The following is a 115,343-nucleotide window of genomic DNA, read 5'->3' as shown; positions in this document are numbered from 1 at the left end:
GAATACTCCACCGGGTTTTGTAAGGGTCGCAATGTGTTCGAGTGCTTTGCCCAGATCGGGAACAAGGTGCAGCAGATTATGTGCGAGGACAGCGTCGTAAGAACCGTCGTTAGGATCGTGCTGCAGAACCTCGGCCACTTTGAACGTTACATTCTCCAGCTCTTCTTCAGCGAGTTTTTCGTTAGCGATTTCGATCATCCCCGGTGCGAGATCGGAGGCAGTTATTTGAGCCACATCCGGTGCCAGCAACAACGCGGTCGACCCCGTTCCACAGCCGATTTCCAGCACGCTGTCTTCGGCTTTCAGGTAGGACTTTGTACGCTCGAGCGTGTTCAGATACCCTTCCATATTTCGGATAGGATCAGCCGCATATTTGCGCGAAATCTTGCTCCAAAATGCGGCATCTTTGGATAATATAGCCATATCGTTTCTCTTTTCCTTTGGCGTCACCGCAGCCAATATCTTAAAACGCCAATTTATTAAATTGCCAGATATTGCAGAACTGTTATGCATTAATGCATGAATTGGAAGGCAATCAATTTCGATTGGAACCAGGCTCGGTCTTTTCTTGCAACGGCAGAAGAAGGCTCGTTTTCCGCCGCGGCGCGCGTGCTTGAACAGACCCAGCCAACCGTGGGTCGTCAGGTCGCCGCGCTGGAACAGGCGCTAGGCGTCACCTTGTTTGAAAGGGTTGGCAAGTCGCTTAATCTGACAACAGCCGGTGCTGAGCTTTTGGTGCATGTCAGTGAAATGGCAAATGTCGCGAACAGAATTTCTCTGACCGCAACAAGCCAGTCACAAGCAGTTGAAGGGCAAGTCAGGATCACTGCTTCCGACGTGATGTCAGCCTATCAGCTACCGCCTATTCTCAAACAGATCAGGATCGCGGCACCGCGGCTTGAGATCGACGTTGTCGCAGCAAATGACATACGAGACATACAGCGGCGCGAGGCAGATATCGCAATTCGGCATGTGCGCCCGACACAGCCGGACCTGATTGCAAAGCTCGTGGCAGAAGCGACGGCACATTTTTACGCTGCCCCTTCATACCTCGAACAGGTTGGGCGACCACGAAATGAAGACGAACTTGCTAAGATGGATTTCGTCAGCTTTGGCGATGTTGACACGATGATTGCATTTCTCAATCCGGCTGGCATCGAAGTAACCCGCAAGAATTTTCGGATTGGATCGCAGAGCGGGATAGTGTCATGGGAGCTTGTGCGCCAAGGCTTTGGCATTAGTGTTATGTCAGACGATGTGGCAGCCCTTACACCCGGTGTGGAGCGTGTTCTGCCCGAACGCGAGCCATTCAAATTTCCTATCTGGTTGGCCACACACTCTGAGTTACAAACAGCGCGAAGGATCAGGTTGGTTTTTGATCAGCTTGCAGACCATCTCGGCTCGCGGACAAATTATTGAACGTGAGTTGGTCTGGTGTCGTGAACTGGAGTCTGCTTCGGGCTCGAAGCAGTCATACGGCAGAATTCAAAGAATGCCTGCAATGCGGACAAATTCGCCATTCGCCGCGGTTCAACCAATGGTTCACGAACGCGTGATCACTGTTGCGATAGTGACGTCGAGAAACGACCTACCTATCAGTAGGTAAGTATAGTCAATTTGCACATACACAGTGACAATGGAGGGAGACCAAACCATGCGCGTGAACGCCAACTTCAATAAACGTACCCTTATACACTTTGAAGAGAACGATTGGGTCGCATCCCCGATGCCCGGAGTTGAGCGCAAAATGCTTGACCGAATTGGAGAGGAAGTAGCTCGCGCCACCACTATCGTCCGTTTTTGCGCCTGGCAGCGCTTTCTCTGCCCACACGCATGACGGTGGCGAAGAATACTTGGTTCTCGACGGTACTTTTCAAGACGAAGACGGTGATTTTCCAACTGGTTCCTACGTGCGGAACCCGCCGACCTCGTCTCATACACCTGCAGCACAGGACGGCGCGACAATTCTGGTAAAGCTCCACCAATTCGATGCTAGCGACCGCGATCAAGTCCAGATCGACAGCGGCAAGGCAAGCTGGATTGAAGCAGCAGATGGTGTCTCTAGGTTGCCCCTTCACAAAGATGTACGTGAAACTGTAGCGATGGAACACTGGGATGCAGGTACAGTGCGCTCTTTAGATGCCTCAGGCGGGCTTGAGGTCTTTGTGATTGATGGGAGCCTGAACGAGGGTGGCGACACCCTGTCCCGCTGGGATTGGTTACGCCTGCCCGTCGGGGCGAGTTTCGAGGCGACCGCTGGCGCTAACGGGGTGCGAATCTGGATCAAGACCGGCCACCTTAGTAACGTCGCAGAGAGCGCGGCATGAAGCCAAACGCAAAGATTGTCATCGTCGGCGCAGGGTTGTCCGGCCTAGCTTTGGCGCATGCGCAGAAGCTTGAAGGGCGCGACGTGCTTTTGCTAGAGGCGCGCGACCGCGTAGGCGGTCGCATTCTCTCACAGGGCGGCTATGACCTCGGCCCTGCTTGGATTTGGCCGCACAACCACCGCATGCTATCCCTCCTAGACAAGCTTGGGCTGCGAACATTTCCACAATACAGCGATGGACGATTGGCGTTCGAGGATGCTCAGGGAAATGTGCGTCGTGACTTCGATTTCGCCCCCATGGGTGACGCGCTTCGCGTTTCAGGCGGACTCGCTCAGATAACCAACGCCCTCGCCCAAAAGGTTGTTGATACGCTGTGCCTTGGCCACGAAGTTCGGCGTGTGATCGAAGAAGACGAATTCGTGACCTTGAGCGGAAACGGGTTTTCATTGCGCGCCGACTTCGTTGTTTTGGCGCTACCCCCGCGCCTCGCTGCACAGATGGGCGTGGTCGTTCCGGATGTTCCAACTTGGATGGCCGGACATGCCAAACTCGTTGCTGCTTACGACACCCCATTCTGGCGCGACGCGGGCCTGAATGGCGACGCAATCTCTCATCAAGGTCCGCTGGCTGAAATCCATGACGCGTCGCCTATGGACGGCACCCAGGGTGCTCTGTTCGGCTTTGCCATGCCCGGCACGGCCCGACAATCCGGGTTCGAAGCGCAAGCGGTGGCGCAACTGGTCCGCCTGTTTGGCCCCAAAGCAGCCGAGCCACGCGGCGTAATCGTCAAGGATTGGAGCGCCGACATGGCAACCGCCACGTCTGCCGACCTCAAGCCGCTTAGCTCCCATCCTATGTATAGCAAACTAACTCCTACTCGGCGGGTGATCTTTGCAGGAACTGAAACCGCACCGTCGCACGGTGGTTTCCTCGAAGGCGCTCTTGAAGCCATGGATGCAGCGCGGCAAGAATTGTCGAGGGTGATGGTATGACATCAGAAGAGAAAATCCTGGTCGCCGCCGAGGCGCGGGTCCGCACTGGCGGCTACAACGGCTTTTCGTTCCGAGACCTTGCGCGCGACACAGCGCTGACCAGCGCAGGCGTACATCATTACTTCCCGACCAAGGCCGATCTGGTCGCTCGACTCACCAGAAATTACACGTCCCGTTTCCTAGACGCTTTGGATGAATGCCCGTCTCATGCGCGTGTCGCGCGCCTACGCGAGCTTTTCGCGGAAAGCTTGCGCCAGGACGGAAAGATGTGCATTTGTGGGCTACTCGCAGCTGAAAGCGGAGGCCTGCCTGAACCGGTAACGGCGGCGGCAAAAATGTTCTTTGCAGCATTGGTCGATCGGCTTGTCAGCGCATTTCCGGACAGCGACGATCCGCTTTCTGACGCACTAGCAGTGCTCGCGACGCTGGAAGGCGCTGCACTACTTGCGACTGTGCAGGGTGATCCGGACGTCTTCGAAAAAGCAACTGCCGCTTTGGGCTCACAGCGGTCGTTCACTGCGTTCTATCAGAATTACCGCTTTGCGGACAAAGCTGACTTTTAACTGTGATCGTACAGCCTTGGTTAATGTTGGCTGCGAGAGCCATTCAGTTATAGTTGTTTCTGGAAAGGTTTTTTTCAATTTCTCGCCGAACTTGGAGGAGGAAATCCGGCGAGCTCCATCCAATCTGGGTATGACCGTGTTGTCAACGTGGCCATTAAATTCCACGTCGATTTCCTCAACTAGATGGGGCTCAATCAAGGAAAATCGACGACATTAATGCGCTACGCCCCCGTTGCGGATATTGACCCTTGTAACGCACTCGGCAGCTTCCACAGAAAGCTCTAATTAGGTGGCGTTCAAGATTGGACCGTCCAATAATCTTACCAATTCTCCAAAGTATCCTCCGGAACGAGCCGGACGAGTAGGATCAGATGTGATTGCTACGGCTAGGTTTCGGTCAGTATGAGCAGCTAAAATTTGCCCTCCGTACCCACGCGCCAAAGCATAACCCGAAGGCGTCAGAAACCAACCATACCCATAGTCTAACCCAGAGTAAGCCGAGCGGCCATATGGCTTGGTCGATTCCGAGACCCAGCTTTCAGGAATAATTTGCCTTTCAGCAAAGGCCCCGCGGTCCCGAAGCAACACCGCGATCTTCAACATCGACTTTGGAGTAATTGCCATCTCATTGCCTCCTAGGTAGTAACCCTGTGGATCTCTCGTCCAAGCAGGTATCTCAATACCAAGAGGTATTCCCAGCCTCTCACGCGTGAGCGTCAAAAGATTTTGGCCGGCAGCCTCGGTCAACGCTGCACCAAGAACATGAGTTGATCCAGTGGAATAGAGCATCTGTTGTCCTGGCTCAGCAACCATCGGCCGTGTCAATACATCCGCGACCCAGTTAGGAGAGCTGATCCATTCCCCATAGTTACTGCCAGAGGTTCTTTCGAGACCGGCTCGCAGCGTCACCAGATCCTCCATGGTTATGCTTTCGGTGCCGGGTGTAGCATTGGCAGGCAAGAGCTGCGGAGCGACCTCCCGCAGGGTGGCGTCTACAGATGGGATTTCCTGCCGATCGATCGCCGTCCCAAGCAACAGAGCCACAATGCTTTTCGAACAGGACTTTATGTTAGCTGGCCTGTCTAGGCCTGCACCCTGTTGAGTCTTAGCGAAAATGACTTCATCTCCGCGTTGAATTTGAAGTGAATGCAACTGCGGCAGACCGCTTATCACATTATTCAGCGCTACCGTTTGTCCCCGCGCTATGTACGGAGCAGCCATTGCGGTTACGGTTAAGAACAGGAACTTTCGACGTGTGGCCATAGCATTTATTTGGAAGCAAAACTCTGAATGTCCAGAATTCTACGCAACATGGCAGCCTAATTGCGCAAAGTGTTAGCCCCCCAAAAAACGTAGTGTGGGATTTGTGGCAACACGAAGCTTCGTTGGTACACCTGGCTGGCGTCGTGAAGTATAAGAACTGTGTTAGACTGGCCAGGAGGACATTCTAGCAGGAGATCTCCAGTTGCTACCGAATTCACTCCGTCTCGCACTCACTGCCACTACAATTGCCATCTCGTCGGGCGTACTCCCAGACCGCGTCGAGGCGATATCGCAAGATGTCCCAGTGTGGTTACAAAAACACGTGGGTACTGGTGACGACCAAATCGCGCCGATCGTTTTGAACAGAGCGCGAGCGCTTTACATAGAGAAAGTACGACAAGGCGAAGTAAGGAACCCCTGCTACCTTGCCAAGGATGCAACCCGCCCCAGCACTGCAAGAAACGGCAATCCCGCGAAGCGGTTTTACGTCATCTGCGAGTCACAAAATTCTTTCCGAGCGGTTTCGTCCGGCTATGGAAATGGCCGAAAACTAAGGGGCGCCAATTTTTCGAATGGTCGGCAATGCGCGAAGAACTTCAGCAATGCAGAAGGATCTAAACTTACCGCCGGAGGTGCCTATGTGACGGCTGAAACCCGCACGTCCTTCAAAGGTTATTATAGTCATTCCGGCAAAACGCAGCCGTTCTACCGCACCTTTCTTTTGTTTGATGGGGAAGGAGAAACGAGCAATGCTCGCGAGCGCGCCATTGGAGGCCATCCCGCTGTTTTCCTTAAGTGGCAATGTAGGTTCAAAAGTCCTCGAAGCACTCATGCAGACAACGACGGCTATGTCCCCTACGGAAAACTTGTGAACTACACTGGCGGCCGTAGCAATGGCTGCACAACCTGGTCACAGTCGGCCTCAAAAGAGATATTGGCGCTTGTGGAAGGGAATCCGACGACCCTGTATATCTACCCGGAATCCAAGGATATCGATGCTGTCGCTAAGGCTGTAAAAAAGGGGAAATCACTATCGCGGGCAGGAGTTTATTGGAACGCAGCTTGCTTGCAAGCAATAGGCGCACCAAAGTTCTGGCCCAAAAGTAGCCTCCAACCGATCATAAATAGTTGGAGAGCTTCCTTGCCTAAACAACGGCCACTAGAATTGCCTATCTGCAAATAGTTGAAAAAGCGCGGGACAACTTAAGAGCACGCTGCCCTTCAAGCATTTCTGCTTTGTGCTAGTAGCAGCCGTCGGCTGTACTGGGATTGTACGAACGCTTTGCCGCTTTCCGAAGAATCCAATCAAATGGGACACTCGCATAAAGCGCAGCATTTGCCTCTTTGGGTTCGACGCTGTCGTTCGCAGCACTTGGCGTGAACTACTGCTGAGCGAATTGCCAAATGGATACGTAGCTATATGCCTGTGCCTCAATTTCAGTGCTATCCACGTCAACCTTTTATTGATACCGCGCAGCTTATTCCTGACAATTTTCGCATCTTTGTGCATGATGAAAAACTAGGCAGACTGTTTTTGCCTTCCGGGAAGTGTTTGAATTATTAAGAGGCGTGCTATGGAAGTATTGGTTAATGGCATAAACACGGTTCTTTGGAACTACGCTTTAATTTATGGACTTCTTGGAACCGGTATCTTTTTTACAATTCGTCTTGGCGCACTTCAGTTTCTTCATTTTGGGGAAATGGTGCGCGTACTCACGTCTTCGAAGAGCACGGACAAAAGAGGTATTACTCCGTTTCAAGCGCTGACGGTAAGCTTGGCTTCACGCGTCGGCACTGGAAACCTGGCTGGCGTAGCTGTGGCCCTGACCTTAGGAGGTCCGGGCGCCATCTTTTGGATGTGGATCGTAGCATTGGTTGGAATGGCCACGGCTTATTCTGAAAGTACTTTGGCCCAACTCTATAAAGTCACATCGTCCAACGGCAGGTTCAGAGGAGGCCCAGCGTTCTACATGGCGAACGCCTTGAATGCTCCTTGGGCCGGAGTCATTTTTTCGATCTGCCTGATTGTTAGCTTTGGTTTGGTTTTTGTCGCCGTCCAATCCAACTCGATCGCCGAAGCTTTCGAGGGCGCGTTCGGGTTGAACAAATCGATCGTTGGCATAGCGCTGGCCGCAGCCGCAGCCGTGGTCATATTCGGTGGAATAAGGACCATCGCAAAGTTCGCTGAGATTGTCGTGCCGCTCATGGCAGGTCTCTACCTCTTGCTTGCCTGTGTTGTGGTAGTCCTGAACATTTCCGAAGTACCCGCTATGTTGTGGTCGATTGTTGCAGGGGCATTTGGCCTTCAAGAAGCTGCCGGAGGCGTGACAGGCGGCGTCATGGCTGCTGCCCTTAACGGCATAAAACGGGGACTTTTCTCCAACGAAGCGGGCATGGGCTCAGCACCGAACATTGCAGCGGTTGCCACACCTGAGCCCCACCACCCTTCCAGCCAAGGTTTCGTTCAGGCATTCGGGTGTTTTGTGGATACAATTTTGGTCGCGACGGCAACTGCATTGCTAATTCTTTTGTCGGGCGCAATCGAAATTGATGGCCCTACGGGTATGCGACTGACTCAAGACGCGGCGGCGGTCCATCTCGGCGAAATCGGTCGCCACTTTATCGCGATTGCTATCGTCTTTTTTGGCTTCACATCCATACTTGGCAACTACTCATATGCCGAAAACGCGATGACGTTCTTAAAATTGGAAGGGAAGCTGCCGATTTACATCTTGCGTTTGGGCTGCCTTGCAATGGTTGTTTGGGGCGCTGTGCAAGCTGTTGCCACAGTGTTCAATTTCGCGGATGCCGCCATGGGAATAATGGCAACCATCAATTTGGTGGCAATAGTGCTCCTGTCTGGCACCGTATACAAATTAACGGTGGACTATTTTTCGCAACGCCGACAGAACCTTGAACCTCGCTTTGTCGCAAGCAAATTTCCCGAACTTAGCAAGGGCGTAGATCACACTGTCTGGACGGAGGAGATCCATGCCGATACTCAAAACCACCGATAGCGAGACGCTTCAGGAAGTCTTGGACGATATCGCAGATCGCATTTCCGGCATGTCCGAAAGGGGGAAAGTGGCGCAATACATTCCAGAACTCGCCACAGTTGATCTGAACCAATTCGGTATTGCCATTGCACCAATCAACGGCCCGTTAATTTCCGCAGGAGACGCGAGCACGCTATTCTCGATTCAGAGCATTTCAAAAGTGTTCTCGCTCACATTGGCGCTTCAACAGGTTGGTGCCACTTTGTGGCAAAGAGTCGGTCGGGAACCTTCCGGCGATCCATTCAATTCAATCGTTCAGCTTGAACACGAACGCGGAATCCCAAGGAACCCGTTTATCAACCCAGGTGCGATCATAGTGGCAGATGTTCTGCTCGAAGACCGTTCCTCTGATGAAGCAGTCAACGACCTTTTGGGATTGTGCCAAGAGCTTTCGGAGGACAACTCGATCGAGGTCGATGCGTCAGTTGCAGAGTCTGAGATGCGAACTGGGTCCAGAAACCGCGCTCTTGCGCATTTTATGCAGGCGGAAGGAAATCTAAACGCGCCGGTAGAGGATGTTTTGTCTCTGTACTTTCGCCAATGTAGCATCGCAATGTCATGTGAACAGCTAGCATTGGCGGGCCGCTTTCTCGCCGCAGCGGGTCAAAATCCGGCCACCGGTGCCACAGTATTGTCGGCACAGCGAGCCAGAAGAGTAACCGCACTGATGATGATGTGTGGTTCTTATGATGCCTCGGGTGAGTTCGCCTTCCGTGTTGGCCTTCCAGCGAAAAGCGGTGTTGGTGGCGGAATCTTGTGCATTGTACCTGGTATCGCATCTGTAGTCGCCTGGAGCCCCGGGCTAGATCAAAAAGGCAACTCCCATTTGGCGACTATCGCATTTCAGGAGTTAGTTCGTGCGACAGGCTGGTCGATCTTTGGACCGAGTGCATAGCCTGCCCTGTTCAATTCAAGACCAGTCACATAGCTTGAGCAGGCGCCACACTGAGGATGATCTATGACGGACAAAAATGACTTCGAAAATAGCTGGCAACCATCCCAACGGTATCCAGATCCCTCCGTTGTGACACTCGATCCTCGGTTTGATAAATACAAGCTGCCGTTGGCCGGCGTCGAACGATTGGCAACTGGTTGTCGCTGGTGTGAAGGGCCAGTGTGGTTCGGTGACGGGCGCTATCTGCTATGGAGTGATATTCCGAATAACCGGATCATGCGCTGGGACGAGGTTACCGGACGGTCATCGGCGTTTCGCCAGCCGTCGAATTTCGCCAATGGTCAGACCCGGGACAGGCAAGGTCGTCTGATAACGTGCGAGCACGGTGGACGACGGGTTACGCGTACAGAATATGATGGCTCAATCACTGTGCTAGCCGAGAGCTTTGACGGAAAGCGACTCAACTCGCCCAACGATGTGATCGTCAAATCCGACGGCAGTGTCTGGTTCACCGATCCACCGTTTGGCATCTCGGGCAACTATGAGGGTCATCGTGCCGAACCAGAGTTAGGCCAGAACGTATACCTACTGGACCCCGACACCGGAAAACTGAAAGTCGTAGCCGATGACATTCTAGGGCCAAACGGCTTGGCCTTCAGCCCCGATGAGACCGTGCTTTACATTGTTGAATCGCGTGGTGAACCGTCTCGAAAGATACTGGCTTATGACGTGAACACGGGTGGTGCCTCGATCCAGAACAAGCGTGTGCTAATCGATGCAGGTTCTGGCACGCCAGACGGGTTCCGCGTGGATGTGGACGGTAATCTCTGGTGCGGTTGGGGCATGGGTGATGCCGAACTGGACGGAGTGATGGTCTTTGCCCCTGATGGAACTCCTATAGGTCGCATCGCTTTGCCCGAACGATGTGCCAATCTCTGCTTTGGAGGCCGTGCCAACAGCCGGCTTTTCATGGCAGCAAGCCATTCTGTGTACGCCCTTTATGTCAACGTCGCTGGCGTGGCGGGAGGATAACACTGCTCTCTAGAGGGCTTCTGCGCGATTAGGAATAGCGGTTTACCTAATGGGCTCTCAAATCTCCTGGCTCCCTTTTTAAGCGACAACTTTGGGCTCGATGCGGTCATACGAAACAAGGTACGCATGGATAGATCCTCCCTTTTTTCGACAGGATAATGGAAAGCCGCTTTAGATCAACAAAATGGCATGTTTCGATATTTGGTAAAGGTATATTCAAGAATGGTCGGTTTGTACGTGCAGCAGACGTTGATTGAATTCTGACGAACGTCTGCAGCGAGTACAATGGTATCGACAGCTCATACCTTAGCTACCTTGCCCAACGTGCAAAAAACCGCGACAGACGCGTGTTCTGGTTGGCAATGGCCGCTCAGGCGTTGTTTCTGCCAGATGAGCCGTCGCTAGGTACAGGCAATTATTGAAATAAGAAACCCGCTGCGGCATTGTCCGGCCTATGGAATTTCTGGACTTTGGACATAACCCTTGGTTGGTGGTTACATCGTTCGTTGTGGCGCTTGTTGCAGGTGCTACGGGATTGTCTTTGACGAGAGATTTGTCCGAAAAGTCGCTTTCACAACGCAGGTTGGCCATCGCGTTGGGTGCCATTGCTTTGGGTGGCGGTATTTGGTCGATGCACTTTGTTGCTATGCTTGGCCTAAAGCTGCCCATCCTGTTTTACTATGACGCAGCAATCACACTCGCATCCGCGCTTATTGCGATCCTTATGGTCGCCCTAGCACTTGTGCTTTTGCATTTCACTGAGCGTTCCAGGGCGATCATCATTGCCGCCGGAGCAATCGTAGGCGCGGGCATCTTGGCGATGCACTATGTCGGAATGGCTGGCATGCAGCTTTGCAAACCCGTTTATACCCTGCAAGGTGTGCTCGGGTCGTCGGTATTGGCTATTGTCCTTTGCATTCTCGCGATCGGCATTGCGTATAATGAGCGTTCCAACAGGACCATCGCGATCGGCACACTGTGTTTCGGCGTAGCTGTCTTTTCAGTGCATTTCCTGGCCATGGCAGGAACCAATTTTGTGGCCTTGCAAAACATCCGAGAGTTTGGACCCGTCATCAGCAACGAAGTCATGGCCGTTGGAGTGATCCTGTCAAGCTTTATAATCTTCGGTGCGTTTTTATGGGTCGGCACAACCTATCTTGTGCCTACGCAAGCCGCAGAGATCTCGATGGCGGACGTGGCCGAAGACGTGCCTTCATTAGACCACACCCCGTCTCTTCGCATCCCTTGTGAAAGAGACGGCGGCAAAGTCTTTATCGCCGCGTCGGACGTTGTATTTGTCAGGGCGGATGGTCACTACACACAGGTCTACACCCGAACGGAAAAGTACTTTTGCGTCTGGCCGATCACTGAAGCGGTCAAACGGTTGGAGCCGACTGGTTTCTTGCGCGTGCACCGCAGCTATATCGTGAATCCTAAAAAGGTTTCACGGTTTGAACGGACCAAAGATAAGGGACAATGCACCTTTGGTGAAGCCGATCTTCCGCCAGTACCGGTCAGTCGATCGAACCTGAAAGCAGCACTGACCGCCTTCGGGTAAGGTACGGTGTACCCGGCGGCGCAACTCGTGCATCCTGAGGCGCATTTCGTGCAAAATTAGCGAAAACAAAGTGTTTTCCCGGGCCAAACACCCCACCGCGCGCGAGCTTCTCTAGCAGCCAGAACAGTTGCTGCAGGGAGGAGAGGCAATGATTCCAGCTGCCTTTGAATACTATAGACCAAAGGATTTGGCGGATGCTCTGTCCGTTTTAGTGGAGCATGGAGATGACGCACGCGTGCTCGCAGGGGGGCACAGTCTGATACCCATGATGAAACTCCGCATGGCCGAAGTGCCACATCTGATCGACTTGCAGGATGTGGAGGGTTTGAGCGGTATATCCATTGAGGGCGATAGCATCCGCATCGGCGCGATGACAACGCAACATGACATCATCGACAACGCTCAATTGGCGGCAGTAGCTCCGATCATGCGCGAGGCCTCATTGCAGATCGCTGACCCGCAAGTGCGCTACATGGGCACGGTTGGCGGCAATGTTGCCAACGGCGACCCGGGCAATGACATGCCGGGTTTGATGCAGTGCCTGGACGCGACCTTCACCTTGGTCGGCCCGGACGGTGAACGCAAAGTCGCGGCCCGCGATTTCTACGAAGCGGCTTATATGACTGACCGTGAGGACGAAGAGATCCTGACAGCGGTGGAGTTCGATGCGCCAAAGGGCGGGTACGCCTATGAAAAGCAAAAGCGCAAAATCGGCGACTACGCCACCGCGGCTGCTGCGGTCCTTTTGACTAAAGAAGGTGGGGCTTGCACCTCGGCTTCCATCGCGATGACCAATCTGAGCGACACTCCAGTTCATTCTGAAAAAGCTGGTGCTGCGCTTGTCGGCACGTCTGTGGATGATGCGGCAATCAGAGCGGCCGTGGACGCCATGTTGGGCGACATCGATCCAACACAGGACAACCGCGGTCCCATCGAATTCAAACGTCACGCAGCGGCGATTATCCTGCGCCGTGCGATCGAAAACGCCTGGGCCAGAGCCTGAGGAGAGAGATCATGTCAAAGAAGAAACATTTCACTCTTACCGTGAATGGCGAGGAGCAAGAGTTCCTGGCAGAACCGCGCGAACTGCTGATCCACACCTTGCGCGAAAGGCTGCGCAAGACCGGTCCGCACATTGGCTGTGAGACCTCGCATTGCGGCGCTTGCACCGTGACCATGAACGGCAAATCGGTAAAGTCCTGTACCGTGTTTGTAGCGCAAGCTGACGGTGCCGAAATCACCACTATCGAAGGGCTTGGTAACCCTGACAGCCTGCACGTGTTGCAGGAAGCGTTCAAAGAACACCACGGTCTTCAATGCGGTTTCTGCACACCTGGTATGATCACCCGCGCATCAAAGCTTTTGGAAGAAAACCCGAACCCAACCGAGGAAGAGGTGCGCTTTGGCATGGCAGGTAACCTCTGCCGCTGTACCGGGTATCAGAACATCGTCAAATCTATCCTCGCCGCCGCGGCCGAGATGAACTCTGCGAAGGAGGCGGCACAATGAACAAGGAACTGACCCGCGAAGAACGCGCCGACGCGCTAGGAGGAATGGGTTGCAAACGCAAGCGCGTTGAAGATGCCAGGTTTACCCAAGGCAAAGGCAATTATGTCGACGACATCAAGCTGCCCGGCATGCTGCATGGTGATTTCGTGCGTTCGCCCTATGCCCACGCCAAAATCGTGTCGATCAATGCCGAGGCCGCATTGGCGCTGGACGGCGTGATTGCCGTACTGACGGCCGAAGACCTCGCCCCTCTTGGTCTGCACTGGATGCCGACGCTGGCTGGCGACAAACAGATGGTTCTGGCTGACGGCAAAGTGCTTTTCCAAGGTCAGGAAGTGGCATTTGTGGTGGCAAAGGACCGTTACATTGCAGCCGATGCAGTGGAGCTGGTCGAAGTTGAGTATGAAGAACTCCCCGTTTTGACCGATCCCTACGCAGCCTTGGAATCCGACGTGGTTCTTCGCGAAGACCTGATGGGCGAAGGTGGAGCGATTCCAGATGGGGCCCACGGCCCCCGCAAACACCCTAACCACATCTTTACCTGGGAAGTCGGCGAGAAGGACGCGACCGAGCAGGTAATGGGGGAGGCAGACGTGGTCGCTGAAGAGATGGTGTATTACCATCGCACGCACCCATGCCCGCTCGAAACCTGTGGCTGCGTGGCCTCAATGGATAAGGTCAACGGCAAGCTCACGCTGCATGGCACGTTCCAGGCGCCTCACGCTATCCGCACCGTGGTTAGCCTGATCTCGGGCATTGAAGAGCACAACATCCGCGTGATCTCGCCCGACATTGGCGGCGGCTTTGGCAATAAGGTTGGGGCCTACCCCGGCTATGTGTGCTCGGTCGTGGCATCGATTGTCACCGGCGTTCCGGTGAAATGGGTCGAAGACCGTATGGAAAACCTGATGACCACCGCCTTTGCCCGTGACTACTGGATGAAAGGTAAGATCAGCGCCACCAAAGAGGGTAAGATCACCGGTCTTTGGTGCCACACGACAGCAGACCACGGCGGTTTTGACGCCTGTGCCGACCCGACCAAGTTCCCGGCTGGGTTTATGAACATCTGCACCGGGTCTTACGACATCCCGACTGCGTATTTGGCAGTGGACGGCGTCTACACCAACAAGGCGCCGGGCGGGGTCAGCTATCGCTGCTCCTTCCGTGTGACCGAAGCCGCCTATTTCATCGAACGCATGATCGAGGTTCTTGCGATAGAGCTGGACATGGACGCGGCCGAGCTACGCCGGATCAACTTCATCAAGAAAGAGCAGTTCCCCTATCAGTCCGCGCTTGGGTGGGAGTATGACTCGGGCGACTATCACACTGCTTGGGATAAGGCGCTAAAAGCCGTCGATTACGAAGGGCTGCGTGCAGAACAAGCTCAGCGGATCGAGGACTTCAAGGCGGGCAAAACCCGAAAGCTGATGGGCATTGGCCTGACGCATTTCACCGAAATCGTCGGCGCTGGACCAGTCAAAAATTGTGATATCCTTGGCCTTGGCATGTTCGACAGTTGTGAAATCCGCATCCACCCGACCGGCTCAGCGATCGCGCGCCTTGGCACCATCTCGCAAGGCCAGGGCCATGCCACGACCTTTGCACAAATCCTCGCAACCGAGATCGGTCTGCCAGCAGACAGTATTACCATCGAAGAGGGTGATACGGATACTGCGCCTTACGGTCTTGGAACATACGGCTCGCGCTCGACGCCGGTAGCCGGTGCCGCGACCGCGATGGCAGGACGTAAGATCCGCGCAAAGGCTCAGATGATCGCGGCCTACCTGCTGGAGGTGCACGACGATGATGTCGAATTCGACGTGGATCGTTTCGTGGTCAAAGGCGCGCCTGAAAAGTTTAAGACGATGAAGGAAATCGCCTTTGCCGCCTACAATCAGGCCATTCCGGGCATCGAGCCGGGGCTGGAAGCGGTCAGCTACTATGACCCGCCGAACATGACCTATCCCTTTGGCGCCTATGTCTGCGTGATGGACATCGATGTGGACACCGGTGTGACCGACATTCGCCGCTTCTATGCGCTGGATGACTGTGGCACCCGCATAAATCCAATGATCATCGAAGGCCAGGTGCACGGTGGTCTGACGGAGGCGCTGGCCGTCGCTCTGGGGCAGGAGATCGCCTATGACGAGATGGGCAACGTCAAGACTGGCACGCTGATGGACTTCTTCCTGCCGACCGCATGGGAAGTGCCGAATTACGAGACCGATCACACAGTTACCCCCAGCCCGCACCACCCAATAGGTGCCAAGGGTGTCGGCGAAAGCCCCCATGTGGGCGGCGTGCCCTGTTTCTCCAACGCGGTGAATGACGCCTTCCGTGCTTTCGGCCTGCGTCACACCCATATGCCGCACGATCACTGGCGGATCTGGAAGACAGCAAACGAACTGGGCCTTCACGGCTAAGCTTCTGGCGCGCGCAGCAGGGATGGCAGCGCGCGCCTTTTAAACCACTTGAGGCTCTGATGACCTGGACCGATCTCCAATCTGCACTTGTAGAACAGAACTACGTCGCCTCAGACGATCTTGCGGTGTCGCTGCATTTGGCTTTGTCATTGCACCGCCCTCTACTGCTGGAAGGTGCAGCGGGCGTGGGAAAAACCGAAGTTGCCCGAGTACTGGCTGCGGCCCAGAATACGCAATTGATCCGTCTGCAATGCTATGAAGGTTTGGACGCCTCTCAGGCAATCTATGAGTGGAATTACCAACGGCAACTCCTGGCGATCCGTGCGTCCTCTGAAGCAGGCGAGACCGGCAAGGCGGTCGAGGATCGGATATTCTCGCGCGAGTATTTGTTGGAACGCCCCTTGCTGTCGGCGATCACGCAAGACGTTTCTCCAGTTTTGCTGATCGATGAAATTGACCGCGCAGACGAAGAGTTCGAAGCCTTCCTGCTCGAGATTCTTGCCGATTACCAAATCACGGTGCCAGAACTTGGCACCATCAAAGCCACCACCGTGCCAACAGTTATACTAACCTCGAATGGCACCCGCGACTTGTCGGACGCGCTAAGGCGCCGCTGCCTTTTCGCTTATGTCGATTATCCTGACAGGACAACGGAACTCGCGATTCTGAAGGCCCGTTGCGCTGGGATTGAAGCGCTGCTGGCCGATCAGGTGATCGGGTTCGTCCAGGCGCTGCGCAAGGAAGAGCTGGAGAAAGTGCCCGGAATCGCGGAGACACTGGATTTTGCCGCCGCCCTTATGGGGTTAGGGATTGCCGATCTAACGGAAAATCCGGCAGCCCTCCAAGCCACACTCACGACACTATTAAAAACTCAGGGCGATCGCGCACATATCACCACCGAAGTGGCACAACGCATTGCGGGTAAGGCCGCATGACCCGCGTAACCCGCTTTGCTGGCCGAGATCCCGGCGCCACAGCGCGCATGGCGGGGTTCCTGGCCCATTTGCGAGAGAATGGCCTGCGCCTTGGCGTGCAGGAAACCGAAGCGGCTCTGGCGGCCTTGACCTATGTTGAGGCAGCCAACCCCTCAGAGGCGCGTTGCGCCCTCAAGGCGGTCTGCACGGGATGCAAGGACGACGCGCAGAGGTTTGATTTGCTGTTCGACAGTTTCTGGATGGATGCTGGTCGCGTGCGCACAAAGGTCATGCCGAAAATATCGGCCCCTACCAAGGGCGACGACAGCGTACATTCGTCACGAGATGCCAAAGGAGAAGACGTTGGAGGCGCTGGCGATGCGACAGCGCCGGACGGAGGTGAAGGTGATGCGGAAAGCAATGGCGACGGCAAGCTGATCGCCACCGAGATGCGAAACCTGTCCCGGCGCGACCTACGTGAGCTGGTACGGGCGGAAGAGATTTCCGAGGCCGAAGAGGTTGCCCGCCGCCTCGGACAAGCGCTGCGCGACCGCCGCTCCCGCCGTCGCATCGCTGCCCGTAAAGGGGACCGCCTGCATTTCCGCAAAACAATCCGGCGCAGCCTGGCAACAGGGGGCGAACCCATCCGACTCATTAAGCGCAAACGCCCTGATCGTAGCCGCAAAATCGTAGCCCTATGCGATGTTTCCGGCTCTATGACCGTATATGCGCGAGTGTTCCTGGCCTTTTTGGCCGGCCTGATGCGCGGAGATCCAACCGCCGACGCATACCTGTTTCACACACGCCTCGTGCGGATAACCGAAGCTTTACGCGATAAGGACGCCATGCGCGCCATCGGACGGATGTCCTTGATGGCGGATGGGTTCGGCGGAGGCTCCAAAATCGGGGAAAGCCTGGACCGTTTCGCGGCTACATATGCGCGTCGGTTCGTCGATGGTCGTTCGGTCGTGATGATCCTTTCGGACGGCTATGACACCTCTTCCCCTGACCACATCGACGCCGCGTTGACCAAGTTACGCAAACGTGGCTGCCGCATTCTTTGGCTGAACCCCCTCAAAGGCTGGCGCGATTATGCACCCGTGGCAGCGGGCATGGCGGCTGCATTGCCTCATTTGGACCGCTTTTACGCAGCTAACACGCTGGCGGACCTTGCCGCGCTTGAGAAGGAGTTGGTATCGCTATGACCCCCGCTGAGTTGTTTTCTTCAGACCTGGCAGAAACAGCCCTATCTCTGCGCGCCAATGAACAACCGTTTGCCTTTGCCACAATCGTGCGTACTGCGGGAACCACTGCGGCAAAACCTGGCGCAAAGGCAATCATTGGTGCGGATGGCACTATCTTGCACGGGTTTCTTGGCGGCGGCTGCACCCGTGGCGCTGTGAGGCGAGCCACCTTGGAGGCTCTCGAAACCGGCGCACCTAAGCTTGTGTCGGTCGCGCCGGAAGACTTTTTAAACGATATCGGCGTCAGTGCCGGAGCAATGATGGAGGGCGTACTCTATGCGCGCAACGGTTGTCCCTCTCGTGGTACCATCGACATCTTCATTGAGCCTTGTCTTCCGATGCCAGAGTTAACAGTACTTGGGAACTCGCCTGTCGCAGAAGCTTTGGCACAAATCGCACCACGTTTTCACTGGTCGATAACACGTGCCTTGGATGGGGAGAATGCACTAGGAAAGATGAGTGCGGTCGTCGTTGCGACGCAAGGGCAGGGCGATCTGGACGCCTTGCGCGACGCGCTTGCGTACGAAGCAAACTATGTCGCTTTTGTAGGCAGTAAAAAGAAGTTCGCTGCCCTTTCAAAAAAGCTCTCTGAAGCCGGTGTGCCCGAGATCACACTTGCGACCGTCTCAGCCCCAGCCGGTTTGGACATTGGTGCTGTCACGCCAGAAGAAATCGCGCTCTCCATTCTGGCGGAACTGGTCACCGTGCGCAGGAATTCCGCCGAAAGAGATCCAAATTCGTAAACTTTTCAAAATCTTAACTCGTATCTTCAAGCCCTCTAGTGAGCAGGCTGAGGTGCTTGCAAAGATCAAATACCCCTGTTGCTGAACAAAGGAAGGAACCGCCATGGAACTGGCCGACGAAATTCTCATCGATGCCCCGCGCGACGTGGTTTATGCAGCGTTGAACGACCCCGAGATACTGAAACGCTGTATCCCCGGGTGCGAAGAGCTGATCAAGAAGTCTGACACCGAACTTGAAGCCAAAGTTGTTCTTAAAGTTGGACCCGTGAAAGCGAAATTCAGCGGAGATGTGATCCTTAAAACCGACGGCGCGCCAGAGACATTTTCGCTGGAAGGCCAAGGCAATGGTGGCGCAGCTGGCCATGCAAGAGGCGGCGCTGACGTAACTCTGACCGAAAATGGCTCTCAGACCATTCTGCGCTACGAAGCCAAAGCCGTGATCGGCGGTAAGTTGGCGCAACTTGGAAGCCGTCTAATTCAGAGTACAGCGAAGAAACTAGCGGCCAAGTTCTTCAAATCCTTTGCAGACGTCATGTCGGAAGAACCCGTTGCTTGACCCACACGTTTATACGGAACATCCGGTTGATGTCCTTGGACATGCAGGTGACTTGTTTAAACGCTGGTAAGCAGCTTGTTTTGATCACATCGATCAGTATCAAGCGCGGAGCGGTGAGCATAATCGCGACATCTAAGAAAGGGTTGGCTGTGTTAGTGCAGTGAGCGACAGCTTTTTCCGCATAGCGGACACCGGGGCTCGATGCAGTCAAGGTCAACCATGCCGACAAACCTGCCGTTCAGTTTTTGGGAGGTTCGTAGGGATCCGGCGTTCCGGGCGGGATTGGCGGGTGCTCTTTGAACGTTGCGATGTGTTCCTGCAACTGCGGCAACGCCTTTTCGACCGCCCATGTGTAAGGGAAAAGTACGCTTTCACGCTCGTGCGGATCATTCAGAAGATTGTAGACCCGTGGTGTATCGAAAGACTCCGTCGCACCAAAAGCCGTTGTGTTCTCTTTGAACAGGACTTTCCAGTCCTTCCATTTGACGCCGAATATCTGCTCGCCCATGTAGACGATCACGCCTTCTCGGTTAGAACGCGGTTGGATGCCCAGAAAGAACTTGGATTGGTCGATGCCATCAAAGGCCCTGTCATCAGGCACCTTGCCACCTGCAAATGCGGCCAGTGTTGGATAAAGGTCCATCGAGTGGACAACGTCATTGCTTTCCGAACCAGCGGGAATCTTCCCCGGCCACTTGATTGCGAAGGGCACGCGCATGCTTCCTTCGAGACTGGTGAACAGAGTACCGCGCCAAGGCCCGGCTGTACCATGTACTGCAGGAATCGGCGAGACATTTGCGTTTCCAACCGGAAGAGCTTCGGGGCCGTTGTCAGCAGTAAAGATCACCACCGTTTCGTCGGAAACACCAGCATCCTCAAGTGCATCAACGATGCGTCCGATATAGCTATCTGTTTGAAGTAGAATGTCAGCCCAGACGCCGTTTCCCGTGGCGCCATCAAATTCTTCGGACACGATGTTTGGATAGTGGGTCTGCGTATAGGCAAGATAGATGAAGAATGGTGCATCTTCCCCGCTCTTGGTTTCGATGAAATCAATGGCTTTCTTTGTCAGGTCGCCATCTATCTCGCCGCGATAATCCAGATCATAGTCGCGCGCTATGGTTGCTGGCGCACCTGCAACACCCTGCATCACAACCGGTTCTTCCATGTTGGCTTCGGCAAAGCCCGGCAGCGAGCGCCAGACTGTGACATCAGTGGTTTCAACGCCGTAAAACTCGTCGAATCCTTGATTCGTTGGATAGCGCCCCTCGGTCCAGCCAAGGTGCCATTTGCCATACATGGCCGTGTTATACCCTGCTTCCTTGAGCATCTCGGCCATTGTGATTTCCCACTGGGTCAGACCGTAGATGCCACCTCCAAGTGGCACCGTATGATTGCCACTCCGAATGCCGTAACGACCGGTCATAGTCGCTGCACGGGACGGCGTGCATTGACTTTCAACGTTGAAGTTCGTGAGTCGTAATCCTTCCGCGGCCAGGTCGTCCATCTCCGGGGTCGCTGCACCACGGATTATGCCGCCTCCATTGAATCCGGGTTCGCCCCAGCCAAAATTATCTAGAAATATGAATACGATGTTGGGTTTGTCTTGAGCTGAAGCGACCGTGGCAAATAGAAGAGATAAGCAAAGTAGGAATGTGCGAGAAAACCATTTCATGACAGCGGCTCCGATCAAGATCACGTGCTCAAGACCGACGAACCAAGTCACCAATCGTCAAGAACGACCATTCGGTACAGAGTTTTGAAGCAGCAGCTGGGCGTCCAGTTACGGGCGAAGCTGCAATCAGCGATCAATCGAATCTCCTCCGCGATCCCTTGTGATCAACTAAGAAAAACCTTTGTTTTCCTTGACGAACAGCCCACTCAGATGTTGCCATAGTCTGGCATTCAGCTCGGCTGGGAGGTTCAAATGAAGTTTTTTCTGACGACATCGACAGCAATCGTTTCCGCAGCATTCATAACAAGCCCTTCAAATGCTCAAGAGGCCGCACAAGGCGGGCAAGTTGGAGAGATGACCATATCGGTCGATGATATGCGTGAACCCGCGCCCGCCGATTTCTCACCCTATGCAGGTCGAGACTTTCCTACACGACCTCTGTGGGGTGACACTCACCTGCACACGTCAAACTCGCTCGACGCCCGCGGATTTGGCGTCATTCTGAGCCCCGACGATGCCTATAGGTTTGCGCGAGGTGAGGAAGTCACCACGTCGCACGGTTTGCGCGTGAAGTTGTCGCGACCGCTCGACTGGCTTGTTGTATCCGATCACTCTGACGCCATGGGCGCTATGAATGAGATCGTTGCGGGGAACTCCACGCTGATGCGCGACCCGACGCTTCGAGACTGGAACGAACGCCTCAACGCCGGGGGGGATGTCGCGCTTGGCGCAACAATGGAAGTTATCGAAACCTTTGCTGGCATCACCGGGGACGCTCTTCCCGAGGCTGTTTCAGATCGTAGGTTCGTACAATCCGTCTGGGACGAGTTCACGCAAACTGCGGATCATCACAACGCCCCCGGTACATTCACAGCGTTCATTGGATATGAATGGACGTCCACCGAAGCTGGCAACAACCTCCACCGCAACGTGATCTACCGCGATGATGCCATTCGCGCACGGCAGATGCTGCCTTTCACTACCGCAGAAACCTTTAATCCGGAACGGTTATGGGACTGGATGGAAACATATGAACAAGAGACTGGCGGGCGTGTGCTGGCCCTTGCCCACAACGGCAACGTCTCTAACGGTCTTATGTTCCCGGTCGAAACCAACCCGGAAACGGGTGAGCCGTTGACAGGTGACTATGCAGAACGGCGCGCGAAGTGGGAACCAATGTACGAAATCACCCAAATCAAAGGTGACGGAGAAACACATCCATTCCTAAGCCCAAACGATGAGTTCGCAGACTATGAAACTTGGGATAAATCCAACCTGGGTCCAACGCCCAAAGAAGATTGGATGCTCCAATATGAATATGCGCGTGAGGCATTGAAGAACGGTCTCAAGCTAGAGGCTCAGCTCGGCACCAATCCATACAAATTCGGAGTAGTGGGATCGACCGACAGCCATACGGCTTTGGCAACGGCGGAAGAAGACAATTTCTTTGGCAAACACTCTGGCGTCGAACCAGAGCCCGGACGTTGGCAGCATGTTGTTGGTGAGTTTGATGCAACAAGAATTCTTGGATGGGAGATGGCAGCTTCTGGCTATGCAGCGGTCTGGGCTCGGGACAACACGCGCGAAGCAATATTCGATGCAATGGAGCGGAAAGAGGTCTATGGGACAACCGGCAGTCGCATCGCGGTTCGTTTCTTTGGTGGCTGGGACTTTACCGAAGATGATGCAAGATCTCGTTTGCCCGCGGAAATCGGATATGAAAAAGGCGTTCCAATGGGTGGGGACCTCGCAAACGCGACAGAAGGCGCAGACGCCCCAACATTCTTGGTTGCTGCGCTGAAAGATCCGTTCTCCGGCAATCTAGACCGCGTTCAGATTGTGAAAGGTTGGTTAAATGCCAGCGGCGAAACTGAAGAGCGGGTTTATGACGTGGCTTGGTCAGGAGACCGAGAACCCGATGCGGACGGTAACCTGCCAGCAGTGGGGAACACCGTGGATGTTGCAGCGGGTACGTTTACCAATTCGATTGGGTCTCCAGAGCTAATCACTGTTTGGACGGACCCTGAATTCGATCCTTCAGTGCGGGCTTTCTACTATGCCCGCGTCTTGGAAATCCCCACGCCGAGGTGGACAATTTACGATGCCGTTCGTTTTGGAGACGAATTGCCTGCCGACGTGCCCACGTCAACACAGGAACGCGCTTACACGTCGCCAATTTGGTATACTCCCGGAGGGTGAAGTATACTTAATCTCTGCGTCGTTACTGTGAATCCCCGGCAGGTCTTGTTGACGCAACATTAGGCCAATCCGTTCATGCGAACGTCCACTTTTAGGGCTCGAAGCAGACCTTCGCTGCACTTTATTTAGGTGTATGTTATTCGTATCTTACGGGTCGTTCCGTCAGACACGGGCAGACACTGTTTTAGCTGTCAAAGCGGAGCTTCGATTTTGATCTGTAGATGGAGGTGAAATTTGGTCCCTCAAAGCCAACGGGTGGCGCAACAAAGAAACCAAAATATTTTATGCGATATGCTACCACGGCTTCCTTTGATGGCATGTAGAAAAACTGTGCAGGTATTCCGCTAAGCTTGAAATCAAGCTGAAAAATTGGGCGAACCGTCAGCGAGATGAAGCGTTAAATGGCGCTGGAATTGCTACCAATGAGCCTTGGCCCCACTTGTGACCTTATGAACCAACATCTAACTGTCGTTGTAGTCGAACAGAACCAAGAACGTGCCTTTGCGATTGTGGATGCTCTTAAAGAGGCCGGAGACGTAGACGTTTCTGTAATCGGCAGTGTTTCTGGGCTGGCAAGGAAAATTGCTACTCATAGCCCGGATATTGTTCTGATTGATATCGACAACCCCTCTCGTGACATGTTGGAAGAACTTACCGTGGCTTCGGGCCCGATGGAGCGACCGGTGGCCATGTTCGTCTCAGGCGCCGCAGGCGGATTGGCGAAAGCTGCTGTTGAGGCCGGTGTATCAGCTTATGTTGTCGATGGATTGCAAGCTGAGCGCATTAAACCTGTCATCGATACCGCCATCGCTCGGTTTCAAGTGCTGCGCCAAATGCGGACTGAACTTGCAGAAACCCGCCGTGCGCTTGAAGAGCGTAAAGTGATCGATCGCGCAAAGGGTTTGCTGATGAAAGCAAAGGGCATTTCAGAAGACGAAGCCTATGCCTTACTTAGGAAGACCGCGATGAACCAGAAACGCCGCGTCGCCGATGTGGCGGAGGCTTTGGTAACTGCTTCAGGGTTGTTGTCATGAGAACCGTAACGTTGCCCGTCGCATATATGCCTTTGGTTGACGCGGCTCCGCTGATCGTTGCGCGCGAGATGGGTTTTGACCATGCCGAAGGTATCTCGCTAGACCTGCGTCCGGCCCCATCATGGTCCTCTTTGCGCGACATGCTGGCATTTGGGCATGTGGACGCAGCACATCTACTGTCACCTGTCCCAGTTGCCATGGCCTTGGGTCTTGGTGGCATTGCCACACCGCTATCCGCTGTGTCTGTCTTGTCCTTGAATGGCAACGTTATTGGCGTTGGAGCTCAATTGGCTGAGCGTCTGGCCGATCAGGGCTATGACTTCGATTTCTCCGATGCCGCCGCCGCTGGGGCCGCGCTGGCAAAGGCCGCTGGCGACGTTTTGGTGTTTGGCGTGCCCTTTCCGTTTTCAATGCATGTTGAGTTGCTGCGCTATTGGGTTGCGGGAACCGGACTCGCCTCGAAGCAGGTCGAAATCCGCACCGTTCCGCCCCCTCTCATGGCGCAGGCGCTTGCGGGTGGCGAGATTGACGCCTTCTGCGTGGGCGAGCCTTGGGGCTCATTCGCTGTGGATGACAATGTTGGAGCCTTGCTTTTGCCCGGTAAGGCGATCTGGACCTGCGCACCTGAAAAAGTGTTGGCGGTCAGAAATGACTGGGCAGAAACCGAACCACATTTGCTGGGCGGACTCATGCGGGCCGTTTGGCGTGCGGGTCGTTGGCTGTCAAACACGGACAGCCGAACAACCGCATCCGAGATGCTGTCACGCAAAACCTACCTCAACGTTTCACCCGAGCTGATTGATCGAGCGCTGATGGGCGAGTTCACTATCTCGGCACGTGGCGAGCAACGCCATGTAGAAGGGTTTGTCGAGTTCTACGACGGTGCTGCCACCTTCCCTTGGCGCAGTCAGGCCAAGTGGATCGCGCATCAGCTGGCACTTCGGAACGGGATCGATGTTAGCACGGCCGAACGTCAGGCAGCCCGAGTGTTTCGCAGCGATCTCTACCGGCGCGAACTGTTCGGGTTAGGTGCCGAAACCCCCGGAGCGTCGGAGAAGCTGGAGGGGGCGCTTCCAGTGTCGACTGCTGTAGCGTCGACAAACGGAAGCCTGATTCTGCCGCCGAATGTCTTCTTCGACCGTCGTATTTTCGAGCCAACAGGGTAAGAGCGCCTATTTTTTTTGCATTGCAGCATCAATTCACGCTGCAATGCAGAAAAATCGCGTTTTGACGCCAAAAACTGGATGACCGCCTAGATCAAGGATGTCTTAATCGGGTCATCGGTAGGCAACGAAGCCCACCGTCGGAATTCGCCCAACTGTTTGGGCACCTCACAAGAGCAAAGCCGCTCGACCAACCGCCAACTCCTCCCGGCGGTGTGTGTCGGCGGCTTTTTTGTTTGCCCAGCGGGTTGGGCTGAACCGAAAGGGATCGAAATGAAAAAGCTTTTACTAGGCCTCGCTGCTACAACGGCGCTTGTGTCTCCGGCACTGGCCGAACTGGAACTGGAAAAAGACGAGCTGACCTTTGGCTTTATCAAGCTGACCGACATGGCACCGTTGGCCGTCGCCTATGAGAACGGATATTTTCTGGACGAGGGTCTGTTCGTGACGCTTGAGGCACAGGCTAACTGGAAAGTCCTGCTGGACGGTGTGATCGACGGGCAGCTGGATGGCGCGCATATGCTGGCCGGACAGCCTTTGGCCGCAACCATTGGCTACGGTACCGAAGCCCATATCATCACGCCATTTTCGATGGACCTGAACGGCAACGGCATCACCGTATCCAACGAAGTTTGGGAAGAGATGAAGCCGAACATCCCCAAGATGGAGGATGGTCGTCCGCAGCACCCGATCAGCGCCGAGGCGCTTGCTCCGGTAGTCGAGAAGTACAAATCCGAGGGAAAACCCTTTAACATGGGCATGGTCTTCCCGGTTTCGACACACAACTACGAACTGCGTTATTGGCTGGCGGCAGGTGGACTGCATCCAGGTTTCTATAGCCCCGAAAATGTGACCGGTCAGATCGGCGCGGATGTGTTCCTGTCGGTGACGCCTCCGCCGCAGATGCCTGCCACGTTGGAGGCCGGTACGATCTACGGCTACTGCGTGGGTGAGCCGTGGAACCAGCAGGCTGTGTTCAAGGGTATCGGCGTACCGGTGATCACTGACTATGAGCTGTGGAAGAACAACCCCGAAAAGGTCTTTGGCCTCAATGCCGAGTTCGCTGAACAGTACCCCAACACCACTCTGGCCGTGACCAAGGCCCTGATCCGGGCCGCGATGTGGCTGGACGAGAACGAAAACGCCAACCGCCCCGAAGCGGTCGAAATGCTCAGCCGCCCGGAATATGTGGGCGCAGACTATGAGGTCATCGCCAACTCGATGACCGGAACGTTTGAGTATGAGAAAGGCGACAAGCGTGAGGTTCCCGATTTCAACGTGTTCTTCCGCTACAACGCGACCTATCCCTTCTATTCGGACGCGGTCTGGTACCTGACCCAGATGCGCCGTTGGGGTCAGATCGCCGAAGCGAAACCAGACAGCTGGTATGACGAAGTCGCAAAGTCTGTCTACAAGCCCGAAATCTATCTGGAAGCCGCACGCCTGCTTGTCGACGAAGGCCTTGCGAATGAGGCCGACTTCCCTTGGGAGAGTGATGGTTACAAAGCGCCGACCCCAGCCGAGGATATCATCGACGGCATCGCCTATGACGGTCGTACCCCCAACGCCTATCTCGAAAGCCTGTCCATCGGTCTGAAGGGCGATCAGAAGATCGTCGGCTCGGACGTGCAAGGCTAATCCCGAAAATCCGCGCCCGGCATCTGCCGGGCGTGGCCCAAATATTGCCCCGCCATCGCAAGGACAAGATCAGATGACAACGGTCGATCCAGAATTCAACGCAGACGCCGCCCGAGAGGCGCGCCGCGCCCGCCTGTTCACCCGCATCAACGCCGCAGACAAGTGGTTTCAGGTGCTTGGCCTTAGCTGGGCCACCCCGGTTCTGAAGGCTGCCGCCGGAGACAATCCTCGCGCCCAGGTGACCGAGATCTGGCGTTTGCTGATCGTGCCTTTGTTGTCGATCTGTGCCTTCCTGCTTCTGTGGGCGACACTGGCACCAAAAGTGCAGACCTCTCTGGGTGCAGTCCCCGGACCGGCTCAGGTCTGGGAAGAAATGATCAACCTCAACGAGGACGCACAAGCGAAGGCTGCCAAACGCGCCAAGTTCGAGGCTATGGTAGAGAAACGGAACCAGAAGCTGATCGATGCGGGCCGGGCGGATGAGGTCAAGCAAGTCGCCTATACCGGTGCGCCGTCCTACTATCAGCAGATCTGGACCTCGATCAAAACCGTGTTCTTCGGGTTCCTGATCGCGACCGTAGTAGCCGTACCTTTGGGGATCGCCGCTGGTCTGTCCCCAACTGCGAATGCGGCTCTGAACCCACTGATCCAGATCTTCAAGCCGGTCTCGCCGCTGGCATGGCTGCCGATTGTGACCATGATCGTCTCGGCGGTTTACGTCACCAATGACGGCTGGTTCGCGAAATCCTTCCTGATCTCGGCCATCACTGTGACGCTCTGTTCGCTGTGGCCGACCCTGATCAATACCGCACTGGGCGTGGCGTCCATCGACAAGGACCTGGTGAACGTCTCCAAAGTTCTGAAAATGAACACTTATACCAAGATCACCAAGCTGGTGCTGCCCTCGGCCTTGCCTTTGATCTTCACCGGTTTGCGCCTGTCACTTGGCGTAGGCTGGATGGTCTTGATCGCAGCCGAGATGCTGGCTCAGAACCCCGGACTGGGCAAATTCGTCTGGGATGAGTTCCAGAACGGCTCATCCAGTTCTCTGGCCAAGATTATGGTTGCGGTCTTCACCATCGGCATCATCGGCTTCCTGCTGGACCGGGTGATGTACGCGCTGCAATCCCTCTTCACATTCACGAACAACCGGTGAGCGCGATGAGCATTCTAAGCTTCAAAAACGCCTCGAAATCGTTCGGCGAGGGCACTGCGCGCACGGATGTGCTGAAAGGCATCGATCTGGACGTGCAAGAGGGCGAATTTCTGGTGATCCTCGGGTTTTCGGGCACCGGTAAGACGACCCTGATCAACTTGATGGCCGGCCTGGATATGCCCACGAATGGCGAGGTCACATTTAAAGGTGCCCCGATCAAGGGGCCAGGCCCGGAACGGGGCGTGATCTTCCAGAACTATTCGCTGATGCCGTGGCTGACGGTCAGCGGCAATGTGGGTCTGGCAGTGGATACGGTCTTTCCCGGCCTCAGCAAGGCCGAGAAAGCCGAGAAAGTCGCGCACTACGTCAAGATGGTAGGCCTCAGCCATGCTGCTACGCGCCGCCCTGCAGAACTGTCCGGCGGGATGCGCCAGCGGGTCAACGTGGCGCGCGCCTTGTCGATGAACCCCGAGGTTCTGCTGCTGGATGAGCCTTTATCGGCGCTTGACGCGCTCACCCGCGCCAATCTGGCGGATGAGATCGAGCATATCTGGGAAGCTGACAAGAAAACCTGCGTTCTGATCACCAATGACGTGGACGAGGCGATCATTCTGGCCGACCGGATAATTGCTCTGAACCCTGATGGAACGCTGGGTCAGGAGTTCCGCGTGTCGATCCCACGCCCCCGTGAACGTGGGGCGATGAACAACGATGAGACATTCAAGCGCCTGCGTGCCGACGTCACCAAATACCTGATGGATGTGGGGATCGAGGCCAAGGTTGAAGGCTCGCGCATCCTGCCCGACGTGACGCCAATTCATGGCGTGCCCACGGCGGTAGCAGAAGCGCAGAAGGGGATGATCCAGGACCGGTTCCTCGACTTCTCACAATTGCACAAGGTCTACCCTACGCCCAAGGGCCCTCTGACCGTGGTCGAAGATTTCGACCTGAAAATCGACAAGGGCGAGTTCATTTCGCTGATCGGTCACTCGGGCTGCGGCAAGTCCACCGTTTTGACCATGGCCGCAGGGCTAAACGACATCTCCAAAGGCGCGATTAAGTTGGATGGCCGCCATGTCGAAGGGGCCGATCCTGAACGCGCCGTCGTGTTCCAATCGCCGAACTTGTTCCCTTGGCTCAGCGCCAAGGAAAACGTCGCGATCGGTGTGGATAAGGTCTACCCAAAAGCCAGCATGGCCGAGCGGCAGGATGTGGTCGAATACTATCTGGAACGCGTTGGTCTGGCCGATGCGATGGACAAATCCGCCTCTGACCTGTCGAACGGGATGAAGCAGCGCGTCGGCATCGCCCGCGCTTTTGCCCTGTCTCCCAAACTCCTGTTGCTGGATGAACCTTTTGGAATGCTCGACAGCCTCACCCGCTGGGAATTGCAGGAAGTGCTGATGGAGGTCTGGTCCCGCACCAAGGTCACCGCGATCTGTGTGACCCATGATGTGGACGAGGCGATCCTGCTGGCCGACCGCGTGGTGATGATGACCAACGGCCCACAGGCGACCATCGGCAAGATCACCAAGGTCGACCTACCACGCCCACGCACGCGCAAAGCCTTGTTGGAGCACCCAGATTACTACGCCTACAGGCAGGAAGTCCTCGATTTTCTGGAAGAATACGAACATGGCGCCAAACCCAAAACACCCGCCCCCAAGGCGATTGCAGCGGAGTGAAATCATGAAGCAAAGACTTGTAGTCATTGGCGCAGGTATGGCCTCGGGCCGGGTGCTGGAGCACCTGACCGACGCCGCGCCGGATGCGTTCGACATCACCTTGTTCAACGCCGAGCCGCGCGGGAATTACAACCGCATCATGCTCAGCCCGGTGCTGTCGGGCGAGAAAACCTATGAAGAGATCGTGACCCACGACGATGCCTGGTACGCCGCGCGGGGCATTGCCTGCCGCTTTGGTGAGAAGGTTGAGAAAATCGACCGCGAGATGAAGGTGGTCGAGGGTGCAAATGGCCACGTTCCATACGACAAACTGGTTATCGCGACAGGGTCGAACCCGTTCATGATCCCTCTGCCCGGCCATAATCTGGACGGCGTGATTGCCTATCGCGATCTGGAAGACACCCAGCGGATGATGGGCATGGGCTCGAACAACAAGGTTGTCGTGATCGGCGGCGGCCTGCTGGGGCTTGAGGCCGCTGCGGGCATGGCCGCGCATGGAGTCGACGTGACCGTCGTTCACATCATGGGCCACCTGATGGAGCGTCAGCTGGACGAAGCCGCAGGGTATTTGCTTAAGAAGTCGCTGGAAGACAAAGGCATCAAGATCTGCCTGCAGGCGAACTCCAAAGAAATCCTTGGGGAAGACGGCAAGGTCCGCGCTTTGTTGCTGGATGACGGGACCGAACTGCCCTGTGATCTGCTGGTCATGGCGGTGGGCATCCGCCCCAATACGGCGCTGGCGCAAGAGGCTAGTCTGGCCACCGGGCGTGGCATTCATGTGGATGACCAGATGCTGACCTCGGACCCGGATGTCTTTGCGGTTGGTGAGTGTGTCGAACATGATGGAGAGGTCTTTGGTCTTGTTGCGCCGCTCTACGATCAAGCGAAAGTCGCAGCGCAGGCATTGCTGGAGGAAGACGCTGCTTTCACGCAGAAAACACTGTCGACCAAGTTGAAGGTCACCGGCTGCGATCTGTTCAGCGCTGGCGACTTCGCCGAAGGGCCAGGACGTGAGGATATCGTGTTCCGAGACCCCTCGCGCGGGGTCTACAAACGCCTTGTGATCGAAGAGGATCGTCTGGTCGGCGCCGTTATGTATGGCGACACGGCCGATGGCAGCTGGTTCTTTGGCCTGATCAAGGATGGCACCAGCATCGAAGCGATGCGAGAGACACTGATCTTTGGTCCAGCCTATCAGGGGGGCGACACCGCGGACCCTCTCTCAGCCGTTGCAGCATTGCCGCCTGAGGCGGAGATTTGCGGCTGCAACGGCGTATGCAAAGGCGAGATTGTCGAGGCGATCAACGCAGGCGCCGACGATCTGGGCGCGGTTCGTGCAGGCACCAAGGCCAGTGCGTCCTGCGGCACCTGTTCTGGGCTGGTGGAACAGGTGTTGCAGGTCACATTGGGTGACGACTTCCAGATGCCAACGGTGCAACCAATCTGCGGCTGCACCGATCTGACGCATGAGGATGTACGTCGTCTGATCAAGGGCCAGGAACTGAAAAGTCAGGCTGCCGTCTGGCAGGAACTTGGCTGGACGACGCCCAATGGCTGCCATGTCTGCCGCCCGGCGATCAATTATTACCTGCTGGCGGATTGGCCACTGGAGTATCAGGACGACCCGCAAAGCCGCTTTGTCAACGAGCGCAAGCACGCCAACATCCAGAAGGACGGCACATTTAGCGTTGTACCGCGTATGTGGGGCGGGATCACCACGCCTGACGAACTGCGCGCCATTGCAAATGCGGCGGACAAGTACGATGTGCCCACCGTCAAGGTTACTGGCGGTCAGCGGATCGATCTGCTGGGCGTCAAAGGCGAAGATCTGCCCGCCATATGGTCAGACCTGAACAAGGCCGGGCTGGTCTCTGGCCACGCCTATTCCAAAGGTCTACGCACGGTCAAAACCTGCGTCGGCACCGATCATTGCCGGTTTGGTACACAGGACAGCACTGGGCTAGGCATCAAGCTTGAGAAAACCCTGTGGGGGTCGTGGACGCCGCACAAGCTGAAGCTGGCCGTATCCGGCTGCCCTCGAAACTGTGCCGAGGCGACGTGCAAGGACATCGGCGTGGTCTGCGTGGACTCTGGGTATCAGATCAGCATCGGGGGGGCCGCAGGCATGGACGTCAAAGAGACCGAATTGCTCTGCCAGGTTCCCACCGAAGACGAAGCGATCGAGGTCGTGATGGCCGTCACGCAGGCCTACCGCGAAGGCGGTAAATATCTGGATCGCCTGTATAAATGGTTGGGTAAGGTCGGAATGGGCTGGGTCCAAGCTCAGGTTGTCGACGACCTTGAAATCCGCGCCGCCCTGGTCGCCCGGTTCGAACTGTCGCAGAGCATCTACCGCAAAGACCCGTGGGCCGAACACGTCAAAGAAAAAGCGCGGACCTACGCGCCAATTGCAGATTTCACACTGGAGGCCGCGGAATGAGCTGGATCGACATCGGACATATCGACGAGGTTCCCTTGCGAGGGGCGCGTCTGGTCAAGACGCATATTGGCTGCATCGCAGTCTTCCGTACTGCCGAGGCGGAGGTCTTTGCCGCGACCAACAGCTGCCCGCACAAGGGCGGTCCGTTGTCTGAGGGTATCGTGCACGGGCAGTCGGTGACCTGTCCTTTGCACAATTGGGTATTTGACCTGAACACAGGCGAAGCGCAGGGCGCTGATGCTGGCCGCATCACCATCTATCCCGTGCGCCTTGAAGAGGACCGTATCCTGTTGGACGACAGCGCAGTTACCCGGCGGAGCGCCGCCTGATGGACGGAAGTGGTCTGCCCGAAGTTCGCTCGACTTGCGCCTATTGCGGGGTCGGTTGCGGTGTGCTTCTGCGACCCGATGGGGCCGGAGGCTTGACTGTTCGCGGTGATCCGGATCATCCGGCGAATTTCGGGCGTTTGTGCTCGAAAGGCTTGGCTTTGGGCGAAACAGTCGGGCTGGAACATCGGTTGCTGGCTCCTCGCGCCTTCGGCCAAGACACAAACTGGGAAAAGGCGCTGCAGCTGGTCGCAGATCGGTTTTCTGCTGCAATCAAGAACCATGGACCGGACAGCGTGGCATTTTACGTCTCGGGGCAGTTGCTGACAGAGGATTACTACGTCGCCAACAAGCTGATGAAGGGTTTCATGGGGTCGGCCAACATCGACACCAATTCTCGACTGTGTATGGCGTCAACAGTGGCCGGACACAAACGCGCCTTTGGCACAGATACGGTGCCCGGGACTTATAAGGATCTGGACGAGGCTGATTTGGTTGTCTTGGTTGGCTCGAACCTCGCTTGGTGCCATCCCGTTCTGTATCAGCGCGTGATAGCCGCACGTCAGGCGCGCGGTACAAGGATTGTGGTTGTCGATCCGCGTCGAACAGCAAGCTGCGATCAAGCAGATCTTCATCTGGCGTTGCAACCTGGCAGCGACGTGGCGTTGTTTAATCGACTGCTAACCAGAATTCACCAGACGGGGCATGTGGCACCGGATTTTCTGGATCGCAGCCATGGGTACACTGAAGCCCTCGAACTCGCCCAGCTTGATGATCCGGATGAGACCGGGCTCACACCAGATGAAATCGAAGCGTTTTGCGATCTGTGGATTGGAACCGAGCGGGTTGTTACGATTTTCAGTCAAGGCGTAAACCAATCCTCCAGCGGAACAGACAAAGTCAACGCGATCCTGAACTGCCATCTGGCTACGGGACGTATCGGACGTGCAGGGATGGGCCCGTTCTCGGTTACCGGTCAACCAAACGCCATGGGTGGTCGAGAGGTTGGTGGTCTGGCCAACATGCTTGCGTGTCACCTGGATATTGAAAACGAGGCCCACAGATCAGCCGTCCGGGACTTCTGGAAAGCACCAACGATGCCGGAGGAGCAAGGGCTTAAAGCGGTGGACTTGTTTCGCGCTGTCGAACGCGGTCAGATAAAAGCACTTTGGATCATCCACACCAATCCGGCGGCCACCATGCCGGATGCCGACCGGGTGAAGTCAGCGATCGAAAGTTGTCCATTCACAGTTGTCAGCGACCTGACTGCCCGGACAGACACCGCGCGTCTCGCAGACGTATTGCTTCCAGCGGCAGGATGGGGCGAAAAATGCGGCACTGTAACCAATTCAGACCGCACGATCAGCCGACAACGCGCCGTTTTAACCCCTCCGGGACAGGCACGCGCGGATTGGGATATTTTGGCCGAGGTGGGTCGCCGCATGGGGTGGACAGAAGCTTTTAGTTACGAGTCTGCAGCGGAGATTTTCAAGGAATACGCGAACATGTCCTCGCTTGCCGTCTCTTTTGGCAAGGACTTTGAAATTGCAGGTTTTTCGGACATCAACGACGAAGAATATGATGCTTTGCGCCCAACGCGTTGGCCGACGACATCGCGAAAATCTGATGGTCGTTTCTTCGGCGACGGGCGTTTTTTTCATCCCGATGGCAAGGCGCGGTTTGTGCCCGTGATCCATCGACGACCCAAGGCAGAGCCATCAAAACGGCACCCTTTCTTGTTGAACACAGGGAGAAACCGGGATCAGTGGCACACAATGACACGATCCGGTTTGTCGCCTCGCTTATCGGCCCATCTTGCCGAGCCTTATCTGGAAATGAACCCTAAAGACGCTGACCAACTGGGTTTTGGCGCTGCCGATTTGATCGAAGTCAGTAGTTCAGCTGGAAGCGGCATATTTCGACTTCGCATTACGGAAGCTATTGCGCGTGGCAATGTGTTTGCGCCCATTCATTGGACCGGAGAAACAGCACCGTCGGCCCGTGTAAACGCGATAATTCCCAGTGTAACTGACCCGATTTCTGGACAACCGGAAAGCAAATCAACAGCGGTATCCGTTCGACGCATGAAAGCTGCATGGTACGGTTTCGCCGTTTCAGTAGATGCTGCGTCCACTAACGCAGAGTATTCGGCGACTGCCAAAACAAACAACGGCTATAGGATGGAATTGGCAGGGAGCCAGATTGTTGAAGACTGGGAAAGGACTGCTCGCGTTTGGTTTGGTTTACCGGATGCAACGGCGACTTCAGTAGAAGATCGCAAACGTGGCTCTTATAGAATTGCACTGTCAGACGGTCAGCGCATTCTGGCATTGCTCTTTGTCGCGCGCCAACCTATCGCCCTGATGCGAGACTATTTGGCAACTTTGCCCAAGGTGGCACCCCAGCAGATTCTGTCTGGCCAATCATCTGCTGGCTTTGAAGACTGCGGCCCGATCGTCTGTTCGTGTTTCGGGGTCGGATTAAAAACCGTCGTCGGTGCCATTCACGACAATCATATGATCAATGTGGACGGTATCGGAGATGTTCTCAAAGCTGGAACGAACTGCGGTTCATGCCGACCAGAATTAGCTGACTTGATCGCCGAGCATTCGAAATTGAGTCACGATAAAACGAAGAACTCCCTGCACGAGCTACTCGGGTAACACCCGTTCAGCAATGCCCATTGGGTTCTATCTAAGGCCTTCCCTCCGAGAATTCAAAACCTGACGCTTATGCGGGTCGCGACGAATGTCTCGAAGGAGCCCCAAGCAGAACTGTCAATAACTTACTGCGCGTGCACACAACGTGCCAATCCGCTGCGCTGCCAAAAATTTCCGCTTTAAGGCAGAGGGAACGCGGTCATTCAGGCAGGGTGTAAAAATTGTAGACTATGCACTCACACAGTGCGGGACATAGCAGACGTTCAACCGTCTAATTTTCTCTCTAAATTGTACTCTGGAAGTCTGGCCAGGGCCGATTTCAACGCGTCCCCCCATCCTTCGGAAATAGTGCGAAAGTAGTGATCGTCAGGTTCGAACCTGGACCGCGTGCCACCTTCAAGGCTGTCTTCATCGTAGAGAAGCAGGTCAAGTGGAGCTCCGACAGACAAATTGGCCTTAATTGTCGAGTCAAAGCTGACCAGCAAGAGTTTTACGGTTTCTGGGAAGCTCATTTCCGGATCATAGGCGCGCACCAGAATCGGGCGACCATATTTTGTCTCTCCGATCTGAAAGAACGGGGTGTCATCACCGGCCTCGATGAAGTTGCCCTCAGGGTAGATCAGAAACAGGCGCGACGGGCCGCCTTTGATTTGGCCGCCTAGAATGAGTGTCGCGTGAAAGGCGCTATCGGCTTGTTGACCGGACCGGGCGTGCTCTTCAATGACATCGTTCAATGTCGCCGCGACCAGTTGCGCAACCTGAAACATTGTCGGCGCTTCCAGTATGGACGGCGAGCGTTCTTCCGGCACTTTTGTACGCTCTTCCAGAAGGCTTATTGTGGCCTGAGTGGTCGCAAGGTTTCCGGCTGTTAGGATTGTGATCGACCGATCCCCCTCGACTGTCCAATTGAACATCTTGTTGAAGGTCGAAACATTGTCCACGCCTGCATTCGTGCGCGTATCGGACATGAACACCAGCCCGCGATTCAGCCGCATGCCCACAGCATAGGTCATCAAATTCTCCGTTACTGCTGTGCGACCTGCAACTGCACTGTCAATTGCTCGCCCGCTGTACCAATTCTGTTCCCTATTACCGGTGCTGCTTGGGCATAGTCCAGCCCGGTTGCAACGCGGACGTAACGATCGTCAGGTGAGATCCCGTTTGACACGTCAAAACCGACCCAGCCAAGCCCGTCCAAATGCACCTCTGCCCAAGCATGGGTCGCGTCTTGCAGTTCCGTTTCGTTCATCATCAAGTAACCGGACACATAGCGCGCTGGCACTCCGATCTGTCGCGCGCATGTAATGAAGATATGCGTGTGGTCCTGACACACGCCGCGCCCAGCTTTGAGGGCATCTTCTGCGCTCCAGCCCGGGTGCGAACTACCAATTTCGTACGCGACCTGAACTCGAATTTTTTCGGACAGAGCATGCATCTGCTCCAGCAGTTCGCCTTTGGGTAATGCGGCTATCAGTTCGGCAACCCCTTTTCCCGGCGTTGTCTGCTGGGTTCCCCTTTTGAACAACCACAAGGGCGTCGACCCTTCGTGACGCCCCAAGATGCCATTGGTGTCTTCCACCTCAACAACACCTTCGGAGATCAACGAAATACTTTGGGTGTTTGTTTCGAAACTGATCAATTCCACGGTGTTGCGATGGTAGTCTTCAAACGTCAGTTCTTTGCGCCCGCCGGTGATTTCGGTGTTCCAGCTTTCAATGCTTTGATTGCGAAATGACTTTGGCGTCTTCCTCAGCTGCTGCAGCCCGAAGGGAACCGGCGCGTCGAAATCGTATCGTGTCTCGTGTCGAATGTGCAGTTTCATTGGCTACTCGTAGAACCGGTAATCAATCTCGATCTGACGGCTTAAGTTGCCGAGGTCGGTTAGAAAGTCCTGAATGTATTCGTGAAGACCGAATTCGAAGATATCCGAGATCTTCTGATCCAGGTATTTCTCGTAGAGAGCGTTTGACGCCTCGCAGGAAGGTCCGGCAAAGCCATAGTCTTTCTTCAGGTATGACAGGTTCTCTTGGATCTTTCTGCAGCAAAAGTGAAGGCTGCGAGGCATCCGCTGATCCAAGATCAGAAACTGCGCAATGTCAGACGGTCGGGTTTTCTCACCATGGGTCATTCGATACCCACCGCCAGCGCCGACAGAACGGAGGATGCTTTCCCATTGGATGTTGTCCAGTGACGAGCCGACCGAGAAGGCAGTGGGCAGCAGAACATAGTATTTCACGTCCAGAATGCGCCCAGTATTGTCTGCCCTCTCGACAAATGTGCCAATGCGGGTGAAGTCGAAAATGTCATTGCGCAGCATGGTTCCCAAGGTGGCACCGCGAACCAGAGCAGCCTGTTGGCGAATAAGTTCCAGCGTCGCAGGCAAATCCCGCTCATTCACGCGGCGTTTCATGACCTCGTCAATCTGCATCCAAGTCGCGTTTACGGCACTCCACACATCGTGGGTCAGTGCCGTCCGAACAAGGCGCGCGTTGTCTCGGGCCTGCTTGATAACCGACTTGATCGAGGATGAATTATCCGCGTCTCGCAACACCCAATCAACAGCGTTGTCCTTGGTAATATCATCGTACTTGGCGTGGTATCCATCCAGAACTCCGGCCGTTTTCAGAACCGACCCCCATTCTTCGGCGGAGTTCTTAGTCCGGGTCAACGCCATCCTTTGACCTGTCTCCAGCAGCCTGGCCGTGTTTTCCGCGCGCTCCAAGTATCGGGACATCCAGAACAACCCACCAGCAGTTTTTCCCAGCATGGTCAGTCCTCCAGAACCCAGGTGTCTTTGGTCCCGCCGCCTTGGCTCGAGTTTACGACCAGTGAGCCTTTCTTCAACGCTACGCGGGTCAATCCACCGGGTGTGATTTTGATCCCGTCGGGAGACACCAAAACAAACGGCCTTAGATCGACATGTCTGGGGGCCAGCCCCGAACGCGCGAAGATTGGAACCGTTGAAAGAGACAGGGTCGGCTGAGCGATATAATTCGCCGGCCGCGCCTTGAGCTTGTCCCGGAATGCGGAAATTTCTTTTTTGCTGGCGGTTGGGCCAATCAACATACCGTAACCGCCAGACCCATGCACTTCTTTCACAACAAGTTCGGACAGGTTGTCCAGAACATAGGACAGCGAGACAGGGTCACTACATCGCCAGGTTGGAACATTCTGCAGCAGAGGCTTTTCGCCTGTGTAGAACTCAACGATCTCTGGCATGTAGGAATAGATCGCCTTGTCATCGGCAATACCCGTTCCGGGAGCGTTCGCGATCGTGATGCCGCCTGCGCGATAAACGTCCAGAATGCCTGGCACGCCCAATGCGCTGTCAGGGTTGAAATTCAGTGGATCCAAGAAGTCGTCATCAACCCGGCGATAAAGCACATCGATGGGCTTGTAGCCTCTGGTGGTGCGCATACAGACGCGCCCGTCGACAACGCGAAGGTCGTGGCCTTCGACCAATTCCACGGCCATTTGATCGGCAAGAAACGCATGTTCGTAATAGGCTGAGTTATAAATGCCGGGGGTTAACACCGCGACAGTGGGTTCTCCGTCTGCGCAAGCTGGTGCACAGGCCGCAAGAGACCGTCTCAGATTGCGGGGGTAGTCAGAAACATTCCGCACATTGGTCGCGCTAAAAAGTTCGGGGAACATCTTTAGCATCGTTTCCCGGTTCTCCAGCATATAGCTGACCCCGGATGGTGTGCGGGCATTGTCTTCCAGAACGAAAAATTCGTCTGGTCCGGTTCGCACCAGATCGACACCTACAATGTGCGTATAAACCTGTCCGGGCGGTGAGACACCAAGCATCTGCGGCAGGAACGCTTCGTTTCCGGCAATCATTTCAGCCGGCACACGCCCGGCCCGGACAATTTCCTGGCGATGATAAATGTCATGTAGAAATGCGTTGATTGCCCGCACTCGCTGCTCGATGCCGCGTTCCAGCCGCTGCCATTCGCGCGCGGAAATGACGCGTGGTACGATATCAAACGGTATCAATCGTTCCTCGGCCTCGGCTTTGCCATATACGTTAAATGTAATGCCCGTCAGCCTGAAAACTTCTTCGGCTTCACGCTGTTTGGCCCTTAACCGAGATGCATCCTCAGCGTTGAACCAACGGCCTATTTCTTCATACGGATCTCTGAGTAATCCATCGCCGTTAAACATTTCATCAAAATACTCACTCATGTTTTAAGTCTCGCGATCAGCTCAAAATTTTCAAGTTATTTGAGTTTGGTTGTCCGGAGCCTTCCGGCGAAACGCGTAAAATTAAGGCTTTTTGAGTTGCATGATGGTCTTAACAACATAACGCTGTTGGTGTGACCAGCTCAGTTCACACTTACTAGATGCGCTGGGCGGCGCTTGGCTTTTCCCGGAGTCTGAACGTCCGATTTGGGCCCACGGTAGCCCAGTCCCCGTGCAGCAAGGCGATTGGCGCAGCAGGTGGCAAAATCTTTAATTCTGAGCCCAAAAGGCTAGGTTCTGGAACCATTAATTTGGTTTCGGCCATTTCGACGACCTGATTCAAGCCCCTGAGTTTCAGGGGGTTTATAATGAGTAGTCTATTCTGGTTGACCGAGGAGCAGATGGCGCATCTTCAGCCTTACTTTCCAAAGAGCCATGGCAAGCCGAGGGTTGATGATCGGCATGCGCTCAGTGGGATTATCTTCATCAATCGCAATGGGTTGCGGTGGTCAGATACACCTCGCGAGTATGGTCCACCAAAGACCCTTTACAATCGCTGGAAACGATGGAGCGATATGGGTGTATTCGCTCGGATCATGACCGGGCTGGCTGCTGAAGGCACGGACCACAAGACGATCATGATTGACGCAACATGCCTCAAAACGCACCGGACGGCTTCCAGCCTGCGGTTGAAAAAGGGGGGCGTGGCAGGCTGATAGGGCGCACCAAGGGTGGCATGAATACGAAACTGCACGCCGTTACTGACAGCCTCGGACGCCCCATCCGCTTCTTCATATCCGACGGGCAGGTGAGCGACTACACGGGCGCCAGGGCTTTGGTAAACAGTCTGCCATTGGCTGACTGGCTGCTGGGAGATCGAGGTTATGACGCAGATTGGTTCCGCGAAGCCCTTAATGACAGGGGAATAAAGTCCTGTATCCCAGGTCGAAAGTCACGCGACAAGCCTGTCCGATTCGACAAGCGCCGCTACAAACGACGCAACCGCATTGAGATCATGTTCGGACGCCTGAAGGATTGGCGGCGCGTCGCCACCCGATATGACAGATGCCCAAAGGTATTCCTCTCGGCCATCGCTCTCGCTGCAACAGTCCTATTCTGGCTGTAAATCAATGAGTCTGGAGCCTAAGCTGTTGTTTCCAGGTTCGGATGGTTCTGCACAAACGCTTCAAAATACTCGGCAAACGTTCCGACGATCGGTGGGAGTTGTTCGTATGGCGGGTAGTACAGCGTAAGCCACAACGATGTGATAGACCAGTTTGGCATCACCTGCTCGACTTGCCCGCTGGCCAATCCCTTGTAAGTTATGAAATCGGGTAGAACACATATGCCGTCTCCAGCGACCGCAAGAGCGTAAAGGAAGTCTCCATTGTTGGAGATTAACTTTTCGCCTGCTTGAATTGAAACGTTGCTACCTGCATGAGAGAATTCCCAGGTTTCGGAGCGGCCTTGCGCGCTGTATGACATAAGAAAGTCTGGGTTCAGATCGCGCGGATGATCAGGCCTGGGAATGCGGTCAAACAGAGACGGCGCAGCAATCATGTGTCGTGGGACTTCGCACAGTTTGCGCCAAATTGTTGATTTATCGGTAGGCGGGCCCGATACACGTACAGCTAAATCGCAGTTTTCCTCGATCACATCGAGCAGGGTGTCGGTAAAATTGATCTCGACTGAAATATTCGGATAGACGAGACGAAACCCCGAGATCACTTGCGGCAGCAAAGTTACGCCCAGTGATACCGGCGCGGTCAGACGCAGATGGCCCTTGTCAGGTTGGTTGGCCCGTTGAAGGTTTCGCGTAACCTCCTCAAACCCCTCCAACAACGGTCGGTACTGCGCAAGGACAGTTGCTCCGGCGCTGGTTAATGAAACTTGACGTGTGGTGCGTACCAGAAGCTGTGTGCCGAGGTCTTTCTCAAGCTGCGCTATGATGCGTGTTGCTGATGCCGGAGCGATACCCAGTTCGCGCGCGGCCAAGGAAAAGCTTTTCTGGTCTGATACAGCGCGCAGGACGCGGATGGGCTTAAGCTCGATCATGTCAGCTTAATAATTCCGTTTTCGTCAATAATAAACCTACATGATTGTCTATTCACTTCAATAATAGATACGCCATCTTTGGATCAAGTTGAACACTCGCCCAGGAGCGCGACATGATCAAAGACATCAAAGGGCTGCACCACGTCACATCGATGGCTGCAGATGCCAGCACCAACAATGCTTTCTTCACCAACACTCTGGGTCTGCGCCGGGTGAAAAAGACGGTCAATTTCGACGCACCTGAGGTTTATCACATCTATTACGGAGATGAAGTTGGAACACCTGGCTCGGTCATGACCTACTTTCCATTCGGTCAGATGCCTCGGGGGCGTCGTGGTGCCGGAGAGGTTGGAATAACGGAGTTTGCCATCCCTACAGGTGGTATCGCGTTCTGGAAACAGCATCTTGCATCTGGCGGTGTGACCGGGCTGACCGAAAACACTGTCTTCGGAGAAAAGCGTTTGTCCTTCGACGGTCCCGATGGCGACAGCTTTGCCTTGGTCGAAACTGACGTGCGAGGTCGGACAGCCTGGACCCAGGGCGGCGTTCCCGATGACGCCGGAATCTTGGGTTTCCGAGGCGCACGCTTTGCGTTGAAGGACGTCGACGCGACGGGCGAATTGCTCAGTTTCATGGGGTACCAGAAAGCTGAATCCGAAGGTGACGTTACTCGTTACGTGATCGAGGGGGGTAACGCTGCAGACACGATTGATCTGCAACAGCTGCCGTCAGGTGCTCCGACCGCTGGTCAAGGCGCTGGGTCCGTTCATCACATCGCTTTTGCCGTCGAAGACCGCGCCGCGCAGCTGCGTGTTCGGCAGGCTTTGCTGGATACCGGCTATCAGGTCACGCCGGTTATTGACCGCGACTACTTCTGGGCGATCTATTTCCGCACGCCGGGTGGTGTGCTGTTCGAAATCGCCACGAACGAGCCCGGTTTTGACCGTGACGAAGATACGGCCCATCTGGGTGAAGCGCTCAAGCTGCCCACCCGTTACGAGCCACATCGCAGCAAGATAGAAAGTCTTCTGCCCTCACTTGAACCATGATGACGGAGGTTGAGATGTCCAAAGATCTCTATCAGGCGCTGGTGCGGGCGCCGCAATCTGCCCGTCCGCTGGTTTTTGCCTTTCACGGCACCGGAGGGGACGAGCATCAGCTTTTCGAACTGGCTGGCGAGCTTGTTGCCGGAGGCGGAGTGGTCTCGCCGCGCGGTGATGTCTCTGAGATGGGCGCGGCGCGGTTTTTCCGTCGCGCCGCAGAGGGGATTTATGACATGGAGGACCTTGCGCGCGCGACTGAAAAGATGATCGCGTTCATCGAAGCCCATCGCTCAGAGTATCCCGGCCACCCCGTCTATGGTTTCGGCTATTCGAACGGGGCGAATATTCTGGCGTCCGTCTTTCTTAAACGACCGGACCTTTTCGAAGCGGTCGGGCTCTTGCATCCGATGGTGACTTGGGAACCCGAAGTAAATCCGCAGCTAAAGGGACGGAAGGTTCTGGTAACGGCGGGTCGGCGCGATCCGATCACGCCGCTGACGATGTCGGAACGCCTGATCAAATGGCTGTCCGAGAATGGCGCCGTGGTCACATCAGATATTCACGAAGGCGGGCACGAATTGCGCAACTCCGAACTGACGGCCCTAGCGACCCACTTCAACGGGGACGTCAGCCTCGGCTGAATGATCAAGCAGCGCATTCAACGTAGACAACACAGCGGCTTCTTTGCGCGCCCAGGACATGAACTCATGGATATGCTCTTCACGCTCGCGCCCCGGGTGGCAACAAATGAAATAGTTGAACCCTGTCTCTACTACAGGACCGAATGGGCAGATCAGCCGACCGTCAGAAAGTGCCGAGTAAACCAGCAACGATCCACACAGCGCTACACCCGCGCCTGCGATCGCGGCGTCCACAATCTGACCGCCCGGTGGTCTTTCGAACCGCATGGCTTTGGATGGGTCTACCGCATTCGGGAGACCAGCGTGTTGGCTCCAAAGAACCCAGCTGGGAACCGATCCGGCCAGCATCGGCGTTGTGTCGTACAAAACCTGCGCGGCGTTAATATCGGCAGGAGACCTTATGCCAAATGTGTTCAGCACAGCCGGGCTGGCGACAACCAGCATCAGCTCACGGTGGAGCAATTGCGCATACCGGTCCGAAGGCGGCTCGCTTGCATATCGGATCTCGATATCGGCCGTGGCGTGGGTTTTGTGGTCCGAGGGGTTTTCGGACTCGATGTGAACCTGAACGTCAGGGTGGTCCTTGGTAAACTTGTGAAGCCTCGGCAAAAGCCACTTACTGATCAGCGCATTGCTGGAACTGATGCGCAGTTTGGGTGTCTTCTTGGGTCGGACCTCATCAACCACTTGGCGGATCTGCAAGAACGCTTCGCTGATCGTTGGCTGTAAGCGCTGTCCTTCGGGTGTCAGATGGATTGCGCGGGTCTTTCGCACAAACAAAGGCACTCCAAGGTCGGCTTCCAGCGCCTTTATCTGCTGGCTGACCGCGCCCGGGGTGACCGAAAGCTCATAGGCCGCTTCTTTGATCGATCCACGCCGGGCCGCCGCCTCAAAGGCGCGCAAACTCAGCAAGGAAGGCAATCGGGTCAGTGGCATGGCAGCTCAAATTTATAATTTAGCCCAGCTAATGCATACCCGCAGAACTTCTGCTTTGTCGAGTTCAAACTACACCCCACATCGTTACACAACAGAACCTGGAACTGAGCGAAATGATCACGATTTACCAAAAGGCCTTGCAAGGACGTGCGCTGGACGGAGGGCTGGACAGCCGTCAAACAGCCTCGTGCCGTCGGTTTCAGCACCGAACCAACATGGGGCCCACACGCCCAGAAAACTCAGTCGTCAAAGCAATCGCATCCAAATTCCAACGAGGCCCAACATGACTTGGCAACCCTACCTTATATCGCTCGCAGCGGGCCTTGGCATCGGGGTCATCTACGGCCTGATCGCAGTCCGCAGCCCAGCCCCACCAATCATCGCCCTTTTGGGCCTCTTGGGCATGCTTGCCGGAGAAGCCGCCGTGCAATGGATCAGGGGCCATTCCGACGCCGTGTCGCAGGCCCTGCATCTGAAGTCTTTCGCCGTGACGAAGGCGGACCAAGTCACAGAACCCAGCAAAACTGAACCCCTTTGACCCCATCCAACCTCAACCAAGGAACGAACAATGTCCAAACTTGATGTCCTGACCCCAGAGAACAGCCAGATCATCTTCATCGATCATCAGCCGCAGATGGCGTTTGGTGTGCAATCGATCGATCGTCAGACACTGAAGAACAACACCGTTGCCCTGGCTAAAGCCGCCAAGATTTTCGGCGTGCCCACAATCATCACAACGGTCGAAACAGACAGCTTTTCGGGGCAAACCTATCCTGAACTTCTGGACGTTGACCCTCAGGCGCCTTTGCTGGAACGCACGTCCATGAACTCTTGGGACGACCAGAAAGTCCGCGATGCGCTGGCACGCGGGGCAGTTGAAGGCCGCAAGAAAATCGTGGTCTCCGGCCTTTGGACCGAGGTCTGCAATATCACCTTCGCGCTGAGCTGCATGGCCGATACGGATTACGAAATCTACATGGTTGCGGACGCGTCGGGGGGTACTTCGGTAGATGCCCACAAATACGCGATGGACCGGATGGTTCAAGCCGGAGTGATCCCTGTGACCTGGCAGCAAGTTCTGCTGGAATGGCAACGAGACTGGGCACGGCGCGACACATACGACGCTGTCATGGACCTGGTGCGCGAACACTCCGGTGCCTACGGCATGGGCGTGGATTACGCCTATACGATGGTCCACAAGGCCCCATCGCGCACCCGTCACACTGGTCCAACGTTGGACGCGGTGCCCGCCGGCAAGGTCGCCGCAGAATAATCTGCCGCGCAACGCTCGCTCGGTCCTTTCATCCCTCCCCGTGAAACCGAGCGGGCGATTTCCCAAACCAATCTCATCTGTGCCCGACCGGCGGGCACCTACCAGTCCCGCTTTGCCAAAGGATGCAAATCATGGCCGCCCCAGACAAGATACTCTTCAACGGCAAGATCACGACAATGGATCCCGACATGCCCGAAGCTACAGCTGTGGCCATATCGGGGGATCAGATCACGGCTGTTGGCACAGACAAGGAGACACTCGGGCTTGCGGGTCCTAAAACCGAGACAATCGATCTGGGCGGCCAACGTGTGATCCCCGGGCTGATCGATAGCCACACGCATATCATTCGGCAAGGCAATAACTTCGCGATGGAGCTGCGCTGGGACCACGTTCCGTCTCTTGCCGACGGTCTGCGTATGCTAAAGGCTCAGGCGGAGCGTACACCTGCGGGTCAATGGATCCGTGTCGTAGGCGGCTGGTCCGTTGACCAATTCGCCGAAAAGCGTCTGCCAACAATTGATGAGATCAATGCGGTCGCGCCGGATGTGCCTGTCTACGTGTTGCATCTCTATGATCGGGCATGGCTGAACAAAGCCGCCCTGCGTGCAATCGGCATCGACAAACATTTCTACGAACCCTTTGTCTCGGGCCGTCTTGAGCGGGACAATCAGGGCAACCCGACCGGGTTGGCAATGGCGCGGCCCAACGCTCAGCCGCTTTATGCGCTGTTGGACATGGCACCCAAGCTGGACTTCGAGCAGCAGGTCACCTCGACCAAGCACTATTTCAAGGCGCTGAATGGGCTTGGATTGACCTCAGCTTTGGATTGCGCGGGTGGCTTCCTGAACTATCCCGATGATTACGGCGTCATCACCGAGTTGAACAAGCGGGGTGAGCAGACCGTGCGCATCGGCTATCAGCTTTTTGCCCAGCGTCCGATGTTCGAACTGGACGATTTCAAACGGTGGAATGACATCGTCAAACCAGATGAAGGCAACGGCTACCTGAAATGTGTGGGAGCGGGCGAGATGCTGGTCGCGTCGGCCTATGATTTCGAGGATTTCAGCTACCCACGCCCCGATCTGCCCAAGCGGATGGAAGGAGACCTCAGGCCAGTACTGGAGTTTCTGTTCGAAAACCGATGGCCGATCCGTTTCCACTGCACGTATGAAGAAAGCGCCCACCGGTTGCTGAGCCTTATTGAAGAGGTCGGACGCGACAAAGGGCTGGAAGAGCTGAACTGGATTTTCGATCACGGTGAGACGATTTCGGAATCCACCATGGAATGGGTTGCCCGACTTGGCGGCGGTATCAGCTACCAAAACCGCATCGCTTTTCAGACGACAGCCTATCGCGACCGATACGGTGAAGACGCCCTGCGCGAGGTTATGCCGGTCAAGAAGATGATGGCATCTGGTGTGCCTCTTGCCGCTGGCACGGACGCCACGCGAGTATCCTCATACAATCCGTGGTTGGCCATTCACTGGGCCGTTTCTGGCAAGGGTCGCGGCGGAGACGTCATCTGGAGTGCGGCGAACCGCTTGGATCGGCACGACGCGTTGCGTCATTGGACAGCTGCAGGGGCTTGGTTCAGCCGGGAAAACGGCAAGAAGGGTCAGATCAAAGCAGGTCAATGGGCAGATATCGCCGTGCTCGACCGGGATTATTTCTCGATCGCCGAGGACGAGATCACCGAGATCGAGGCCGACCTGACGCTGACAGGCGGCAAGATCGTGCACGCCAAGGCCCGTTTTGCGGCGCATGAACCAGCCCCATTGCCGGAGCTTCCCGATTGGTCACCTGTCCCTTTTTTCGGTGCCCCCGGCGCTACGGCGCAAAACCAAGGCAGCCTTGCCGCTGAATAGCGGAAAGACCTCAGGAGATATCCCATGTTGGACGACCAAAAGCTAAAAATCACTTACAGCGAAAGCGACACAAAAGCTCGGTACGGCGCTTCGGTGTCCGGGATCGTGAGTGAGGCGGAACTGACACTATCTAAGGTCACGCCCAGCCTTGTCATCGCCGATCATACGTTTGTCCCGGATGAGCTGCGTGGCCGTGGCCTGGCGAGGGCCTTGGCTGCACAGCTTGTGGCAGACGCGCGCGACAAGGGTCTCCGCATAGTGCCTCTTTGCCCGTTTGTGCGGTCCTACGCCGAAAAAAACCGCGAGGAGTTGGCAGATGTCATCCAGTGGTAGCATCGCAAAACCTGCACCTGCGGCATCAAACTCGGCTTGGGCCCCGTTCAAACATCGGGCGTTTGCACTTCTTTGGGTCGCGACACTCATCTCTAACGTCGGCACGTGGATGCATGATGTGGGCGCGGGTTGGTTGATGACAACGCTCAACTCATCCCCTGCTGTGGTCTCGTTGGTGCAGGCGGCAACAACCCTGCCGGTTTTTGTCTTTGCCTTGTACGCCGGAACGCTGGCGGATCGGCTTGATAAACGCAAATTGCTAATCACAGTGAACGTGGTGCTTCTGGTACTGGTGTCGGTGCTAACCGTGTTGGTTCAGCTTGAACTGGTAACACCCACGCTGCTGATCCTGTTCACGTTGGCCATCGGAACTGGCACAGCTTTCATGGCTCCTGCCTGGCAAGCGATCGTGCCAACCCTGGTGCCGCGTGATGCGTTGCAGCCAGCCATTGCGTTGAATTCAATGGGCATCAACATCAGCCGCGCAATCGGCCCTGCCTTGGCAGGCGTTTTGATTGCATCGGTCAGTTTGGCGGCGCCTTTTGCGGTCAACGCGGTCAGCTATCTCGTGATCATTGGCGCTCTGTTGTTGTGGAAGCACGACGTCGGCGTTTCGAAGACATCTCAGCCTGTTTTTAACGCAATGATGACCGGCATGCGGCACGTCGCACATAATGGCCCGCTCAAGGCCACGTTGATCCGATCTTTTGCCTTCTTCATCTTTGCCTCTGCCTATTGGGCGCTGCTGCCACTTGTCGTAAGGACAATCGAAGGTGGCGGGGCGACGCTGTATGGATTGTTGCTGACTTTGATCGGTGCAGGGGCTGTTGCGGGTGCTTTGACCCTTCCACAGTTCCACGCCAAGCTTGATGCAAGCACAACAGCTGCAAGCGGCACCATCGGCACTGCCGTTGCCATGGCTATTCTTGCAACGGCGACAACACCTACACTGGCCTATATCGCTGCATTGTTGGGTGGCTTTAGTTGGATTGCCGTCCTCACCACGTTCAATGTGTCGGCGCAGACCGCTTTGCCCAATTGGGTCAGGGCCCGAGGGTTGGCCGTAAATCTGATGGTCTTCTTCGGGTCAATGGCTTTTGGATCCGCAATCTGGGGTCAAGTGGCCACTGCAACATCTGTGTCGATTACCTTGCTACTCGCAGCAGGAGGCCTGATCGTTGGCTTGATCCTGACGCGCAAACTCCAGCTTGGTCAGGGCGTCGATCTGGACCTAACGCCCTCTATGCATTGGCCTGCACCTCAGGTTGCCCTTGAGGAGGACGGCTTGGCATCCCGCGGTCCTGTCATGGTCGAAGTCGAGTATCGCATTCGACCCGAGGATGAAGCTGCGTTCCTGTCCGCAATCCAGGAATGGTCGGGCGAGCGCTGGCGCGATGGCGCCTATGATTGGCGTGTCTTCCAAAGTGCCGAAGACCCCGAGCTATGGGTCGAGGCCTTCATGGTTTCGTCCTGGGAAGAACATCTAGCTCAGCACGCTCGGGTGTCGCGGCAGGATCAGGATGTTCAAAAGACCGTCGCTGCTTTTGACACCAGAGAAAGCGGACCCGTCGTCCGCCATCTGATCGCACCATGAAAAGAGTGTTTGAGATGCTATCGACATTGGTCACCCATAGGCCCGTTCTTTCCGCCACAGTCTTTGCGGTTCTGTTCGGGGTCCATGCGCCTGATCAGGTATCTGCTGGTGGTTCGGAGTTTGAAGGCCGTATCGAAGCAGTCGAGCGGTCGGACGTCTATAGCCGGGCGGAGGGCATTGTCGAAGAAGTGCTGGTTGAGCAAGGCGACTATGTCGAAGCGGGCACGCCATTGCTGCAGCTTCGAAACGATCTGGAGAAACTGGCGGTCGATGCCGCGCGTGCAGAGTTGGCCAAAGCCGAGGCTCTGTTGCTTCAAGCCCGAGATAGGCTGGAACGCGCGGCCCAACTCTCAACGCGGGGAGCGGCGACAGAAGTTGCTTTGTTGGACGCTGAAACCACTCTGGCTTTGGCTGAGGCCGAAAGGGCCTTGGCGGAAACCGAGTTGGAGATCGCAAAAACCAACTACGCGGACACGCTCATACGTGCACCGATCTCTGGGCATGTTGAAGACCCGCGTGTTGGACCGGGTTCACTGGTCGAGTTCAATTCGGGCGACCCGCCCCTGTTTCAACTCGTAAATCTGGATCGCCTGCGCGTTGTGTTCGAAGTTCCCTACGCCCAATGGGTTTCAGGGTTGAATACAAGCAACACACTCTCAGAGGAGCTATCAAATTCCGGCCGGTTTCGTGTTGAAACGGAGATCGGTCGGGTTCTGCCGAATGCAATTCAGCTCACCGGTTCGGCGGTCTGGTTCGATGAAAACAGCGGCGAAATTCGTGTTTGGGCGGATCTGGAAAACCCCGATCAAACATTGCGACCGGGAATGAAAGTTCGTGTCACGCCCATGGTCGACCCAGTCACCGACGCCGACCAAGACCACTCCATGGTCAGGCCATGACGAAACCCACTCCTCACGACCCCATCAACATCAGGCATCACAAGGACTGTTCCAAATGATCAAATTCGAATTGAACGGCCGACCCGTAGAGGTTGATAACCCCCCTGACGAAATGTTGCTGCTGGTCCTTCGGGACACACTCAAACTGAAGGGCACGAAATACGGATGCGGTGCTGCCATGTGTGGGGCCTGCACGGTGCATGTGGATGGTGTTGCGAGCTTCGCGTGTCAGATGTCGGTTAGCGACGTGGAGGATGCGCAGGTCACGACGATCGAAGGATTGTCCGAAGACGGCTCGCATCCTGTTCAGAGGGCCTGGATCGAAGAGCAGGTCGCACAATGCGGCTATTGCCAGTCGGGTCAGATCATGCGCGCGGCAGCACTTCTGGCGGACAATCCATCCCCGACGCGACAGGAAATCGTCGATGAGATGAGCTCGAACCTTTGTCGCTGCGGAACCTACAACCGCATTTTCAAAGCCATCGAACGCGCAGCCAAGGAGGTTTGAGATGACCATGACCATGAACCGCCGAGGGTTTCTACAAGGCGCTGCCGGATTGACATTTTTCATCGGCGCGGGAGGAATCTCATCCGTCCGGGCGGAGGCCGCAATTGGAACTCTGGATGTCAATCATTGGTTGACGATCCGGGCCGACGGAAGCATCCGGATCGTCTTCCCCTCGACCGAAATGGGGCAAAGCAGCTATTCCACGCTGCCACAAATCCTTGCTGAGGAACTGGATGCAGCATGGGACGACGTTGAGATCGAACAGTTGAACGCTGATGATCGGCGCTTTGGAAATCAGCTTTTTGGCGGTGTTTTGTATACGGCTGGCAGCACCGGAACACAGTTCTACTTCGATCCCATGCGCAAGGCGGGCGCGCAGGCGCGCGACGTGTTGCTGCAAATCGCAGCGCGCGAATGGGGTGTGGACAAAACACGGCTCAGGACCGAACCAAGTGTTGTTTTGGGGCCCAATGGCCAAAAGGCCGGGTATGGTGAATTGGCGGCGCTTGGTTCAAGGGATGTGACGGTGCCAGACGCTGAGACCGTGCCGCTGAAAGACCCATCCGCGTTCAGGATCATCGGGCAAGATCTGCCGCGTCGCGATGTTCCAGCCAAAAGCACCGGCCGGGCTGAATACGCGATCGATGTGGATGTGCCTAACATGGCCTATGCCGCTGTTCTGCGCTCGCCCGTTGAAGACGAAGTACCGCTTTCCATCAACGACGCTGCCGCACGCGAGGTACCCGGCGTCATCGAAATCGTGATGGTACCGGACGGAGTTGCCGTAGTTGCGGAAAGCCTGTGGTCTGCCTTGGGGGCACGGGGCTTGCTTGAGGTCGAATGGTCCACCACTTCACCCTTCCGAACCTCAAACAGCGAAGAGACGCTGGCCGAATACGCGGCAGCTGTCAGTGATCCTGAAGCGTCGGGTGCAACCTGGGCCGAGAAAGGCGACGCCCCCGCAGCCATTGGCAACGCTGACCGTCAGTATTCGCAGCTCTATTTGTCGGATTATGCCTACCACGCTCAGATTGAGCCGATGGCAGCTGTCGCGGCTGTCGATGCGGACGGGCAAGGTGCTGAGGTTTGGGCAGGCACGCAAACGCAGTCGTGGACCGCGCGCACCGTGTCGGAGGTGTTGGGCATCCCTGTCGAAAGCGTTCGACTGAACATGATGACAATGGGCGGAGGATTTGGTCGACGCACAGCCCTGATGCAGAACTATGTGCGCGATGCAGTGCTGTGCTCGAAAGCTATTGGACGCCCTGTCAAAGTGATCTGGCCGCGTGAAGACGACTTAAAGCAGGGAACCTTCCGTCCCGCTGCAGCGCAAAAGCTTGAGGCAGGTCTGACTGCGGACGGAAAACTCGACGGGTGGTATCACAAGGTCGCTACACCAACGGTGATCGGGTTTTTCAATCCCGTGCGTTGGGACGCGGTTAACCCGAACGATGTGATCTCGATGCGCGGTGCAGAGAGCAAATTCTATGGGATTAAGGATTTCCGCGCCGATCACCTGATCATGGAAAGGCACGCGCGCCTTGCCCCCTATCGCGGTATTGGCGCGTCCTACACGGCCTTTGCGGCAGAGTGTTTTATGGACGAACTGGCAGAACAAGCCGGGCGGGATCCGTTGGAGTTCCGGCTGGATCTAGTTTCAGAAAACCCGCGCGGGCGGCACCTGCTCGAGAAAGTGGCCGAAATGTCCGATTGGTACAATCGGGGTGATCGAAACTTAGGTCTTTCCTTCGCTGGCTACAGTTCATCAATGGCGGCAGGTGTGGCGGAAGTTGAAGTCGACGCGGACAGCGGAGAGATACAGATCACCAACTTCTGGGCCGCGATAGATGCGGGCCTGATTGTCACGCCGGACAACGCGCTCAATCAGATCGAAGGTGGCATCGTATTTGGTATCTCGATGGCTCTTTCCGAAAAGATCGACATCGAAAATGGCGAGGTGGTGCAGAGCAACTTCTGGGACTACGAGATCACACGCGCGTCGCAGATGCCTGAGATAGAGATCTACGTCGCAAAGGTCGATGCGCCGCCTGTTGGTGTCGGCGAGGTTGGCACTCCGATGGTGCCTGCGGCCATTGCCAACGCGTTCTACGCCGCACAAGGCAAGCGTCTGCGCCACATGCCATTTACACCGGATCGCGTCACCGCCACGCTGGAAACGTAGGGGCCTAGGGATGCTGCCGGTCATTTCCTGTGACCGGCGGCGCATTTGCCAAGACCCGACTACAAACAAAGGACCCACTGCATGAGTTGGAACCCCACGCATAACCCTGAGTGCCCAAATGCCTCGGCAGACAGTGTTGAAACTCTGATCATTCCGCGCGCCCGTGATCTCGGTGGCTTTGAAGTCAGGCGCGCGTTGCCTGCGCCTGAACGCCAGATGGTCGGGCCATTCATCTTTTTCGATCAGATGGGTCCAGCAGAGTTCATCACGGAAGTCGGCATAGACGTTCGCCCACATCCGCATATCGGCCTTGGGACCGTCACCTATCTGTATGATGGCGAGTTTGAGCATCGCGACAGCCTCGGCACTCATCAGATGATCTATCCGGGCGAAGTGAACTGGATGGTTGCAGGCAAGGGCGTCACGCATTCCGAACGCACCAGCGCGGAAACGCGGGCGAAGCGCAACAGGTTGTTTGGTATTCAAACCTGGATCGCGTTGCCAAAAGACCGCGAGGAGATGGCACCGGACTTTGAACATCACAAAAACGCGGCTCTTCCAGAGCTTCAAGATACAGGCATCCAAGCAAAGCTCATACTCGGATCTGCCTATGGAAAAACCAGCCCCGTTACGATGCAGTCCGAGACGTTTTACGTCGATGTCATTCTTTCTCCGGGCGCGCATTTTCCATTGCCTGACGATCAGGAGGATCGTGGAATCTATGTCACTGAAGGGTCGGTTGAGGTTGCTGGCGACGTCTTCGAAGCCGGGCAAATGATGGTCTTTCGACCCGGTGACAAAATCAGCGTTCGGGCTGGTGAAAAGGGTGCGCGTCTCATGGCGCTGGGCGGTGCAACCCTGAGCGAGGAGCGTTATATCTGGTGGAACTTCGTTTCATCGTCCCGAGACAGGATTGAAGACGCCAAAGAGTCTTGGAAGGCGGCGGATTGGGCCAATGGTCCTTTTAAACTGCCACCGGGTGACGACGCCGAGCATATCCCGATTACGCCAGAACTTGAGCAAACCTTGCCTAATAGAGAAACCGAGCCTTCGGCCTGACTGTCAGACCGGGTTTGTAGGATTTCCAAAGTGCGCAAAACCCGGTCTAGAGGCCCAAAATTTTTCGTGCCTGGTCAGCTGTCGCAACCGGGCGATTGAAGTGGTAACAGATCTCTGCAGTGCGCGTTACAAGCGCTGCATTTGATGGTGCCAGCGTATTGCGATCCAGGCGTACGTTGTCTTCGAGGCCGGTTCGTGCATGGCCGCCAGACGAAATTGCCCAGTGGTTCAGAACCTCCTGCTGGGCGCCAATGCCAGCAGCGCACCACGGTGCACCCGGAAACAGTCGGTCAACTGTCTTCACGTAGAAGTCGAATACGTCCCGATCCGCAGGCATTGCGTTTTTCACACCCATGACAAATTGCACATAAGGCGTGTCCTTGATTTGCCCTTTCTTGTGCATCTCGGCCGCCTTCAGGATGTGGCTCAGGTCGAAGGCTTCGATCTCTGGTTTGACGTCATAAGTCACCATCTCTGCCGCGAGCCATTCGACCAGATCAGGTGGATTTTCGTAAACGCGCGTGGGGAAGTTGTTCGATCCTACCGATAACGAGGCCATATCCGGCCGCAAGGGCAACATGCCGCCGCGCGTCTTGCCTGCCCCCGACCGCCCTCCTGTCGAAAACTGGATGATCATGCCGGGGCAGTGTTTCTCGAGCCCCTCTTTCAACCTTGCGAACTTTTCCGGGTCGCTCGAAGGCGTTTCATCATCATTCCGCACATGTGCGTGACAGATAGCTGCACCCGCCTCAAAAGCGGCCTGTGTGCTTTCGATTTGCTCTTCGACTGTTATGGGCACAGCCGGGTTATTGGCCTTGGTTGGCAAGGACCCGGTTATTGCAACACAGATGATACAAGGCTCTGCCATGTCACGCCTCTTTCGGTGCGAGGACAAAGTCGAATTCGACATCCCAATATGGACCTTCAAAGCCAACTTCCGCAGATCGCGCCGGATCATCAACCCGGTTGAATTCGGCGATCAGGCTTTCTTTGACCCCAAATACCGCATCCGAATTGATGTACTCGTCGTCGGGATCAAAGATATGAGTGGTCAGGTCGTCGTAGCCGTCTTTTGAAACGATGTAGTGTAGATGCGCTGGTCGGTACGGGTGTCGACCAAGACGCTTCAACAGATCGCCGACCGGCCCGTCATCCGGGATTGGGTAATTCTTTGGCCGCACCGCGCGGAACCAATAGGTCCCATCAGCACCGGTTGTGAAGACGCCGCGCAGATTGAAATCGGGCTGAATACCCTTCTGTTGAACGTCGTAAAAGCCATCATCATTGGCCTGCCAGACATCAATCTTGACGCCTTCCAACGGGTTGCCGTCTACATCGGTGACACGACCCCGCACCACCATGTCCTCACCCTTTTGGTCCAGACAAATGTTGTGCCCCATCTCATATTCCGGCGCGCCGCCCACGTGGAAAGGACCCAGAACAGTGTTCTCGGAGGCTCCGGTTGGGCGACGAGAATTCACGGCATCCACCAGCATCGACACGCCCAGAACGTCGGACAACAGAATATACTCCTGCCGCCAGTCATCGCACATGTGCCCGACCTTGGTCAGGAACATGATCGCCTCGAACCATTCCTGCTGCGTTGGTTCAATTTCCTTGACTGCTTCATGGAGCTTTCGGGTGATGACCTCCATCACTTGCTTCAGTCGTTCGCTTTCTGCGTTTTTGTTCCGTGCGGTGACGACCTCGGCCGAGTTTTCTTCGGTAAAGTATCCCATCTCATGCGAGTCCATTTTGGCCTCCTGACTTGTATAAGTTTGCTCCGGATTGGGTCATCGCGAAAGCACCTTGGTCAAAGCGCGGCGCAGTTCGGCTTCGGCGTCCGTAGCCATCTCGGCTGAGCGCCATGCGACGTGTTGATCAGGGCGGACCAACAAACAGCCCGTATCTGAAATCTCGGACGCCCGCGCCCAATCCCCGGTGTGGTCAACAAAGGTCTGGCGCGGGCCGATGACGTGACAGCGAATGGGCATGCCCAGCTCTTTCGCGATCATCTCGGCTGCTTTTACCCAGGCCTCGCCACCAATTCCGGTCAGCACAGTGAATTCTCCGCGACCGCACAAATCCAATGTTGAATGCTTGTTCCCAGTATCATGATCAAACACCCAGACATGCGGAATGCGCGCGCCGGGCCATGTCGTCGGCTGGTAGTGCAACTCAGCATCCTGATCAAAACCAGGGTTCGGTTGACCATCCGTTTCAATTGCACAGGAGACGTAGCGTTGGTTCATTTCAACGCCATGCGCATCGAACTCATATTTCTTGAAGGCAATCGCCTCGCGGATGGCCTGTCTTTGTGCTGCGGCTTCAGGCGTTGATCCCGAGCGTGCCTCTAGGTTGCTTTGCATGACCTCTGGGTCGACGCCTTCGGCCATTCCGAGTGACTCAAAGATGGGACCGAATTCACCGATGGATTGATTGGCCCGTGTGACGATCTGCTTTGCCACTGGCGAACGTTCTTCGCTGTAGCTGTCCAGCAGGTTCTCTCCGGCATGGCCTTTCAGGACAGCCGCCAGTTTCCAGGCGAGGTTGAAGCTATCCTGAATCGACGTGTTCGACCCAAGCCCGTTTGACGGCGGATGGCGGTGCGCCGCGTCGCCCATGATGAAGACGCGATCTTTCTGCATATGGGTCGCGTACATGTTGTTGACGGTCCAGGTGTTGGCGCTGATCAGTTCGATCTCAAGCTCGGGGTCGCCAACAAGCTGGCGCGCTACCTGCGTTGCCATGGCTTCGTCAACTTCGGGCGCTGGTTGGTTGATGTCATAGCCCCAAACAATGAGCCATTCGTTCCATGGGCGGACCATGCGGACCAGACCCATGCCGATGCCGCCGACATTCGCGCCGGGTTGCATCACCCAATAGAGGACCGATGGCCGATGCGCGACGTATTTGCTGAGATCTGCGCGGAACAGGATGTTCATGGACCCGCCGACGCCCATCTGACCTTCGAAAGGCAGACCGGCATGTTCGGCGACCAGAGAATTGCCCCCATCCGCGCCCACCAGATATTTCGACCGGATCGTGATTTCTTCGCCCGACAAACGATCCAAACACGTCGTTGTCACACCATCTGCATCTTGCTCATGTCGCAAGTATTCGGTGCTCATGCGTGCCTGAGTACCACGGCGGCAGGCCGTGCCGAACAGAATGGGTTCCATGAAGGTCTGCGGCAGATCGTTCATCATCGTCGGGCTGGACAGCAGGTGCTCGGCCTTGGACAGTGGATGATTGCCCCAGCTTTTCATCCGTCCGATTTCCTCGCCCGCGAGGCTTTCGCAGAACACGTTTTCGCCCATCAAGTCCTGGTGCGCGGCATGCATATAGGCTTCGGCCTCGACCTCGTGACCAAGGTCGCGCAGCACCTCCATCGTGCGCTGATTGGTGATATGTGCCCGCGGCGTATTGGCCAGCCAGCGATAGCGGTTGATGACCATATTCTCGACGCCGTAGCTGGACAGCAAAGCCGCCGTTGCAGAACCCGCAGGTCCGGTCCCGATAATCAGAACATCCGTTGTGATGGTGGCCATGTTACGCCTCCCTCTGTTTGTCAGATTGAATTGAGTTGAGGCCGTCCTTTGGGTTCGTCAGCACAAGGCGACGGCGCACAGGGAAAATCTGCAGCCCAGTCTTTTCTGAGATCAGCCCCCACAGACCGCGTGGTGCGAAAAGCATGACGGCGATCCCGATTAGACCAAGCACCATGAGATACCACGAGCCGTAGTCGGCCAGCAGGCTCTGCAAGATGAAGAAGATCAGCACGCCCAGGATCGGGCCTTCAATGGTGCCAATTCCGCCGATCACGACGATGAAGATCACATAGGCAGTCCAGTCGGTGACCGAGAACGCTGCATCCGGAGAGATGCGCAATTTCTGTACGTAAATCAGAGCACCGGTCAGCCCGGTTCCTGCGGCTGAGACCAAGTAGACCAGCCATTTCATCCGCACCGCATCGACGCCAACAGACTTAGCCGCTTCAACATTGTCACGTACCGCAGCCAGCGCCAGCCCGCGCTTTGTTCTGAGCAGCCAGTAGATGCCCGCAATCGTCGCGATCACCAGCGCCAAGGCCAGCCAATAGGTCAGGATGTCCCGCGCTGCTGCACCGCGAACGTCAAACGTGGTCTGTATCCATTCGGTGGCCCACATCTCACGCGTTGCGGTGCGCGGCAGAGAAGTTCCGGTGCCTCCGCCGAGCACTTTCCATTGCGCCACTAGCAGACGCATAACCTCGGCGATGACCCATGTGCCGATGGCGAAGTAAGCTCCTTGCAGGCGGAAGGCGAAAAAGGCTGTGGGTATGGCTACAATCAGGGCTGCAACACCGCCCAAAAGGATCGCCGGAACCGGGTCCATCCCCCAAAGGATGACACCGCCAAACATGGCGTAGGCTCCCATGCCTACGAAGGCTTGCTGCCCGACGGACACCAGCCCGCTATATCCTGCGAGCAGGTTCCAGAATTGCGCCAAAACCAACATAGTGAAGATAAAGAACAGGTCTTGAATCAATCCCCGGCTGGCAAAGGTTGGCAGCAGGATGAACAGAATGATCAGGGCGATACAGACCGCTCCTGCGCTGTAGGACGCGCGGGTCTGTGTCTGGACGCGGTACATTGCAGTATCAGTCATCAGTCCACCGCCCTTGGAAACAGGCCCCTGGGTTTGATCAGAAGCACGATAAGAAAGGCCAGATGCCCAGCCAAGATTTGCCATTCGGGATTGATTGCCGCGCCGACAGTCTGAGCGACACCGATAATGATGCCTCCGACAAGAGTGCCCCATAGGCTGCCGAGGCCACCAATGATCACAGCCTCGAAGGCATAGATCAGGCGCGCTGGGCCGATATTGGGGTCAAAATTCGCCCGCATTCCCAGATAAAGCGCTGCCAAGGTCACCACGAGCATTGCGATGGCTGTCGCAGTGGCGAAAATACGTTCTGGGCGGATACCCATCAAACCCGCCGTCACTGCATCATCCGAGGTCGCGCGAAACGCCCGGCCCAACTCCGTCCGATAGAAAAGTTGGTTCAGCCCGACGATCACAAGGATTGCCGAGGCAAAGGTTAGCAACGGCAGAACGCCGAGGTTCAGCCCGGCCATCTGAACGGACGCCGTTGCGATTTCACCCGCAGGCAGACGTTGGCTATCCGCCGAGAAGCCTTCGAGCAGAGCGTTTTGCAAGACGACCGACAAACCGAAGGTTACGAGCAAGGGCGGCAGGATATCAGGCCCCAGCACGCGGTTCAGCACATGTCTCTGCAAGGCCCAGCCCACGCCAAACATAATCGGCGCGGCTATGATCGCGGCCAGAAACGGAGAAAGACCAAGCAGTGAGACCAGCAGAAGGATCAGATAGGCGGCAAAGACAATCAGATCGCCATGGGCCAAGTTGACCAATCGCATGATCCCGAACACGAGGCTCAGACCTGCGGCGAACAGCGCGTAGAGCCCGCCCAACAGAACGCCCTGAATGATGGTGTCGATCCAGATCATGCGGCGGCTCCTCCGAAATAGGCGTCGTGTATGGCCTCGCGGCTGAGCGTGTCTGCGGTGCCTTCCAGCGTGACGCGACCCTCCATCATGCAGTAGACGCGGTCTGCGACTTTCATGGCCTGGCCGATGTCCTGCTCCACCACGATTAGGCTGGCCCCGGCCTGCTGAATGCGGGGGACAGCATCGTAGATGTCTTTGATGACCACCGGCGCGAGACCAAGGCTGATCTCGTCACACAGCAGAACGCGCGGGTTGCTCATCAGCGCGCGGCCGATTGCAACCATCTGCTGTTGCCCACCAGAAAGGGCTGTGCCCGGGTGGTTTCGCCGCTCTTTCAGGATCGGGAACAGGTCGTAGATTGTTTGCAAAGACCAATGGCCTGATACCTTGCGGCCATAGGTGCCTATCAGTAGGTTTTCCTCGACACTTAGGGACGGAAACAGCCGGCGCCCCTCGGGCACCATGGCTACTCCGCGCGCCATGATCTCATCCGCAGCCAAGCCCCCAATGGGTTGGCCGTCAAAGCGCACTTGGTCGGACCCGTTGGTCAGAACGCCCGAGATTGAGCGCATGAGGGTCGATTTCCCGGCTCCGTTTGCCCCGATGATGGCAACCGTTTCGCCTTGGTTCAGGTGGACGTCTACTCCGAACAGGGCTTGGAAGTCTCCGTAATGGGCGGTCAGCGCGTGGGTTTCCAGCAGGCTCATCAGACTTCGATCCCCAGATAGATTTCTTTGACTTCCCGGCTGTTCATGATCTCGTCCGGATCACCCAGACCGATGACCTTGCCGAAATCCAGAACCAGCAGCCGTTCAACGACCGAGGTGAGCGCATGCAGGACATGTTCGATCCAGATGATCGTGACGCCACTGCTGTGCAGCCCCTTGATCGTGTTGATCAGCGCGGTGCATTCCGCGTCGGTCAGCCCCCCGGCGATTTCGTCCAGCAGCAACAGCTTTGGGTTTGTTGCCATCGCACGGGCCAACTCCAACCGTTTGCGTTGCAACAGCCGCAATCCACCGGCCGTGTCATTGGCCACATCCAACAACTCCGTTTGCTCAAGAATGCGGGCGCAGTCCTGTTCGACCTCGTGTTCCGACTTGCTCTGCCCATGCGTTGCGGCCACCAGTAGGTTTTCGAAAACCGTCAGATGATCAAACGGCTGAGGGATTTGGAATGAGCGCCCTATACCCGACAAACAGCGCTGCATCGGCGGCACGCGCGTCACATCTGCTCGATCGAAATGGATCGATCCCGCATCAGATGTCAGATTGCCCGTTATCAGATTGAACAGAGTCGACTTACCCGCCCCATTCGGGCCAATGATCCCAAGGGCCTGCCCCTGCGCGACATCAAAACTGACATCGTCAGTGACAGTGAGCGCACCGAAGCTTTTTGAGACGTTTTTGAGCGAAAGAATGGTCATACCGGAGTTCCTGCCCCGGAAATGATCCGGGGCACTTGTTTCGTTGCGATCAGGAGATTTCTTCCATCACACCTGCGGTCGGGATTTCGGGTGCTGAGGAGTTGTCGACGATCACGAGGTCATAGCTGCCATTGTCGAGTAGCCTCCATTGCCCCCCGACCAAGGGTGTTTTCGCAACGTTCTGCGCGGCGAAGGGCGGTAGGCCCGCACCATCAAAGGCGATCCGGCCGACAATAGAGTCAAGCTGCGTAGCTGCGATGGCTTCGGCCACTGCATCCCCATCACCCGCGTCATCAACACGGCCCATGACATTTGCTGCCATTTCGAACAGCGCATGCACAAAGCCGATGGGTTGGGTCCACTGACGGTTGGTGGCGGCCATGTATCCTTGCGCCAGTTCAGCTGAGCTTGCGCCGGTCAGCGATGACGAGAACGGATGGGTGGGGGACCACCAAACTTCAGAGCTCAGGTTGTTGCCTGCGCTGCCCAAGGCTTCGACGGCTTGCGGGAACAAGATAGCCTTGCCGATGCTCGCGGCTTTCGGGGTGAAACCTTGCTGCTTGGCCTGACTCCAGAAGGTGGTGAAGTCAGGCGGAATTGGAACACCGGTCACGATTTCGACATTCGCTTGGCGAAATGCGTTGATCTGGGCCGAGAAATCGTCGGTTAGGTTCTGATACCGTCCGGGGTCGGTCAGTGTGTATCCGAGCTCGGACAAGACCGGCGGAAAGCCAACATTCGGGTCGCCCCAGGCGTTGCCGTCACCATCATTTGGGAACAGAGCGCCGACTTGTTTGTTGGTCTCCAACTGGTTCCACATTGCCGTGAAGACCGAGATCACGTCCTCAAGGCCCCAGAAGAAGTGATAAGCGTAATAGAACGGCTCCCAGCTGGTTGGATCGCCCGGGTTGCCTTGCTGGCCAATGAACCATGGCTGCCACGGGGCGACGGTCGAAATACACGGCACTTCCTCGGCCTCACAGGTCGAGGCAACCGGGTTGGTCGTTTCGGGGGTTGAGGCGACCAGCATGAGGTCGATCTCATCGTCCACGATCAGCTCGCCCGCGACATCTGCGGCGCGGTTCGGGTTCGACTGACTGTCCTTAACGATGACCTCAAAATTCGCACCGGCCTCGGACGCGGCGAAGTTTTCCAAAATGTACCTGTCTGCCTCAGAGAACGCAGCCAAAGGCCCTGATTGTGGGCTAACGTAGCCTAGTTTGATCTTTGCGCCCTGAGCGATAGCGGGTGCAGCGAGCGCACCGGCGGCCAGCCCGAGGCCGGTTGCAGCGCTGGATTGCAGCAATTTGCGTCGTGTGATCATGTGTCCCTCCCTTGACACGGTGAAGTCAAACGCTTGGGGCGTTGCCCGCCCACGCGTTTTGAAGAAGCGCCCGCAGCCCATCAGCCGTGACCGGCTGCGGGTTCCAATACGGGTTCTTGAGTGCGATTTCTGTGGCGCGGTCCAGATCGGCCTCAGACAGGCCAAAGTCTTTTAGAGCCATCGGTGCGCCCATGGATTGGGAAAAACTCCAAAGCGCCTGGCCAGGCTCAGAGCCACCGAGAATATCTGACACGGGTGCCAGCAGGTCCGGCACACCCACCGCGTTGTAGGCGATGGCATGGGGCAGAACGATCGCATGGGTTTCCGCGTGCGGCAGATTGAAGGACCCGCCCAGAGTATGGCAAAGCTTGTGATGCAACGCCATTCCTACCAGACCAAGCACCGTACCGCAGGCCCATGCGCCACGCTGCGTTTCTTCTCTGGCTTTCAGGTCGTCGGGGCTTGCCACAACGGTCGGCAGGCCCTCCGCAAACGCTTTAAGGCCATCGATAGCCAATTCCGTGGTCTGATCCGTACGATCCTTGGCATAAAGCGCCTCAGTTGCATGAGCCATTGCGTTCAAGGCGCTGGTCACGGTCATTGCGGGTGGCAATGACGCCACAAGTTCGGGATCGTACAGAATGACCCGCGGCAGAACCTTCTGATCTGTCAGGGTGGTTTTGATGCCATCCTCAGTCTGACCCAGGATCGGAGTAGCCTCGCTGCCGGCATATGTGGTCGGGATGGTGATTTGCGGCAAACCTGTCCGAAGAGCAATCGCTTTGCCTAAGCCAATCGTCGAACCTCCACCGATAGAAACAATGCTATCGGCTTTGACTGACAACGCGTGTTCAACCGCTTCTTCGGTCACGTCGACAGGTGTGTGCATCGTTGCCCGGGTGAAGACACCTGCCGCTCGATCCCCAACAGATGTTGCAAGCTCCATTGCCATATCGACTTGCTGAGGCGTCGAAAGGATCAGCGCCTTGTTCGATCCCAGCTCCGCCAGCTCCGCGCAGATGTCGTTGCGCAAACCTGCGCCGAACCGGACTTTCTGGCCATTGATGCTGGTAGTGCTGAGAGCCATTGGGCGGGTTCCTGACAAGCGTTGGATTGCGGGTCTGGCGGGAACGCTAGCAGGCCAAGACAGCGCTCTTGATCGAATTATCGACCATCAATATAACTTTGAGTTATGAAGCTTGATCCAAGACATCTCGAGATTCTCGCGGCTATTGTCGAGGCCGGAGGGTTGACCGAAGGCGCTGCTTTACTTGGGAAATCTCAACCCAGTGTCTCCAGAAGTGTCTCGTTGTTAGAAGACCGAGTGGGGGAGCCTTTGTTCCTGCCCACCCGAAGGCCCTTGCAACCAACTGAGCTTGGTCTCGCTTTGGCTCAGGAGGGACAAAGAATTCTGAACGCGGGTCGTCATGCGAGCCGACTGGTCGACGAGCACCGTCAAGGCCTTGCTGGTGCGGTTCGGGTTGCTGGCACACCGATCTTCATGGACGGCGTCATCTCGAACGTGATTGCAGAGTTTCAGGCCGAGTACCCCAATATTCGGATCGACCAATCCTATGGGTACCCCACTGAACTTTTGTCCCAACTGTCCGCCGAAACTCTGGACCTCGCCATTCTTCCAATGCGCCCGGCCGACGTTTCTGATGAGTACGAATTTCGTCAAATTCTGCCTGGTCGAAACGTCATTGCGTGCCGCATTGGGCATCCATTGGCGCGCAAAAAAGAGGTAAAGCTGGAAGATATCACCGAGTTTTCCTGGATCGCGCCACCTGCGAACAGCCCGCTGTTTCGTGACTTGAAGAACACGCTGGACGGCATCGGTGTGCGCGACCTCAAAATCAGTTTCACAGGCGGGTCTTTGAGTGCGGTTGTCAACGTTCTGACGGGCTCAGATTCCCTGACCGTTTTGCCTTTTTCTGTAGTCTACATGATGCAAAAACAAAAAACCCTGACAGCGCTGCCGATAAAAATTGGTGATCCCGACCGACACTTGGGTTGCGTGACGCTAAGCGCCCGGAGCATGCCAGCTTCGTCAAACCGCGTGCTTGAGTTCATAAAGCAGAAGTTTGAAATGCTTGATCGATTGATTTGTAACGCTGGATGATCTCACTGAACGCTCTAGCCTTCTAAAGACATGAGAGATTGAGTTTTTTCTCTAAAGCCTGCACGCAGTTTGTAACGGATGTTGTTCAACGTGCGCTGTCTCAGGAGGTCTTTTGTGTTTAGTGGGCTTCTATTTTCTTTTTCATTTTGAGTCAGAACTGCTTGACGATCGGGTCAGAATTGAATGGCGCGATTTACCCGTTTGTTGAGGTTTTGGAAGTCGATTGAGGCAAGAGTCAGTGACGTTACAAAGCTCAGAATTTATTGGAGAAAACGGCGATTTTTTTCCTGTTTTCCGCCATTCTTTCAAGTATCGCTCACACACCGTCAACGGCTCATTCCTTTCGCCGGCGGCAGTAGATTTGTTCAACAACAACGATCTATCTGGTCGCCTAAAAACGGGGCTTCCCTTGCCTCATCAGAACTTCAACCTGCGGTAACTTCGAGACAATCTCATCAGGCTCCGGGCTCTTATTTTTTGCCCGTCGCGGCCCTCCGTTTCCTAAGCATAACGGTAGACCAGTTCAGTTGGGCAGTCTCACATAGATGAGTTGGACGCACTTGGCCTGCCTGAAGCGTTCTATGATGGAAGAAATCTTTGACGCTACGAGGGCGCCTTTAAGGAAATGCTCACAACAAGATTGACTCGTCGCATTTTGACAAACGGCGTTCAGAAGAAACTAAAATACAGGCCTAACCTATCGGTTCAATCCGTCGCGTAGTTCTTCACTCCACTTTCGTAGTTCATCGAGAAACCCAAGCGCCGTGCTGCCAAACCTGGTGATAGAATACTGGACGGAAACCGGCGCGGTATCCATCACGTGTCGGCTCACCAGCCCCTGATCCTCTAGCTGGCGCAACCGCTCAGCGATCATCTTCTTACTGGCACCACCGATCATACGCGACAGATCGTTGAAACGTACGGGACCATCTTTGAGGTGCCACAAAATCGATCCGGTCCATTTTCCGCCAATGATCCGCATACCTCTTTCGATTGCGCATGGCTCCAGACAGGCCTCTGAGACCTGTCGACGACCTTTGGCGTCCTCTTCAATCCGCGCTCGCATCGTCATCCTTCCGCTCAGATAACTAGGTTACTAAAAGTATACTAGTTGATTTCTCACACCTGTATTCTCAAATGCTCTCTGAACCCGGCGAAAGTCAAGGGTTCAAAGATTGCACATATAGGATACGGACATGAGTAATATCCTCATCGTGAACGGCACCCAGCCCTACGAATTCGCACCCGGACAGTTGAACGCCAGCCTCGTCGAACGCGCACGTGACACGTTGGCCGCAATGGGGCACGAAGTACGCATAACCACCGTTGCTGATGGCTATGACGCAAATGCAGAGGTCGAGGCGCATGTTTGGGCAGATACGGTCATCATGCAGTTCCCGGTAAACTGGATGGGCGTCCCATGGATCTTCAAAAAATATATGGATGAGGTCTACACAGCCGGAATGGATGGCCGCCTATGCACAGGCGACGGTCGCACCGCCGACGCACCAAAAGCCAACTACGGCATGGGTGGATCACTGAACGGAAAGACATACATGCTGTCGGTGACATTTAATGCGCCGAAAGAAGCATTCGACAACCCCGCCGAGCCGTTCTTTGCCGGAGCGAGCGTCGACGATCTTCTGCGCCCGATGCATCTGAACGCCAAGTTCTTCGGTATGCAGGCCCTACCGACATTCGCTGCCTTCGATGTTATGAAGAACCCCGAAATCGAGGCCGATTTCGCTCGATTTGACGCGCATCTGAAATCCACTTTTGTCGAGGTTGAACATGTCCCAGCCTGATATTCACCTGTATACCGCAGGCACGATGAACGGCTACAAGCCGGTCATTTTTCTGGAAGAGGCAGGTATCCTCTACGACCTGACCCATATCAACTTTTCCAAACAGGAACAGAAGGCGCCGGATTACCTGGCGCTGAACCCAAACGGAAAGATCCCAACGATTGAGGACCGTTCGGAAAGCCGCGCGATCTTCGAATCCGGTGCGATCCTGTGGCATCTGGCCGAGAAATACGGAAAATTCCTGCCCTCGGACCCGGTCAAGCGGTCCGAGGTTATGCAGTGGATGCTGTTTCAGGTCGGTCACGTTGGCCCGATGATGGGACAGGCGATGTATTTCCAGCATATTGCCGCGCCAAATGGCCATGAAGAACCGTTCTCGATCCGTCGCTACGTGGACGAAAGCCGCCGATTAATGGAGGTGATGAATACACATCTGGACGGGCGTGAATGGATCGCAGCAGACGAATACACCATTGCTGACATGATGCTGTACCCGTGGGCGCGTGCCTATGTCTGGGCCCGGGTGGATGTGTCGGACCTTCCGCATCTGAACGCCTGGTTTGACCGTATCGATGCCCGACCCGCTGTGCAGAGAGCGCTGACCATCCCCAAGGCTAACCCTCAGTTCTGGGACGCCAGCGCAGATGCCAGCGCCTTTGCCAAGGAAAACGCGGCGCGTTTTTCCAGTGATGTGAAAGGAACCTGAACCGTGCCAGATGTTCCTCCAATCCGTGTCGATGTCGTGTCAGACGTTGTTTGTCCGTGGTGTGTGATTGGCTACTACCAGCTCGCCAAGGCCGCACGCGACACCGGCGTCGAACTGGATATCCACTGGCACCCGTTCGAACTGAACCCTGAGATGGCAGAAGGCGGAGAGAACCTGCGCGACCATCTGGCATCGAAATACGGGACCACGTTGGAAGGGTCGATCCAGGCGCGAGCCCGCCTGACCGAGATGGGTGCAGCACTGGGGTTCACGTTCAATTACGCCGATGACATGCGAATGTATAACACCTTCTGCGCGCATCAATTGATTGACTGGGCCGCCGACCAAGGCAAAGGCCACGAAATGAAGCAGGCGCTTTTTTCGGCGTTCTTTACACACCGCGAGGACATCTCGGACATAAAGGTTCTGGCCGATGCAGCCGCTTGCATCGGGCTGAACCACGCGGACGCGCAGGCAATGTTGCAAAGCCGTGACCGGACCGACCGCATACGCCAGAAAGAGAAATTCTGGATCAGCCGAGGTGTTCAGGGTGTGCCCGCAATGGTGTTCGACCACCATCACCTTGTGACCGGCGCACAGGGCGAGGAAAACTACGCCCGCATCCTGTTACATCTGCAAGATAACAGGGCCGCGTGACGCGGGTGAGTGCCGGCCCGGGTTGCGTGGTTGCCGCGCGATCAACTGGGTGTCTTCCGGCATGCCCAAGTTCAACAACCGGCCCTGGGGTAAGGTCGTTGTCTCCGCGGCAAAGTTATTTTTTAAAAGCAACTCAATCAAGGTGGCTGCATGTCGGCCACTACAGTCTGTTAACTCTCAAGAGTTTCCGATTTAAGGCACTGCAGGACCATCCCATGTGGTGAAAGCCGCAACATCTTCAAGACCATGACCGCGCGCATGACTATGTCCGCTGGGCCGAGCTGTTTTATCACGGGTTCGAGCGGATTTTAAAGACGAGTGTTTTGGTGGCTTGAGCTCCCGGACCGGACTGCCAACAGACCCCGAAACTCAAATCCGAAGGGGCACAGAACGTGTGGGCTAGACATGGCCGTACTGCGCTGTATTTGACAGACATCGTTTGTCAACTTGAGCGACTGCTTCGAAAGTCGCACCTAAGAGCCACTGACAAGCAAGCAATCCAAGAAAATCTCACCTGGCTGTTTTCTTCCAAACAGACCTTGCACGGTTTTTTGAGAAAGCGATGGCGCCAACCACACGCTTTTCGATGGGCAACACGACCATCGCGGCAACGATGCTCAAAATGAAAGTGCTTAAGAACAAAAGCCAATTTGGCCAGTTTGGATCAGCATGTGCGATTCCAACACGTTGCACTGCCGCAACTGCAAAAACATGCAGCATGTAGATCGGTAGTGTCAGCGTACCTACGTAAGCCAACATGCGTGCTAACCGCGGCCGGAGTTTGAACTGAAATCCATACACAAGGCTTATCGTTCCAAACGTTATAAATGCCTGAATTGTCGGATAGGTTTCAAACCATTGAAGCCATATGACTATCAGGACAGCGGAAACGAGCGCGAGTTTTTCTGCCCTCTCTTTAGCGTAATATGCGCACCATCCAAAAACAGCCAGTTGCAGCGCTCCAGCGGTATGACGCCAGTCGCCCGCGCTCAGACCTAATTGCACCTGCATAAATGTGACATATCCGATGGAAGCAGCAAGAAGACACACGCCAAAATAAAATGGATTTCTTGAAATCCAAGTTCCGAGCGGTTGAATCATGAATGGCAAAGATAGCATCACGGTTACCTGAGCCATTGCCGGCACGTACCAGAACCACTCAACTTTGGTGAAGGCCTCTACTTGTTGGTAGTTGCTGATCAGAACCCACCAATACAGCGGCACGGCACCGGACACTACGTGCACAAATAAAAGGACCAGATAGTACCAAACCAGAATTCTGACCAGTGTATTTGCTACCGCACGAACTACGTGCCGGGTAAACAGTGTGGGTCCCTGGAATTTGGCAATCGAATACCCGGATAAAACAAGAAGAAAGTAGGCTCCTCCCATTGTTTTCCAGGTGGTCGCATGTCCTGCAACTACAGCCGTAATTGCTAAGATACGCAAAACCAAATCTACCGAAACAAGTTGCCGGATTTCGTTCCTTTGACTTGGGGCCGGCTTGAGATCCAGAAGAAATGAAAGTGGAAGGTCTTCCCAGTTTTCCGGAATTTCAAGTCCCATTTCACTGAGCGTCAGTTCAACTTCAAGATAAGCAAGGCTGTCGCCCCCGTGATCGCGGAACGACACGCTGAGATCGGGTTCTCTGGTGCGAAGCGCCGCGCACAGTACCGAATACAGCCCGTCCGTTGTCGGAGGTTTCTCGACAGCAAGCTCATCCGCTCTTTTCTGCAGCGTGCGATAGTCGACCTTTCCAGACGGGAGCTGGGGAAACTCAGAAATGCACTGTGTCGAGACCTGGGAAAAGCTCAGCTTCAAATCGCGACACAACCGATCTCTTAGCCCCGACAGCATTGATTTGTCGGTTAAAAAGACATCAAGACGTTGATCTGACCCTGTCACTCTCGCCGCAACGCCCGCATCGCGCAAGTTGGCCTCAACCTGATCCAGGCTTATCCGCAGCCCGTTCAGTTTGACGAATCTTTTAGACCTGCCGACAATCCGGAAAAACCCTTCTTCGGTCTTTTCAGCAATGTCTCCGGTTAGCAATTCTGGAAGCTGACCACTATTGGAAAGTTCTTCTGCCGTTTCCGCGTAGCCCATCATGACGTTTGGACCGGTATAGACAAGCTCGCCCGGCGTACCACATTCGGAAATCTCGGTGCCGTTCTGATCTACAATTCGAAGATGACCGCCCGGGATCGCCTGTCCAATCGTATCAAACGATTTGCGAGGGGCGGATGGGGGAAGGTAAGAAATGCGTGGGGCGGCCTCGGTTTGCCCGTACATCAGGAACAGTTTGAAGTCTTCGGCGTCTCCTTTGTCGAAAAACGCTTCTGCAATACTCCGATCAAGCTTCCCGCCAGCTTGCAAAAGGTACTTCAGACTAGGCAGATCAGCCTTAATTCTCTCTTTCAAAGACAAAACATCGAACTGCATTGGCACCAGGGGCAGGACCGTTGTTCCTGTTTGTTGCGCAGTCTTCCAAAAATCCCGATCCGTCAGTGGTTGGTCTGTCAGAGTAAGCCTTCCACCGGCTGATAGCTGCATATTCAGCACGGACATCCCATAGGAATAGTGCCATGGCAGTGAAGTAATCGCGCCATCGTCGCTTGACAGGCCAAGATAGTCGACAATGGCGGCGGCGTTACTTGCTAAATTTCGGTGTGACAATCGAACCAGTTTTTCCGACCCGGTGCTACCGGATGTCGACAACATGACTGCAAGTTCAGGCGCCATCTCAAGAGCTTCGGTGTTTGCCGGTTGCATGATCCAATCGCGACCAGAGAACCGGGCTATGAGATTTGGGCGAAACGCAGATTGCAGACGATCGGTTTTTTCCCGCGCACTGTGTTCAGTCAAAATAACCGGCCACTGCGCTCGTAAAGACCCAAGGTAAGCAGTGATCGGCTCAATGTGATTACTTGCTTCAATCAGTAGCAGTGGCCTGTTAATCCCATCGGGCAAGCGTTCAATAGTGTCGGCGACAAACCGGTCAACCCTGTCGACCAACTCAGAGTAGCTTAGATCGCCGGTCTCAGTAGTAAGCGCGATCTTGTCCCCAAACACCTCAAGCGTGCGCCAAAACGGATCGGCGACCAATTGTTGAAATCTATCCACACAAAAACCCGAAAACTAGAACCCGAAAAAATCTTTTGTTGAACTGGATTGTTCAATAAAAATCGGGCCAAACTTTGTCAAAGCGTTCTACTTCATGGGATGCCAGAAAGTGAAAACCTAAGGTGACGTCACTCGCTATGTGATCGAAGGGGGCAACGCGGCAGACACAATTGATCTGCAACCGTTGCATTCCAATGCCCCAACCCTGGGTCAAGGAGCGAAATCTGCGCACCACAATGTGTTTGCCGTCGTAAACCGTGCTTCGCAACTGCGTATTAGGCAGGCTTTGCTGGATGCAGGCTATCAGGTCACCCTGGTGATCCGCCGAGAGCCCTTCGAACAGCGCATTCGGCAGAAGGACCGACAGACCGAACGTTACGAGCAAGGGCGGCAGACTAGCACGCCCAAGTACCCGGTTCAGGATGCACGGCTGCAAACCCCACCCAAGGCCAAACATAACCGAGGCGGCGATGCTCGCCGCCAGAAGAAGAAACAGCCCAAACAAAGAGATCAGGAGTAGGATCGTTTGTCCGCGTGCTTGAGTTCATAAAGCAGAAGTTTGAATCGCTTGATCGGTTGATTTGTAACGCGGTTTGAATTCTCTGACTGGTCGAGTCTTAATAAACATCAAAGATCGAACTGCTTTGTGAAGCCTGCTGAAACTTCCAGGCAAATGCCGTCTCGGCGTCGGCTCAGATTCGCAAAGCGGCGTTATTCAAGGCGTGCGGTCTGTTCCCTCGGAAAGAAAGGCGTTGCATAATCTAAAGGGCACTCGTGTCACCGGCCATTTTCTCTTTGCCGTGCACCTTTTCCCTGAACCGCTGCGCAAGGATGTAGAGGGATGGGATGACAAAAATGCCGATAAGGGCGGCTGCGATCATCCCTCCGAAGACCGGTGTACCGACGCCGCGACGGGCGAGCATCGAGGCTCCATCTGCCACCACAAGCGGATATAGCCCCGCGATGAAGGCAAAGCTGGTCATCATGACCGCACGGAAACGCGCGCGGGCACCCTGAATGGCAGCATCCACTGCGCTCAGACCTGTCCGATAACGGTCCATTGCAAATTCAACGATCAAAATTGCGTTCTTTGCAGCAAGCGCAATCAGAACAACCAGTCCGATCTGGGCATAAAGGTTGTTCTGGAGACCCAGCAACAACAGCGCGCCCAATGCGCCGCAAACCGCAAAGGTGACTGAGAACAGAACCGCAAGCGGTATCGTCCAGCTCTCGTACAGCGCGACAAGAAAGAGGTAGGCAAACAGCAATGCAAGCCCCAGAACGATGGGTGTTTTCCCGGCTGCCTCAATCTCTTGCTGCGCTGTGCCTGTCCAATCGTAACTATACCCCTCGGGCAGGGTTTTGGCGGCAATTTCCTCCATCGCGGCGATGGCCTCGCCCGTTGACGTACCAGGTGCTGGCCCGCCGTTGATGGTGACAGCCTGAAAGTTGTTGTAACGGGTCACCATTTGCGGACCCAATACAAGGTCTAAATCGGCTACGGCGCGTACAGGTACCATATCTCCGTCGCTGTTTCGTACATGAATGCGGGCAATATCCCCGACATTCGCCCGATATTTCTCGTCAGCTTGCAGATTGACCTGCCACGTCCGGCCAAAGAGGTTCATGTCGTTCACATGATATCCGCCCAACGTAACCTGCAAGGCCCGGAACAGGTCATCCACATCCACACCAAGTGTCTGTAGCTTTTTACGATCGAGGTCGAGGTTCAGCTTTGGCGATTGTGCAGAGAATGTCGTGTAGACACCTGCCAATCGGGGATCTGCGTTGGCGGTTGTGACCAGTCCCGTCGCTGCCGCGCTGAGATCCTGAACGCTGCCACCATGCAGGTCCAGAAGCTCGAATTCAAACCCGGCACCCGTACCAAGGCCAAGGATCGGCGGCAGGTTGAACGGAAAGGCGATGGCGTCTTCCAAACCAGCAAATTCACGCCGAACATGTCTGATCGAGGCTTTGACGGACAAAGCAGGATCAGTGCGGTCTTCGAACGGTTGCATGATTGCAATGCCAAATCCGCTGTTCGATTTGTTCAGGCCATCGACAAAGCTAAAGCCCGTGACCGTCATGACATTCTGCACCCCGGGAGCGGCTTTCATGATGGTTTCGACGTCTTCCATCACTTTGGTCGTACGGTTGATCGAGGACCCTTCGGGCAGCGCCACCTCAACAAAATAGGCCCCTTGATCTTCGACCGGCAGAAAGCCCGAAGGAGCGGTTTTGAACAGCCAGCCTGCGCCGAAAAGGGCAAAGCCAAGAAGCAGCACAGCCAGAATTGCGCGACGGGCCAGAATTGTGACCACATAAGCATACCCGTCGCGCGCGTTGTCGATACGGCGCGAGATCCAGGCGAGCGGGCCATGTTTGGGGCCGCTTTCTCGGCGCAACAGTACTGCACACAAGGCGGGGCTCAGCGTCAGTGCGTTCAGTGCAGAAATCAGCATCGAGAATGATACGGCAACCGCGAATTGCTGAAACATCGTTCCCGTAATGCCGGGTATGAAGGCAACGGGTACAAACACCGACAGCAGTACACAGGTTATCGCCAGAATAGGGGCGGTAATCTGTTTCATGGCTTCGCCGGTGGCGTCGGCCACGGACATCTCGGGGTTTTCACCCATAACCTTTTCGACGTTTTCGATCACGACGATCGCATCGTCTACAACGATGCCGATCGCAAGCACCAGCGCCAACAGTGAAACTGTATTGAGCGAGAACCCAAGTGCCAGAATGAATGTCAGGGCACCCACAAGCGAAACCGGTACGGCGATAAGCGGGATCAGGGCCATCCTCAGGCTGCCCAAAAACAAAAAGACAACGATAACGACCAGGCCAAACGCCTGTATCAGTGTTTTCACAACTTCATCGATACTCGCCCGGACAAAGGTAACCGAATTGTAGGGAACGCTCCATTTGACCCCATCGGGGAAGGCACTTTGCAGCCCTGTCAGCGCATCGTTGATGCCCTTTGAAGTGTCCAAGGCATTTGCCCCCGGCTCAAGGTAGACACCGATCATAGCCGCTGGTTTGTTGTCAAAAGATGCAAAGGAATCCCGTGTTTTAGCGCCAAGCTCGACCCGTGCGATATCGCTGACAAGAACGAAGGAACCGTCTGGAAGGGCGCGCACGACAACATTCTCGAATTCATCAATGCTGCTCAATCGACCCTGAGTCTGGATATTCAGCTGAAAGGTCGGATCATTTGCCATAGGCTGCGCGCCGACACGTCCCACCGCGGCCTGAACATTCTGGGCATCAAGCGCCGCGATCACATCGTCAACCGTCACGGAAAGACTGGTCATTTTGTCGATGTCGAGCCAGATCCGCATCGAATAATCCAACGCCCCGAAAAGGGTGGCATCCCCCACGCCGCGTGACCTTTTGATGCTGTCGAGCACGTTGATTGTCGCGAAATTCGACAGGAAAAGATCGTCATTCTTCGGATCGTCCGACGTTATGGCGACGACCTGCAGCAACGCCGACGACTTCTTTTTGGTGTTAACACCTGCGCGTGTTACTTCTTCGGGCAATGCGGACATCGCCAAACTGACACGGTTCTGCACGTTGACCGCGTTGATATCGGGGTCGGTCCCAGGCTCGAATGTGACCTGCAGGTTATAACTGCCATCCGCACCGCTTGTGGATTTCATATAGAGCATGTCGCTGACGCCGATCACCTGTTCTTCGATGATCTGCGCAACTGTTGACTCGACAACTTCGGCTCCGGCTCCGGGGTAACTGGTTGTCACCTGAACCTGAGGCGGAACAATGTCGGGGAGTTGTTCCACCGGCAGCTGCGTAATTGAAATCAGACCAGCCAGCGTAATCACGACCGAAATGACGATTGCAAACCGGGGGCGGCGGATAAACAGTTGTGAGATCATGAGATCAGTTTCCACCAGCCGTTGATGAGGTGTTTTTGGGCGTCGAAACACTCACCTCGACACCGGCGTGGACCTTCTGCAGGCCATCGGTGATGACCTGATCGCCTTCGCTTAGACCACTTGAAACGACAGCTTCGGTCCCTTCGACCCGGTCCAGTTGAATTTGCGTTTTCTTGGCTTTTGCGTCGCTTCCGACTGTGAACACAAAGTAACCGGACTGATCTTTTTGCAAAGCTTTGGCAGGGATCACCAGCGATTTTTCCTGAGAAGGATCGGTAACGACGACCCGCACCAGCTGGTTATCTATCAGTGCCCCATCCGGATTTGGAAAAGACCCACGGACCAGAACAGAATCCGTTCCAGATTGCACCTCGGTATCAATAACGTCGATGCTGCCCGTTTGTCCGTAGGTCGTGCCATCGGCAAGAACGAGCTGCAGGTTCAGAGGTTCGGAGGCCGACGCTTTGGCGCGGCGCGAGCGAAATTCAAGCAATTCCGCTTCGGTCACCGGAAAGGTCACACGAATGGGGTCGACACTGGACAGCGACAGAAGTACTCCGCCTTCGGGGCTGACAAATGCTCCAACGGAAAGATCTGTCAGTCCTACACGGCCGTCAAAGGGCGCGGCTATCTTGGTGTAAGACAGGTTAAGCTGAGCGTTCTGCAGGCTGCCTTGCAATTCAAGAATTTGCCCATCCGCCTGGCCTTGCTGCGCCTCTGCTTTCTGAACGACCGCTTGCGGAGTGTCACCTTTGGCAAAGAGCTTTTGTTGCCGATCAAGCTCGATATCGGCAAGCTTTTTTGCCGCTTGTGCAGCTTGGATCTGACCCTGAATTTCTGTGACCGCTGCCTTGTAAGAATCTGGTTCGATCTCGATCAGGACATCCGCTGCTTTGACGGCTGAGCCGTCCTTGAAATTGATGGATTTCACAAACCCTGGCACCCGCGCAATCAGGTCGACACGATTCACCGCTTCGACCCGGCCAGTGAAGATCTCGGTCAGCGACACCGGTTTCAATTGTGTCGCCGTCACGGAAACTTTAGGCTTCGTTTGGCTGTCCTGCGCAATCACATGAGAGGGATACAGACCGACGTGTAGAATCATTGCGGCGGTTAACAGCCTTAATAACATGGATCATCCTATAGAAGAGTTGCGTCTGTGGACTCGATGAAGCCACGGTAACGAAATGCAGTAGAAAATCCAGCAATTGAAACAAAGCATTTTGCGCCGCAACTCAACACCTTGGAGGCGTTTGCCCACTGAAAAAGTGTATGGGTCTCATTTTTCTGTTGCTCGTATGTCGAGACCGTTGCGCAACCTATGAGTTCAACAGGTCTCTGATCTCTTAGGTGCAGCGAACGTCAGCAGAGGGTGTCGCGACCATAGAAACTGAGATATGCGTCTCTTGCTCGGTATGGGCCGGACCATCATGCTGCAGTTGCGGGCACATGAGGCCGGGTATGCGGCTACTCAGGATTTCTTCTACTCTTTCGCTTAGTGCCAAGAAATTTCCAACCTTCTGCTCAACCCGTTGGTTTCGGGTGGTTCTTTTCAAACAGAACTTGCGACAAACCGACATAGCTGTCCGCTTTGTCCGGGTTCAGGGCGATTGCGTTGCGAAACGCAGTTTCCGCCTTGTCCAGATCGCTTTCCAGCAAAAAAATGCGTCCGAAATTCCGGTGAAGCTCTGCATCTTTCGGCAAATGCCTGATCTGCGCCTCGGCGAACGTCCGCGCCTCTTTAAGGTTTTCGTCTTCGATCAGGACCGAGAGCAGGTTGTTGATGGTTTCAGCGGAGCCGGGCTGGATGTCGAGAGCTTTACGATATAGCTCTGCCGCTTTTTTTCTGTTGCCGTTGTCCCTTGCGATGCTGCCAAGGTTGTTCAGTGCGCGGTCGAAATTCGGGTTCAATGCCAAAGCACGTTTTTGCGAGGCTTCGGCTTCGGCCAAACTGCCTTGGTCATAGTAAGCAAGGCCCAGGTTTGAGTGGGCTGCAGCGCTTCCCGGAGAGAGAGCAACAGCTTTCAACCCAATTTCGACGGCCTGCTCGATCCTTCCAGCAGAGCGCAATACCTCGGTGAAGTTTGCGAGAAATCCTGCGTCTTTCGGCCGAAGACGAACAGCCTCGGTCAACAAGCCCACTGCTTCTTCCTTTTTGCCCGATCGAAAGGCAATAAGCCCCAGCATCTGGTGCGAAAGTGCGTGCCGTGGAACTGCTTGCAAGATGTTGGAGAAAATTACCGCCGAAGCCTGAAAATCGCCTTTGTTGAAATGCGACACACCCAATTGGACGGCTTCATCCAAAGGCATCGTACGATCTTGTGTCATGCTTTTCAGTTCCGGCTAGAAGCAAAATTGGGTCACAAACTTCTCGGCAAGTCGACCAAGAAACCAGTAGGCAAATTGGCTCTAACATCTATGTCTGTGATTTCAACCGACCTTCAGCGGGCCTTGCCGCCACTGATGAGAAACATGGGCGCGACTACAGATGCACCTGGCCTGCCTTCGGTATCAACATGGAAATTGCTTGCTAAATTTGGTTCAGGATTCCTGATCAGTAGATTACAGTTGGCGCGAGTGCGATGGCTGAAAGGAAGATGTCTGGATTCCGGTCATGGCGGGTCGCCACCTGCCGCCAAGACGCCAGACCAGAGTACCAGCCTCTTTAAGGTATTTCGTAACCAACGACACACGAGGGGTCCTACGTTTAGTGTTTGGTCTAGTGCAGTGTTTTCGTGTCGTGTCGGGTATTGGCCAACGGAAGTAATATATGCCGTGTCTGGACAGCGAGAGATACGCATGCAGCTTCATTTTGTGTCACACCTGTGTGTCACACCGCTCTAATGCTTGCTATCTAGTTGTATTGCTAGGTTTTGGTGGAGCCTAGGGGAGTCGAACCCCTGACCTCTTGCATGCCATGCAAGCGCTCTCCCAACTGAGCTAAGGCCCCATCATGGTACCGTCGATGCGGTGAGCGGACGTTTAGGAGACAGTGACGGCGAGTGCAAGTCAAAAATGGAAATCCCGGCAACTTTCCGTTCAGACACAAAGTCGAATGAAAAAGGCGACCCGCGGGTCGCCTTTTGCTTGATCAGCTGTCTTCGTCCGACGACATGTCGGTGATGTCGTCCAAAGATACATCATCGTTATTGTCATCATCATCGTCCAGCAGATCGTCATCCAGTTCGACATCGACATTGTCGTCATCGTCCAGAACCAAATCTTCTTCCGACGCGTTTTCACGCGCTTTGACCGAAGCTGCATCTTCTGAATCCGCCGCGATCATGCGGCTTTTGGATGTTTCAAGCTCCACGATCTCGCCAGTGTAGGGGCTGATGATCGGGTCCTTGTTTAGGTCGTAGAACCGCTTACCGGTTGTCGGGCAAACGCGCTTTACGCCCCATTCTTCCTTGGGCATGTCAATTCCCCTTGATATCAGGTGAGTCGTCTAAATGATTCAGTCCACGTGCCACAGCTGGCGGGTACTGTCAAAGTCTTTGCGCAGGAGGTGTCGCGATATGGGAGAGCACGCATTGCCAGGGACGCCGCCGGTACCATTGAGGCTGCGCAAATCGGCCCGGGCGCGGCGTATCAGTTTACGTATTTCCCAACTGGATGGGCGGGTTACGTTGACCTACCCGATCGGAGTACCTGAAACAGAGGCCCTGAATTTTGCACGCACCAAGGAAGAGTGGATCCGTCAGCATCTGCAGGATCGACCGGATATGGCCCGGGTTCAGTTTGGGCAAACGATCCCAATTGAAGGCATTGATCGGCGAATCGTTCCGGCAACTGGTCGTCGCGTGTTGCTTCAGGCACATGAAGTCGCGGTTCCTGAAGGTGCCGAGGCGCGGAGATTGGCCCGGTTTCTAAAGGAGCTGGCCCGTGACCGTTTGTCTGGTGCGTGTGATGACTATGCTGCGATGCTTGGACGCCCGTATACAACGCTCAGCCTGCGCGACACGCGGTCCCGCTGGGGATCCTGCAGCTCGCACGGTGGCTTGATGTTCTCGTGGCGTCTTATACTGGCACCGCCTGAAGTGTTGCATTACGTGGCGGCCCACGAAGTGGCGCATCTGGCTGAGATGAATCATTCGCCTGCGTTTTGGGAACAGGTCGAGAAGATCTTTGGTCCGTATCAGAAACCCCGCCGCTGGTTGCGCGACAATGGGGCCGAATTGCATCGCTACAAGTTTGACGCTGATCCGAGTTGACCTTGCGCGATTTTGTGATCACATAAATGGATGATAAGCGCGCGCTCTTCCGAAACCCAAACTGCCACACATGACCGGGTGTACCGGGCTCTGCGGTCCAGAATCATGCATGGTGAGATGGCACCGGGTCAGGCTCTGACCTTGCGCGGCATTGGGAAGGAGTTCGGCGTCTCGATGACGCCAGCGCGCGAGGCAGTGCGCCGTCTGGCTGCGGAAGGGGCGCTGTTCCTGTCGACCTCGGGCCGCGTGTCGACCCCTGAGCTGACAAATGACCGGATCGAGGAGTTGGCGGCGTTGCGTGCGCTGCTGGAGGTCGAGTTGGCCAGCCGGGCATTGCCTCGCGCGCATATCGCACTGATTGATAGGTTGCAGAGCATCAATATGACCGTTGCTGAAATGGTGACCAAGCGGGATGCGGTTGGCTACATTCGGTCAAACCTTGAGTTTCACCGCACTTTGTATCTGCGCGCGCAAGCGCCTGCGATGCTGGCCATTGCTGAAACGGTCTGGTTGCAATTGGGACCAACAATGCGGGCGTTGTATGGACGTCTGCGGCGGACCGAGCCCCCGCATTATCACAAGCTGATCATTGCTGCGCTAAAAGCCGGGGACGAGCCCGGTTTGCGACTGGCTGTTCGCTCGGATGTAACGCAGGGGTTGCGTTTGCTGGTAAGCTGAGCGGCTTCCCGCCGACATCACAATGCTGCCCATTCACGGCATCACGCTTCTGGCTTGTGGGGTTCTGCTGAGGTACGCTTGTGCCAAATCACAAACAAGAGCAGACCCCAACCATGATTACACGCCGTGCCTTTTCTATTTGCCTTGGATCATCGCTATTGGCTGCCTGTTCCGGCGGCAGTGCTCCGTCAAGCGCCCCTGCATCGCGCATGCGGGCGGTTCCAAACGCTGGCTGGGACGCCTGGGTTGCCGGGTTCAAGAACCGCGCATCTTCGCAAGGAATTTCACAGGCCACGCTTGATCAGGCATTCCGTGGGGCAGGGTATCTGCCCGACGTAATCGAACGCGACCGCAACCAGGTCGAATTCAAGCGCTCGCTCGAGGATTATCTGGCCATCGCTGCATCGGATGAGCGGATTGAAACCGGTCAAAAGATGCTTCGACAGTATAACGGCACCCTGTCGCAGATCGAAGCGCAGTATGGCGTGGACAAAGAAATCGTCGTGGCCATCTGGGGGCTGGAAAGCCGCTATGGCGTGCGCCGTGGTGATGTACCTGTCGTTTCGGCGACTTCAACGCTTGCATATGACGGGCGGCGCGGTGCGTTTTTTGAAAAGCAATTGGTGGCCGCATTGCGCATTCTGCAAGAAGGCGACACAACACCCGCCAACATGACCGGCAGCTGGGCCGGGGCAATGGGGCACACACAGTTCATTCCCACCTCATACCTTGCCTATGCTGTGGATTTCACCGGTGACGGGCGGCGCGATATCTGGTCCGAAGATCCGGCGGACTCGCTGGCTTCTACGGCGTCGTATCTGGCGCGCGCCGGTTGGGTGCGGGGTCAACCTTGGGGTGGAGAGGCCGGAACCGTATCCGGCACACCCGTCGCTGTGCTGCAACCTCAGACGCCGGGGCCGCGTATTGCCGTGTTCCGCAATTTTCAAGTAATCAAGCGCTATAACAACTCGGACAGCTACGCTATTGGTGTGGGCCATCTGGCGGACAGGATCGCAGGTGGTGGGCCGTTTCAGGCCTCGTTCGGACCGGACGCAAATGGTCTGACGTTAGAAGACCGTAAAGAGTTGCAACGCCGTCTGACATCCGCCGGGTATGACACCAAAGGCGCAGATGGGGTGATCGGCAAGAACACCACATCCGCCATCAGCGCTTATCAAAGCGCAAATGGCTTGCCTGTCACGGGTGAACCTTCGATTGGTTTGCTGCGCCGCTTGGGCGGCTGACGGTTACGCCGCCAGCCCTTTTGAACCGATATCCAGGAATTTCTGACGGCGGTCCTGAATCAGGGCCGCTGCATCCTTGCCGTCCAGCTCTTGCAGCATGGCGGTGATGGCCGAGCGTACGGCTTCCACGGCTGCCGGGCGGTCGCGATGCGCGCCGCCTTTAGGCTCGGTGATGATCCGGTCGCACACGCCCAGCTTATAAAGGTCCTGCGCGGTCAGACGCAGCGCTTCGGCCGCTTCGCGCATCTTTTCAGCGTCTTTCCACAAGATCGATGCGCAGCCTTCGGGCGAGATCACCGAATAGACCGAGTGTTCCAACATCGCGACGCGGTTTGCCGTTGCGAATGCCACAGCGCCGCCTGACCCACCTTCACCAATGATGACCGAGACCAAAGGCACACCGATCTTCAGGCACATCTCAGTCGAACGCGCGATGGCTTCTGACTGGCCACGTTCCTCGGCCCCTTTGCCGGGGTAGGCCCCGGCTGTATCGATCAGGGTGATGACCGGCAGGCCGAAACGCCCGGCCATCTCCATCAGGCGAACGGCCTTGCGATACCCTTCTGGTCGGGCCATGCCGAAATTACGCTCAATCCGCGATTTGGTGTCCGAGCCTTTTTCGTGTCCAATCACCATCACCGGCTGATCGTTGAATCGTGCCAGGCCACCAATCACGGCCAGATCGTCTGCAAAGTTGCGGTCACCTGCCAGCGGCGTGAATTCAGTAAACAACGCATCCACATAGTCGTTGCAATGCGGACGTTCCGGGTGACGCGCAACCTGGCATTTCCGCCAAGGGGTCAGATCGGCATAAAGCTCGTCCAGCAGCTTGGAGGCTTTGGCGTCCAGAGCGGCAGCTTCTTCAGCTACGTCCATTTCTTCGTTTGCGCGGGCCAGCGCTCGCAGCTCTTCAGCTTTGCCTTCAATCTCGGCCAGCGGTTTTTCGAAATCCAGATACTGGGTCATGACGCCTCTCAACGCGGAAGTTCTTTGCTATATGACCTGACGTTCGCCGGGATGCAACTCAGCAAGATTTGTGGGCTGGGGATATGCGACTACGGATTGGCAGCAAGAAGGAACGACACGGATGCCCACCAGCTATGAAGACCGCGTGTTGCGCGTACTGGCGTATATCCATGACAACCCCGCCGGGGACTTGTCGCTGGATGTGCTTGCTGACGTGGCGGCGATGTCACGGTTTCACTGGCACCGGGTGTTTCGCGCCCTGACCGGTGAAACCTGTGCACAGGCGGTGCGCCGGGTGCGCCTGCACCGTGCCGCCACATGGCTGGTACAGTCAGATAGGGCGATTTCTGATATCGCGTTATCTGTCGGATATCCCAATCCAAGTTCCTTTGCGCGCGCCTTTTCCGAGGCTTATGGCAGCAGTCCCGCTGCCTTTCGCAAGGCGGGTCAATTTCGGCCTGCTCATCCTGATTTCAAAACCGGAGGATATCCGATGCATCCTGTTACCACACGTACTGAACCCGCCCGCCGCGTCGTCGCGCTGCCGCATAAAGGGGCCTATTCCGAGATCGGCAGAAGCTTTGAAGCGTTTGGGGCCATGTGCGAATCCCGTCGGCTATGGCCGCAGACTGGGCCTGTGCTTGCGTTGTATTTTGATAGCCCCGATGACGTGCCAGAAGATCAGCTGCGCAGCTATGCAGGGGCCGAGTACCGGGGCGAAGACACCCCTGAAGGCCTGGACGAACTATCGATTCCGGGCGGCAAGACGGCTGTGCTGACCTACAAAGGGCCATATTCAGGGATCGCGGCGGCCTATCACAGCCTGTTCGGCAATTGGCTGCCGGAATCTGGTGAAGAACCTGCGGATCAACCTTGCTACGAGATTTACCTCAACGATCCGCGCGATACAGCGCCCGAGGATTTGCTGACCGAGATCTGCTTACCTTTGAAGTGATCTACGACGCTTCGGCAGGGTTCGTTCGGGACCCTGTCGGTTTCTCTTAATCGAAGTTGCGGGTATTTCACGCCGAAACAGAAAAGCGCGGCAAAGGGGCCTCCTTAAGGCTTGTACCGTTAATCAGTCGACTGACCCCAAGCCTCCGGTCTTACGATGATCCGCCGCGCGGATACGATCCATCAGGGTTTGGTTCCATTCCAGATTTTCTTCAGGTGAGGCTAGTGGATAGACCTGATCAACTTTCAGCAGAAAGGTCGCGCGCATCGGCATCAGGCCATCCACAACCACCATCTGCTCTTCTGTGGGTGCAATCGACAGCATCCCGGTCAAACGTACCGGTTCATGGTAGTAGGTCGGTGCCCAGTCGTCGTTCAGCAGCACGCGGATCATCTGGTTTGGCGGTGGCGGGGGCCTGTGGCTACACATTCCTGGCTCGGGCACCAGATAAGCAACAGGATCACCATCTGCGTCTGGTGGCGCGGGAATCGCAAAACCGTCTAGTGTGATGGTTTGACCATCATGCAATGGGTTACCGGCTGTTCCCGCAACTGTGCGCCTTTGGATGACAGCCTCGCGCTGGTTCAGCATCCAGTCGACATCAATCTGATCTTGTGCCAGCGCGGCTTCTGTCTCGTTCAGCAACTCTTGCCATTTGATGCGTTCCTCAGAGCTGCCGGTATTTTGTTGCAACCTGACCCGTAAGCGTACGGCAAACTGTAAGTCGTCCATCTGTTCGGCGCTGAGGTCGCGAAAAGGGTCTTCAAACACCTGCGCGGAGGGGTCGGGAAGGTCAGACCATTCAAGCGCAATTCCGGATGCCGCGACCGAGGGTTGCGTTGCAAAGGCCAGCGCGGCCATGGTTGCATACCTGAGCCAGTTCCGCATGCACCTTCTCCGAAACGATCATCGTTAGAATAGTCTTAGGCCATTCCAGCGCAGTCTTGTAGGTCGCTTCGGTTTTTGTGATGTCGCTTGCCGCGCGCGTGGATCAGCGTTTTTCGGGGGCTCGAGTATCAATTGGATACTTGCTGGAAACATCTATGCAATTCGGCTTGCAAAGGGAAATTGTCATGAAGCCTTTAACGCTGCAGCAAAACTTTGGGTGCACTTCACAGGGTTGTGATTCACATATGCAACATTCTCGTGAATGCTGCAATTCTGTCTCTTTTCCGCCGAAATTTGTGCTGATAAGCGTTGGATTAGTGTTGGGGTGGTAAAAAGTGCGAGTGGGCAGATGAGAGCCGGTGCAAACGGTCAAATAGCCATTTCATGGAAGCAGACAGAGCTTGATGAGCTCGAAGCGCCGCCTTGGGCGTTTCTGGTCGTTGGAGCAGCGTGGTCCTGGCGGGGTCAGGCCGTTTTCCTGACGAATGACGTCGAGCAGGCAATTGAGCGATCCGGCAGTGCAGGTGCGATCACATCTGTGACAAAGGATCGGTTTGCCGTTGTTCGTGATGTTACCGGAGACGTGTGCGGCTCAGTCGTGTTGACCAACGGTGCACAGCGGTTCAGAGCGGATCTGGTCGTACAAGAGGGCGAAATTGACCCGACATTTGTGTTTGTCGACGGATGTCCGCCACGGGATCAGGCATTTTGGGTCAGCGAAGTAAATGACTTCGCTGCATCAACATTTGCTCAGCCTACTTATGACTCGACAGTTGTAAGCTTTCCAAGTCAGGCCGCATCGCGGCAGACCTAAGCCCAATCGCCACCCGGCTTTCCGCTGGCCGGTTACGAGCCGCACTCTTTTGATGCGTTTGCACTTAGCTACATCGCTTTCTGATTTCGCTTATTGACTCTGTGAACTCTGCGGATATAAGCGCGGCTTCATTGGTGTTGGTGGCCCCCGCAAGGGGATGCCTGTCATGGGGGAAACCTCAAGAGGACAACGCCCTTCATAGTGGCCCTTTAGGGCTTCGTTCAAAACGAAGGAGATCAGCCGTGACCAAACGCACGTCTGCCAAGTACAAAATCGACCGCCGGATGGGCGAAAACATCTGGGGTCGTCCGAAATCCCCGATCAACCGTCGTGAATACGGCCCCGGCCAGCACGGCCAGCGCCGCAAGGGCAAACTGTCGGACTTCGGTCTGCAGCTGCGCGCGAAACAGAAGCTGAAAGGCTACTATGGCGACCTGACCGAGAAGCAGTTCCGCCGCATTTATGCCGAAGCCGAGCGTGTCAAAGGCGACACCGGTGAAAACCTGATCGGTCTGCTGGAGCGCCGCCTGGACGCCGTTGTCTACCGTGCCAAGTTCGTCCCGACCGTGTTTGCTGCACGTCAGTTCGTGAATCACGGCCACGTCAAAGTGAACGGTAAGCGGGTCAACATCCCCAGCTACCGCGTCAAAGAGGGCGACGTGATCGAAGTGCGTGACAAGTCCAAGCAACTGGCCATCGTTCTGGAAGCCGCTGCTTTGGCGGAACGTGATGTGCCCGATTACATCGACGCTGACCACTCGAAAATGACCGCGACTTTCGTTCGCGCACCGGGCCTGAGCGATGTGCCTTATCCGGTGATGATGGAACCGAACCTGGTCGTCGAATTCTACGCGAAGAACTAATCTTCGCCGACACCAAGAATTTCGAGGCCGCGCAAGTTGCGCGGCCTTTTTTTATGCCGCGCTTTGCGCTTTAAGGTCTTGCCGTGGAGAAACACCGAACTTGCGGGAGTACTCGCGGCTGAATTGGGTCGGGCTTTCATATCCCACGTCAAAGGCTGCTTGAGATACACTAAGCGATCCATACGACAGCAGGCGGCGCGCCTCCAGCAATCTGAGTTCTTTTTGGTATTGCAGTGGTGATCTGGCGGTCACCTCTTTGAAATGCGTGTGAAAAGCTGAAACGCTCATGCCTGCAATTTGCGCAAGCTCGGACACGGGCAGTGAGGTTTTGAAATCCGTCTGGATAACGTCAATGACCCGCGCGATCCGGCTGGCTGCACTGTCGCGCCATAGCATTTGCCGCAGCATTCCGCCGTGATCGGCCTGTAGCAACCTATAGTGGATCTCACGGCTGATCATCGGGGCCAGAACCTTTGCCTCTGTTGGGCTCTGGCTGGCGCGAAACAGGCGGGTAATAGCGTCGATCAAATCGGGTGAGGCTTGGGATGCAGCCAGGCTATGCGCCGTTTCAATTTTTCCGGGGGTGGATCCGACCTCATCGTAAAGGCTGCGCAAGGTGGACAGATCGAGTGAAAGAACGAGGCCGACATAGGGTGCCTGACGGCTGGCTTCAGTGACGGCTGCCATGACGGGAACTGAATGGCTGACGATCAGGGAGTCCCCGGCTCCGAAATGGACAAGCCGATTGCCAATTCGTGTTTCTTTCCGTCCTTGTAGAACAAGGCAGACAATAGGTTCATAAACCTGCGCGTCGATGGACTTGGTTTTAACGTCGTGCAGAAGCGCAAAGCCTTCGAGCGCAGTCGGGTAAAACGGCGCGTCTTCTGCTTCTTTTGCCACAAAATTGCAGATTTCCGTGATCAGTTCGGATTGACTCAGGTTGGTCTGTCTCATGTGCTCAGTATACTTAGCGGAAAACTTGGCGGCCAGTAGAATTCCGAAAAGCTGGAGAATTAGGCAAGTAATGCGGAGAATTTGGCAGGCGCGGAATGGAAGAACAGCATATGTCTCGGGCAGGCTAATCACTTCGGAGAAAGATCATGGCACAGACCATCCTCATCACCGGCGCGTCGTCTGGTATCGGCAAAGTCACGGCTCAACTGTTTCATAAGCAAGGTTGGAACGTCATTGCCACCATGCGCAGCCCGGAAAAGGAAACCGAGCTATCGCAATTGGAAAACGTTCTGGTTACGCGTCTGGACGTAACCGACGAAGCCTCAATCACAACGGCCGTTGCAGACGGGATCGCGCGGTTCGGCCAGATCGATGTTCTGCTGAACAATGCAGGGTATGGGGCCTACGGGCCGTTGGAGGCGTTCCCGATGGACCGCATTCGTCGGCAATTCGACACCAACGTCATCGGTCTGCTGGCCGTAACCAAAGCGGTATTGCCGCATATGCGGGCAAACGGGTCTGGCTGCATCGTGAACATTTCTTCCATCGGCGGTCAGATCACCTTCCCGCTTGGGGCGCTGTATCACGGCACGAAGTTCGCAGTCGAAGGTCTGTCAGAGTCGCTGCACTACGAACTCGCTGCGGCTGGCATCAAGGTCAAGATTGTCGAGCCCGGGCTGATCGCCACAGATTTCGGCGGCCGCTCGTTTGATTTCGTTAATGATGAAAGTATGACGGAATACCAGCCGGTGGTTCAGGCCCTGTTCGGCACCTGGGGTTCTGAAGAGATGGCATCGCGCACCTCACCACCCAGCGTTGTGGCCGAGGTGATCTGGGAAGCGGTGACCGATGGGACTGACACCTTGCGGTATCGCGCGGGCGAAGATGCGGTCGAATATCTCGACAACCGTAAGGCGCTGGACGATGCAACCTTCATCGGTGGTATGAAAACGATGCTCGGGCTGGCCTGAGGTCTAGATCGGCAGTGGTCGCCCTTCGGCGATCGCTTCCATCGCAAAATACGAGGTCACACTGTCCAGTTCGACCTTTTCGATCAGGCGTTGGTAGACCTTGTCGTAAGACGCCATATCTTCAGTGACGACTTTCAACTGGTAATCGTAGTCGCCGCCAATGCGGTGAAAATCCACGACTTCTGGGATTGTCAGAACATGGCTGCGAAACGCCTGAAGCCATTCGGCCGAATGATGCCGTGTGCGCAGCATGACAAAGACCACAAGGCTCAACCCCAGTTTCTCGCGTGCGATACGAGCGGTGGACCCAATCAGGACGCCATCTTCGTTGAGGGCCTTCAATCGCCGCCAGCAGGCATTTTGAGAAAGACCAACGCGATCTGCCAATTCCCGTTGGGATAGGGTGGCGTCCTTTTGCAGCTCTTTCAGAATGCGCGTGTCAATTTGATCTAATTTCGAAGTCATACCTGATCATATGACACAAAATATTCGAAATCCACGCAAATATAGGTGAAGTTTTCCCGACCTGAATAAATCACATTGGGTGGGTAGTTAGGAGCCCATGCCATGACCCTGTCCAAATTTCGTGCGGATCTTTGTTCGACCACTCACAATTCCAACCTGCGCGATGGGTTGATCGGAGAAAATGTTCTGATCCCGGGTCTGCTTGGGGACGTACCGCTTGTCTATGCGGATTACGTCGCTTCGGGCCGTGCCTTGCGGCAGGTCGAAGACTATGTCGCGCAGCATGTGTTGCCGTTCTACGCGAACAGCCATACCGAGGCCTCCTACTGCGGTTCTTACATGACACGTCTGCGTCGCGAGGCGCGCAATGAGATAGCCCGCCTTATTGGTGCGAGGGGAGAAGACGCGGTGATCTTCACCGGGTCCGGTGCCACGGCGGGGCTCAACCGGTTGGTCAGTTTGATGGGAGTGGAAGAGGCTGACCAGCCGGTTGTTTTAATCGGACCTTACGAACACCATTCAAACATTCTGCCATGGCGCGAGAGCAAGGCGCAGGTCATCGAAATCCCTGAAGACGAAAGTGGGGGTGTGGATTTGCAAGCGCTGGAATCTGCTCTTGAGGCTCATGCAGATGCCGATCTGTTAATCGGGTCATTCTCAGCGGCGTCCAACGTGACCGGCATCATAACCGACCCTGATCCCGTAACGCGCGTGCTCAAGGCACATGGGGCTTTGGCCGTTTGGGACTATGCCGGCGGTGGGCCGTATCTGCCGATGGATATGGGGCCAGCAGATGCACGCAAGGATGCGATCGTGGTGTCGCCGCACAAGTTCCCGGGTGGTCCGGGCGCATCGGGTGTTTTGGTCGTAAATCAAACTGCTGTGCAGCGCGATTGCCCAAGCTGGCCCGGTGGTGGCACCGTCAGTTTTGTATCGCCCTGGCGCCACGATTACAGCGCCGATCTGTCAACGCGGGAAGAGGCCGGAACGCCGAATGTGATCGGAGATATCCGTGCGGCGCTGGCGTTCATCGTGAAGGATGTCGTCGGAACAAAGGAAATTGCCGAGCGCGAGGCGCAGTTCAACCGGATGGCTCTGGAAGGTTGGCAGGACAACCCGCACCTGACTTTGCTTGGGGTCGATAACCCGCATCGCTTGCCGATCTTCTCGTTCCTTGTGCGCGACAACGCTGGACAACCGGTGCATCAGCAGCTGTTCACCCGGATGCTCAGCGACATCTATGGTATTCAGGCGCGCGGTGGCTGTGCCTGCGCAGGGCCGTACGCGCATCGCTTGCTGGGTATTGATCGTAAAGCTTCAGAGGCGTTGCACGCGGCCCTGTCTGCGGGTGAAGAGATGAAGAAGCCCGGCTGGGTGCGGCTGAATTTTTCGTATCTGATGAGCGAGGAAACGGTTCAGTTCATTGTCGACAGCGTTAATGATCTTTCCCGCCGGACCGAGGCATTTGCGCCGCATTACGATGCAGACCCGGCGACCGCGCGCTTCAAAGCCGCATGATGGAATTGCCGCTTTTCTCAACCCGTTGAGACAGGTATGAGAGGCCCATTCAACGGAGCCTCTCAATGACCAAGATCACCCCACAACCCGGCATTATGGACATCGCGCTGTATCAGGGCGGCCAGTCGCATGTGGCCGGGGTGGAGCACGTGATCAAGCTGAGCTCGAACGAAAACCCGTTCGGGCCAAGCCCCAAGGCGATTGAGGCGGTACGCGACAGCGCCGCAACTTTGCACCGCTATCCAAGTACGGATCATGCAAGCCTGCGCGCGGCCATCGGTGCACGCCACGGGTTGGATCCGGCGCGGATCATCTGCGGGGTCGGCAGCGACGAGGTGCTGCAATTCATCGCTCAGGCCTATGCGGGGCCGGGGGATGAGGTGGTCTATACCGAGCACGGGTTTTCGATGTACCCGATCATCGCCCGCATGGCGGGCGCGACGCCGGTCATGGTGGCCGAGCGCGACCGCAAGGTGGATGTGGATGCCATTTTGTCGGCAGTGACAGGGCAGACGCGGATTGTGTTCGTCACCAACCCGGGCAATCCGACCTCGACCATGATCTCGAATGACGAACTGGAACGGCTTGCACAGGGTCTGCCTAACACTTGCCTGATGGTTCTGGACGGGGCCTATGCCGAGTTTGTGGATGGGTTCGACGGCGGTGCGTCGCTTGTGGACGCCTATGAGAATGTCATCATGACCCGGACTTTTTCCAAAGTGTACGGGCTGGGTGGAATGCGGGTTGGCTGGGGCTATGCGCACCAATCGATCATCGACGTGCTGAACCGGGTGCGCCAACCGTTCAACCTTTCATTGACTGCCTTGGCAGCGGCAGAGGCTGCGGTGAACGATGTCGAGTTTCTGTCCTTTTGCCAATCGGAGAACGCACGTCTGCGTGTGTGGTTGGCAGAGGAACTTGCCAAGATCGACGTGCCCTCTGACCCGTCCTGCACCAATTTCATCCTTGCACGGTTTGCTGATCAGGCCGAGGCAGAAGCCTGCGACGACTACCTCAAAACGCAGGGTTTGATTGTCCGCCGGGTTGCGGGCTACAACCTGCCGAACGCCTTGCGGATCACCGTCGGCGACGAAGAAGCCTGCCGCCGAGTGGTTGCGGCGATCACTGCATTTAAGAAGGGCGCAGCATGAGCCAGATTTACGACCGTGTTGCGCTGATCGGGCTGGGCCTGATTGCTTCGTCCATGTTCTGGGCCATCAAAAGGGCAGGGCTGGCCGGTGAAGTCACAGGCTATGCCCGGTCCGAGGCCACGCGAGACACTGCGCGCAGGATCGGACTTTGCGACCGCGTGTGCGATACCGTGCAAGAGGCCGTTGAGGGCGCCGATCTGGTTGTACTCTGTGTCCCGGTCGGGGCGATGGGGGCTGTCGCAGAAGAGATTGCACCCGTATTGAAACCCGGCGCGACAGTATCGGATGTCGGATCGGTCAAGCGCCACGTGATCGACGCTGTGCAGCCGCACATCCCCGAAGCCGTGCATTTTATCCCGGCACACCCGTTGGCAGGGACCGAACATTCCGGCCCGGAATCTGGCTTTGCAGAACTATTTGACAACCGCTGGTGTCTGCTGGTCCCGGTCGAGAACTCGGACCCCGAGGCGATTGCCCGCCTACGTGCGTTGTGGGAAGGAATGGGGTCAAACGTCGATGAGATGGATGCAGATCACCATGATCTGGTGTTGGCCGTAACCTCTCATGCGCCGCACCTGATTGCCTATACAATGGTTGGCGTGGCGGACGATCTGCGACGCGTAACCGACAGCGAAGTCATTAAATATTCGGCTGCCGGTTTCCGGGACTTCACCCGCATCGCAGCATCCGACCCGACCATGTGGCGGGATGTTTTCCTGTCCAACAAGGATGCGACGCTGGAAATTCTGGGCCGCTTCACCGAAGAGCTGTTTGCGCTGCAACGGGCCATCCGGACCGGCGACGGAGAGCATTTGTTTGACTACTTCACCCGCACCCGTGCTATTCGTCGCGGCATCATCGATGCGGGGCAGGACACGGATGCTCCGGACTTCGGACGAGGGAAAGCTGGTTCATGAAGCTAGGCTGGAGGCACGTTCTGATCGGGGTTTTGGCCGCTGCGGCTATGACGTCACAGGCTGCGCCTTTGGAACAATCCCTTGTGCCTTTGATGCGCCCGGCGTCGGACCAGACCGCTTTGACAGCCGCTTCTCAACCCACAGTGCGGCCGATGCCTCGCCCGATCGCGCCGCAGGTCACAGCCGCCGCAATACGCCCGTCGGATGTGCCGCTCAGACCCTTGATGCGCCCCAAATGGCTGGAACAAGAGGTGCTGTTCAAAAAGCGCAAGCTGTGGAAAAGCTCGGTTTGTGGCGACATCGCCATTCAGGGCAAACCAGTGGGTCGGGTCGGCAGTAAGAGCTCAGCTTGTGGCGTTAAAGATGCGGTGCAGATCACGTCGGTTTCGGGCGTCGTGCTCAGCCGTCCTTCGACAATGGATTGCGGCACCGCGATTGCGCTGAACAAATGGGTCGACAAAACGGTCAAGCCTACCTTCAAACGTCGTGGCCCTGTGATCGAATTGCAAGTGGCTGCCCATTACGCCTGTCGGACGCGTAACAATCGAAAAGGCGCGCGGATATCTGAGCATGGCAAGGGGCGCGCGATCGATATATCTGGGTTCAAAATGGCAGATGGAGAGGTGGTGACCGTTCTAAACGGTTGGCGCAAGAACCCCTCGCAGAAACAACTCAAGAAAATCTGGCGCGGCGCGTGTGGGCCATTTGGCACCGTTCTGGGGCCGAATTCTGATCGCTATCACCGGGATCATTTCCATCTGGACACGGCCCGCTATCGCAGCGGACCTTACTGTCGCTAGCGCAGGATCAAGCGCGGGGCAGGTCCCAAGGGCAAAGGCCCAAGTGCCACAAACCCGTCGCGGAAGTTTAACTGCAAGTCCAGTGCATTCGGGTTCCCACCTAGCCCAGCCATAAAGTTCAGCGCGCGCGTAACCGGATCGACGGCCTGGTCCGGCAAGGCACCCGCCGCATTAGCCATGGCGATCATGTCCCGCCAATTTTCTGCTTTGACCGCAATCTCTCCCGTTGGGATTCCTTGCGTATCCACATCCAGCGCACCGGTCGCGAACAACCTGAGCCCACCCCACTTGGCCTCGGCGAGCTTTAGATCGATCCTGACCGGCTGAGGACGACCCTGTTCCAGCGCAGACCGGTCCCAGGGCTTGTCGAATGCTGCCACCATATCCAATTCCAGCGTATCGAAGGACTGCGGCAGCGAAGTGGCGGTTTCCATAAGGTTGCGCAGGTCATCACCGGGCGTGAAGCCATCCACGCGAACAACCATGCTATAAGCCTCGGGCGTTGCGGTTTGTTCCATCAGCAGTTCCAGCGTTTCGCCTGCGGCCAACGCCTGCGCGTTCTCGGTGATGGACCAGGGGCCTGCTGTCAGTGCCATTTTTTCCAAAACCAGCGCAACGCCGGGCCGCAATTGCAAGTGCGCCTGCAGCGCGTTTGCCTCGATCGTTGCGGTCTGGTCAAAGTAAGACAGGCGCTGCGGTGTATCGGCAAAGCGCAGGATCTGACGTCCGGGCCAGATCGCGGGGCTTTCAAATTCAATCCAATCTGCGCTCCAGGCGGTGCCCGTTACTGGGTCGGCAAGGGCTGGATTGTTCAACCGTGTCGTGTGGTGGGTCGGATAACCCGCCGTTGCAACATCCGAGAAGTCCGCTTGCCAGCCCAGCTCTTGCTGTTGATCAAACCAACCGGTGATGGCATTGCGCAACCCATATCCGGCAATGAACCAATAGGCGCTCCACAGAACGGCGATAAAGATGAACACTCGTAATAGATGACGCATGAGCTTTGGCCCTTTTTCCTGCCTCGGATTTGATGTTTATAGGCCGAAACAGGCAAGGACCAGTGCAATGACGATGTGGGTATTCGGATATGGATCGCTGCTGTGGAATCCGGGCTTTCCGGTGGCGCGCAGCGAACGCGCAACGTTGCACGGTTTTGCCCGGTCCTTCTGCATGAGTTCCATCCACCATCGCGGGACCGAAGAAAATCCGGGTCTGGTGCTGGCGCTGGACGAGCAGGCAAACGCAAATTGCACGGGTCTGGCCTTGGCGGTTGAAACTGGCCACGAAGACCGCACCCTGCACGAGTTGCGCGAACGCGAACTGATTTCTTCGGCCTATGTCGAGCGGATGCTGGATGTGCATCTGGAAACCGGAGACATCGTCAATGCCGTCACCTATGTGATCGATGCCGACCACGTACAGTATTGCGGTGGGATGCCGTTAGAGGAACAGGCCCAGATCATCGCCCACGCGATTGGTGGGCGCGGTCCCAACGACGAATACCTGTACAATACCGCCGAACATCTGGCCGAGATCGGTCTGCGCGACCCCGATCTTGAGTGGTTGGCGCAACGGGTGCGCAGCATCTCCGCATAAACTCTTGGCGTCACCCGCGGAATTTCGCTAGATTCGCCGCAGAGCAGGCAAAGACCGGGAACCACGCGCATGGCGCAGGCACATCAGGGCGCGAGACCCCATTTCTCGCATCCAACACGACAAATCTTGTTGATGTTGATGGCAATCGGCCTGTCCGGGCTGGGTGTATTTCTGGCGCTGCCTTACGTGCTGCCGGTATTCTTCGCCAACCCGTATCTGAACGGATTCATCTTGCTGGTCTTCCTGATCGGCGTTTTTGCGTGTTTTTATCAGGTGACACAGCTGATTGGGTCCGTCCGCTGGATCGAGGCTTTTGTCGGTGGCGTGGTACGCGAAGACGCCCGCACACCGCAACTGCTGGCCCCCTTGGCGTCACTTCTGCGCGAACGGGGTGCCCGGTCTCAGATCAGTTCTACTTCGACCAGATCCATTCTGGATTCCGTGGCTGAGCGGGTCGAGGAAGAGCGGGAAATTACCCGCTATATCACCAACGTCCTGATCTACTTGGGTCTCTTGGGCACGTTCTTCGGGTTGGCAACGACCGTTCCAGCCATTGTCGACACCATCCGCAGCCTGAACCCGCAGGAGGGCGAAGAAGGTCTGGCCGTCTTCAACCGACTGATGACCGGGCTTGAGGCGCAGTTGCAGGGCATGGGCGTGGCGTTCGGATCGTCGCTGCTGGGTCTGGCCGGGTCTTTGATCGTTGGTCTGTTGGAAGTCTTCGCGGGTCACGGGCAAAACCGATTTTACCGCGAGCTTGAGGAATGGTTGTCATCGATCACCCGCGTTGGATTTGCCAGCGGCGAAGAAGGCGGTGCCGAGATCGCCGTGCTGACACCTGTTCTGGATGCCATGTCCGAACAGATGGACGCGTTGCAGGATCTGTTTTCCGCTCAGGAAAGCGAGAGGGCGGAGGTGTCCGCCAAGCTTGGGCAACTGGTTGATGTGATCGGTGAGATGAACAATCGCCAAGCCAATAGCGAAAGTGTCACCTCGGCTTTGGAGCGCGTAGCCCTTGGGCAGGATGCGCTTTTGGATCACATGCGCGATCACGGTGCAGGTGAAGGCATCGATGCCGAAAGCCGGATGCGCTTGCGTTCGATGGATGTGCAATTGCTGCGGATTCTCGAAGAGATTTCAGCGGGTCGACAGGAAAGCATGAACGAGTTCCGCAAGGACATCGAACTTCTTGTCAAGGCCCTGACTCTGCCGCGCGGTGCGGTGCGCACCACGCCGGAAGGAGAATAATCCATGGCGCTGTCCCGCCGCACCGGTCAACGGTTCCAGGGCTCGGTCTGGCCCGGATTCGTGGATGCGATGACGGGGCTGTTGATGGTGCTGACCTTTGTCCTGACCATCTTCATGGTGATCCAGTTTGTTCTGCGCGAAACCATCTCGGGTCAGGAAGACGAACTGACCACGTTGGCCGACGAAGTTGCGGCGCTTGCTGGTGCTCTGGGTTTGGAAGAGCGTGAGAACAGCCGTCTGCAGGCCCGCCTCGGGGCGCTCAACACAACCTTATCGCAAGCCGAGGACGATTTGGCCCAAGCGCAATCGCTGATCGCATCGCTGACCACCGAACGCGACCGGCAGGCCGTGGCGCTAGACCAAGCTCAGACGCGGATCACCGATTTCGAAGCACAGGTTGCTGCTTTGCTGGCTGAACAGGAACAGGCGCTGGGCAATATTGCGGCGCTTGAGACACAGCGCGAGCAATTGCTGTCCGAGCAGGAGGCATTGAACCTCGCTCTGGCCCAAAGCCGTGAAGAAATTGATGCGCAGACCGAAGCCGCCCGACTGGCTGCTGCGCGTCGCGAAGCGCTGGAAGCTTTGGTCGCGGATCTGGAACAAAGCGGTGAGGAACGTGCAGCGCAAATCACGACCCTTGAACAGCAACTGAGCGACGAAGAAGCCGCCCGCCTGGCCGAAGCTGCCGCCGCTGAGGCGTTGCGAAATCGGCTGCAAGACGCGGATGCTGAGCTGACGGCCATGACCCTTGCATTGGAAGCGCAACGCCAAGAGGCCGAAGACACACTGACCCTGCTGGCCGCCGCTCAAGCTGCGCAGGCCGAGTTGCAGCGCAGGTTCGGCGATCAGGATCCGGACGCGTTGAAGGCTCAGCTTGAAGCCGCGTTGCAGGCGCAGACGCAAGCGCAAGCTGATGCTGACGAACAACGCACTCTGGCTGAACAACGTCAGGCTCTTCTGGCATTGGCCGAGTCGACATTGTCTGATGAAAAAGATATCTCGGCCGAGGCACAACGCGAGGCGGCCTTGTTGAACCAACAAATCGCCGCCCTGCGCGGGCAGTTGGGGTCGTTACAGGCCTTGCTCGACGATTTTGAAGAGCGGAATGAGGCCGCAGAGATTCAGATCCAAACTTTGGGGCAGGATCTGAACGCGGCGCTGGCCCGTGCCGCATCTGAAGAACGCCGCCGTCGCCTGTTGGAAGAAGCCGAACGCCTGCGCCTTGAGGCCGAAGCCGAAACACTGGCCGGTCAGAATGAAGAACTGGCAGCGCAGGCGGAAGACCTTCAGCGCTATCGTTCAGAATTCTTTGGTCGCCTGCGGGATGTCCTTGGAGATCAGGAAGGCGTACGGATCGAAGGCGATCGGTTTGTCTTCTCGTCCGAAGTTCTGTTCCCGACGGGTTCGGCCGTGTTGTCCACCGAAGGACGCCTGGAGGTTGCCAAAGTCGCAAACATCCTGCGCAGCGTTGCGGCTGAGATTCCGACCGGATTGAATTGGGTGATCCGCGTTGATGGTCATACCGATAACGTCCCGCTTGCCGGCAGTGGCCGATACCGCGACAACTGGGAGCTCAGCCAGGGCCGCGCGCTTTCGGTGGTACGCTACATGGTCGACGCGCTGGGCATCCCGCCAAACCGTTTGGCCGCCAATGGGTTTGGCGAGTTTCAGCCGGTCAATCCGGCTGATACACCCGAAGCCCGCGCGCAGAACCGCCGGATCGAATTAAAACTGACCGAGCGGTAATCCGGCCAATCCTTGACTTAGACGGGCCTGTCTTAATGGGATTTCATCTTATGGCCGATGAAAATTGGCGCATGAACCCTATATCAAACCATAGGTTGATTGGAGTTGTGCGTGACAAACAAGGCGACAGATGTACACTTAGCGGTCCGTAACGCCCTGCGAGCCCCTTATCAGCGCATAGCCTTGTGCCAAACCCCACAAGGAAACAGATTTTGGCTGAAACGCATCGAACGCTTCGCGCCCCATCTCTGGCTGGTGAAGGGCAAACCTGAACAAGCCTTCGACAGAGACCGATCTTCTCACCGGTTCCTGTGGAGCTACGGTGCACCGGTCCCCAGAATTGTGGCGGAAGGCAAAGGGTACTTCGCTGTCCAAGATGCCGGAGCCAGCCTGACAAAGGTTTGCGCTGACAAATCAGTTACGAGCACTGAAAAACTCAGAGCCTGTCGTGCTGCTGGTCAGGCGCTGGCAAGGCTGCATGCGATGGATCTGGTCCATGGGCGCCCGGCGTTTCGGGATATGTGCTGGGATGGACGTCAAATTCGCTTCATTGATTTTGAGTATTTTACGCCCACCAAAGCCGGTCGGCTTCGCAAAGCCCGCGACCTGGGTATTGCGACCCTGTCATCTCTGGCACAGGGCGGTATGGGCTTATACTACGCCTATAGTGTGCTGTCCGCTTACGTTGCGGCGCGGGGCAGGAAACCAAAAGCGCTGCCGGTGCCATATCCTGTGCCGGTGCGAAACAGTCACCCGCGCATTCGGTGACGGATGTGACAGATCGCGTTACTGTCGTCCAAACTTAAAGCTTTGATCCGGTGTGCCCATGAAACATCTAGGCACCACAGGATAATCCTCGGTCAGGAAATAGGCATAAGTTCCGCTGGGATACTCGGCTGATACGGTGAAAGCGCCGTTGCATTGGTCCAAATTGCCGTGACCCTGAGCATATGCATAGTCTTCGTTAAAAGTGCCGTCGTATCGACGGTTCGGCTGGGAACCTCCGGGCCTGTTTCCGGACTTCAGGCGATAAGACGATTTCATTTCAGTTACTTTGCCATCGATTTTTCCAGTCATCGCATAGATCGGAAAACCATCAGCGGCATATCCTATCAGGGGTGAATGATCTGAAGGGGACCATCCCAATAGTTCGATCAGCCCGGTCGGCACACCGTGATAGTGGTACTTTCCGTTCGGCTGAACATGTGCGTAATTTGCATCCAAACCCAGCGCAATAGCACCGCCCAACGCGTTGTAGGACCACCCCGATCCCGGGTCACCATGCCAGAACTCGGCAGCCAGTGGGTCGAACACGACCCCGTTGAGAGAGACGCCAAAATTCCAACCCATGCGGAGCGGTGTGGAGGTTCCTTTGGCAGTAGGGTTCGCTGGAAGCTTGAGCTTAACCTTCTGCGTTTCAATTTGGTGTGGATTTCCCCGGTTTGGAAACTGGCCAACCAGATGATCGGGAATTCCGTTGCCTGTCACTTTGATCTTGCTGCCTTTCTCTTTCACCGAGGCAATGTTTTCCCCGGGATCAACAGTTGCAGGTACCAATCGGAGAGGTTCAGTTGCCGTCTCGTCGTGATAGCGGAACCTGTGTTGTGCTGTTGCAATTGCCGCTACTGCAGACAGCGCAAAGGCAGCGCCCCAGATAACTGAAATCTTGCTCATGAATAAAACCCTGCTTTTTGCGTTCGTTATTGAGAGTTTCACGCAGCAAGACCGAAGTTCCGTCGAACTTTAAGGGAATAATAGAAAAAAGCCCGACGATTTGGACCGCCGGGCTTATTTAACACTTTGTTTTCGGGTCAATCTGCCGTCAGCAGCGGAGGCTTGTCACCGGGGATGCGCGGCTGATCCGGGCCCAGAATCTCCAGATCCAGGTCGCCCTTTTTGACCGAGACACGAACCACGCCACCCTTGGCCAGCTTGCCAAACAGCAGCTCTTCGGCCAGAGGTTTCTTGATGTGTTCCTGAATGACACGGCCCAGCGGACGCGCTCCCATCTTGTCGTCGTACCCTTTGTCGGCCAGCCATTCGGCGGCTTTGGGTGTCAGATCAATAGTCACGCCGCGATCCAGCAATTGAGCCTCAAGCTGCAAGACGAACTTCTCGACCACTTGCAAGATGACCTCTTTCGGCAGCGGTGCGAACGAGATCACTGCATCCAGACGGTTGCGGAATTCCGGCGTGAACATGCGTTCGATCGCTGCGGTGTCTTCGCCTTCGCGACGGTCGCGACCAAAACCGATGGCTGCCTTGGCCTGTTCCTGCGCGCCCGCGTTCGAGGTCATGATCAGCACCACGTTGCGGAAGTTCACCGTGCGTCCGTTGTGATCCGTCAGCTCGCCATGGTCCATGACCTGCAACAGGATGTTGAACACATCCGGGTGTGCTTTCTCGATCTCATCCAGCAGCAATACACAATGTGGATGCTGGTCGACACCGTCGGTCAGAAGACCACCCTGATCGAACCCGACATAGCCCGGAGGTGCACCAATCAAGCGGCTGACTGCGTGTTTCTCCATGTATTCCGACATGTCAAAGCGCAGCAGTTCCACACCCAGCGTATCCGCCAGCTGCTTCGCAACCTCGGTCTTACCCACACCGGTCGGACCCGCGAACAGGTAGTTGCCGATGGGTTTCTCAGGTTCGCGCAAACCGGCACGGGCCAGTTTGATCGCGCTGGACAAGGCCTCGATGGCCAAATCCTGACCAAAGACCACGCGCTTCAGCGAAGCTTCTAGGTCCTTCAACACTTCAGCATCGTCCTTGGTGACGTTCTTTGGCGGGATACGGGCAATTTTGGCAACAACGGCCTCGATCTCTTTCACGCCAATGGTCTTGCGACGTTTACTTTCCGCCAGCAGATGTTGCGCGGCACCGGCTTCATCGATCACGTCGATCGCCTTGTCCGGCAGCTTGCGGTCATTGATGTAACGCGCCGACAATTCCACCGCGGTTTTGATTGCGTCAGCGGTGTATTTGATCGCGTGATGCTCTTCAAAATAGGGCTTTAGACCCCGCAGGATTTTCACGCTGTCTTCGACCGAAGGCTCATTCACGTCGATCTTCTGGAACCGTCGGCTCAGCGCGCGGTCTTTTTCGAAGTGTTGACGGAATTCCTTGTACGTGGTCGATCCCATGGTGCGCAGTTTGCCACCCTGAAGCGCAGGCTTCAGCAGGTTCGAGGCATCCATCGCCCCGCCTGATGTTGCACCTGCACCAATCACGGTGTGGATCTCGTCAATGAACAGAACCGCGTCGGGATGATCTTCCAGCTCGGTGACAACGGCCTTTAACCGTTCTTCGAAATCACCGCGATAGCGGGTTCCGGCCAGCAGCGCGCCCATGTCCAGTGAGTAGATCGTGGTGTTGGCAAGAACATCAGGTGCCTCTCCTGCCACGATTTTGTGCGCAAGACCTTCGGCGATGGCGGTTTTACCCACGCCCGGATCGCCAACCAACAGAGGGTTGTTCTTGCGGCGGCGGCACAGCACCTGGATACAGCGTTCTACCTCTGCCGAGCGTCCGATCAGCGGATCAACGTCCCCTGCGCGGGATTTCGCGTTCAGGTCGACGCAGTATTTCCCAAGCGCGCTTTCTTTCTGCTCGGCCTCGCCAGATGTTGTCTGAGCGTCTTCTTCCACCTGATCTGCGCCCGAAACCGAGCGGCTTTCGCCATAAGCAGGGTCCTTGGCCACGCCATGGGCGATGAAATTGACCGCGTCGTAGCGGGTCATGTCCTGTTCTTGCAGGAAATAGGCGGCATTGCTTTCGCGTTCGGCGAAAATGGCGACCAGTACGTTGGCGCCGGTCACTTCGGTCCGGCCCGAGCTTTGTACATGGATCGCAGCGCGTTGAATCACGCGTTGGAACGCGGCCGTTGGAACGGCTTCTGATCCGTCGATATCCGTGACTAGATTCGAAAGATCCTCGTCAATGAATTCCACCAGAGTGCTGCGCAAATCGTCCAGATCGACGCTGCACGCTTTCATGACGCGCACCGCATCGGGTTCTTCCAGAAGCGCCAGCAGCAGATGCTCTAGCGTTGCAAATTCATGACGCCGTTCATTCGCAGCCGCCAAGGCCGCGTGGATGGCTTGTTCCAGTGTGCTCGAGAATGAAGGCACGCGGGTGCTCCTCTGTCTTGGGTCAGAAGGGGGCGGGCTTGCGGCCGGAACCCCATCCCAACCATGTCCTCATACTATTAGAGTTTGGTTGATCGGCGTCCGGCTTCAAGGGTTTTCTTTCACTTGACAGTCACATTTGTTGTGACCGTGGCCGTGAAGAGGGTCAAATAGGCATCAGAACCCGTCTTTTCTACCCCGGATCTCTGCAAATACGGCCTCGGGCCTCGCGCCTGTCATGCCTAAATGGGCTTGAATCGCCGGGTCAGTCGCCCTCAGGAACGGGTTTGTGGCCTTTTCCAACGCTAGAATCGACGGAACCGTGGCTTCTCCGGCTGCTCGCGCCCGGTCAATGTCAGCGATGCGCGCCTTTAGGTCCGGGTTGTCCGGATCGACGGTAATCGCGAATTTTGCGTTGGATTGTGTATATTCGTGTCCCGAACATACCAGTGTGTCATCAGGCAGGGCCGCCAGTTTACTCAAAGATGCCCACATTTGTTCCGGCTTGCCTTCGAACAAACGACCACAGCCCAGCGCCATGAGACTGTCGGCGGTGAATACCGCGGCACTTTGAGGCATGTAGTATGCGACATGCCCCACAGTGTGGCCGGATACATCCAGAACCTGAACTGGTTCCCCCCCGATTTCAAAGCTGTCGCCCTCGGTCACCTGTAGATCCAGTGGTGGTAAGCGATGGGCATCCGCCGCGGCTCCGATAACCTGTGCAGGGTGTTTTTCCAAAATGCCTGCCAGCCCATCGACGTGATCCCAGTGATGATGGGTCAGCAGCACATGAGATAAGGTCCATCCACGCGCCTCCAGCGCCTTTAAAATCGGTGCGGCCTCGGGGGCGTCGATCAGCGCGGTTTGGCCACTTGCGGCGTCGTGGGCCAGAAAGGCGTAATTGTCGCTCAGGCATGGGATTGTAACGATCTCAAGAGGCATGGCTTTTTGCCCTTTCATTGCTAGACTGCGCCCAGCTAAGCCGATTGACCGGATGTTCGCAATGCATCTTGATGTGCAGGATCTGAGGAACTTTTACTATCGTAGCACGTTGGGGCGTGCAGCGCAGGCGGCCATTCGTGGGCGTTTGATAGAGCTTTGGCCCGAGGCCAAAGGTCAGACAGTGGCTGGATTCGGCTTTGCTGTGCCGTTGTTGCGCCCGTACCTGGCAGATGCGCGCCGCGTCATTGGGCTGATGCCTGGACCTCAGGGCGTAATGCCCTGGCCTGCGGGGATGCCGAATGTCTCTGTTCTGACCGAAGAAACGCTTTGGCCAATCGAAACGGGTCATGTGGACAAGCTTGTTGTGATGCATGGGCTGGAAACGTCAGAGAGGCCGAACCAGTTGCTGGATGAATGCTGGCGTGTTTTGGGTCCCGGCGGACGGGCCGTGTTCATCGTTCCCAACCGGGGTGGTCTGTGGTCGCGTACTGACAAGACACCATTTGGCTTTGGGCGTCCTTACACAGCCACGCAGCTGGAAAACCAGCTTAAGGCGCATCACTTTCTGCCCGAGGCGCACTGTTCGGCGTTGTACCGGCCACCTTCGTTCCGCCGCTTTTGGCTGAAATCCGGAAGTTTGATCGAAAAAACCGGACAAAGAATTCCCACTGTGATGGCAGGCGGTGTGCTGATGGTTGAGGTCAGCAAGCACATCCGACCCCCCAGCGGAAGCGTGACCAAAGATGCAGTCAAAAAGCCGATTAAGGCACTGGACGGCTTGTTGAAGCCTGCGTGACAATCGCGGGCTTTCCGACGCGGTGAAAATGCGAGAAAAAAGTCACAGGAATCGCAAAAACCTGCATATTCGTAACATTTTTCAACTGAGCCAACGGGTTCAAACGGTCGCACTTGGGCTAAGTGTATGAAAAGTAACGTTTTGTGGATAAATATGTTACCGCTATAGCGTATTGCTTGGTTCGAACACCTCTGCTACATCCCCGGTGATTTTGATCCCCGCCCTTTATGGACGGGGTTTCTTCACGCCCCCGGGTAGCTGCCGCACGCGAATTCGGGGCCTCAAATATCGGAAGGGTGGACGTGTCCGAACCAGCTTCGATTTCCACGGGCATTGCCGAGCGCTATGCTACGGCGATCTTCGAGATCGCAAAAGAGAACAAAGACCTCGCAGGTCTGGAATCTGGCATCAATGATCTTGCAGTAGCACTGGGCGACAGCGCCGAGTTGCGCGACCTGATCGCCTCGCCGCTGGTTTCCCGCGCCGAGCAGGAAGGTGCAATCACCGCTATTGCCGACAAAATGGGTCTGAACGCGATTCTGCGGAATACGCTGGGCCTGATGGCGCAGAAGCGCCGCCTGTTTGTTGTGCCACAGCTGGTTCAGGTTCTGCGCGACATGCTGGCTGACGAGCGTGGCGAAGTGACTGCCGATGTTGCCTCGGCCAAGGCGCTGACCAAAACACAACTGGAAAAACTGTCCAAGACGCTGTCCGAGCGTGTTGGCAAGACCGTGACTATCAATGCGACCGTGGATGAAAGCCTCATCGGCGGTCTTGTCGTTAAAGTGGGCTCGAAGATGATCGATAGCTCGATCCGTTCGAAGCTGAACTCCCTACAGAATGCAATGAAAGAGGTCGGATAAATGGGAATCCAAGCTGCAGAGATTTCTGCAATCCTGAAGGACCAGATCAAGAATTTTGGTCAGGAAGCCGAAGTGGCCGAAATCGGCCGCGTGCTGAGCGTCGGTGACGGGATTGCCCGTGTATACGGCCTGGACAACGTGCAAGCGGGTGAGATGGTCGAATTCCCCGGTGGCATCATGGGTATGGCGCTGAACCTGGAAAGCGACAACGTTGGTGTCGTTATCTTTGGTTCTGACCGTGACATCAAAGAAGGTGACACCGTTAAGCGCACCAACTCGATCGTGGACGTTCCGATCGGTGACGAGCTGCTGGGCCGCGTCGTTGACGGTCTGGGTAACCCGCTGGACGGAAAAGGTCCGATCAACGCGTCCAAGCGTGGCGTTGCAGACGTCAAAGCGCCCGGCATCATCCCGCGTAAATCGGTGCACGAGCCGATGGCAACCGGCCTGAAATCGGTTGACGCGATGATCCCGATTGGCCGTGGCCAGCGGGAACTGATCATTGGTGACCGTCAGACTGGTAAAACCGCCGTTGCTCTGGACACCATCCTGAACCAGAAAGTTTACAACGACGCAGCAGGCGACGACGAGTCGAAGAAACTGTACTGCGTTTATGTCGCGATTGGTCAGAAGCGTTCGACCGTTGCGCAGCTGGTGAAGAAACTGGAAGAGTCCGGTGCGATTGAATACTCGATCGTTGTGGCCGCGACCGCGTCCGACCCGGCACCGATGCAGTTCCTGGCACCTTACGCCGCGACGGCGATGGCTGAATACTTCCGTGACAACGGCCGCCACGCGCTGATCATCTATGATGACCTGTCGAAGCAGGCTGTATCCTATCGTCAGATGTCCCTGCTGCTGCGCCGTCCGCCCGGACGTGAAGCGTATCCGGGTGACGTTTTCTACCTCCACTCGCGCCTGCTGGAGCGTTCGGCGAAGCTGAACGAAGATTTCGGCGCAGGCTCGCTGACTGCTCTGCCGGTTATCGAAACTCAGGGTGGTGACGTTTCGGCGTTTATTCCGACCAACGTGATTTCGATCACCGACGGTCAGATCTTCCTTGAAACCGAACTGTTCTACCAGGGTATCCGTCCTGCTGTGAACACCGGTCTGTCGGTTTCTCGTGTGGGCTCGTCGGCTCAGACCAACGCGATGAAATCGGTTGCTGGCCCGGTTAAGCTGGAACTGGCTCAGTACCGCGAAATGGCGGCCTTTGCCCAGTTTGGTTCGGACCTCGACGCCGCAACTCAGCAGCTGCTGAACCGTGGTGCGCGTCTGACCGAGCTGATGAAACAGCCCCAGTACTCGCCGCTGACCAACGCGGAAATCGTCTGCGTCATCTTCGCAGGTACCAACGGTTATCTCGACAAGATCGAAGTTTCGGATGTTGGCCGCTATGAAGCCGGTCTTCTGGCACACCTGCGTGGCAAACATGCGGACCTGCTGAAGTGGCTCACCGACGAAGATCCGAAGATCAAGGGTGATGCGTCCGACAAGATCAAGGCAGCGATCGACGAATACGCCGCAACCTTCGCTTGATAGGAGGTTCCGATGCCTAGTCTGAAGGACCTTAAAAACAGGATCGAGTCGGTCAAATCGACCCGCAAGATCACCAAGGCCATGCAGATGGTCGCGGCTGCAAAACTGCGCCGCGCCCAGGAATCTGCCGAAGCCTCGCGCCCCTATGCCGAACGGTTCAATGCCGTGATGGCGGGGCTGGCGGCTTCGGTCGGGGGCAGCGACAGCGCCCCCAAGCTGCTCCGTGGTACGGGCAGTGATGATGTCCATCTGCTGGTTGTGATGACAGCTGAACGCGGCCTGTGCGGCGGCTTCAACGCGAACATCGCCAAGCTTGCCCGCGCCAAAGCAGAAGAGCTGCGAGGCAAAGGCAAGACGGTCAAAGTTCTGACCGTTGGCAAGAAGGGCCGCGACGCGCTCAAGCGTGATTTGGGCGATCTGTTCGTCGGACATGTGGATCTGAGCGAGGTCAAGCGTCTGGGTTATTCCAACGCGCAAGACATCGCGAAGGAGATCCTGTCTCGTTTCGACGGGGGTGAGTTCGACGTTGCCACGATCTTCTACTCGAAGTTCGTCAACGTTGTGACCCAGATCCCGACGGCACAGCAAGTCATTCCCGCGTCGTTCGAAGACGAAGCGGCGAGTGACGACAGCGGTGCAATTTTCGACTACGAGCCCAGCGAAGAGGCCATCCTGGCCGACTTGCTGCCCAAGGGGGTTGCGACCGCGATCTTCTCGGCTCTGCTCGAAAACGGAGCGTCTGAACAGGGTGCACGGATGTCCGCGATGGACAACGCGACACGCAACGCGGGTGAAATGATCGACAAGCTGACGATCCAGTTCAACCGCTCGCGTCAGGCCGTGATCACCAACGAGCTGATTGAAATTATTTCCGGCGCCGAAGCGCTGTAAGAAAACCGGAGACGAAACATGGCGAATGCAAAAGGCAAAGTCACACAGATCATCGGGGCCGTCGTCGACGTGCAGTTCGATGACGCGCTGCCTGAAATTCTGAACGCGCTGGAAACCACCAACAACGGCAAGCGCCTGGTGTTGGAAGTTGCTCAGCACCTGGGTGAAAACACCGTACGTACCATCGCGATGGACGCGACCGAAGGTCTGGTCCGCGGCGAGGAAGTAACCGACACCGGCGCGCCGATCTCGGTTCCGGTTGGTAACGCGACTCTGGGCCGTATCCTGAACGTTGTCGGCGAGCCGATCGACGAGAAGGGCCCGGTTGAAGCATCTGAGGCCCGCGCGATCCACCAACCTGCACCGACCTTCGACGAACAGTCGACTGAATCGGAAGTTCTGGTTACCGGCATCAAGGTTGTTGACTTGCTGGCCCCATACGCCAAAGGCGGTAAGATCGGCCTGTTCGGCGGCGCCGGCGTTGGTAAAACCGTTCTGATCATGGAACTGATCAACAACATCGCAAAAGTGCACTCGGGCTTCTCGGTGTTCGCGGGTGTTGGTGAACGGACCCGTGAAGGGAACGACCTGTATCACGAGATGATCGAATCGAACGTTATCAAGCCGGACAACCTGTCGGAAAGCCAAGTGGCCCTGGTATACGGTCAGATGAACGAACCTCCGGGTGCGCGTGCACGTGTTGCTCTGACCGGTCTGACCCTGGCCGAGCAGTTCCGTGACCAGTCCGGTACCGACGTTTTGTTCTTCGTCGACAACATTTTCCGCTTCACACAGGCGGGTTCCGAGGTTTCGGCTCTGCTGGGTCGTATTCCTTCGGCGGTGGGCTACCAGCCGACATTGGCGACCGACATGGGCGCGCTGCAGGAACGCATCACCTCGACCAAATCGGGCTCGATCACCTCGGTGCAGGCGATCTACGTGCCTGCGGACGACCTTACCGACCCTGCGCCAGCAACCTCGTTCGCTCACTTGGACGCGACCACCGTTCTGAACCGTGCGATCTCGGAAAAGGGTATTTACCCTGCGGTTGACCCGCTCGACTCGACCTCGCGTCTTCTCGACCCGGCCATCGTTGGTGAAGAGCACTACGCGGTTGCGACCGACGTTCAGCAGATCCTCCAGCGCTACAAGTCGCTGCAGGACATCATCGCCATCCTCGGCATGGACGAACTGTCGGAAGAAGACAAACTGACCGTGGCCCGTGCCCGTAAGATCGAACGCTTCCTGTCGCAGCCTTTCGACGTGGCCGAAGTCTTCACCGGTTCGCCCGGCGTTCAGGTTCCTCTGGATGTCACCATCGCGTCGTTCAAAGCGGTTGTTGCTGGCGAATACGATCACCTGCCCGAAGCGGCCTTCCTGATGGTTGGCGGTATCGAAGAAGTGATCGCCAAAGCCGAGAAGATGGCCGCAGAAGCCGCCTAAGGAGTATCCCTGATGGCAAACACGATGCAATTCGACCTCGTCAGCCCCGAGCGGAGCCTTGCTTCGCTCAGCGCGACGGCGGTCCAGATTCCCGGCGCGGACGGGGACATGACGGCGATGCCCGATCATGCCCCTACCATCACCACGCTGCGCCCCGGTCTGCTGAAGGTTGAGGCACCCGAAGGGTCCAGCGAATACCTGGTCACCGGCGGGTTTGCCCAGATCAACGGCGACAGCCTTTCGGTTCTGGCCGAAAAGGCCATTCCGGTGTCAGAAGTGACCCGCGCGCATCTGGACGAGCTGATCGAAGACGCCCGCGCCTCGCATGAGGCGGCCAAGGGTGGCGATGATCAGACCATCGTCGACGATGCCGCCAAGCTTCTGGCGGATATGGAAGCGCTTGGGACGCATATGAGCCTGTAATCAGCTCTATAGTCAAAGATTTGAACGGCCTCGCATTTGCGGGGCCGTTTTTTTGTCGTGCTTTTGCCGAATTGCAGGGATAACTTGCGGGAATTCAAGAATAATGATGACAAAATGAAAAAGTTCCTAACCCATCCAATTGGCATTGATCAGGGCGAAGATGTACTGTTTTCGGAATTTGCCGAAGGCGGTGAGATGTGGACGGGCCAGGGCCCTCGTGAGCGTCGCACGCCCATTCAGTTCAAAGAACCGTTTCGGACCCCGCCAATTGTTCAGATCGGAATTTCGCTTTGGGATGTCGACACGTCGTCAGCGCTGCGTGCTGAAGTGCAGGCTGAAAACATTACCACCGAAGGGTTCGAAGCAGTGTTTCGCACATGGTCCGACACGCGTATTGCCCGCATCCGGGCAAGTTGGACCGCGATAGGAGAGGTCGCGCACCCGGATGACTGGAATATCTCCTGATCCGGGTTCAGACCATCGCGCTTTTTGGAAGCGCAGTCATCAGTTGTCCTGTGCTTCGATCATATCCACACGTGTGGCGTGGCGGCCGCCTTCGAATTCGGCCCCCAAAAACGCATCCACGATGTCCAGCGCCTGACCTTCGCCCACAACGCGCGCGCCGATGGACAGCATGTTGGCGTTGTTGTGCTGGCGGATCATCCGGGCCGAAAAGGCGTCTGAACAAACGCCGCAGCGAATGCCCAGCACTTTGTTTGCCGCCATCATGATACCCTGACCGGTACCGCATAGGATGATGCCCAAACCGCAATCACCGGACGCAACAGCCTGGGCTGCGGCTTTCCCATGCTTAGGGTAGTGGGTGCTTTCAGGTGTTGTCGGGCCGATATCGACCACCTCCCAGCCTTGCTGGGCGATGTGTTTCGCCACGGCCTGACGCAGATCGATCGCGGCGTGATCACTGGACAGAACAATGCGTTTGTTTGCGGACATCGGAGGTCACTTTCCTCTTTCGCGGATCCAAGCTCATGCCAGCGAAAGCAAGGCAGAGCAGATCGGTGTTTCAAAAAGCAAAAGGGCGGCTTGTTTGGCCGCCCGTTGGAACTCAATCCATCTGGTACATGGACTCGTAGATCGGGGTCAGCGTTTTGTCTTCAAACAGCGAAGACACGCTGGTGCCGTTCCAGATGTTCAGGATCGCCTGGGTGAAGATCGGCGCGGTTGGTACGATGCGAATGTTCTTGGCTTTGGCAACTTCTTTGGTCGGTTGAATCGTGTCCGTCAGAACCAGCGATTTCATCACTGAATTGGTGACGCGTTCAACCGCAGGGCCGCTCATGACGCCATGCGTGATGTAGGAGTGAACCTCTTTCGCGCCGTTATCCAACAGCACCTGCGCCGCTTTGCACAGCGTTCCGGCGGTGTCGCACATGTCGTCCACGATCAGGCAGATCTTGTCCTTCACGTCGCCGATCACGGTCATCTCGGCCACTTCGCCTGCTTTTTCGCGGCGCTTGTCGACAATAGACAGCGGTGCACTGATCCGCTTGGCCAGCTCACGAGCACGGGCTACGCCGCCCACGTCTGGCGAAACAACCATGATCTCGTCCAAGTTGTCCTTGAACTGATGTTTCACATCCAGCGCGAAGATTGGCGAGGCATAGAGGTTGTCCACCGGGATATCGAAAAAGCCCTGAATCTGCGCGGCGTGCAGGTCCATGGTCAGAACACGTTCAATACCGGCACCGGTCAGCATGTTCGCCACCAGTTTGGCGCTGATTGGTGTGCGGGCCTTGGTGCGGCGGTCCTGGCGGGCATAGCCGAAATAGGGAATTACAGCGGTGATCCGCTGCGCTGACGAACGGCGCAACGCATCGGCAATGATCAGCAGTTCCATCAGGTTGTCATTCGCCGGGTTCGATGTCGGCTGGACGATGAACATGTCCTCGCCCCGGACGTTTTCGAACACTTCGACAAAGATCTCGCCGTCATTGAACCGCTCGACCCGCGCATCGACCAGACCCTGGTCGACGCCGCGATACAGGCTCATGCGGCGGGCAATGGATTCTGCAAGCGGAAGATTGGCGTTCCCAGCGATAAGCTTGGGTTCGTGGAGTGTCGGCATCGGCTGAGGTCCCCGGGCAGCTTTGGCAATGTGACAGATTCGTGATGTTGACACCGCTTAGCACGGGTCTAACGTCCCGCAAAGGCAACGCAGCGGAGAAAGTGAACATGACCCAGATTGACTACTATTTTGCGACAATTTCGCCCTACACCTATCTGGCCGGAAACCGGCTGGAAGAGATCGCGGCGAAACATGGTGCGACTATCAACTACAAACCACTGGACATCATGGCCTTATTTTCGCGCACAGGGGGCACCCCGCCGAAAGACCGCCACACCTCGCGCATTGAATACCGTGCACAGGACTTGCTGCGTCAAGCCAAACGTCTCGGGGTGGAATTTAATCTGAAACCGGCGCATTGGCCAACCAATATGGCCCCGTCTTCATATGCGGTTATCGCTGCGACCAAGGACGGTTCAGGGGATGTGGGCAAGTTGTGCCAATTGATCCTGCGCGCTTGCTGGGCCGAAGAGAAAGACGTGGCCCAGGATGACGTGATCCGCGATTGCCTGGCAAATGCAGGATTTGATCCGGAATTGGCAAATAGCGGGTTGCTTGTTGGGGCGGAAACCTACGCTGCCAATCTGGAAGAGGCCGTGGAACAAGGAGCCTTTGGTGCACCATTCTACATCACGCCGGACGGGCAACGGTTCTGGGGACAGGATAGTCTGGATGATCTGGACCAGCATCTGGCTGAGACGAAGGGATGACAGCTTCGGCTGTCTCACCGCAATCCGTCTTCGTCAGGCGGTTGGGAGAGGGCGCGCGCAAATTGCTCGCCCTCCATTGTACCATTGCGCATTCCGGGGCGTGGTCGGGATTGGCCAAGGCGTTGGACGGTAAAGTCTCTTTGGTCGCGCCAGATATGTTGTCTCATGGGCGCAGTCCAGATTGGGACGGGCAGGGGAACTTCTTTGATCACGTCACCAATAACGCTGCGGCTGAACTGACGGGGCAGATGGACGTCGTTGGCCATTCTTTTGGGGCGATTATTGCACTGAGACTGGCCTTGGAGCATCCCGAACGCGTCCGAAGCCTGACATTGATCGAACCCGTCTTTTTTGCCATAGCATACCGGGACGCGCCGGATTTGTTCGATCAGCATGAGAAAGATATTGAGCCGATAAACAGCGCCTTTAATGAGGGCGAAAACGCTCTGGCCGCACGTTTGTTCAACCGGATGTGGAGCACTGGCATCAGCCCGAAATGGCCCGATTTACCCGAACGGACGCGCGCTAACATGGTGCGTGGGATACATGCCGTTCCAGCCGTGCACTCGGTGCTTTATGATGATCAGGCCGGTTTGCTCAAAGCCGAGACGCTGGAACGTGCCGCCATGCCGACCCTGATCCTGAGCGGATCAGAAACCCATCCCGTAATCCCCGCCATCTGCGCGGGTTTGGAGCATCGCCTGCCGCAAGCGCACCATGCGGTGGTTCCGGGCGCAGGGCACATGCTGCCCATTTCGCACCCTCATGAAACAGCGGCGCTGCTTCAAGCGTTCTGGCAATCCAGTCCTACAGAAGATTGAGAAACTGATCGATCTGGGATGTTCCAATAGACCAGTCGCAGACCAACCGGCACACCAGGCTTTCACCGTCATCCTCACCCTCCAGCTCATCCCCCCAAAGGTGATAGATCGCACCGGCGTTATGCAGTTGCTTGTGCTTGGCGCGCGAGAAAGAGGCAAAGACCATGTTGGCTTGCGGTTCATGCAGGAATTCAGCGCCCTTGGCGCGCAACCCGTCGGCAAGACGGGCGCAGTTGGCGTTGGCCTGACGCGCCAGTTTCAACCACAGATCATCTTCAAGGTAGGCGGCCATCTGCGCTGACAGATAACGGTGTTTCGAGAACAGATGCGCCCCGCGCTTGCGTCGCAGTTCAAATTCCCAAGCCTTGCTTTCATCGAAAAACACAACCGCTTCGACCCCCATCAGGCCATTTTTTGTGCCGCCAAAGCTGACAGCATCCACGCCCGATTTCCAGGTCATCTCAGCCGGGGAGCAATTCAACGCGACCAGCGCATTGGTAAAACGCGCACCGTCCAGATGCACCGGAAGGCCGTATTCCTTTGCCACCCCGCACAGTGCCTGCAGTTCCTCCAACGAATAGACTGATCCGCGCTCAGTGACCTGAGTGATCGACACAGGCCCGCGTTGCGGTCCATGCACACCGCGTGTTTCTTCACCCAGGATCGATCCGCGTAATGCTTCGGGTGTCATCTTGTCACCGCCAGGCACAAGGGTCAGCTTGGCACCGCTGTAAAATTCAGGCGCGTTGCACTCATCCTCGTGGATATGGGCAACCGGAGAGCAGAAGACCGACTCCCACGGGTTCGACAGCGTCGCAAGAGCCAGAGAGTTCGCCGCGGTCCCGGTGGCCACAAGATACACAGCAGCGCCCGGTGCTTCGAAAATGCTGCGAATGCGGTCGCGCACCTCGTTCATCAGCGCGTCAGCACCATAGGCCATCTGATAGCCCTGATTGGCCTCGGCCAGTTTTGCCATGACCTGAGGGTGTACCGGGCCGGAATTGTCAGAGGCGAAATACATCAGGATGGCTCCTCAATAATATAGTCTTCCCACTCTTCCATGGGGGTTTCGAACTCGGACACTGTACGTCCCTGAACCGACATGCCTGCCGCGTGCACGCTGTCGGGCGTACCAGATATCAAAGGATGCCAGTCGTAAAGGGGCTTGCCTTCCCACAACAGGCGATAGGCGCAGGTTTGCGGCAGCCAATAGGCATGTTCGTCTATGTTGTCGGGGGTCATCACAATACATTCAGGCACAAACTGGTGCCGGATATCGTATTGCGTGCAGCGGCAGCTTTCATCGTCCAGCAGCCGGCAGGCGACACATGTCAGTGCAACCTCGCCAGTGTCTTCGTCTTCCAGCTTGTTCAGGCAGCACTTGCCGCAGCCATCACACAACGCTTCCCATTCGCGCTGATTCATCTTTCGCAGGGGTTTGCGTTCCCAGAACCGGGCGGGCAGGCCGGTGCGTTCGATCGGATCCCTGCTCATAAGGCGGCCAGAATGCCACGGGCTTTTTCGCAATCTGCATCCATCTGGGCAATCAGCCCGTCCAGCCCACCAAAGGTAAGTTCAGGGCGCAGGAAATCGATCAGGCCGACAGACAAGGTCGCGCCATAAAGATCGCCCGAAAAGTCGAAAAGGAAGGTTTCGATATTGGGCACTTCACCCTGAAACATTGGTCGAACCCCAATCGAGGCCGCACCGTGGTAACTGCCCTGATGCGGGCCATCCAGTACGTCGACCAGAACGGCGTAGACACCAAATTTCGGCAGGTGAAGACCTTCAATGGACATGTTTGCAGTGGGAAACCCCAGCTCGCGTCCACGCTGTTCGCCGCCGACAACTTCGCCTTCGATCCTGTGCCAATGGCCCAGCATTGCGGCTGCATCACGCGGGCGACCTTCGCTTAACGCGGTCCGAATTGCAGTTGACGAGACCACGTTCTCGGACCGCTCCATCAGTGGGGCGATTGTCACGCCAAACCCCATCTCTTTCCCAAATCGGACCAGGTCATCGGCTGAACCGCTGCGGCCTTTGCCAAAGCAGAAATCAGCTCCCACCACCACATGCGACAGGCCCAGCCCGTCACAAATCACGGTGCGCGCGAACTCTTCCGGTGAAAGCCCGGCCAGCGCTGCATTGAAGGGCAGCTCGTAGAGCTTTTCTACACCCAGTTTTTCCAGACGGTGCGCTCGTGCATTACCGCGCATCAGGCGGAACGGAGGCGAATCCGGCGCAAAGTATTCGCGCGGATGCGGTTCAAAGGTCATGACACCCAGCGGCGCGTCAGGAGCTGCTTGGCGGGCCATTTCGATGACCGACTGATGCCCCACATGAACGCCGTCAAAGTTCCCGATCGCTACGCTGGCGCCGCGATCTTCTGGCTCGACAAACTGGAAATCCCGGATGATGTGCATAAGCGATTGCGTAGCGTTGCGTCGCGATGAGTTCAAGCGGCAGTTTGAATTCTGCAAACGCCTCGGTCTGAATTCCCCCGAACCCGACAAAACGCCGAACAACCGCGCCAAAGCGTCCACCACATGGCATTATGCGCAAAGCCAACTGCTTGATTCAAAAAAATACCTGCGTGTAGACTGAACATCCGGATCTCAGGATGCGCTGCGACCCGGTTCAGGCCCGGCCAGGTTCAATGGAACCCAGCACAGGAGGCAGACCATGTATCGATTGCGACTGTTCGCGATTCGCAATGCCCGCACATTCGAGTGGATTTATAAGTGCGTCGAACGCGGCATGGTCGCGATGGATCCGCTTTTTGCAAAGATCGGCTACAACCGCGTCGAACGCCCCATAGCGCTGGTCGAAAAGGGCGTCAAAACCCTGTTGTTCGACTGCAAGATGTGCGGTCAATGCGTGTTGTCATCGACCGGCATGTCCTGCCCGATGAACTGCCCAAAGCAGTTGCGAAATGGTCCGTGTGGTGGCGTGCGTCCAGGCGAGTTCTGCGAAGTGAAGCCTAACATGAAATGCGTGTGGGCCTTGGCTTGGGACGGAGCCAGCCGCATGCGGCACGGGGGCGAAAAGATAAAGGAAGTTCTGCCGCCAGTGGAACACACTTTGAAGGGATCCTCATCGTGGTTGCGGGTCAGCCGCGAGATTGCCGCACAGGAACGCGAGGCCCGCGATGCCGCGCGTGTAACCCTTGCCGAAGCCTTCCCGGAGGCACGTGAAAACGAACCTTCCTCAGCGCCGCTGGCCACCGAGCCGCCCAATGCAATGAACCGGGAACTGAAGAAATGAACGATCCACATCGCAGCGATGTAGAGCCAATCGGCTATGTTCCTGTTCCTGACGGGTATGTATCGCACAGTCGGTTGGAAAGGGTCTTGCGCTCGGGTCGGTTTGCGGTGACGGCCGAGTTGAACCCACCCGACAGCGCTGACCCCGAGGATGTTTTTCAGGCCGCGCAACCGCTTGGAGAGGTGGCAGACGCAATAAACGCAACCGATGCTTCGGGCGCGAATTGCCATATGTCTTCGATTGGAATTTGCGCATTGCTGACGCGCGCTGGCTATTCTCCGGTGTATCAGATTTCCTGCCGGGACCGGAATCGCATTGCCATTCAGGGCGATGTGCTTGGGGCTGCAGCGCTGGGCGTGAGCAATGTTCTGTGTCTGACCGGTGACGGCGTTGGCGTGGGGGATCAACCGGGGGCAAAACCGGTATTCGACTTTGATTCCCTGACCTTGCTGCGAACAATCCGAACCATGCGCGATCAGGGAAAATTCCTCTCGGGCCGCAAGATCACACGTCCCCCTCAGCTGTTCTTAGGTGCGGCAGAGAACCCTTGCATTCCGCCTTATGACTGGCGTCCTGATCGTCTGGCGAAGAAGGTTGAGGCAGGGGCCGAATATATTCAGACCAACTATATCTACGACATTCCGCTTTTTGAGAAATTCATGGATCGGGTGCGGGATGTCGGTCTGGACAAGAAAGTCTTCATAATCGCTGGCGTGGGGCCGATTGCTTCGGCGCGCGCGGCGCGTTGGATGCGCAGCAATGTGCCTGGAATTCACATCCCGGACCAGGTTATTGAGCGGATGGAGAAGGCCGAAAAACCTGCTGAAGAAGGCAAAAAAATCTGTATCGAGCTGATCCAGCAGATCCGTGAGATCGCTGGCGTCTCGGGCGTTCATGTGATGGCCTACAGACGCGAACACGTGGTGTCAGAAATCATTCTGGAATCCGGTGCTTTGAAAGGGCGCAGGCGCGCGCGCCCTTCTTCAGGACTTCGTGCAGAAAGCTAGATTTGGTAAGTTCCAAAACGAAAAGGCACCCGTCAGTGGGTGCCTTTCTTTGGTCTGAGTTGGCACGCAGATCAGTCGAACTTGCGCGACGGTGCCAGGACCATGGCCTCTCCGATCAGAACCTTCTTGCCTTCGACCGAGCAATGGCAATCCAGCTTGACCCGGCGCTTGGAAAAATCGATGTCGACAACCTTTACTTCGGCGTAAACCATGTCGCCGGGGCGCACAGGTG

General features: G+C 56.1%; 105 protein-coding genes, 1 tRNA gene and 2 pseudogenes (2 of these 108 cut by a window edge). 68 read left to right on the top strand and 40 right to left on the bottom strand.

The window, feature by feature from the left end:
* Positions 1-423, bottom strand: the 5' portion of a protein-coding gene (locus GOV90_RS14245) for a class I SAM-dependent methyltransferase (RefSeq protein WP_171092028.1). 225 nt of this gene lie to the left of the window's left edge; only the first 423 of its 648 coding nucleotides appear in the window; it begins with the start codon at positions 421-423; the stop codon falls past the left edge of the window.
* Between the two features lie 96 nt (positions 424-519).
* Here GOV90_RS14245 and GOV90_RS14240 point away from each other — a divergent pair, with 96 nt between their 5' ends.
* The 4 genes and pseudogenes from GOV90_RS14240 to GOV90_RS14225 all read left to right on the top strand — a co-directional run bounded on the left by GOV90_RS14240 (position 520) and on the right by GOV90_RS14225 (position 3,882).
* Positions 520-1,419, top strand: a complete 900-nt coding sequence (locus tag GOV90_RS14240) for a LysR family transcriptional regulator (protein ID WP_171091913.1) — start codon at positions 520-522, stop codon at positions 1,417-1,419.
* 235 nt (positions 1,420-1,654) lie between these two features.
* Positions 1,655-2,327, top strand: a pseudogene (locus GOV90_RS14235) (cupin domain-containing protein).
* Positions 2,324-3,319 (top strand): FAD-dependent oxidoreductase, encoded by a 996-nt coding sequence (locus tag GOV90_RS14230; RefSeq protein WP_171091910.1) that lies wholly within the window; start codon positions 2,324-2,326, stop codon positions 3,317-3,319. The pseudogene GOV90_RS14235 and the gene GOV90_RS14230 overlap by 4 nt, the downstream one beginning before the upstream one ends.
* A complete protein-coding gene (locus tag GOV90_RS14225; protein WP_171091908.1) occupies positions 3,316-3,882 on the top strand; it encodes a TetR/AcrR family transcriptional regulator in 567 nt (188 codons plus the stop codon). Before GOV90_RS14230 ends, GOV90_RS14225 begins: the two co-directional genes overlap by 4 nt.
* Positions 3,883-4,167: 285 nt before the next feature.
* Here GOV90_RS14225 and GOV90_RS14220 read toward each other — a convergent pair whose 3' ends face one another.
* The gene (locus GOV90_RS14220) at positions 4,168-5,145 is read right to left on the bottom strand and encodes a serine hydrolase (RefSeq protein ID WP_171091906.1); all 978 of its coding nucleotides are present in this window, start codon (positions 5,143-5,145) and stop codon (positions 4,168-4,170) included.
* A 304-nt stretch (positions 5,146-5,449) separates the two neighbouring features.
* Between GOV90_RS14220 and GOV90_RS14215 the strand changes: the two genes are divergently transcribed.
* From GOV90_RS14215 to GOV90_RS14160, 12 genes are all read left to right on the top strand, one after another.
* Positions 5,450-6,328 (top strand): murein L,D-transpeptidase catalytic domain family protein, encoded by an 879-nt coding sequence (locus tag GOV90_RS14215; RefSeq protein WP_216602315.1) that lies wholly within the window; start codon positions 5,450-5,452, stop codon positions 6,326-6,328.
* Between the two features lie 391 nt (positions 6,329-6,719).
* Complete coding sequence (locus tag GOV90_RS14210) at positions 6,720-8,162, top strand: sodium:alanine symporter family protein (RefSeq protein WP_171091903.1); 1,443 nt, start codon at positions 6,720-6,722, stop codon at positions 8,160-8,162.
* The gene (locus tag GOV90_RS14205; protein ID WP_171091901.1) at positions 8,137-9,096 is read left to right on the top strand and encodes a glutaminase; all 960 of its coding nucleotides are present in this window, start codon (positions 8,137-8,139) and stop codon (positions 9,094-9,096) included. Before GOV90_RS14210 ends, GOV90_RS14205 begins: the two co-directional genes overlap by 26 nt.
* A gap of 63 nt (positions 9,097-9,159) precedes the next feature.
* Complete coding sequence (locus tag GOV90_RS14200; protein ID WP_171091899.1) at positions 9,160-10,128, top strand: SMP-30/gluconolactonase/LRE family protein; 969 nt, start codon at positions 9,160-9,162, stop codon at positions 10,126-10,128.
* 454 nt (positions 10,129-10,582) lie between these two features.
* Complete coding sequence (locus GOV90_RS14195) at positions 10,583-11,686, top strand: MHYT domain-containing protein (protein WP_171091896.1); 1,104 nt, start codon at positions 10,583-10,585, stop codon at positions 11,684-11,686.
* Between the two features lie 148 nt (positions 11,687-11,834).
* Positions 11,835-12,689 (top strand): xanthine dehydrogenase family protein subunit M, encoded by an 855-nt coding sequence (locus tag GOV90_RS14190; RefSeq protein WP_171091895.1) that lies wholly within the window; start codon positions 11,835-11,837, stop codon positions 12,687-12,689.
* A gap of 11 nt (positions 12,690-12,700) precedes the next feature.
* A complete protein-coding gene (locus GOV90_RS14185; protein WP_152457016.1) occupies positions 12,701-13,195 on the top strand; it encodes a (2Fe-2S)-binding protein in 495 nt (164 codons plus the stop codon).
* Entirely contained in the window at positions 13,192-15,618 is a 2,427-nt protein-coding gene (locus GOV90_RS14180; protein WP_171091892.1) for an aerobic carbon-monoxide dehydrogenase large subunit, read from the top strand. The genes GOV90_RS14185 and GOV90_RS14180 overlap by 4 nt, the downstream gene beginning before the upstream one ends.
* Before the next feature lie 59 nt (positions 15,619-15,677).
* A complete protein-coding gene (locus GOV90_RS14175; protein ID WP_171091890.1) occupies positions 15,678-16,553 on the top strand; it encodes a MoxR family ATPase in 876 nt (291 codons plus the stop codon).
* The gene (locus GOV90_RS14170; protein WP_171091888.1) at positions 16,550-17,737 is read left to right on the top strand and encodes a VWA domain-containing protein; all 1,188 of its coding nucleotides are present in this window, start codon (positions 16,550-16,552) and stop codon (positions 17,735-17,737) included. The genes GOV90_RS14175 and GOV90_RS14170 overlap by 4 nt, the downstream gene beginning before the upstream one ends.
* Positions 17,734-18,519 (top strand): XdhC family protein, encoded by a 786-nt coding sequence (locus GOV90_RS14165; RefSeq protein WP_171091886.1) that lies wholly within the window; start codon positions 17,734-17,736, stop codon positions 18,517-18,519. Before GOV90_RS14170 ends, GOV90_RS14165 begins: the two co-directional genes overlap by 4 nt.
* Before the next feature lie 103 nt (positions 18,520-18,622).
* Positions 18,623-19,075, top strand: coding sequence for a carbon monoxide dehydrogenase subunit G (locus GOV90_RS14160; protein ID WP_171091885.1), 453 nt, complete (start codon positions 18,623-18,625; stop codon positions 19,073-19,075).
* A 238-nt stretch (positions 19,076-19,313) separates the two neighbouring features.
* Here the strand turns inward: GOV90_RS14160 and GOV90_RS14155 are convergent, their stop codons facing one another.
* Positions 19,314-20,750 (bottom strand): arylsulfatase, encoded by a 1,437-nt coding sequence (locus GOV90_RS14155; protein ID WP_171091883.1) that lies wholly within the window; start codon positions 20,748-20,750, stop codon positions 19,314-19,316.
* Positions 20,751-21,002: 252 nt separating this feature from the next.
* Between GOV90_RS14155 and GOV90_RS14150 the strand changes: the two genes are divergently transcribed.
* The 9 genes from GOV90_RS14150 (at position 21,003) to GOV90_RS14110 (ending at position 35,054) form a co-directional block, all read left to right on the top strand.
* Positions 21,003-22,949, top strand: a complete 1,947-nt coding sequence (locus tag GOV90_RS14150) for a DUF3604 domain-containing protein (protein ID WP_171091881.1) — start codon at positions 21,003-21,005, stop codon at positions 22,947-22,949.
* A gap of 449 nt (positions 22,950-23,398) precedes the next feature.
* Entirely contained in the window at positions 23,399-23,983 is a 585-nt protein-coding gene (locus tag GOV90_RS14145; protein ID WP_171092025.1) for an ANTAR domain-containing response regulator, read from the top strand.
* Complete coding sequence (locus GOV90_RS14140; protein WP_171091879.1) at positions 23,980-25,149, top strand: ABC transporter substrate-binding protein; 1,170 nt, start codon at positions 23,980-23,982, stop codon at positions 25,147-25,149. The genes GOV90_RS14145 and GOV90_RS14140 overlap by 4 nt, the downstream gene beginning before the upstream one ends.
* Positions 25,150-25,419: 270 nt before the next feature.
* Positions 25,420-26,784, top strand: a complete 1,365-nt coding sequence (locus tag GOV90_RS14135; protein WP_171091877.1) for a CmpA/NrtA family ABC transporter substrate-binding protein — start codon at positions 25,420-25,422, stop codon at positions 26,782-26,784.
* A gap of 73 nt (positions 26,785-26,857) precedes the next feature.
* Entirely contained in the window at positions 26,858-27,940 is a 1,083-nt protein-coding gene (locus GOV90_RS14130) for an ABC transporter permease (protein ID WP_171091875.1), read from the top strand.
* 5 nt (positions 27,941-27,945) lie between these two features.
* Complete coding sequence (locus GOV90_RS14125; RefSeq protein WP_171091873.1) at positions 27,946-29,625, top strand: ABC transporter ATP-binding protein; 1,680 nt, start codon at positions 27,946-27,948, stop codon at positions 29,623-29,625.
* A gap of 4 nt (positions 29,626-29,629) precedes the next feature.
* The gene (gene nirB, locus GOV90_RS14120) at positions 29,630-32,065 is read left to right on the top strand and encodes a nitrite reductase large subunit NirB (RefSeq protein ID WP_171105599.1); all 2,436 of its coding nucleotides are present in this window, start codon (positions 29,630-29,632) and stop codon (positions 32,063-32,065) included.
* Positions 32,062-32,394, top strand: coding sequence for a nitrite reductase small subunit NirD (nirD, locus tag GOV90_RS14115; RefSeq protein WP_171091868.1), 333 nt, complete (start codon positions 32,062-32,064; stop codon positions 32,392-32,394). Before nirB ends, nirD begins: the two co-directional genes overlap by 4 nt.
* Positions 32,394-35,054 carry a nitrate reductase gene (locus tag GOV90_RS14110; protein WP_171091867.1) on the top strand — a complete coding sequence of 887 codons (2,661 nt, stop codon included), beginning with the start codon at positions 32,394-32,396 and terminating at the stop codon, positions 35,052-35,054. Before nirD ends, GOV90_RS14110 begins: the two co-directional genes overlap by 1 nt.
* 260 nt (positions 35,055-35,314) lie before the next feature.
* Here GOV90_RS14110 and GOV90_RS14105 read toward each other — a convergent pair whose 3' ends face one another.
* From GOV90_RS14105 to GOV90_RS14090, 4 genes are read right to left on the bottom strand one after another with little or no spacing between them, the layout of a single operon-like run.
* A complete protein-coding gene (locus GOV90_RS14105) occupies positions 35,315-36,064 on the bottom strand; it encodes a proteasome-type protease (RefSeq protein WP_171091865.1) in 750 nt (249 codons plus the stop codon).
* An 11-nt stretch (positions 36,065-36,075) separates the two neighbouring features.
* Positions 36,076-36,873 carry a transglutaminase family protein gene (locus GOV90_RS14100; protein ID WP_171091863.1) on the bottom strand — a complete coding sequence of 266 codons (798 nt, stop codon included), beginning with the start codon at positions 36,871-36,873 and terminating at the stop codon, positions 36,076-36,078.
* A 3-nt stretch (positions 36,874-36,876) separates the two neighbouring features.
* Entirely contained in the window at positions 36,877-37,818 is a 942-nt protein-coding gene (locus GOV90_RS14095; RefSeq protein ID WP_171091861.1) for an alpha-E domain-containing protein, read from the bottom strand.
* 2 nt (positions 37,819-37,820) lie between these two features.
* On the bottom strand, positions 37,821-39,239 hold the full coding sequence (locus GOV90_RS14090) for a circularly permuted type 2 ATP-grasp protein (RefSeq protein WP_171091859.1): 1,419 nt from the start codon (positions 39,237-39,239) through the stop codon (positions 37,821-37,823).
* Between the two features lie 365 nt (positions 39,240-39,604).
* Here GOV90_RS14090 and GOV90_RS14085 point away from each other — a divergent pair.
* Positions 39,605-40,362 (top strand): IS5 family transposase gene (locus GOV90_RS14085; protein ID WP_171091858.1). Its coding sequence is split into 2 segments (ribosomal slippage): positions 39,605-39,926 and positions 39,926-40,362, totalling 759 coding nucleotides; the frame shifts between segments, so codons are not numbered across the junction.
* A 17-nt stretch (positions 40,363-40,379) separates the two neighbouring features.
* Here the strand turns inward: GOV90_RS14085 and GOV90_RS14080 are convergent.
* On the bottom strand, positions 40,380-41,291 hold the full coding sequence (locus tag GOV90_RS14080; protein WP_171091856.1) for a LysR family transcriptional regulator: 912 nt from the start codon (positions 41,289-41,291) through the stop codon (positions 40,380-40,382).
* 113 nt (positions 41,292-41,404) lie between these two features.
* Here GOV90_RS14080 and GOV90_RS14075 point away from each other — a divergent pair, with 113 nt between their 5' ends.
* Positions 41,405-42,340: a VOC family protein gene (locus GOV90_RS14075; RefSeq protein ID WP_171091854.1), complete on the top strand. Its 936-nt coding sequence runs from the start codon at positions 41,405-41,407 to the stop codon at positions 42,338-42,340.
* Positions 42,341-42,354: 14 nt separating this feature from the next.
* Positions 42,355-42,975, top strand: coding sequence for an alpha/beta hydrolase (locus GOV90_RS14070; protein ID WP_171091852.1), 621 nt, complete (start codon positions 42,355-42,357; stop codon positions 42,973-42,975).
* Here GOV90_RS14070 and GOV90_RS14065 read toward each other — a convergent pair.
* Positions 42,937-43,911: a LysR family transcriptional regulator gene (locus GOV90_RS14065; RefSeq protein ID WP_171091850.1), complete on the bottom strand. Its 975-nt coding sequence runs from the start codon at positions 43,909-43,911 to the stop codon at positions 42,937-42,939. The two genes, GOV90_RS14070 and GOV90_RS14065, sit on opposite strands and share 39 nt — an antisense overlap.
* 283 nt (positions 43,912-44,194) lie before the next feature.
* Here GOV90_RS14065 and GOV90_RS14060 point away from each other — a divergent pair, with 283 nt between their 5' ends.
* From GOV90_RS14060 to GOV90_RS14020, 9 genes are all read left to right on the top strand, one after another.
* Positions 44,195-44,449, top strand: coding sequence for a DUF1427 family protein (locus tag GOV90_RS14060; RefSeq protein ID WP_171091848.1), 255 nt, complete (start codon positions 44,195-44,197; stop codon positions 44,447-44,449).
* 30 nt (positions 44,450-44,479) lie between these two features.
* A complete protein-coding gene (locus GOV90_RS14055) occupies positions 44,480-45,184 on the top strand; it encodes a hydrolase (protein WP_171091846.1) in 705 nt (234 codons plus the stop codon).
* A 131-nt stretch (positions 45,185-45,315) separates the two neighbouring features.
* Positions 45,316-47,049 carry an amidohydrolase gene (locus GOV90_RS14050; protein WP_171091843.1) on the top strand — a complete coding sequence of 578 codons (1,734 nt, stop codon included), beginning with the start codon at positions 45,316-45,318 and terminating at the stop codon, positions 47,047-47,049.
* Between the two features lie 24 nt (positions 47,050-47,073).
* Positions 47,074-47,382 (top strand): GNAT family N-acetyltransferase, encoded by a 309-nt coding sequence (locus GOV90_RS14045; RefSeq protein ID WP_171091841.1) that lies wholly within the window; start codon positions 47,074-47,076, stop codon positions 47,380-47,382.
* Positions 47,366-48,976, top strand: coding sequence for an MFS transporter (locus GOV90_RS14040; protein WP_171091839.1), 1,611 nt, complete (start codon positions 47,366-47,368; stop codon positions 48,974-48,976). The genes GOV90_RS14045 and GOV90_RS14040 overlap by 17 nt, the downstream gene beginning before the upstream one ends.
* Before the next feature lie 14 nt (positions 48,977-48,990).
* Positions 48,991-49,875: an efflux RND transporter periplasmic adaptor subunit gene (locus GOV90_RS14035; RefSeq protein WP_171091837.1), complete on the top strand. Its 885-nt coding sequence runs from the start codon at positions 48,991-48,993 to the stop codon at positions 49,873-49,875.
* 55 nt (positions 49,876-49,930) lie between these two features.
* The gene (locus GOV90_RS14030; RefSeq protein WP_171091835.1) at positions 49,931-50,383 is read left to right on the top strand and encodes a (2Fe-2S)-binding protein; all 453 of its coding nucleotides are present in this window, start codon (positions 49,931-49,933) and stop codon (positions 50,381-50,383) included.
* A 1-nt stretch (position 50,384) separates the two neighbouring features.
* Positions 50,385-52,565 carry a xanthine dehydrogenase family protein molybdopterin-binding subunit gene (locus tag GOV90_RS14025; RefSeq protein ID WP_171091833.1) on the top strand — a complete coding sequence of 727 codons (2,181 nt, stop codon included), beginning with the start codon at positions 50,385-50,387 and terminating at the stop codon, positions 52,563-52,565.
* Positions 52,566-52,646: 81 nt separating this feature from the next.
* Positions 52,647-53,624, top strand: a complete 978-nt coding sequence (locus GOV90_RS14020) for a pirin family protein (RefSeq protein ID WP_171091831.1) — start codon at positions 52,647-52,649, stop codon at positions 53,622-53,624.
* 46 nt (positions 53,625-53,670) lie between these two features.
* On the opposite strand, the gene GOV90_RS14015 is transcribed toward GOV90_RS14020, so the two are convergent.
* From GOV90_RS14015 to GOV90_RS13975, 9 genes are read right to left on the bottom strand one after another with little or no spacing between them, the layout of a single operon-like run.
* The gene (locus GOV90_RS14015; protein ID WP_171091830.1) at positions 53,671-54,492 is read right to left on the bottom strand and encodes a 3-keto-5-aminohexanoate cleavage protein; all 822 of its coding nucleotides are present in this window, start codon (positions 54,490-54,492) and stop codon (positions 53,671-53,673) included.
* 1 nt (position 54,493) lies between these two features.
* Positions 54,494-55,378 (bottom strand): intradiol ring-cleavage dioxygenase, encoded by an 885-nt coding sequence (locus GOV90_RS14010; RefSeq protein WP_171091828.1) that lies wholly within the window; start codon positions 55,376-55,378, stop codon positions 54,494-54,496.
* Between the two features lie 39 nt (positions 55,379-55,417).
* The gene (locus GOV90_RS14005; RefSeq protein ID WP_171091826.1) at positions 55,418-57,175 is read right to left on the bottom strand and encodes an FAD-dependent monooxygenase; all 1,758 of its coding nucleotides are present in this window, start codon (positions 57,173-57,175) and stop codon (positions 55,418-55,420) included.
* A gap of 1 nt (position 57,176) precedes the next feature.
* Entirely contained in the window at positions 57,177-58,274 is a 1,098-nt protein-coding gene (locus tag GOV90_RS14000) for a branched-chain amino acid ABC transporter permease (RefSeq protein WP_253284652.1), read from the bottom strand.
* Entirely contained in the window at positions 58,274-59,137 is an 864-nt protein-coding gene (locus tag GOV90_RS13995; protein WP_171091824.1) for a branched-chain amino acid ABC transporter permease, read from the bottom strand. The genes GOV90_RS14000 and GOV90_RS13995 overlap by 1 nt, the downstream gene beginning before the upstream one ends.
* Positions 59,134-59,844 carry an ABC transporter ATP-binding protein gene (locus GOV90_RS13990; RefSeq protein WP_171091822.1) on the bottom strand — a complete coding sequence of 237 codons (711 nt, stop codon included), beginning with the start codon at positions 59,842-59,844 and terminating at the stop codon, positions 59,134-59,136. The genes GOV90_RS13995 and GOV90_RS13990 overlap by 4 nt, the downstream gene beginning before the upstream one ends.
* The gene (locus GOV90_RS13985; protein ID WP_171091820.1) at positions 59,844-60,563 is read right to left on the bottom strand and encodes an ABC transporter ATP-binding protein; all 720 of its coding nucleotides are present in this window, start codon (positions 60,561-60,563) and stop codon (positions 59,844-59,846) included. Before GOV90_RS13985 ends, GOV90_RS13990 begins: the two co-directional genes overlap by 1 nt.
* Before the next feature lie 49 nt (positions 60,564-60,612).
* Positions 60,613-61,887 (bottom strand): ABC transporter substrate-binding protein, encoded by a 1,275-nt coding sequence (locus GOV90_RS13980; RefSeq protein WP_171091818.1) that lies wholly within the window; start codon positions 61,885-61,887, stop codon positions 60,613-60,615.
* 25 nt (positions 61,888-61,912) lie between these two features.
* Positions 61,913-62,974, bottom strand: a complete 1,062-nt coding sequence (locus GOV90_RS13975; RefSeq protein ID WP_171091817.1) for a maleylacetate reductase — start codon at positions 62,972-62,974, stop codon at positions 61,913-61,915.
* Between the two features lie 105 nt (positions 62,975-63,079).
* On the opposite strand from GOV90_RS13975, the gene GOV90_RS13970 reads away from it, so the two are divergent.
* Positions 63,080-64,009 (top strand): LysR family transcriptional regulator, encoded by a 930-nt coding sequence (locus GOV90_RS13970; protein WP_171091814.1) that lies wholly within the window; start codon positions 63,080-63,082, stop codon positions 64,007-64,009.
* A gap of 697 nt (positions 64,010-64,706) precedes the next feature.
* Here the strand turns inward: GOV90_RS13970 and GOV90_RS13965 are convergent.
* Entirely contained in the window at positions 64,707-65,075 is a 369-nt protein-coding gene (locus GOV90_RS13965; RefSeq protein ID WP_171091812.1) for a helix-turn-helix domain-containing protein, read from the bottom strand.
* A 130-nt stretch (positions 65,076-65,205) separates the two neighbouring features.
* Here GOV90_RS13965 and GOV90_RS13960 point away from each other — a divergent pair, with 130 nt between their 5' ends.
* Genes GOV90_RS13960 through GOV90_RS13950 form a run of 3 tightly spaced genes read left to right on the top strand, consistent with a single transcriptional unit; the run spans position 65,206 to position 67,177 of the window.
* Positions 65,206-65,814: an NAD(P)H-dependent oxidoreductase gene (locus GOV90_RS13960; RefSeq protein WP_171091811.1), complete on the top strand. Its 609-nt coding sequence runs from the start codon at positions 65,206-65,208 to the stop codon at positions 65,812-65,814.
* A complete protein-coding gene (locus GOV90_RS13955; RefSeq protein WP_171091809.1) occupies positions 65,801-66,520 on the top strand; it encodes a glutathione S-transferase family protein in 720 nt (239 codons plus the stop codon). The genes GOV90_RS13960 and GOV90_RS13955 overlap by 14 nt, the downstream gene beginning before the upstream one ends.
* 3 nt (positions 66,521-66,523) lie before the next feature.
* Positions 66,524-67,177: a DsbA family oxidoreductase gene (locus GOV90_RS13950; protein WP_171091807.1), complete on the top strand. Its 654-nt coding sequence runs from the start codon at positions 66,524-66,526 to the stop codon at positions 67,175-67,177.
* A gap of 510 nt (positions 67,178-67,687) precedes the next feature.
* On the opposite strand, the gene GOV90_RS13945 is transcribed toward GOV90_RS13950, so the two are convergent.
* Positions 67,688-70,300, bottom strand: coding sequence for an AMP-binding protein (locus tag GOV90_RS13945; protein ID WP_171172863.1), 2,613 nt, complete (start codon positions 70,298-70,300; stop codon positions 67,688-67,690).
* A gap of 139 nt (positions 70,301-70,439) precedes the next feature.
* On the opposite strand from GOV90_RS13945, the gene GOV90_RS13940 reads away from it, so the two are divergent.
* Positions 70,440-70,820, top strand: coding sequence for a hypothetical protein (locus tag GOV90_RS13940; protein ID WP_171091802.1), 381 nt, complete (start codon positions 70,440-70,442; stop codon positions 70,818-70,820).
* 241 nt (positions 70,821-71,061) lie between these two features.
* Here the strand turns inward: GOV90_RS13940 and GOV90_RS13935 are convergent, their stop codons facing one another.
* The 6 genes and pseudogenes from GOV90_RS13935 to GOV90_RS13910 all read right to left on the bottom strand — a co-directional run bounded on the left by GOV90_RS13935 (position 71,062) and on the right by GOV90_RS13910 (position 77,620).
* Entirely contained in the window at positions 71,062-74,202 is a 3,141-nt protein-coding gene (locus GOV90_RS13935; protein ID WP_171091800.1) for an efflux RND transporter permease subunit, read from the bottom strand.
* Positions 74,203-74,206: 4 nt separating this feature from the next.
* Positions 74,207-75,334, bottom strand: a complete 1,128-nt coding sequence (locus GOV90_RS13930) for an efflux RND transporter periplasmic adaptor subunit (RefSeq protein ID WP_171105595.1) — start codon at positions 75,332-75,334, stop codon at positions 74,207-74,209.
* A 392-nt stretch (positions 75,335-75,726) separates the two neighbouring features.
* Positions 75,727-76,530 (bottom strand): lipopolysaccharide assembly protein LapB, encoded by an 804-nt coding sequence (locus tag GOV90_RS13925; protein ID WP_171091796.1) that lies wholly within the window; start codon positions 76,528-76,530, stop codon positions 75,727-75,729.
* Between the two features lie 226 nt (positions 76,531-76,756).
* Positions 76,757-76,849: pseudogene (locus GOV90_RS13920) on the bottom strand (IS5/IS1182 family transposase); the annotation flags it as partial.
* A gap of 227 nt (positions 76,850-77,076) precedes the next feature.
* Positions 77,077-77,152 (bottom strand) — tRNA-Ala (locus tag GOV90_RS13915).
* Between the two features lie 141 nt (positions 77,153-77,293).
* On the bottom strand, positions 77,294-77,620 hold the full coding sequence (locus tag GOV90_RS13910) for a TIGR02300 family protein (RefSeq protein ID WP_171091794.1): 327 nt from the start codon (positions 77,618-77,620) through the stop codon (positions 77,294-77,296).
* A gap of 100 nt (positions 77,621-77,720) precedes the next feature.
* Between GOV90_RS13910 and GOV90_RS13905 the strand changes: the two genes are divergently transcribed.
* From GOV90_RS13905 to GOV90_RS13895, 3 genes are all read left to right on the top strand, one after another.
* Positions 77,721-78,416, top strand: a complete 696-nt coding sequence (locus tag GOV90_RS13905) for a M48 family metallopeptidase (protein ID WP_253284651.1) — start codon at positions 77,721-77,723, stop codon at positions 78,414-78,416.
* Between the two features lie 30 nt (positions 78,417-78,446).
* The gene (locus GOV90_RS13900; protein ID WP_171091790.1) at positions 78,447-79,094 is read left to right on the top strand and encodes a GntR family transcriptional regulator; all 648 of its coding nucleotides are present in this window, start codon (positions 78,447-78,449) and stop codon (positions 79,092-79,094) included.
* 113 nt (positions 79,095-79,207) lie between these two features.
* Positions 79,208-80,338: a lytic murein transglycosylase gene (locus GOV90_RS13895; RefSeq protein ID WP_171091787.1), complete on the top strand. Its 1,131-nt coding sequence runs from the start codon at positions 79,208-79,210 to the stop codon at positions 80,336-80,338.
* A 3-nt stretch (positions 80,339-80,341) separates the two neighbouring features.
* Here the strand turns inward: GOV90_RS13895 and GOV90_RS13890 are convergent, their stop codons facing one another.
* Positions 80,342-81,304, bottom strand: coding sequence for an acetyl-CoA carboxylase carboxyltransferase subunit alpha (locus GOV90_RS13890; protein WP_171091786.1), 963 nt, complete (start codon positions 81,302-81,304; stop codon positions 80,342-80,344).
* 121 nt (positions 81,305-81,425) lie between these two features.
* Here GOV90_RS13890 and GOV90_RS13885 point away from each other — a divergent pair, with 121 nt between their 5' ends.
* On the top strand, positions 81,426-82,259 hold the full coding sequence (locus GOV90_RS13885) for a GyrI-like domain-containing protein (RefSeq protein ID WP_171091783.1): 834 nt from the start codon (positions 81,426-81,428) through the stop codon (positions 82,257-82,259).
* A gap of 123 nt (positions 82,260-82,382) precedes the next feature.
* Here the strand turns inward: GOV90_RS13885 and GOV90_RS13880 are convergent, their stop codons facing one another.
* The gene (locus GOV90_RS13880; RefSeq protein WP_253284650.1) at positions 82,383-83,147 is read right to left on the bottom strand and encodes a DUF3299 domain-containing protein; all 765 of its coding nucleotides are present in this window, start codon (positions 83,145-83,147) and stop codon (positions 82,383-82,385) included.
* Between the two features lie 349 nt (positions 83,148-83,496).
* Here GOV90_RS13880 and GOV90_RS13875 point away from each other — a divergent pair, with 349 nt between their 5' ends.
* Together GOV90_RS13875 and rpsD are read left to right on the top strand one after the other, a co-directional pair.
* Positions 83,497-83,961, top strand: coding sequence for a hypothetical protein (locus tag GOV90_RS13875; RefSeq protein ID WP_171105594.1), 465 nt, complete (start codon positions 83,497-83,499; stop codon positions 83,959-83,961).
* A gap of 242 nt (positions 83,962-84,203) precedes the next feature.
* Positions 84,204-84,824: a 30S ribosomal protein S4 gene (gene rpsD / locus GOV90_RS13870; RefSeq protein ID WP_171091779.1), complete on the top strand. Its 621-nt coding sequence runs from the start codon at positions 84,204-84,206 to the stop codon at positions 84,822-84,824.
* A gap of 51 nt (positions 84,825-84,875) precedes the next feature.
* Here rpsD and GOV90_RS13865 read toward each other — a convergent pair whose 3' ends face one another.
* A complete protein-coding gene (locus tag GOV90_RS13865) occupies positions 84,876-85,778 on the bottom strand; it encodes an AraC family transcriptional regulator (protein WP_171091773.1) in 903 nt (300 codons plus the stop codon).
* 146 nt (positions 85,779-85,924) lie between these two features.
* Between GOV90_RS13865 and GOV90_RS13860 the strand changes: the two genes are divergently transcribed.
* Entirely contained in the window at positions 85,925-86,749 is an 825-nt protein-coding gene (locus GOV90_RS13860; protein ID WP_171091771.1) for an SDR family oxidoreductase, read from the top strand.
* 3 nt (positions 86,750-86,752) lie between these two features.
* Here the strand turns inward: GOV90_RS13860 and GOV90_RS13855 are convergent, their stop codons facing one another.
* Positions 86,753-87,214, bottom strand: a complete 462-nt coding sequence (locus GOV90_RS13855; protein ID WP_171091768.1) for an Lrp/AsnC family transcriptional regulator — start codon at positions 87,212-87,214, stop codon at positions 86,753-86,755.
* Positions 87,215-87,316: 102 nt separating this feature from the next.
* Between GOV90_RS13855 and GOV90_RS13850 the strand changes: the two genes are divergently transcribed.
* The 4 genes from GOV90_RS13850 (at position 87,317) to GOV90_RS13835 (ending at position 91,600) form a co-directional block, all read left to right on the top strand.
* Positions 87,317-88,732 carry an aminotransferase class V-fold PLP-dependent enzyme gene (locus GOV90_RS13850; protein WP_171172862.1) on the top strand — a complete coding sequence of 472 codons (1,416 nt, stop codon included), beginning with the start codon at positions 87,317-87,319 and terminating at the stop codon, positions 88,730-88,732.
* Positions 88,733-88,797: 65 nt separating this feature from the next.
* The gene (gene hisC / locus GOV90_RS13845; protein WP_171091764.1) at positions 88,798-89,883 is read left to right on the top strand and encodes a histidinol-phosphate transaminase; all 1,086 of its coding nucleotides are present in this window, start codon (positions 88,798-88,800) and stop codon (positions 89,881-89,883) included.
* On the top strand, positions 89,880-90,800 hold the full coding sequence (locus GOV90_RS13840) for a prephenate/arogenate dehydrogenase family protein (RefSeq protein ID WP_171172861.1): 921 nt from the start codon (positions 89,880-89,882) through the stop codon (positions 90,798-90,800). Before hisC ends, GOV90_RS13840 begins: the two co-directional genes overlap by 4 nt.
* Positions 90,797-91,600, top strand: coding sequence for an extensin family protein (locus GOV90_RS13835; RefSeq protein WP_171091760.1), 804 nt, complete (start codon positions 90,797-90,799; stop codon positions 91,598-91,600). The genes GOV90_RS13840 and GOV90_RS13835 overlap by 4 nt, the downstream gene beginning before the upstream one ends.
* Here the strand turns inward: GOV90_RS13835 and GOV90_RS13830 are convergent.
* Positions 91,597-92,598, bottom strand: a complete 1,002-nt coding sequence (locus tag GOV90_RS13830; RefSeq protein ID WP_171091759.1) for a DUF2125 domain-containing protein — start codon at positions 92,596-92,598, stop codon at positions 91,597-91,599. The two genes, GOV90_RS13835 and GOV90_RS13830, sit on opposite strands and share 4 nt — an antisense overlap.
* A gap of 67 nt (positions 92,599-92,665) precedes the next feature.
* On the opposite strand from GOV90_RS13830, the gene GOV90_RS13825 reads away from it, so the two are divergent.
* The 4 genes from GOV90_RS13825 (at position 92,666) to GOV90_RS13810 (ending at position 96,958) form a co-directional block, all read left to right on the top strand.
* The gene (locus GOV90_RS13825; protein ID WP_171091757.1) at positions 92,666-93,196 is read left to right on the top strand and encodes a gamma-glutamylcyclotransferase; all 531 of its coding nucleotides are present in this window, start codon (positions 92,666-92,668) and stop codon (positions 93,194-93,196) included.
* Positions 93,197-93,265: 69 nt separating this feature from the next.
* Complete coding sequence (locus GOV90_RS13820; RefSeq protein ID WP_171091755.1) at positions 93,266-94,444, top strand: biopolymer transporter ExbB; 1,179 nt, start codon at positions 93,266-93,268, stop codon at positions 94,442-94,444.
* Between the two features lie 3 nt (positions 94,445-94,447).
* Positions 94,448-96,190: a peptidoglycan -binding protein gene (locus tag GOV90_RS13815; protein ID WP_171091753.1), complete on the top strand. Its 1,743-nt coding sequence runs from the start codon at positions 94,448-94,450 to the stop codon at positions 96,188-96,190.
* A gap of 111 nt (positions 96,191-96,301) precedes the next feature.
* Positions 96,302-96,958 carry a hypothetical protein gene (locus tag GOV90_RS13810; RefSeq protein ID WP_171091751.1) on the top strand — a complete coding sequence of 219 codons (657 nt, stop codon included), beginning with the start codon at positions 96,302-96,304 and terminating at the stop codon, positions 96,956-96,958.
* A gap of 18 nt (positions 96,959-96,976) precedes the next feature.
* Here the strand turns inward: GOV90_RS13810 and GOV90_RS13805 are convergent, their stop codons facing one another.
* The 3 genes from GOV90_RS13805 to gloB all read right to left on the bottom strand — a co-directional run bounded on the left by GOV90_RS13805 (position 96,977) and on the right by gloB (position 101,268).
* Positions 96,977-97,864, bottom strand: a complete 888-nt coding sequence (locus tag GOV90_RS13805) for a YHYH protein (protein ID WP_171091749.1) — start codon at positions 97,862-97,864, stop codon at positions 96,977-96,979.
* Positions 97,865-98,001: 137 nt separating this feature from the next.
* Entirely contained in the window at positions 98,002-100,326 is a 2,325-nt protein-coding gene (gene clpA, locus GOV90_RS13800) for an ATP-dependent Clp protease ATP-binding subunit ClpA (protein ID WP_171091746.1), read from the bottom strand.
* A 174-nt stretch (positions 100,327-100,500) separates the two neighbouring features.
* Positions 100,501-101,268 (bottom strand): hydroxyacylglutathione hydrolase, encoded by a 768-nt coding sequence (gloB, locus tag GOV90_RS13795; protein ID WP_171091744.1) that lies wholly within the window; start codon positions 101,266-101,268, stop codon positions 100,501-100,503.
* A 61-nt stretch (positions 101,269-101,329) separates the two neighbouring features.
* On the opposite strand from gloB, the gene GOV90_RS13790 reads away from it, so the two are divergent.
* The 7 genes from GOV90_RS13790 to GOV90_RS13760 all read left to right on the top strand — a co-directional run bounded on the left by GOV90_RS13790 (position 101,330) and on the right by GOV90_RS13760 (position 107,688).
* Positions 101,330-102,064, top strand: coding sequence for a class I SAM-dependent methyltransferase (locus GOV90_RS13790; RefSeq protein WP_171091742.1), 735 nt, complete (start codon positions 101,330-101,332; stop codon positions 102,062-102,064).
* Positions 102,065-102,366: 302 nt separating this feature from the next.
* On the top strand, positions 102,367-102,927 hold the full coding sequence (locus GOV90_RS13785; protein ID WP_171091740.1) for a F0F1 ATP synthase subunit delta: 561 nt from the start codon (positions 102,367-102,369) through the stop codon (positions 102,925-102,927).
* Positions 102,928-104,466, top strand: a complete 1,539-nt coding sequence (gene atpA, locus GOV90_RS13780; protein ID WP_171091738.1) for a F0F1 ATP synthase subunit alpha — start codon at positions 102,928-102,930, stop codon at positions 104,464-104,466. It abuts the gene before it with no gap.
* A gap of 12 nt (positions 104,467-104,478) precedes the next feature.
* On the top strand, positions 104,479-105,357 hold the full coding sequence (locus GOV90_RS13775) for a F0F1 ATP synthase subunit gamma (protein ID WP_171091736.1): 879 nt from the start codon (positions 104,479-104,481) through the stop codon (positions 105,355-105,357).
* A gap of 18 nt (positions 105,358-105,375) precedes the next feature.
* Complete coding sequence (gene atpD / locus GOV90_RS13770; protein WP_171091734.1) at positions 105,376-106,800, top strand: F0F1 ATP synthase subunit beta; 1,425 nt, start codon at positions 105,376-105,378, stop codon at positions 106,798-106,800.
* A 12-nt stretch (positions 106,801-106,812) separates the two neighbouring features.
* Entirely contained in the window at positions 106,813-107,223 is a 411-nt protein-coding gene (locus GOV90_RS13765) for a F0F1 ATP synthase subunit epsilon (protein WP_171091733.1), read from the top strand.
* Between the two features lie 114 nt (positions 107,224-107,337).
* Entirely contained in the window at positions 107,338-107,688 is a 351-nt protein-coding gene (locus tag GOV90_RS13760; protein ID WP_171091731.1) for an H-type lectin domain-containing protein, read from the top strand.
* Positions 107,689-107,727: 39 nt separating this feature from the next.
* Here the strand turns inward: GOV90_RS13760 and rpiB are convergent, their stop codons facing one another.
* Positions 107,728-108,177: a ribose 5-phosphate isomerase B gene (rpiB, locus tag GOV90_RS13755; protein ID WP_171091730.1), complete on the bottom strand. Its 450-nt coding sequence runs from the start codon at positions 108,175-108,177 to the stop codon at positions 107,728-107,730.
* A gap of 112 nt (positions 108,178-108,289) precedes the next feature.
* The gene (locus GOV90_RS13750; protein ID WP_171091728.1) at positions 108,290-109,309 is read right to left on the bottom strand and encodes a ribose-phosphate pyrophosphokinase; all 1,020 of its coding nucleotides are present in this window, start codon (positions 109,307-109,309) and stop codon (positions 108,290-108,292) included.
* 107 nt (positions 109,310-109,416) lie between these two features.
* Here GOV90_RS13750 and GOV90_RS13745 point away from each other — a divergent pair, with 107 nt between their 5' ends.
* Positions 109,417-110,019 carry a 2-hydroxychromene-2-carboxylate isomerase gene (locus GOV90_RS13745; RefSeq protein ID WP_171091726.1) on the top strand — a complete coding sequence of 201 codons (603 nt, stop codon included), beginning with the start codon at positions 109,417-109,419 and terminating at the stop codon, positions 110,017-110,019.
* Positions 110,016-110,840 (top strand): alpha/beta fold hydrolase, encoded by an 825-nt coding sequence (locus GOV90_RS13740; RefSeq protein ID WP_171091724.1) that lies wholly within the window; start codon positions 110,016-110,018, stop codon positions 110,838-110,840. Before GOV90_RS13745 ends, GOV90_RS13740 begins: the two co-directional genes overlap by 4 nt.
* On the opposite strand, the gene GOV90_RS13735 is transcribed toward GOV90_RS13740, so the two are convergent.
* From GOV90_RS13735 to GOV90_RS13725, 3 genes are read right to left on the bottom strand one after another with little or no spacing between them, the layout of a single operon-like run.
* On the bottom strand, positions 110,827-111,861 hold the full coding sequence (locus GOV90_RS13735) for a low specificity L-threonine aldolase (RefSeq protein WP_171091722.1): 1,035 nt from the start codon (positions 111,859-111,861) through the stop codon (positions 110,827-110,829). The genes GOV90_RS13740 and GOV90_RS13735 overlap by 14 nt on opposite strands.
* Positions 111,861-112,334: a YcgN family cysteine cluster protein gene (locus tag GOV90_RS13730; RefSeq protein ID WP_171091720.1), complete on the bottom strand. Its 474-nt coding sequence runs from the start codon at positions 112,332-112,334 to the stop codon at positions 111,861-111,863. Before GOV90_RS13730 ends, GOV90_RS13735 begins: the two co-directional genes overlap by 1 nt.
* Entirely contained in the window at positions 112,331-113,263 is a 933-nt protein-coding gene (locus tag GOV90_RS13725) for a bifunctional riboflavin kinase/FAD synthetase (protein WP_171091718.1), read from the bottom strand. The genes GOV90_RS13730 and GOV90_RS13725 overlap by 4 nt, the downstream gene beginning before the upstream one ends.
* A gap of 259 nt (positions 113,264-113,522) precedes the next feature.
* On the opposite strand from GOV90_RS13725, the gene GOV90_RS13720 reads away from it, so the two are divergent.
* Positions 113,523-114,104 carry a methylenetetrahydrofolate reductase C-terminal domain-containing protein gene (locus tag GOV90_RS13720; protein WP_171091715.1) on the top strand — a complete coding sequence of 194 codons (582 nt, stop codon included), beginning with the start codon at positions 113,523-113,525 and terminating at the stop codon, positions 114,102-114,104.
* Entirely contained in the window at positions 114,101-115,111 is a 1,011-nt protein-coding gene (locus tag GOV90_RS13715; protein ID WP_171091713.1) for a methylenetetrahydrofolate reductase, read from the top strand. The genes GOV90_RS13720 and GOV90_RS13715 overlap by 4 nt, the downstream gene beginning before the upstream one ends.
* Before the next feature lie 71 nt (positions 115,112-115,182).
* Here the strand turns inward: GOV90_RS13715 and GOV90_RS13710 are convergent, their stop codons facing one another.
* Positions 115,183-115,343: the end of a MaoC family dehydratase gene (locus tag GOV90_RS13710; RefSeq protein ID WP_171091711.1), read on the bottom strand. 283 nt of this gene lie beyond the right edge of the window; the window shows 161 of its 444 coding nt (coding positions 284-444); its start codon lies beyond the right edge, outside the window; its stop codon occupies positions 115,183-115,185.

The organism is Ruegeria sp. HKCCA5929, from assembly GCF_013034525.1.
In the GTDB taxonomy this organism is placed as follows: domain Bacteria; phylum Pseudomonadota; class Alphaproteobacteria; order Rhodobacterales; family Rhodobacteraceae; genus Ruegeria.
Note: the sequence above shows the minus strand (reverse complement) of the source record. Positions and strands in the feature narration are given on the sequence as shown.

Coding starts and splice junctions, on each gene's coding strand:
- GOV90_RS14125 (WP_171091873.1), top strand. CDS start 27,946: ATGAGCATTCTAAGCTTCAAAAACGCCTCGAAATCGTTCGGCGAGGGC.
- GOV90_RS13730 (WP_171091720.1), bottom strand. CDS start 112,334: ATGAGCAGGGATCCGATCGAACGCACCGGCCTGCCCGCCCGGTTCTGG.
- GOV90_RS14065 (WP_171091850.1), bottom strand. CDS start 43,911: ATGCCACTGACCCGATTGCCTTCCTTGCTGAGTTTGCGCGCCTTTGAG.
- GOV90_RS14220 (WP_171091906.1), bottom strand. CDS start 5,145: ATGGCCACACGTCGAAAGTTCCTGTTCTTAACCGTAACCGCAATGGCT.
- GOV90_RS14045 (WP_171091841.1), top strand. CDS start 47,074: ATGTTGGACGACCAAAAGCTAAAAATCACTTACAGCGAAAGCGACACA.
- GOV90_RS13910 (WP_171091794.1), bottom strand. CDS start 77,620: ATGCCCAAGGAAGAATGGGGCGTAAAGCGCGTTTGCCCGACAACCGGT.
- nirB (WP_171105599.1), top strand. CDS start 29,630: ATGAAGCAAAGACTTGTAGTCATTGGCGCAGGTATGGCCTCGGGCCGG.
- GOV90_RS14165 (WP_171091886.1), top strand. CDS start 17,734: ATGACCCCCGCTGAGTTGTTTTCTTCAGACCTGGCAGAAACAGCCCTA.
- GOV90_RS13750 (WP_171091728.1), bottom strand. CDS start 109,309: ATGCCGACACTCCACGAACCCAAGCTTATCGCTGGGAACGCCAATCTT.
- GOV90_RS14020 (WP_171091831.1), top strand. CDS start 52,647: ATGAGTTGGAACCCCACGCATAACCCTGAGTGCCCAAATGCCTCGGCA.
- GOV90_RS13965 (WP_171091812.1), bottom strand. CDS start 65,075: ATGCGAGCGCGGATTGAAGAGGACGCCAAAGGTCGTCGACAGGTCTCA.
- GOV90_RS14055 (WP_171091846.1), top strand. CDS start 44,480: ATGTCCAAACTTGATGTCCTGACCCCAGAGAACAGCCAGATCATCTTC.
- GOV90_RS14010 (WP_171091828.1), bottom strand. CDS start 55,378: ATGGACTCGCATGAGATGGGATACTTTACCGAAGAAAACTCGGCCGAG.
- GOV90_RS13890 (WP_171091786.1), bottom strand. CDS start 81,304: ATGACCCAGTATCTGGATTTCGAAAAACCGCTGGCCGAGATTGAAGGC.
- GOV90_RS14170 (WP_171091888.1), top strand. CDS start 16,550: ATGACCCGCGTAACCCGCTTTGCTGGCCGAGATCCCGGCGCCACAGCG.
- GOV90_RS14210 (WP_171091903.1), top strand. CDS start 6,720: ATGGAAGTATTGGTTAATGGCATAAACACGGTTCTTTGGAACTACGCT.
- GOV90_RS13880 (WP_253284650.1), bottom strand. CDS start 83,147: ATGCGGAACTGGCTCAGGTATGCAACCATGGCCGCGCTGGCCTTTGCA.
- GOV90_RS14160 (WP_171091885.1), top strand. CDS start 18,623: ATGGAACTGGCCGACGAAATTCTCATCGATGCCCCGCGCGACGTGGTT.
- GOV90_RS13725 (WP_171091718.1), bottom strand. CDS start 113,263: ATGCACATCATCCGGGATTTCCAGTTTGTCGAGCCAGAAGATCGCGGC.
- GOV90_RS13775 (WP_171091736.1), top strand. CDS start 104,479: ATGCCTAGTCTGAAGGACCTTAAAAACAGGATCGAGTCGGTCAAATCG.
- GOV90_RS14050 (WP_171091843.1), top strand. CDS start 45,316: ATGGCCGCCCCAGACAAGATACTCTTCAACGGCAAGATCACGACAATG.
- GOV90_RS14005 (WP_171091826.1), bottom strand. CDS start 57,175: ATGGCCACCATCACAACGGATGTTCTGATTATCGGGACCGGACCTGCG.
- GOV90_RS14080 (WP_171091856.1), bottom strand. CDS start 41,291: ATGATCGAGCTTAAGCCCATCCGCGTCCTGCGCGCTGTATCAGACCAG.
- GOV90_RS14190 (WP_171091895.1), top strand. CDS start 11,835: ATGATTCCAGCTGCCTTTGAATACTATAGACCAAAGGATTTGGCGGAT.
- GOV90_RS13840 (WP_171172861.1), top strand. CDS start 89,880: ATGAGCCAGATTTACGACCGTGTTGCGCTGATCGGGCTGGGCCTGATT.
- GOV90_RS14205 (WP_171091901.1), top strand. CDS start 8,137: ATGCCGATACTCAAAACCACCGATAGCGAGACGCTTCAGGAAGTCTTG.
- GOV90_RS14000 (WP_253284652.1), bottom strand. CDS start 58,274: ATGACTGATACTGCAATGTACCGCGTCCAGACACAGACCCGCGCGTCC.
- GOV90_RS14075 (WP_171091854.1), top strand. CDS start 41,405: ATGATCAAAGACATCAAAGGGCTGCACCACGTCACATCGATGGCTGCA.
- GOV90_RS13995 (WP_171091824.1), bottom strand. CDS start 59,137: ATGATCTGGATCGACACCATCATTCAGGGCGTTCTGTTGGGCGGGCTC.
- GOV90_RS14025 (WP_171091833.1), top strand. CDS start 50,385: ATGACCATGACCATGAACCGCCGAGGGTTTCTACAAGGCGCTGCCGGA.
- GOV90_RS14095 (WP_171091861.1), bottom strand. CDS start 37,818: ATGCTGGGAAAAACTGCTGGTGGGTTGTTCTGGATGTCCCGATACTTG.
- GOV90_RS14145 (WP_171092025.1), top strand. CDS start 23,399: ATGAACCAACATCTAACTGTCGTTGTAGTCGAACAGAACCAAGAACGT.
- GOV90_RS13830 (WP_171091759.1), bottom strand. CDS start 92,598: ATGCGTCATCTATTACGAGTGTTCATCTTTATCGCCGTTCTGTGGAGC.
- GOV90_RS13935 (WP_171091800.1), bottom strand. CDS start 74,202: ATGATCTCACAACTGTTTATCCGCCGCCCCCGGTTTGCAATCGTCATT.
- atpD (WP_171091734.1), top strand. CDS start 105,376: ATGGCGAATGCAAAAGGCAAAGTCACACAGATCATCGGGGCCGTCGTC.
- GOV90_RS13745 (WP_171091726.1), top strand. CDS start 109,417: ATGACCCAGATTGACTACTATTTTGCGACAATTTCGCCCTACACCTAT.
- GOV90_RS13930 (WP_171105595.1), bottom strand. CDS start 75,334: ATGTTATTAAGGCTGTTAACCGCCGCAATGATTCTACACGTCGGTCTG.
- GOV90_RS14240 (WP_171091913.1), top strand. CDS start 520: ATGAATTGGAAGGCAATCAATTTCGATTGGAACCAGGCTCGGTCTTTT.
- GOV90_RS14105 (WP_171091865.1), bottom strand. CDS start 36,064: ATGACCTATGCTGTGGGCATGCGGCTGAATCGCGGGCTGGTGTTCATG.
- GOV90_RS13960 (WP_171091811.1), top strand. CDS start 65,206: ATGAGTAATATCCTCATCGTGAACGGCACCCAGCCCTACGAATTCGCA.
- GOV90_RS13875 (WP_171105594.1), top strand. CDS start 83,497: ATGAGAGCCGGTGCAAACGGTCAAATAGCCATTTCATGGAAGCAGACA.
- GOV90_RS13985 (WP_171091820.1), bottom strand. CDS start 60,563: ATGACCATTCTTTCGCTCAAAAACGTCTCAAAAAGCTTCGGTGCGCTC.
- GOV90_RS13735 (WP_171091722.1), bottom strand. CDS start 111,861: ATGTATTTCGCCTCTGACAATTCCGGCCCGGTACACCCTCAGGTCATG.
- GOV90_RS13955 (WP_171091809.1), top strand. CDS start 65,801: ATGTCCCAGCCTGATATTCACCTGTATACCGCAGGCACGATGAACGGC.
- GOV90_RS14135 (WP_171091877.1), top strand. CDS start 25,420: ATGAAAAAGCTTTTACTAGGCCTCGCTGCTACAACGGCGCTTGTGTCT.
- GOV90_RS14150 (WP_171091881.1), top strand. CDS start 21,003: ATGAAGTTTTTTCTGACGACATCGACAGCAATCGTTTCCGCAGCATTC.
- GOV90_RS14040 (WP_171091839.1), top strand. CDS start 47,366: ATGTCATCCAGTGGTAGCATCGCAAAACCTGCACCTGCGGCATCAAAC.
- nirD (WP_171091868.1), top strand. CDS start 32,062: ATGAGCTGGATCGACATCGGACATATCGACGAGGTTCCCTTGCGAGGG.
- GOV90_RS14110 (WP_171091867.1), top strand. CDS start 32,394: ATGGACGGAAGTGGTCTGCCCGAAGTTCGCTCGACTTGCGCCTATTGC.
- GOV90_RS13850 (WP_171172862.1), top strand. CDS start 87,317: ATGACCCTGTCCAAATTTCGTGCGGATCTTTGTTCGACCACTCACAAT.
- GOV90_RS14060 (WP_171091848.1), top strand. CDS start 44,195: ATGACTTGGCAACCCTACCTTATATCGCTCGCAGCGGGCCTTGGCATC.
- GOV90_RS14015 (WP_171091830.1), bottom strand. CDS start 54,492: ATGGCAGAGCCTTGTATCATCTGTGTTGCAATAACCGGGTCCTTGCCA.
- GOV90_RS13740 (WP_171091724.1), top strand. CDS start 110,016: ATGACAGCTTCGGCTGTCTCACCGCAATCCGTCTTCGTCAGGCGGTTG.
- GOV90_RS13835 (WP_171091760.1), top strand. CDS start 90,797: ATGAAGCTAGGCTGGAGGCACGTTCTGATCGGGGTTTTGGCCGCTGCG.
- GOV90_RS14155 (WP_171091883.1), bottom strand. CDS start 20,750: ATGAAATGGTTTTCTCGCACATTCCTACTTTGCTTATCTCTTCTATTT.
- GOV90_RS14230 (WP_171091910.1), top strand. CDS start 2,324: ATGAAGCCAAACGCAAAGATTGTCATCGTCGGCGCAGGGTTGTCCGGC.
- GOV90_RS13860 (WP_171091771.1), top strand. CDS start 85,925: ATGGCACAGACCATCCTCATCACCGGCGCGTCGTCTGGTATCGGCAAA.
- GOV90_RS13895 (WP_171091787.1), top strand. CDS start 79,208: ATGATTACACGCCGTGCCTTTTCTATTTGCCTTGGATCATCGCTATTG.
- GOV90_RS14185 (WP_152457016.1), top strand. CDS start 12,701: ATGTCAAAGAAGAAACATTTCACTCTTACCGTGAATGGCGAGGAGCAA.
- GOV90_RS14195 (WP_171091896.1), top strand. CDS start 10,583: ATGGAATTTCTGGACTTTGGACATAACCCTTGGTTGGTGGTTACATCG.
- GOV90_RS13980 (WP_171091818.1), bottom strand. CDS start 61,887: ATGATCACACGACGCAAATTGCTGCAATCCAGCGCTGCAACCGGCCTC.
- GOV90_RS13805 (WP_171091749.1), bottom strand. CDS start 97,864: ATGAGCAAGATTTCAGTTATCTGGGGCGCTGCCTTTGCGCTGTCTGCA.
- GOV90_RS14175 (WP_171091890.1), top strand. CDS start 15,678: ATGACCTGGACCGATCTCCAATCTGCACTTGTAGAACAGAACTACGTC.
- GOV90_RS14030 (WP_171091835.1), top strand. CDS start 49,931: ATGATCAAATTCGAATTGAACGGCCGACCCGTAGAGGTTGATAACCCC.
- GOV90_RS13905 (WP_253284651.1), top strand. CDS start 77,721: ATGGGAGAGCACGCATTGCCAGGGACGCCGCCGGTACCATTGAGGCTG.
- GOV90_RS13990 (WP_171091822.1), bottom strand. CDS start 59,844: ATGAGCCTGCTGGAAACCCACGCGCTGACCGCCCATTACGGAGACTTC.
- GOV90_RS13865 (WP_171091773.1), bottom strand. CDS start 85,778: ATGAGACAGACCAACCTGAGTCAATCCGAACTGATCACGGAAATCTGC.
- GOV90_RS14200 (WP_171091899.1), top strand. CDS start 9,160: ATGACGGACAAAAATGACTTCGAAAATAGCTGGCAACCATCCCAACGG.
- GOV90_RS13970 (WP_171091814.1), top strand. CDS start 63,080: ATGAAGCTTGATCCAAGACATCTCGAGATTCTCGCGGCTATTGTCGAG.
- GOV90_RS13790 (WP_171091742.1), top strand. CDS start 101,330: ATGCATCTTGATGTGCAGGATCTGAGGAACTTTTACTATCGTAGCACG.
- GOV90_RS13765 (WP_171091733.1), top strand. CDS start 106,813: ATGGCAAACACGATGCAATTCGACCTCGTCAGCCCCGAGCGGAGCCTT.
- GOV90_RS14140 (WP_171091879.1), top strand. CDS start 23,980: ATGAGAACCGTAACGTTGCCCGTCGCATATATGCCTTTGGTTGACGCG.
- GOV90_RS13925 (WP_171091796.1), bottom strand. CDS start 76,530: ATGACACAAGATCGTACGATGCCTTTGGATGAAGCCGTCCAATTGGGT.
- GOV90_RS13975 (WP_171091817.1), bottom strand. CDS start 62,974: ATGGCTCTCAGCACTACCAGCATCAATGGCCAGAAAGTCCGGTTCGGC.
- GOV90_RS14035 (WP_171091837.1), top strand. CDS start 48,991: ATGCTATCGACATTGGTCACCCATAGGCCCGTTCTTTCCGCCACAGTC.
- GOV90_RS13900 (WP_171091790.1), top strand. CDS start 78,447: ATGATAAGCGCGCGCTCTTCCGAAACCCAAACTGCCACACATGACCGG.
- GOV90_RS13815 (WP_171091753.1), top strand. CDS start 94,448: ATGGCGCTGTCCCGCCGCACCGGTCAACGGTTCCAGGGCTCGGTCTGG.
- rpiB (WP_171091730.1), bottom strand. CDS start 108,177: ATGTCCGCAAACAAACGCATTGTTCTGTCCAGTGATCACGCCGCGATC.
- GOV90_RS14100 (WP_171091863.1), bottom strand. CDS start 36,873: ATGAAACTGCACATTCGACACGAGACACGATACGATTTCGACGCGCCG.
- GOV90_RS13885 (WP_171091783.1), top strand. CDS start 81,426: ATGCCCACCAGCTATGAAGACCGCGTGTTGCGCGTACTGGCGTATATC.
- atpA (WP_171091738.1), top strand. CDS start 102,928: ATGGGAATCCAAGCTGCAGAGATTTCTGCAATCCTGAAGGACCAGATC.
- GOV90_RS13820 (WP_171091755.1), top strand. CDS start 93,266: ATGGCGCAGGCACATCAGGGCGCGAGACCCCATTTCTCGCATCCAACA.
- GOV90_RS14090 (WP_171091859.1), bottom strand. CDS start 39,239: ATGAGTGAGTATTTTGATGAAATGTTTAACGGCGATGGATTACTCAGA.
- GOV90_RS13855 (WP_171091768.1), bottom strand. CDS start 87,214: ATGACTTCGAAATTAGATCAAATTGACACGCGCATTCTGAAAGAGCTG.
- GOV90_RS14070 (WP_171091852.1), top strand. CDS start 42,355: ATGTCCAAAGATCTCTATCAGGCGCTGGTGCGGGCGCCGCAATCTGCC.
- GOV90_RS13720 (WP_171091715.1), top strand. CDS start 113,523: ATGTATCGATTGCGACTGTTCGCGATTCGCAATGCCCGCACATTCGAG.
- GOV90_RS13825 (WP_171091757.1), top strand. CDS start 92,666: ATGACGATGTGGGTATTCGGATATGGATCGCTGCTGTGGAATCCGGGC.
- GOV90_RS13760 (WP_171091731.1), top strand. CDS start 107,338: ATGAAAAAGTTCCTAACCCATCCAATTGGCATTGATCAGGGCGAAGAT.
- GOV90_RS14180 (WP_171091892.1), top strand. CDS start 13,192: ATGAACAAGGAACTGACCCGCGAAGAACGCGCCGACGCGCTAGGAGGA.
- gloB (WP_171091744.1), bottom strand. CDS start 101,268: ATGCCTCTTGAGATCGTTACAATCCCATGCCTGAGCGACAATTACGCC.
- hisC (WP_171091764.1), top strand. CDS start 88,798: ATGACCAAGATCACCCCACAACCCGGCATTATGGACATCGCGCTGTAT.
- GOV90_RS14225 (WP_171091908.1), top strand. CDS start 3,316: ATGACATCAGAAGAGAAAATCCTGGTCGCCGCCGAGGCGCGGGTCCGC.
- GOV90_RS13715 (WP_171091713.1), top strand. CDS start 114,101: ATGAACGATCCACATCGCAGCGATGTAGAGCCAATCGGCTATGTTCCT.
- GOV90_RS14130 (WP_171091875.1), top strand. CDS start 26,858: ATGACAACGGTCGATCCAGAATTCAACGCAGACGCCGCCCGAGAGGCG.